This window comes from Mesorhizobium sp. C268A (genome assembly GCF_040324475.1).
Taxonomy (GTDB): Bacteria; Pseudomonadota; Alphaproteobacteria; order Rhizobiales; family Rhizobiaceae; genus Mesorhizobium.
The window spans coordinates 958,718-1,068,404 of sequence record NZ_JAMYVX010000003.1; the positions used below are offsets into that span (position 1 = coordinate 958,718).

Genomic DNA, 109,687 nt, shown 5'->3' on the forward strand with positions numbered 1-109,687 from the left:
GCGGAAGGCGAATTGCCGGCGGGCTTCGACAGCAACGCGGCGGCGACCTTCTATGCGACGGTCCAGCACGGCATGTCGATCCAGGCCCGCGACGGCGCCTCGTGCGAAGCGCTGATGGCCACAGTGGCCGGAGCGATGGCGGCGTGGCAGGGGCTGGTCGGAACAGCGTGACAAAGCGCGGAGCTTGTGCTGGAAATCCAGTCGGCGGCGAAATGCGCCGGGAGGGATCATCCGTGAAAAAAGGGTATCGCGAGTTGCTCGACGAGGCCAATGCCGAGATCGAGGTGGTCTCGCCCGAGGAAGCGGCCGGGCTGCTCGACGACGAGGACACCATCTTCGTCGACCTGCGCGATCCACGCGAGATCGAGCGGGACGGCCAGATCCCCGGCGCCAAACATGTCACTCGCGGCATGCTGGAATTCTGGATCGATCCCGAAAGCCCCTACCACAAGCCGTTCTTTGCCTCGGGCAAGAGCTTCGTCTTCTTTTGCGCCGGCGGCTGGCGCTCGGCGCTGGCCACCAAGACGGCGCAGGATATGGGGCTGTCGCCGGTCAAGCACATCCTTGGCGGCTATACCGCCTGGAAGTCGGCCGGATTGCCCGTCGAGCCGGGCGGCAAGAAGAACGGTTAGCTCACCGCTCCGGCGTTGTCGGAGTCGACAATACACCCATTGGAATCAATGCAGTATCGGCTCGCGCTCGTTTTTGACAAAGGTGACGGCGCGTTCGATGACACCTTTGTCAGCGAGAATGCGACGGTGGCCGAGCCCATCGGCCCAGTGCAGCCGCACATGGCTGCCGGCGCCGGCGTAGCGCCTGGCATGGTCGGCCGGAACTTCGCGATCGTCCGGCGCATGGATGACCAGCGTCGGCACCGGCGCTTCGGCCAATTGGCGGTCGCCGGTGAATTCGTGCAGCGGCCGGCCCGACAACCTTTTCACCTGATCGGCCATGGAAACCTGCGAACGCGGGCCGACGTTGAGCATGCGGCTGAAGTCGGCGAAGATCGCCGGCAGGGAACTTGGCGCGGCCACCAGCACCAGCCGCTCGGCCGCCACTGGGTGGATACCCCTGATCGAACCGGCAATGGCATTGGCGGCGACGGCGCCACCGAAGGAATGGCCGACGATCGCCTTGAACGGACCGAACCATTCGCTGGCGACCCTGACCGCCTCGACCGCATTGACCATGTTGAGATGCCGGCCCAGCGACTGGCCATGGCCCGGCAGGTCGAGCGAGGCGACCCGGTAGCCCACATCGCGAAAACCTTCGATCAGAGCGCGCATATATTCCGTGCGCGAACGCCAGCCATGGACGACCAGCACCGTGCCGGCGGACGCCCTGCCCGGCTCGGGCCGGAATTCGTGCACCATGACGCAGCCGGCCTTGGTCGTCAGCCGATGATGGCGCGCCTCGGCCATGAAGCCGGCGGCGCGGTCGACCGCACGCCGCTCGCCGTCACTGAGCGCCTTCACGCTCGGCGTGCGGCAGAACAGTTCGAAGGCGGCGCGCCCGCTCAGGCGGGGCGCCACATGCTCGGCGGCGCGGAACACGCCCCGGATGACCTTCAGTCCAAATGATGCCATAGTGGCGATCCATCCATTCCGTTCAAGCATGAACATAATAGTTCAAACATGAACATTAAACAAGAGCTGCCCTGGGACAACCCGCGCTTTCGCAACTGGGTCGCGGTGGCGCGCGCCTGCCATGTGCTGGAGCGTGCGCTGGCGGTAAAGCTGGCGCCGCTGGATCTCAAGCCGGCGCAGCTCGACGTGCTGATGAACCTCTATCGCCATCCCGGCATGTCGCAGCACGATCTCGCCCGCAAACTGCTGGTCGGCCGCTCCAACATCACCATGCTGTTGCCGCAGCTCGAGGCGCGCGGCCTGCTGCGCCGCGAAGGCGACGAGAAGGACAAGCGCGTCCTGCGGCTGACGCTTACCGGGGCCGGCACGGAGCTTTTGATGAAGGCGCTGAAGGTGCATATGGCGCTGATCGAAAAGGCGATGAGCCAGTCGACAGCGGAACAGTGCGACATGATCGGCGAACAGATGCGCAAGATCTATGACGTGCTGAAGGATACCTGAGCCGTTCGATCCACGCGCCTCCCACCTCACCACATCGTCTTCTTCGCCCGCTCCGGCCATTCCTTGTCGTAAGTACCGGCATCGATATTCTTGCGGCTGGTGACTTCCAGGATTGTTCCGGGTGTCGGCAGCGATTTCGGGTCGACGTGCTTTGCCGGGTTCCACAGCTCCGAGCGAACGATGGCGCGGGCGCACTGGAAATAGACCGAATCGACATCGACCAAGGTGACCGAGCGCGCCGGCTTGCCTTCGACGGCGAAGGAGGCGCAAAGCGCGGCGTCGGTGGTGATGCGGGCGCGGCCGTTGACGCGCAGCGTCGTGCCCGAACCCGGCACAAGAAACAGCAGCCCGACGCGAGGATCGCGGATGATGTTCTTAAGCGAATCGGCGCGGTTGTTGCCGCGCCTGTCCGGCATCATCAGCGTTTTCGGGTCATGCATGCGCACAAAGCCGGCGAGATCGCCGCGCGGCGAACAGTCCAGCCCTTCCGGCCCGCTCGTCGCCAGGGCGACAAAAGGCGAGGCTTCGATGAAGGCGGCATATTCGGGAATGACGTGGTCGAGTTCCTTGACCGTCGACGCTTCGCCGGGCAGGCCGTAGAGGGCTTCGAGCTGTTCGACCGTGGTGATGTCAGACATTTTCCCGTCTCCGAACCGTTGCCAGCGTTACCCCCAGTCAATGACGTTTTGCCGACAGTGCCGAACTAGCGGTCGCGGCTCAGTCCCTTCTCCTGGAGCTCGGCGAGATAGGCATTCCAGCGCGCGTCCTTTTCGTGGCCAAGCGTGTGCAGGTAATTCCAGGTGAAGATGCCGGTGTCGTGAAAATCGTCAAAGGTGATGCGCACGGCGTAGTTGCCGACCGGCTCGATCTTGAGGATGGCCACGTTGCGCTTGCCGGGAACCGTCACCCGCTGGTCCGGCGAATGGCCCTGCACCTCGGCCGAGGGTGAAGCGACGCGCAGCAGTTCGGCCGGCAATTCGAACGGCCGATGATCGGGAAAGGTGACGGACAGCAGTTTTCTGTCCTTCGAGACCCTGAGTTCCTTCGGCGCCGTCATTGTTCTGCATCCCGTCAATCCGCCCTTCCCTACGCTGCTTCGCGCGAGCGGAAAAGGCCATTTGGACCCGGCCGACACCGGATGTCGGCCAGGGAATGTCACCAAAGATCGAGAGCGGCTATCTTGAATGGCGGGTTGGATCGTATCACATAGCCGTATATAACGGCGCCACTCGCAGCCACGGGAATGCTTGAACGCATGGACATGATCGATCCCTTCGGTCGCACGATCAGCTACTTGCGCGTGTCGGTCACCGACCGCTGCGATTTCCGCTGCACCTATTGCATGGCCGAGGACATGGCGTTCCTGCCCAAGAAGGACCTGCTGTCGCTCGAGGAACTCGACCGGCTCTGCACCGTCTTCATCGAAAAGGGCGTGCGCAAACTGCGCCTCACCGGCGGCGAGCCGCTGGTGCGCAAGAACATCATGCATCTGGTGCGCCAGCTGTCGCGGCACCTGAAGAGCGGCGCGCTGGAAGAGTTGACGCTGACCACCAATGGCTCGCAGCTGTCGCGCTTTGCCGCCGAGCTTGCCGATTGCGGTGTCGAGCGCATCAATGTCTCGCTGGATACGCTCGATGCCGACAAGTTCCACGCCATCACCCGCTGGGGCCATCTCGGCAAGGTCATGCAAGGCATCGATGCCGCGCAGGCGGCGGGGCTGAAGGTGAAGCTCAACGCCGTTGCGCTGAAGGACTTCAACGACGTCGAGCTGCCGGAGATGATGCGCTGGGCGCATGGCCGCGGCATGGACTTGACCGTCATCGAAACCATGCCGATGGGCGAGATCGACGCCGACCGGACCGACCAGTATCTGCCGCTATCGCTGCTGCGCGCTTCGCTCGAGCGCCAGTTCACGCTGAGCGACATCCCCTACAAGACCGGCGGTCCGGCCCGCTACGTCCATGTCGCAGAGACCGGCGGCAGGCTGGGCTTCATCACGCCGATGACGCATAATTTCTGCGAAAGCTGCAACCGCGTGCGGCTGACGTGCACCGGCACGCTCTATATGTGCCTGGGTCAGGAGGATGCCGCCGACCTGCGCGCGCCGTTGCGTGCCTCAGAAGGCAACGAGCTGGTCGCTGCTGCCATCGACGAAGCGATCGGCCGCAAGCCGAAAGGCCATGATTTCATCATCGACCGCCGCACCAGCCGCCCGTCGGTGTCGAGACATATGAGCGTCACCGGCGGCTGATTTTCTCCGCGATTGGTGCAGAATGCTTCCGTTGGAAGCGAGGGGGATTTCCATGCAGCGTGTTTGCCAAACCGGGCTGTCAGCGCTGGTCGTGGCCCTATCATTGGCGACCACAGTGGCGCCCGCAAAGCCGTTCACCTACATCAATGCGCGCTATGGCACGGTGTGCACGTTCCTGAGCCAGATTTTCAGCAAGCCGATGCCTGAGTCCCTCAATGGCGACGGTCGAAAATGGCTTAGCCCCGATGGTGCGAGCTTGTCCTGTTACGGCGGATACAAGCTGACGGAAGATACGCCCGACAGTCTGGTTGAAAAGGAAAAAGCCGACCCTGACTCTGGGGAAAAGGTCACTTACAGCAAAACCGGTAAGAACTGGGCAGTGGTCTCAAGCACCAAAGGCGACAAGATCTTCTATACCCGAATCGTCTTCGAAAAAGAGGATGCAATCCATACAGTCTGGATCGAATATCCCGCCTCGCTCAAGGCCAAGTACGACCCACTGGTCGGCGCTATCGGCGACAGCCTGCATGGGGCTGAGCAACACTGGGAATAAATCGCTCTCGACGCTGCAAACCCGATTTACCGCCATCGCGTTCCGCCCTAAATTTCGGCCTATAGCGGCTCGTCGCTCGGTTTGGGGGAATACGACATGCGCACATTCTTACTTTCTCTTGCAATGCTTGGGTTTGCCGCCGCGCCGGCAGCAGCACAGTCCATCGGCGGCAGCTACACCGTCGCGGGCACCAATTTCGACGGCTCGAAATATGGCGGCGAAGCCACCATCACGCTGACCAGCGAGACCACCTGTACCATCCATTGGGAGACGGGCGGATCATCGTCGGACGGCATCTGCATGCGCAACGACGATGCCTTCTCCGCCGGCTATGTCATGGGCAAGGAAATCGGTCTCGTCGTCTATAAGGTAGAAGATGACGGCTCGCTGCACGGCCTGTGGACCATCGCCGGCAAGAACGGCAGCGGCACCGAGGTGCTGACCCCGAAATGAGCCTGCCGGTCATCCGGCCAGCCCTCTCAGGGAATTTCTATGGGCCACTGGTGAAAATCCGTGGCCTATTTCTTTGACGTTGCTGTCTTGCCGCCGGCTGCTACAGGCTTGAGCGGTTCACCGTTTCGCCGAAACGTCGAACCGCTTTATTCTTTGTTTTCACGCAATTCCGGACGGAAAACCGTTTCACACTTTTCCTGGAATTGCTCTTGCAAAACCGGTAACGCCCTTGCCTCTTTCCCCAAACATTCGCGGCGCGCTGTGCATGATGGTGGCCATGATCGGCTTCACCCTCAACGACGCCATCACCAAGTTCTCGTCGGAATCGATGAACATGGCGCAGGTCATGCTGGTGCGCGGCGCCTTTGCGTCGCTACTCGTCGGCCTGCTCGCCTGGCAGCAAGGTGCGCTCGCACGGCCGGGCTCGATGCTGCAGCCGCTGGTGGCGCTTCGCGTGGTCGCCGAGGCCGGCGCCACCGTCGCCTTCCTTGTCGCATTGGCGCATCTGCCGATCGCCAATGTCTCCGCGGTGCTGCAGGCGCTGCCGCTGGCGGTGACGATGGGGGCGGCACTCGTATTCAGCGAAGGTGTCGGCTGGCGGCGCTGGCTGGCGATCGCGGTCGGCTTTGGCGGCGTGCTGATCATCGTGCGGCCAGGCTTCGAAGGCTTCAGCGTCTATTCGCTGTACGCACTCGTCAGCGTCGCCTGTTGCGCAGTACGTGACCTCGCCACCAAGCGCATCCCGAGGGCTATCCCGACCTTGCTGGTGTCGACGGCAACGGCAATCGCCATGACCATCGTTGGCGCCGTGCTGCTGTCGCCGATGGGCGGCTGGACGCCAATGTCCGGCAAAGGCACGGCACTTTTGGCATTGGCGGCGGTGCTGGTGCTGATCGGCTACCAGTTCATCATCATGGCAATGCGGTCTGGCGACATCTCCTTCATTGCGCCATTCCGCTACACCGCCCTCTTTTGGTCGATGCTGCTTGGCCTCATCATCTTCGGCGATGTCCCCGACCTGCCGATGATCTTCGGCTCCGCCATCATCATCGGCTCCGGCCTCTACGCGCTCTATCGCGAGCGGGTCGCCGGCCGGCAAAAACCCGCAGCCGAAAGCGCTGGACCCGACATGGCGCCGGACGGCATATAGCTTGGCCATGAGCCAAGACATTGCAGGAATTATCCTGGCCGGAGGCCTGTCACGGCGCATGGGCGGCGGCGACAAGACTTTACTGGCGCTTGGCGGGCGTCCGCTTCTCGACCATGTCGTTGCCCGCCTGTCGCCGCAGGTCGGATCGCTGGCGCTCAGCGCCAATGGTGACCCGGCGCGCTTCGAGGCGGCCGGTCTTCCGGTTCTCGCCGATGCGGTGGAAGGCTATGCCGGACCGCTTGCCGGAATCCTCACCGGCCTCGAATGGGCGGCAGCGAACACCGCTTGCACGGCATTGGCGACGGCCCCCGGCGACACGCCGTTTCTGCCGGTGGATCTGGTGGCAAAGCTGGCCGCTGCCGCGACCAGTCGGCCGGGCTCGATGGCGGTTGCCAGTTCCGGCGGCAGGCGGCATCCGACCTTCGCGCTGTGGCCGCTCGGGCTGCGTGAGGCCTTGCGGCATTTCCTGATCGACGAGGACAACAGGCGCGTCTCCGCCTTCATCGAGCGGCACGACTGTGTCGAAGTGGAATTTCCGTTGCTGACCCACGGCAGTGACGAGATCGACCCGTTCTTCAACATCAACACACCGCACGACCTTGCGGTGGCCGAGCGTCTGTTGCAGAGCATCGGCCCATGAACATCTTCGGCATCACCGGCTGGAAGAATTCCGGCAAGACCACACTGACCGAGAAGCTGGTCACAGAGCTCGTCCGGCGCGGCTGGACAGTGTCGACGGTCAAACACGCCCATCATGAGTTCGACATCGACAAGCCTGGCGCCGACAGCTTTCGTCACCGCCAGGCGGGCGCCACCGAAGTCGCGGTGGTGTCGGGCAAACGCTGGGCGCTGATGCATGAACTGCGCGGTGAGGACGAGCCGACGCTGGAGACGGTCCTGTCGCGGTTGGCCCCGTGCGACATCGTGCTGGTCGAAGGCTACAAGCGCGAGGCGCACAAAAAGATCGAGACCCGGCGGCGGGAGGCCAAGGACCGCTCGCCGCTGTCGGCGAACGACGGACATATCGTGGCGATTGCCGCCGACTTCGCGGTTACCGGCGAAAGCCTGCCTGTGTTCGATCTCGACGACACGGGAGGGATAGCCGACTTCATCGAGCGCATGACCGGCCTCAAACCTTGAGGCCCCTGCCCTCGCCCGGGTCAGCCGCCCTCTTCAGCCGTTGCATTGTCTAAGCGCGTCGCGCCTGAACGGCCTCATGCGACGCGCTTCAGGTTGTTTTATTTATGCATGTCGTCGTCCCAAAACCGCTGCGCACTTTTGGGCGACATGCATTAACCCGGCGTCGGCATTGGCTGGACCCGCAAATCCCGCAAGCAACGGTTTTACAGTTGCTTTTCTCCCGAAAACAGTGGGAGTATCGCGCCAGCGGGCGGTCAAAAGCACCGCCCCACAGAGCCGTTCCGGAACGACGGCCGGGAGCCATAAAGAGAGGACTATCATGCGTATTGCACTGCGTATCGCGCTCGCCGCATCGGCTGCGCTGCTGACGCTCGGCGTCGCCCAGGCTCAGGAAACGACCCTGAGAATCGGCACCGAAGGCGCGTACCCCCCATTCAACAACCTGACCTCCGACGGCCAGCTCGTGGGCTTCGACATCGACATCGCCAAGGCGCTCTGCGACGAGATGAAGGTCAAGTGCACCTTCGTCGCCCAGGATTGGGACGGCATCATTCCGGCCCTGCAGGCCGGCAAGTTCGACGCCATCGTCGCCTCGATGTCGATCACGCCGGAGCGCGCCGAGAAGGTCGACTTCACCCACAAATACTACAACACGCCGTCGGCGATCGCGGTACCCAAGGATTCGACCCTCAAGGGCGTGACCAAGGAAGACCTGGCCGGCAAGACCATCGGCGTCGCAACCACCACGACGCATTTCAATTATGCCTCGAAAACCTATACGGACAGCACGGTCAAGGGCTATCCGAGCAGCCCCGAAGAGCAGGCCGATCTCGCCAATGGCCGTCTCGACGCGATCGAGGACGATATCGTCGTGTTGCAACAGTTCCTGGATTCGCCTGATGGCGCCTGCTGCAAGATTCTCGGCCAGCCTTCGCCGCAGCCGGTCGATATCTTTGGACCGGGCGCCGGCATCGCCGTGCGCAAGGGCGAGACGGATCTGGTCAACAAGTTGAACAGCGCCATCGACGCAATCCGCGCCAACGGAAAGTACAAGGAAATCAACGACAAGTACTTCAAGTTCGACGTCTTCGGCGCCGAGTCCTGATCGTCTGAAACAAGGCGGCAGGGGAAGTTTCCTGCTGCCGCCTTGGCCTGACAGAAGTGGAGACAAGACCCGTCAATGCCAAGCCAGAACATATGGATACTTCTCACTTGGGGACCCGATGGCTGGATTGACGATATTGCCTATGGCGCACTGGTCACCATTGCGCTCGCGCTGGCGACACTGCCGATCGGCCTGACGATCGGCTTTTTCGTCGCCTGGGCAAAACAATCCGAAGAGCCGTCGCTTCGCGTGGCTGCCAACATCTACACCACGGTGTTTCGCGGACTGCCGGAACTAGTGACGCTTTTCCTGTTCTTCTTCGGCATGCCGATCCTCTTGCAGTATGTCATCCGTCTGTTCAGGCCGGAAGCGACGGTCGATGTCGACAGCTTCCTCGCCGGCATGATCGTGCTGTCGCTGATCTTTTCGTCGTATTCCAGCGAAGTCTTCCTGTCGGCCTTTCGCGCCATTCCGAAGGGCCAGTATGAGGGCGGCTATGCGATCGGGCTGTCGAAATGGCAGACGATGCGCAAGGTGATCCTGCCGCAGCTGCTGCGCATCGCCTTCCCCGGCCTTGAGAATTGCTGGCTGAGCCTGCTCAAGGACACGGCCCTGGTGTCGGTCGTCAACCTGGCTGAAACCTTGCGCAACGCCGGCGTGGCGGCCCGTGTCACCAAACATTCCTTCCTGTTCTACAGCGTCGCGGCGATGGTGTTCCTTATCCTTGCCATCCTGTCGTCGATCGCCACCGGCTTCATCCTGCGTTCGCTCGGGAGGAGGGAGGCACGATGAGCGTCGTGACGCGCGCCGCCGTCGACATCGAGAAGCCACCACCACGGGCGCGAGGCTGGCCGCGGGCCCGTATCGTCGGCTACGCGCTGGTCGGCTTCTGGATCCTGTTCGGCATCGGCATCGCCGTCTATCTGGTTTACGCCTGGAATGGCGAATTCTTCGCCAGATACGCGCCTGCCTATCTGCAGGGCTTGGGAACCACGCTTGCGCTGGTGGCCATCTCGATGGTGCTCGGTGCGCTCTTTTCGCTGCCTGTCACCTATGCCCGCATGTCGAAGAACCGCTATTTGTCCGTCCTGGCCTATTGCTATGTCTATTTCTTCCGCGGCACGCCGCTGCTGGTCCAGGTCTATCTCGTCTATTACGGCCTGGGCTCATTCCGGGTGCAACTCGAATCCGTCGGACTGTGGTGGTTCTTCCGCGACGCCTTCAATTGCGGTGTGTTCGCCTTCGCGCTCAACACCGCCGCCTACCAGGCCGAAATCCTGCGCGGCGCCATAGAAAGTGTTCCGAGGGGCCAATGGGAGGGCGCTGCTTCGCTCGGCCTGCACAAATTGCAGACGCTGCGCAAGGTCATCCTGCCGCAGGCGTTTATCGTCGCGCTCCGGCCCTATGGCAACGAACTCGTCCTGATGATCAAGGCCTCCGCCATCGTTGCCATCATCACCGTCTATGATTTGATGGGCAACGCGAAGCTGGCCTACGCCAAGTCCTTCGACTTCCAGGCCTATGTTTGGGTCGCCATCGTCTATCTGGTGATGGTCGAGATCCTGCGCCACGGCGTCGAATGGATCGAGCGGCGGATCACCATTCATCTGATCCGCTGAGCGTTCGGCTGTACCAGTCGATCGGCTCATGCGCGTCTTGACGAATGGCGCGTAGAGCCTAGAGCTGTCCAAGACAATTCCGTTCCGTCTGAAGGGCAAACCCATGGCATCTGTGGCATTTCTCGGTCTTGGCGTGATGGGCTATCCCATGGCCGGGCACCTCAGGAACAAAGGCGGCCACGACGTCACCGTCTACAACCGCACCGCGGCGAAGGCGGAACAATGGGTGGCCCAGCATGGCGGCAAGCTTGCTTTGACGCCGGCGGACGCCGCAGAGGGCCAGGATTTCGTCTTCTCCTGCGTCGGCAATGACGACGATCTGCGCTCGGTGACGACCGGGGCCGATGGCGCCTTCGCCGCGATGAAAAAAGGCTCCGTCTTCATCGACAACACCACCGCTTCGGCCGAAGTCGCGCGCGAACTGGCCGACGCCGCTGAAAAGGCTGGCTTTTCCTTCCTCGACGCGCCGGTTTCCGGCGGCCAGGCGGGCGCCGAGAACGGCGTGCTGACGGTGATGGTCGGCGGCGAGCAGGCTGCCTTCGACAAAGCCAGGCCGGTCATCGACGCCTTTGCCCGCATGGTCGGGCTGATGGGTCCGTCGGGCGCCGGCCAGCTCACGAAGATGATCAATCAGATCACCATTGCCGGGCTGGTTCAGGGACTGGCCGAAGGCATCCATTTCGGCAAGAAGGCCGGGCTCGACATCGAGAAGGTCATCGAGGTGATTTCCAAGGGCGCTGCCGGGTCATGGCAGATGGAGAACCGACACAAGACGATGAATGCCGGTAAATATGATTTCGGCTTTGCCGTCGACTGGATGCGCAAGGATCTCGGCATCTGCCTCGATGAAGCCGACCGCAATGGCGCCAGACTGCCGGTGACCGCCCTTGTCGACCAGTTCTACAAGGATGTGCAGGCGATGGGCGGCAAGCGCTGGGACACCTCGTCCCTGCTGGCGCGCCTGGAAAAATAGGCGTTCGCAATGGCCGAGCTTTCGCCCCAATCGAGCGCCGATGAGATCGTCGCCCATTTGCGCTCGATCGGCTCGGAAGACAGTCGCCGCGGCATGCTGCGCTACGGCATCAAGATCGAACGCGCGCTCGGCATCTCGCATGGCATGCAGCGGCAGATCGCCAAAAAGATCAAGCGCAACCACGAGCGTGCTTTCGAGCTTTGGCAGACCGGCATCATGGAGGCGCAGTTCATCGCTTCCGTCACGGCCGACCCGAAGCGCTTCTCAGCCGCGGATGCACGACAATGGGCCGCGTCCTTCGATTCCTGGGACATCGTCGACGGCGTCTCCGATCTCTTCGTCGACACGGACGCCTGGAAGGAGCTGATTGAAGAGTTCGCGGCGGACGAGCGCGAGTTCGTTCGACGCACAGCCTTCGCCATGATGGCGTGGTCCGTCGTGCACCGGAAGCAGGAGCCGGTGGCGACTTTCCTCGGCTTCCTGCCGATCATCGAAGCGCGAGCCACCGACAGCCGCAATTTCGTGAAGAAGGCGGTAAACTGGGCGCTTCGTTCGATCGGCAAGCGATCGTTGGAGATGCACGGCGCTGCCCTTGCCGTGGCCGAACGACTGGCCCAGTCGGCCGACAAGACGGCGCGCTGGATTGGCAAGGACGCCGTACGGGAACTCACCAATGCCAAGATCATCGAGCGGATCGCCGCCAGAAAAGGCTGACCTGGCCAACGTCCGGTTCACCGAGGTGACGCGGCAGACGCGCGCCGATTTCGAAGGCCTCTTCGAAGCGCAATGCGGTCCGAAGTATTGCTGGTGCATGGCCTGGCGGCCCCTGCTCGGCCGCCGCGAGCATGTCCAGCACGCCGAGTTGAAACGGGCCATGATGGCGCTTGTTGAGGCCGGTACGCCGGTCGGAATCTTGGCCCAGATTGACGGCAAGACCGTCGGCTGGTGCTCGGTCGCGCCGCGCCAGACCTATCGGAAGCTGACGTCGCAACAGGACGATGACGAGACCGGCATCTGGTCGATCGTCTGCTTCTATGTGCCAAGGGCGCTGCGCGGCGGCGGGCTGGCGGCAGCGCTGCTTGACGCTGCCATAGATCACGCCTTTGCCAAGGGCGCCGGCGTGATCGAGGCCTACCCGGTCGACGAGGCATCGCCGAGCTACCGTTTCATGGGGTTTCGCGACATGTTCATCGCTCGCGGGTTCCATGAGGTCGGCATGGCCGGCTCTCGCAGACATGTGAATGCGGCTCGAGCGTTGACGCGATCGGCTGCGGCGTCTTTACTCCTGCACAAAGGAAGCGGCCGATGAGCAGTCCTCTCAAATCGACCTTGGCGCTTGCAGCCGCGTTGTTGGTGTTCACCGCTACCAACGCCTCAGGCCAAACCGCGCACATCTTCTGGAAAGATCTGCGCCCGGCGACGCAGGCGGTGGCCGAAGATGCCGGCCTGCCGATGATTGCGGCAAAACTGCCCGATCGTGGCGAGACATTGTCGCTCAACCTGCAGGACAAGACGGTACAATTAGCCGGCTATGCATTGCCGGTCGACCGCGATGGCGACCTCGTCTACCAGTTCCTGCTGGTGCCGTGGACAGGCGCTTGCAGCCACATGCCGACGCCGCCGCCCAACCAGATCGTGCTGGTGACGCCGGCCCGTCCCTACAAGATGTCGCAGGCCTATGAGTCGGTTGCCGTGACCGGCGCCTTGCGGCCCGGCTTGGAGAAGAGCCAGTTGTTCATTCTCGACGGCGTCAGCATCATCCAGTCCGGCTACACCGTACGCAAAGCCGATGTGGTGGCAGTCGACACGGTGCCGGACACGATCACGCTGCCGGTCAACTCGCCCTGGAGTTTCCTCAACAAAAAGAAAAACTAAGCGCCGCCGGCTTGTGCAGCGTCACCGCCCAGTCACGGACAACCGCGCTCAGGCCGCGTTGGCGCCGGATTCCTTGTCCAGCAGCATGTAGTCGAGCGGCATTTCGGTCGTGTACTTGATCTGCTCCATGGCGAAGGACGACGACACGTCGCGGATCTCGATCTTGGCGATCAGCCGCTTGTAGAAGGCGTCATATGCGGCGATATCGGGCACCACGACGCGCAGGAGATAGTCGACGTCGCCGCTCATGCGGTAGAATTCGACAACTTCGGGAAATTCCTGGATGACTTCCGAGAAACGCCGCAGCCATTCATGGCTGTGCGAATTGGTGCGGATCGACACGAAGACGGTGACGCGCACATTGACCTTTTCGTGGTCGAGGATGGCGACGCGCCGCTTGATGACTCCCTCTTCCTCCAGCTTCTGGATGCGGCGCCAGCACGGCGTCGTCGACAGGCCGACTTTCTTGGCGACATCGGCAACCGCGAGCGTCGCGTCCTCCTGCAGGAGGCGGAGAATTTTTCTGTCGAGGCGATCCATTGAGGTGCTCCTGGTGCAGGCCGCGTTCCCTCGGGCGCGACGCGCTTTGGGAATAGATTGGCTATATTCCCTCTTATTTCGACCTTTCACAAGAAAGAAATTCTGCCGGATGGCACAAAAGCGAGTGATATCTTGCTTAAAGTCTAATCTATGCGATAGCGGATTTCCGATCTCAGAAACGGCAGCAAATCCATTTCAAACCATGGATTCTGCTTCAGCCATCCTGAGTTGCGCCATGACGGGTGTGGCAGCGGCAGCACTTTCGGGCTGGCCAGCGCATCCCAGATGGTGCGCCAGTCCTTCACGGTTTCGGTCAGCGACGGCCGGCGCGTGGCGCCCATATGCCAGGATTGCGCGTAGGAGCCGATTGTCAAGACGAGGTCGATCTGCGGCATCAGCGCCATCAGCGGCGCGCGCCAGGCCAGCGCGCATTCTCGGCGCGGCGGCAGGTCGCCGCCCTTTGCGTCCTGGCCGGGGAAGCAGAACCCCATCGGCACGATGGCGAATTTTTCCGTGTCGTAGAATTCCTCGCTGGTTACGCCCAGCCAGCTTCGCAAGCGGTCGCCGGACGCGTCGGTGAACGGCATGCCCGACAAATGCACCTTTGTGCCTGGCGCCTGGCCGGCGAGCAGGATGCGGGCGCTGGATGATGGCAGCAGCACCGGGCGCGGCTCGTGCGGCAGTGGCCTGCTGACTGGAGTGTCGACGCAGATGCGGCAGGCGCGGACCTTTGCCGTCAGGCGTTCGAGTTCCGCCTCCATCAGGCGGAAGCGCTCGGGCGACTGGAGACGGCACTGTACCAGCGCAGCACGTTGGTGCACTCGTCCGGCACTTTGATGCGCGCCGGTTTCATGAAATCCATGGCGATCATGCCGGTGATATCGGCGATCGAATAGGCGTCACCGGCGGTGAATTCGCGGTTTGCCAGTTCGGGCTCGAGCAGGTTCAGGAATTCAACCGCTTTCGCCTTGTTGGCCTCGCCCCATTCGGGGATCTGCGGAATTTCCCATTCCTTCATCGCCGGATGGATGTGGCGAAAAGCCTGGGCGACGCAGCTGAGCAGATTGAACTCCATGCGCCTTTGCCACATCTCGACCTTGGCCTTGCCGAGCGCGCCTTGCCCGAACAGCGCCGGTTCGGGATGCAGTTCCTCGAAATAGCGGCAGATGGCGACGGATTCGGTGAGGATGGTGCCGTCGTCGAGCTCCAGCACCGGCAGCCGCTGCAGCGGGTTGCGCGACCTGACCGGCTCCTGTTTGTGCCCCATCGCACTCATATCGACCGGCACCAGCGGCACTGCGATGCCCTTTTCGGCGAGGAAAACCCGTACTCGCCGCGGGTTGGGGGCGCGGCCGCCGTCGAACAGTTTCATGCTTATCCTCCCGATCTGGTCCTTCAACTATGGTGCTCGTCACCAGAAGCTAAACATCTCTCGCAAGGCGTCACCGACCGAAGCCAGGGTGCCGTGCTTTCTTTCGAGCGGGCCGCCGTGGTGGCTTTCGCGCCAGTCTTGCGGCTCATCGAACGTGCCGGCCCAGATGCCAACCTTGCCGGCGCGGGCAATGGCCTGCTCGGTGTCGAAATCGCCATAGGCAATGGCCCAGCCGGCCTCAACCTGGGCCCGGTTGAGATCCTTGCCGCCGGTCTTGCAATCGCCGAGCAGGCGGCCGTAGCGGTCGCGCTGCCAGCCGCTGCAGGTCACCGGATTTCCTGATATCAGCCGCACCAGCGCCTGGCGCGCCAGCCTGCCGCAGGCGTAGTCTGCGCCATCCCTACGGCAGATCTGCTGGTATTCCGGAGCGTCGATGCCGCGCATGCGGATACGTTCGGTGCCAAGAGTGAGTGAATCGCCATCGTTGACGATCGCCACCCCTTCCGCCTTGCGCGTCTCGAAACGGTCGAGGCGTGCGGCGAGCAGGATCAGCAGGCCGAGCAGAATGACCGTCAGCGCGTAATCCAGCAGCTTGCGCCACAGGCTTCGCGGCGGCGGCGGATAGTATCGCCGGCGCGGCCTTGGCGACCACGAACGGCTCATATGGCAAACAGTCTCTTAATCATTCGAACGTAGCTTAACGAATTGAGATCGCTGCGCGCATAAATCGAAGTTTCCATGCCTCTGCTACGCTCGAACACAGCGGATAAATTCATTGTGGACCGCCGGAAACCGCACCGCAACAGCGATGTGGCGCGCGCGGTGCGCAAGACGCGCGACCGTCTTTCGCAGCAGGTTGGCAATCTCGACTTCGACCGTGAACTGCTGAAGCTGCATGCCGGGACCATGGTGCGCGGCGCAGCCGTCATCCCACTGCTGGTGTTGGCGGTCGCGGCGGCCGGGCTGCTGGCCGGTGTGGACAAACAGATCAGCGTCTGGGCGCTGTTCACCCTGATCTGCTATTCGATCGTCGCCTTCATGGCGCGCCGCGTCGAGCGCACCGAAGCCGCCGAGCTCAATCCTGTTCACACCCGCAGGGATTTCCTGATCGGACATTCGCTGTGCGGCCTCGGCTGGGCGTGGTTCGCATGGCTCGGCTGCGCCACCTGCCAGATCGACCAGTTCCAGGCCGCCAAGGCGGTGGTGCTGCTGCTGGCCATGGCGGCGACCGCTATCATGGCGTCGTCCTTGCGCGGCTCTCTGCTTGCCACCTTCGTCGTTCCGGTGGCGGTCTATGCCTATGCTGAAACGAAATTTTGGGTGCCGGTCGGGACGATCATGGTCGCCCTGCTGGTCGCGGCATTGCCGTTCTTTGCCTATATCGCGCGCCATCTCAACCGCTCGTCGCTGATACTTCTGTCCTTCCGCTCCGAAAAGGACGCGCTGCTCGCCGAGGTGGAGACAGCGAAATCAATGTCGGACGAAGCTCGTCGGCGGGCCGAAGACGCCAATCTGGCGAAGTCGCGCTTCCTTGCTTCTATGAGCCATGAGCTGAGGACACCCCTCAACGCCATTCTCGGGTTTTCCGAGGTGATGGCCAATGAGGTGCTCGGGCCGATGAGCAACCCCACCTATCGCGACTACGCCCGCGACGTGCACGATTCCGGCCAGCATCTGCTCGACCTGATCAATGAAATCCTTGATCTGTCGCGCATCGAGGCCGGCCGCTATCAGCTCAACGAAGAGCCGGTGATGCTGCTCAACATCGCCGAAGATTGCTGCCACATGATGGAATTGAAGGCGCGCAACAAGGACATCCGCATCGTCCAGGATTTCGAAAGTGCCCTGCCGCGGCTGTTCGCCGACGAGCGCGCGGTGCGGCAGATCACGCTCAACCTCCTGTCCAACGCCATCAAATTCACCGCCACCGGCGGCGAAATTCGCGTGCGCGTCGGCTGGACGGCGGGCGGCGGCCAGTACATTTCGGTCAAGGACAATGGGCCGGGCATACCGGAAGACGAAATCCCGATCGTGCTGTCCGCCTTCGGCCAGGGCTCGATCGCCATCAAGAGCGCCGAACAGGGCACCGGGCTCGGACTGCCGATTGTGCAGGGCCTGCTCGCCATGCATGGCGGCGAATTCGAACTTCAGTCGAAATTGCGCGAAGGCACCGAGGCAATCGCCATCTTCCCGCTCGCCCGAGTGATGGAGGAACTGCCGGCGCTGCCAACCAAGACCGTGGCGGCGGCCCGCCGACGTTGACAGCTTGTTCTAGGCTTTGACCGCCGCCGCCATGCCCGAACTGGTAAGCGCCGCCGCCTTGACCAGACCGGCGGCAAGGGCGGCCCCTACCCCTTCGCCGTGGCTGATGCCGAGATCGAACAGCGGCCTGAGGCCGAGCCGCTCGGCGGCAAGCCTTTGGCCGGGTTCGGGCGACTGGCTGGCCAGCAGGCAATGGTCGAGCGCACCCGGGTTGGCGGCATGCAGCACGGCAGCGGCAGCGGTCGCGGCGAAGCCGTCGAGCAGCACCGGGATTTTCTGCATCCGGGCGGCGAGGATGGCGCCGGCAATGGCCGCAAATTCGCGGCCACCGACCCGGCGCAGTGCTTCCAACGGGTCCTTCAGAGCCGCACCATGGAAGGCAACGGCTGCATCGACTACATCAGCCTTGCGCGCCTGCATGGCCGCGTCGGCACCGGAGCCGGGGCCGACCCAGTCGGCGCCGCTGCCACCGAACAGGGCGGCGCACAAAGCCGCCGCAACGGTGGAGTTGCCGACGCCGAGATCGCCGAGGCAAATCAGATCGGAGCCACCGGCAATGGCTTCCATGCCGAAGGCCATGGTGGCGGCGCAGCCGCGTTCGTCGAGGGCGGCGTCCTCGGTGATGTCGGCGGTCGCAATGTGCAGCGCCAGATCGAACACCTTGAGGCCAAGATTGTTGGCGACGCAAATCTGGTTGATTGCCGCACCGCCGGCGGCGCACAGCTCAACGGCGTTTGCGGTCTCAGCGACAGGGCGCGGCGAGATGCCGTGGCGGGTCACTCCATGGTTACCGGCGAAGATCGCCACCAGGGGCCGGTTCACCGCCGGCGGGGCGCGCCCGCTCCAGGCAGCAAGCCAGGCGGCGATGTCCTCGATGCGGCCAAGCGAGGCTTTCGGCTTGTCGGCCTTGGAAAACAGGGTGCGCACCCTGTTTTCCGCGACTGTATCGGCAGGCGGCAGGCTCGCCAGCAGATTGCGAAAGTCGTCGAAGGGCAGCGCGCTGGTCATGTCGGTCCTGATCATTCCCTGTGGTTGATCAGCGGCATAACCGCCTTGCCCGGCCGGCACAACTCCCCTCGACATTGGCGCGAAAGCGGTTGCCGGCGCCGCATTCCGAAGGGCTTGCATTGGCTTTGCCGTTGCACCATGTGGAGATGGAACGAGGGATTCCGGACGGAACCTTCAAGAGAAAGTCATGACGGCCATCGAATCCCCGTGCATCCTGGTCTGTTCGATCGACATGAAAACCGGCTTCTGCTTCGGCTGTGGCCGCACGCGCGATGAAATCGGCGCCTGGATGGGGATGACGCCGGAGGTACGCCGCAGCGTCATGGCCGAGTTGCCGGCCCGATTGGAAACGGTCGAGCGCCGGCCGCGCCGGGAAACACGCCGCAGCCGCATGGCGCGCGAGCGCGACGTCCTCTCTTGAAACGGCAGGTCCAATGAACCGACTGTTCTGGATCGTGATGGCGGCAATCGGCCTCGGGCTGGTGCTGCTGATGATCAACAACGACGCCGGCAGCACGTTCGGCATCGAGAATTACGATTTCAGCCGTCTGGTCTGGCTGGGGGCGATCGGCTTGCTGGTCAGCGCCGGCCTTGTCCGGTCCGGCAGGCCGCTCGGCGTCATGGCCCGCAATCTCGGCACGTGGGCCCTGATCGTGCTGGCGCTCGTCGCCGGCTACCAGTACCGCTACGAGTTGCAGGATTTCGCCAGCCGGGTGACGGCGGGCCTCGTTCCCGGCAGCCCGCTGGCGCTCGGCGTCGAGGACGGCCATGCCACCGTGACCCTGGACAAGGCCGACAGCGGCCATTTCGAGGCCCGCATCACGATCAACGGCGCGCCGATCCGCACCGTCGTCGATACCGGCGCGACCAGTACAGTGCTCACCGCCGAAGACGCGCAGGCCGCCGGCTTCAATCCGGCCGCGCTGAGCTTCACCGTCCCGGTCTCGACCGCCAATGGCATGGCGCGCGCCGCTTCGGTGCGCACCGACGAACTGGCGATCGGCGGCATCGTGCGCAAGAACATGCAGGTCATGGTCGCCGCGCCCGGCGCGCTCAGCCAGAGCCTGCTCGGCATGAATTTCATCGGTTCGCTGTCGGGTTTCGACGTGCGCGGCAACCGGATGATTCTGCGCGACTGAACTGCTTAAGCGGCCTTTTCAACACGGTCGAAATCGACGGCAGCGAACGCTGCCTTCAGCACATCCGGTCCGGCGCCGGGTTTCGTCGCGTCGGTGGACAGTATCTGCCGGAAGCGGCGCGCGCCCGGCAGGCCGTGGAACAGCCCGACCATGTGGCGGGTGACGTGGCCGAGCCGCCCGCCCTGCTCGATATGCCGCGCCGCATAGTCGGCCATCGTGTGGATCAGCGCGGCAAAATCGTAGGCGCCGGCCTTGCCGCCGTAGAATGCCGCGTCGACGCCGGCCAGGATGCCTGGCGTGTGGTAGGCGGCGCGGCCAAGCATGGCGCCATCGACATGATCGAGGTGGCGAGCCGCCTCTTCGAGCGATTGAACGCCGCCATTGATGCCGATGAATTTGTTCGATTTTCCCGCCTTGAGGCGATAGACCCTGTCATAGTCGAGCGGCGGGATGTCGCGATTTTCCTTCGGGCTCAGACCCTCCAGCCAGGCCTTGCGCGCATGCACCCACAGCGCGTCGGCGCCGGCCGCGAAAACGCCGTCGGCCAGCGCGTCGAGCGCGGGCTCCGGATCCTGCTCGTCGACGCCGATGCGGCATTTGACCGTCACCGGGATTTTCACCGCCGCCTTCATCGCCGCCACACAATCGGCGACGAGGTCAGGCACTTTCATCAGGCAGGCGCCGAACGTGCCGGACTGGACGCGGTCGGACGGACAGCCGACATTGAGATTGATCTCGTCGTAACCGAAGCCCTCGCCGATGCGCGCCGCCTCGGCCAGCTTTTGCGCATCGGAGCCGCCGAGCTGCAGTGCCACCGGATGTTCGGTCTCGTCAAAACCAAGCAGCCGCTCGCGCGCACCATGGATCACGGCGTCCGCCACCACCATTTCGGTGTAGAGCAGCGCACGCCGCGTCAGCTGGCGGTGGAAGAACCGGCAATGCCGGTCGGTCCAGTCCATCATCGGGGCCACGGCCACTCTACCATCTTGATTTTTCAGCATTTTTTCTTTAACATCAAATCGTTAGTACCTGCCGAGTGCACACGAATTTACGCCAGAATACGACCCTTTTCGCCACGTTTCGATCTCTCAGTGCACACGGAGCGCACACGAAAAAATGGCCACCTACACGAAGCTCTCATCCGGTTCCTGGCGCGTCCAAGTCCGTCGCAAAGGTCGCTACGTCAGCGAGACCTTCCTGCGCCGAGACGACGCCCGGCGTTGGGCCACCGAAACCGAGCGCCAGGTCGATCGAGGTGAGACGCCGACCAAGTCCCGCATAGCGCGCCTCAAAACCTTCGGCGAACTGATAGACCTTCATATCGATGACATGTGCGATGTAGGCAAGTCCCCTCGCCGCTCCAAGGCCGCGGCCCTCGATATGCTCCAACGGCATTTGGGGAAGTGCAACCTAGCAGCGCTCGATCGCGAACGGCTCATTCGTTTTGGTCGTGACCGCGCCGCCCAAGGTGCCGGACCGATGACCCTCGGTATCGACATCGGCTTTATAAAACTTGTCCTTACTCACGCCGCTGCGGTCCACGGCCTGCCCGTCAAGGTCGAACCGGTTGATTTCGCGCGTGTCGCTCTAACGAGGCTCGGTCTCGTTGGCAAAGGCCAACAGCGAGATAGACGACCGACACAGGAAGAACTCGACAGGCTCATCGCCCACTTCGATGCAAATCCTCGTCAAATAGCGCCGGTTGGCCAGATAATACGTTTCGCCGTCGCAACGGCGATGCGCCAGGAGGAAATCTGCAAGGCGCGGTGGTCCGACATGGACGCCCGCACGCGGATGCTTCTCATCCGTGACCGGAAAGACCCGCGAAACAAAAACGGGAACAATCAACGCATACCCTTGTTCGCGGCAACTGGGTACGACGCATGGGCCATTGTCGAGGACCGACTGGCCAAGCGAAGCAATGACGATGATCGAATTTTCCCATTCAATCATAGGTCAGTCGGCACCGCCTTCCGTCTAGGGTGCGCTGACCTGGACATCCACGATCTTCATTTTCACGACTTGCGGCACGAAGGAACGAGCCGCCTTTTTGAAGCTGGGTTCACAATCGAACAGGTAGCGCTGGTCACGGGGCACAAGGATTGGAAGATGTTGCGGCGCTATACGCACCTCAAGCCGGAAATGCTCCACACTATCCAAGCGGCGAAGGCTGCGTAGTTGACGCGATTGCCGGTATCAGTCCGCAATCTCGGGCGGCGTTGAACGCCTCCGATGGATGGCCGCGGCTACAATCGCGCAGCGACGAAGCAGAGCCTCGATCACTTCGGCCGGTAAAACGACCTACGGTTTTGTAAACCGAAGGTCGGCGGTTCGATTCCGTCAGGGGGTAACAGTATTGGCGGTTGCCGAGCTTGAACTCGCCCTTGAAGTCGGCGCACCACAGATCGTTGGGCACAACCGCCTGGGACAGTTGCGTGCCCACGGCCTTGTTCGCTCGGTTCCTCTTGCGGGCCTGGCTCACAAGGCCGTGGCGATCGAGCACGGCATGAACGGTGCTCCTGGCCGGGATGCGGACGTCGCCGGCCAGCCTGCGCACCAGCAGCTCGCGTATCTTCCTGGCACGCCAGTGCGGCTTCTCCCGCTTGCTCTCCACGATCAGCCGCTCGATCTGGTCGGGAAGCTGGTTGGCGTAGCGCACCGGCCGCCGCGAGCGGTCGGTGAGCGCATCCAGCCCGTCCTCTGAAGATCTTGTAGCCGGTCTTGCGCGAGATGCCGAACTCGCGGCACACATCGCTCATGCCCGCGCCGGCTGCCTCGACCGAGGAGACGTTGTAGCGGAGACCTAGGGGTTCCCTAATGCGGACTGCTGGCTGAACCAATTGAGTGCCATAACCGTCATGCGGCGGACCCTCCTCTGACACAAGCGGCCACTGCATTAGCCACATCACCGTCCCCAGCGGGCTTCGACACCCACGTTCCCTTTTGAAAGATCGGGTCGCAGTAGCGAGGATCGAACGCGCTTCCCGAATGGACAACAAACGGGATGTTTCGCTCGTGAAGGAGCCTAGCCACGGCCTCGCAGCTTCCATCATTCAGCTCGATATCAAGGACGGCTACATCGGGGGAGTTCGATTGCAGCCACCGAAGAGCCTCGGAGCAAAATGACAGGACTGCCAAGACATTGAAGCCGGCATCACACAATGACTGTTCAACGTCGAGCGCAATAAGCGCCTCGTCCTCCAAAACGACAACCGACACCAACGATTGGCTGTCCATCGTCATTCCCTCATGAGGGCGGAAGTTGAAGACCTTCCTACTCGCCAGCACCGCAACATCAGCCGGCGACGAATCGGAAATCGACTTCTACTTAGGTACGCTGTCAAGAGCTTTTTTGGCTGCAAGCCACCGATGAGTTTTTCGTACAATCCGGTAGGTTGCTGACGCCCAATGCGGCCTATCTGCCGTTGCGCTTCCCCTCGATCTCGTCGAGCAGGGATAGGTGTCTCCTAGGCAGCTCTGTCTCGACAGGTAGCTTCAGCAGGTCGCGAAGGTGGCGGTGGACAGTCTCTGACCTAATCCACTTGCGAATGAGGCGCGAAATAGCCTCTCGCCGTTCATTGTTTAGCTCTCTCACGGCCCATCTACCAATGTCGCAACCCGAACGTGCAGGCGTCCCAGTTGGTTCCCTTGCCCGAGGCGCTAAGGCTCTTTGTTATCGGAGGCGACGGCCCGGTGGCCAGACGATTTCGAAAGGACGTGCATGCCGCGCGCCTTAAGGACCATCTCGCGAAGTTCGTGGCGTGATTTTGCGAGTTGTGTCCGCGTTTCCTGGCATTGAGCGCGCAAAGCCTTCGATAGCACGAAGAGGTCCCTTTGGGCGTTCGCGAGGTCCGTAAGATGCCGCTCGCTTTGTTTCATGTATGACAATGCGCCGTAAGTTAGGATTAAGCAAATGGGCGGGAATATTTGGAGCAATTTCCGAGCGGGTGATCGGATAAGTGGCACGCGCGCCGACCCCCGTACCCCCTTGGAGCCTTCAAAGGAAGTTCTGACCGGCCCGATTGATCACTCAAACGCGCTGTGCATCTTCCAGCCTCGGGGGTGAACAATGCCGATCAAACACGGGAAGCGGGGCCGCAGGAAAAAGAGCGGCAACGTTACGCGCAACTACGGCGCAGATGGCGCGCTTAAGTCAATCACGTACAAATCAAAGGGCTCGAAATCGAGCACAAACACCTCCCTAGTTGATGGCGGGTTTAGAACCACGACTAGCCACGGATGGGCTATTACACGAAGGTCGGTGGTGTCACCAAAGATCGAAAAAAGAGCGACAGAACCGCTGGTTGCGTAGTGCCCTTCATCGCGATTGTCTGCGGCGCGCGGCATTCACTGGCGGTTTGGGCTGGCTGCGCTAGCGATTCGGAACAGCCCCGCCCTGCGCCGAACGTTCACAAACCTATACCTTTGTCAACATTGCTCCTCACATGTCCACTAATCGTCCACTAAGTGATGTGCACCAACACTCTTGGAGGAAAGTGAACAGTCATGATCGTCGGTTATGCCCGCGTTAGCTCCTCCGGCCACGACCTCGACACCCACTTGAGAAGCTGACGGCTGCCGGCGCTGAGGAGGTCTTCAGCGAGAAGCGGTCCGGCTTAGACGAAACGCGACCCGAGCTGGAGAACGCGCTTGAGTTTGCCCGTGAGGGTGACGTGGTCGTCGTGAACAAGGTGGATCGGCTGGCGAGATCGGCTGCGCACCTCCACCAGATCGTCAAGACGCTCGACAAGAAGGGTGTGGGTTTCAAGGTGCTGGACGATGCCTCGTTGGACACGACCGCGCGGACAGGCAAGCTGGTGCTGCGGACATCAAATCGGGTCGTTCGTCCCAGATTGCTTCGTGAATCGCGCACCGGCACGAGATAGATCGGCCTAGCTTTACTCTTAAGACCGCGTTCAGTGACGCACCGCCGCCTTCAAAACCTGAGTTCATTCCGGTCCGTGTTGTCCCAACGCAGGCCCCTTCCCCAAACGTAGGTTAGCGCCCTGCATTTGCAGGCCGACGAAGTCGGCCCCCATCGCTTGATAATGCCTACAGTCCGCTTGAACGATGAATCTCTCAGGCCGGTCAAGCGGCAGGCTCCCGGCGATTTTCTTCAAGTCGGCAAGGACAGACGCAATATGCGGCCAGGGAAGTCTGTTGGATCGTCGATGTCACGATCTGCGCCAGCGATGATTTCTAGCTTGGCGACAACGCCAAGAAGCGACCCCGCCGGTACGTGGGGATTTTGTCTTGAAGCTTCAAGGCAGCAGTCGTGGCCTCGACCTCCGCCTGGCAAGCGATAGCATAACCGACCTTCTTATGCATCGCGTCCGGGGCCTCTGCGTCGAGAACGCGCCTCTCCAGACGCTGTTGAAGTCGGCAAAGGACATGCGAGACATCCTGTGCTCGCAACCAGCCTTGGAGCAGCGCAAGAGCCGGGTCCGCATCGTCGAAATGTCCAGGCGCGATTGCGGTCTGCCGATCGTGGCCACTAGTCGTGACGAAAGGCAAAGTCGTGGTATTGTCGGAATCAGCCATGATCCGAGCTCCTCGACAGCTTTGGCGTGGCCAGGCCGGATTGGTGTTTGCATCACCCATCCGGCCGCCAAGTGAAACCGAGACTACACACAGTGCATTATCTAGGCAACCAAAATCACCATAAGATGGTGATTTCATGAATCCGGTGCAGTGCCGTATGGCTCGGGCTGCATTAGGGTGGGGCGTTTTAGACCTCTCAAAAGAAGCCAAAATATCCACCCAGACGATTGTTCGCTTCGAAAGAGGCGAGGCGTTGAAGCAATCGACTGTGGATCTGATAAGAAGCACGTTCGAAAGCGCCGGCATTGAGTTCATTCAAGAGAATGGCGGCGGCCCGGGCGTGCGTTTGTCCCGCAATCCCTGATGTTCTGTTCGCCATGCCACGGGATTTTCGATCCATCGATTTATTTCTGATTCCCTCCATCCCGCACCGTTTAAGCTGATCTTGATTTGGGCCGGGAACGTGCCTTCGCCGATTTTTCGGTACATCGTTGAACGGGACAGACCGGTCCGTGCAAGGACGGTTTTGAGGCGTATGATACGATTCGGTTCGGACATAACTGCCTGCACCTCGCTGGTTTACTGATCTCTGCTGAGACAGACAGGACGGACCGAACGCTGGACGCAATCAGTTTGTCGCTTCAACCGTCTGCGGCGTGAAAACGGCGGCAAATCGGAGGGGTGTCAGAGCCCAAGGCCCCGCCCCTTACCGATGCCATGGCTTAGCGCGAGTTCCGCGCCTAAGCGACGACCCGAATCCACATTGATGCCAAGCTCGCGTTTGCGGTTTGCCAGTAGGGATTCCAGCTGAGGATCGCGTTCAAGGCTCTTGGCCATATCGGACATAACCGAGCGTGTGGACTTGTAGCCGGACATGTCGCCTGTCTGATATTGCTCCTCTCCCATACGGTCGAGCTTCTGCCAACGTTCCACGAACCGGTCGGCGCGGCGACCGGGATCGATGTCTATCCGGGTGCGGATTTCCGTTTCAAGCTGGAGAGCAAGCACGATACTGCTGACGCGGCCCGCCCCCGCCTCGCGAACCAACTCGGGATTTTTCACATAAGCCGCTTCGGCATCGCGCCAGCCATGCGGTCGAACCTTCTCGAAAGCGTTACGGGCAGCCCTCAATTCGCGCATCTGGTCGGGACTGCCCTGCCCGTCCGCATCTCCGCTGCGCAGGATCGCGTCGATAGCCCGCGCGTGACGAACAAGCGCCTGGGTGCGGGCTCGGCGCATTTCTGCTTCTGGGTTCGCCGGCACCTGCGTGTCGCGCTGCGCTCGCTCAGCAGAAGCTTCTCTTCCAGGCGTGGCGCCGACATTCCCGATCTGCGCCCCGACATTTTCCCTTCCCGGCCCAAGGCCACGTTCCTGCACAGGCTCGCCGTCTCCGGGTGAGCGCAATGCGTCCAGCAACCCAACGATCCTGTCCCGCAGCTTATCCGGAACCATCCGGCGCACGATCTCGACCACGCGCTCGCGGAACGTGATGCCGCGCCGCTCGGCATAGGTCTGCGCCGGGTCGATCTGCTCGTAATCCGACGCCATATCCTTGGCGCGGTCGCGTGACAGCGTACGGTCCAGACGTTCGCGGGTCGCGAAGTCATCGGCCCCATAATGCAGCTCCATCCTGTCTCGATGCCGCGACAGTGCGACGTAGCTGCCATGCGCATCCATGCCCGGTGTTGCGAGCACATGCGTCCGGTCGACGGTCATGCCCTGCGCCTTATGAATGGTCGCAGCATAGCCGTGATCGATGTGCGCGTAGTCTTGCAGGTCGAACCGCACCGATCTCCCATCGTCGACGCGAACCGTCATGCTTTGTGTGCTGACTTCCTCCACAATGCCCAGCGTGCCGTTCTTGACGCCAAGCCCGCGCTCGTTGCGCAGGAACATGACCCGGTCGCCACTGGCGAAGGCCCTTGCACCTCGTTCGACGCTTATCGGAACATCATCTCTGAGATTCCCTGCTATGCGCATGCGCTCGCGTGCAGCGTTGTTGAGTGCACGTACCTCGTCGTTTGTGTGGGTGAGAATGATCCGGCTTGCCTCTGGATGCGCCTGCCTGTCGCGATCCCAGCGCTCGACGAGTTCAGATCGCGCTTCGTCGCGCGTTGCAGCCTCATGCACCATGCCTTGCGCGTCGTAGGCGCTGATCGCAGCATTGATCCTGCCGGTTGCCAGATTGCGCGTGGCATCGCGCTGCCAGTCCTGGCGCTGCCGGCGCACCTGGCCGATTTCGACGCCGCCGTGTCGCTCATGGATGGAGCGGAATGCGGCGCCGGCTTCGATTGCCTGCAACTGCTGCGGATCGCCGACCAGGACGACTTTTGCGCCAACGTTGGCCGCATGGGAAAGCACGCGCTCCAACTGGCGCGTGCCGACCATGCCGGCCTCATCGATCACAAGCACATCGCGGGTGGTGAGCAGATCGCGGCCCTGTCCCCAGCTATGCTCCATACTGGCGATTGTGCGCGACGGGATGCCTGATCCGCCTTCCAGATTCTCGGCGGCAATACCGGAGAGTGCCGCGCCTCGAACCTCGTAGCCCGCCGCCGCCCATGCCTGGCGCGCAACGCCCAGCATGGCGCTCTTGCCCGTTCCGGCAAAGCCGACAACGACACCAAGACCGCGACCATCGGTGATGTGCGCAAGCGCATCGCTTTGCTCGCCCGAAAGGACAAGCCCGCGTTGCGCGGCCCGCGCCAGTGCTGCCTCGCGATGTACGTCGCTCACCGCGTGGCGCTCGTCCAGATCGATACGATGCGCCGCGCGGTGAAGGCGCTGCTCGGTGTCGATCATCTGCCTTGTGGTGAAACGGTATTCGCCGCATCCGTCCTTACCGAGTTCAATCAGATCGGGTGCGTTGCTGATCGCACCCATCACCGCGTTGAACTGTTCCATCCCGTGGCTGTGGCGATGCGAGAACTTCGCAATGTCCTTTCGGGTGAAGGTCGATTGCTGATGGGTGATGGCATCGAGCGCCACGGATGGATCGGCAATGATGCGCGCGCCATTGTTGCGCGCGATCTCGCGATGCAGTTCGGCGCGATCTGCTTCACTGTAGCCAGCAGCAAGGCCACTGCCCTCGATGCGTTGCGCCGGTGCACCAATCTGGGTTTGCGGCTCCAGTGAAATGCCCTGAGCCTCCAGACTGCGATGATCGATGCGGGCGTCGATGTCGAGTTCGGCCATACGCTCATTGGCCAGCTCCGCCCATCGCTCGCGCCAGCGCCCGACCAGCTGGGTAGCATTCCAGTCTCGAACCTTTGACCCAAAACCGTTCTCGTCCGCGGACCGCATGGTGAGCATGACATGAGCGTGCGGCTTGGGGCTGCCATCCTCCGCCCTGTCCCAGTGCACGTTGAGATCGGCGACCATGCCTCGGCTGACACACTCGACTTGTACAAAGTCGCGCGCCAGTTCGATGCCTTGCCCTTGGCTGAGTTCACGCGGGAGCGCAAACTCGACCTCGCGGGCAAGCTGGGCATCCTTGCGCACCTCGAACGCCTCGACATCGTTCCACAGCCGTTCGCGGTCGCGCCAGGCCTCCGGCGCATCCTCCGGCAGCATCACCTCGGAATGGACGACGCCGCGCTTGGCCGAGAAGTCGTGGCTACGTTCGATGCGTTCGTCACGTAACCGCGAAGCCGAGCGGTAGGCGGCTGACGCGACAGCGCTTGAGCCTGCCTTGCGGCCAATGACCTTGACGTGAAGATGATAGATCGCCATCGCGACAGGATCATTTGCACGTCAAAGCGCACGTCGGCACGACGTATAAGCGCGCCCTCCCTCGAAAAAATCTCGGGATGGACCAGCCCGTCCCGGGCTGTCCTGGCAAGCCTGAAGTCTTCCGGCAGACGCTCAACTATCATCCAGAGATCGACAACCGATGGAGACAACCATGCGCAAACCAAGGGACTTCGACGCCGAACTGAAGGCGCTGGAAGAAAAAGCGCGAGAGCTCAAGACGCGAAAAGTCCAGCAGCTTGGTGAGCTGGTGCTCACTACCGGCGCCGATCAGCTCAGCACCGACCAACTCGCTGGGGCCCTGGTCGCGATCGCAGAAACGAAAGACACCGCAAAGCGTGAGGCATGGGCCAAGCGTGGGGCAACGTTTTTCGAGAGCCGGCCACGACGAGCTGCTCCGGCATCTCAGCGCAACCCTCGCAGCGCTCCAACGCAACCGGGCAGCACACAATCGACAGCAAGCGGCACGGGCTCGGCATGACATGAGCACGTGGCAGGTCGAACGCCGCAAGCGCACCCGGCATCTGATTGAACTCGGCGGTCTTGTCGTCAAGGCAGGCATCGTCGATCTGACCAATGACGATCGCGCTACCATCTACGGCGCGCTACTCTGGATAGCGGCAAAGCTGCAAAGCCATGAAGGTGAGCATGCGCGCGACCTGTGGACTGCGAAGGGAAAGCACGCATTCGATGCGGAGCGGCATGAAGATGTCGACCGACCTCTCGTTTAGTGGAACGATGCTTGGAACGAACGTCGGCGTCGCAACCAGCGCCTCCGCGATCTGGAGCATTGCGGTTGACTTTCCCGTACCGGGAGGGGCTGCGATCAGCAGCTCGCGCTCGATCGCCAGGCCGGCTGCCAAACTCTCGGGTGTTACCAGTCCGCCGCGATCATGGCCTTGGATCGCGAGGCTTACCGCGATCGGTTGCTTGGGGAAGTCTCCAATCTCTTGAACTTTGCCAAATCGGCCGCCGCTGCGGTCCAAACCTGAGTGTCGCCGCCTTCCGACGCCGGATTGGCAGCGGCCGCCAGCCGCCCAATCGAAAGCTCCACAAACGCCTGATCGTGCGCTCTCCGTTTCCAGTCCCTGAGAAGCTCTACAGTGTGATAAGCGGGATCAGAATCGATCAGCTTGCCGCAGTTCTAACAGAGCCAAATCCCATTTTCGGAACCTGCACGCTTCAGTGGTAAGGGTTGCCAAATAACGTTGCAGCCAACATGTGGTCCGACCGAATGAAGAAGTACGCTGCCTAGACACCTCGCAACTCATACCGGTAGTGTGCTGAGAGTTCTGCAAATTCGCTGAGAGGGGGCGGTCATGGCAGGCTGGTGATTGTTCACGTCACCTGATTCCCGCGAAGGAACGCCACCATGACCAAGACTGAAGTTAAGACCGCCAGCGCTGCCGTCAAAGACATTTTGCTTTCGAACCCGGATGGATTGCACGAAGTGCTCCGTGCGGTGATACAGGAGGTGCTTGAGGCCGAGATGGACGAGGCGCTGGGTGCCTCGAAGAGCGAGCGCACGCCCGAACGGCTTGGCTATCGCTCGGGCTATTACGGCCGTACCCTTGTGACGCGGGTCGGCAAGCTCGAGCTGCGGGTTCCGCAGGACCGGGCCGGGCGCTTCTCCACCGAGCTGTTCGAGCGCTACCAGCGTTCCGAGCGGGCCTTGGTGGCGACACTGGCGGAGATGTATGTGCAGGGCGTGTCGACCCGCAAGGTGAAGGCGATCACGGAAGAACTGTGCGGCCATGCCTTCTCGGCCTCGTCGATCTCGGCCATCAACAAGCGGCTGGACGAGAGCCTCGCTGCCTTTGCCAGGCGCCCCCTTCAAGAGCCGTTTCCTTACCTCATCCTCGATGCGCGCTACGAGAAGGTGCGTGAAGCCGGTGTTGTCATGAGCCAGGCGGTGCTGATCGCGGTCGGTATCGACTGGGACGGAAGGCGCCAGATCCTGGCCGTGGAGATGGCCAATCGCGAGAGCCGCTCGGCCTGGAGGGACTTCCTCGTCGGCCTCAAGGCGCGCGGCCTCAAGGGCGTCGAGTTGGTTGTGTCCGACGATCACGCCGGCCTGGTGGCAGCGATCGGCGAGGTGATCCCCGAAGCCGCCTGGCAACGCTGCTACGTGCACTTCCTCAGGAACGCGCTCGATCATCTGCCGAGGAAGCACGGCGACGACTGCCTGCAGGAATTGCGCTGGCTCTACGACCGGCGCGATCTCGCAGAGGCCAGGGCTGATCTTGCCGCATGGCTTGCCAAATGGTCGGCACGCTATCCGCGCCTGACAGGCTGGGCCGAGGATGCCATCGAACAAACCCTGACCTTCTTCAGGCTGCCGAGACAGCACCACAAGCATCTCAAATCCACCAACATGCTGGAGCGGCTCAACGAGGAAATCCGCCGGCGCACCTATGTCGTGCGCATCTTCCCCAACACCGAAAGCTGCCTGCGCCTGGTCAGGGCGTTGGCCGTCGAGACCAATGAAAACTGGATGGAGGCCAACCGATACATCAACATGGACGACCTGCGCGAGCACAAGAAGCTCGCTCTGCGCCAAGCCGCATGACCAGCATCATGGCCGCCCCATTTTGCAGAACTTGACGCACACAACCCTCTTACCCGTCGGATCGATCTTTCCGCTATCCGGATTTGAAAAGCTGCGACTGAAGAAGATGTTCACGGTCAGCTAAAAGCTGGCTCAGAACCTCGGGGGGTTGGATCAATTCGTGCTCTCAAACCAACCACTGACTTGACTACGTCCACCTACGCCCGCGCTTCTCGTAAGCCAATCGACCCGCTTCCATCGCATCCTCCAGCCCCGTGTCAAAGTCGTCGGAAAGGTCAAAGGTGATGGTCCTTGTATAGGTGCCGGGGATCGCCTTACCCTCATGGAAAATGGAGCGGAGAAAAGAAGATATCTCTGGGATTTTCTCCATCACCACCGCGACGCCTTTTGACAAATGTTTCGGAATCTCGAAACCCTTCGCAGGCGTTACAAAATGCATTGCCTCATCCCATTCGAGCAGCCGCGTAGCCCGAGCGGTGATCATTCGACAGACGTGTACAATTTCCTTTTGGGTCTCCTGGCACCCCCTAGCGCCCCACGCTTCCTTCAAGCGGTTGTTGATGAGGTCCCCCAACGATTCCGCTATCTTCGGCAGTTCGGGAATCTGGGCTCCCACCCACCTCAAGTAATGGTCCGGCTTCTGCTGCCCCACGGCTTTCGTGTAGGAGCCTGCGTGGAGGCCCTTCCACCGACGGAGAATCGGCGTGAACAGGTTGTCGAGCGCTTCAGCTGTGAGTTGATATTCCCAGCCCGGCGGTTTGTCCCTGATGATCTGCTGAGCAAATAGTGAAACGTCGGCGAAGTCATTCATTTGCCGCTCCTCCTCGCGCAGCCTAATCAGTTCCTTTGGTTTACCGCGTTCAGCCGTAATTTTAGCCTCGTGGGAGTTGCGCCAGTGGAAGAGCAAGTCTGGAGAGTAGTTGCGCTCCTCTTTGTCGATCACCGTGTGGCACATCACGCATAGCCAGATGCCGTTGCTCATGGTCGCCCTTGCGGCATCAGTCATTTCTTCACGGTACGAGCTTGCCCCCGTCTTGCGCCGTAGATGTGAGCACCCTCGCCAACAATAGTCGCTTTCATGTCCTCTGGATTCGGACCAATGGTCAGTGAATCACATTCAGGATTAGAGCATCGATACGCTGAGCGCTGGCCGAGCTTAAGCACAACCTTTGCCGAAAAATCGGGCGTCTGCAAACGGGGCTTCCGAAACTTGACCTTGGAAGACGTCACAAACCTAATCCTGACTCATGATTCCGAGCAGCGAAGAGTCTGCTGCCGATATCGAAAGAACAGCGAGACGCGCTGCCAAACTGAACCTTCCTATCACGACCAGCATTGGCGGTTCAGCAGCTTCAGGAAATTGTGGCCGCAGCATGAGTGACGCATTGGAGGCGCGAAGCGGCCAGCCGCCGCCCACTGCAATGCCGAATAGAACCATAAGTCCACTGCCATTATCCGCCATTGCCTGGACGGACTGGCGGCTGCATGCCACCTACGAACCGGCGCTCGCACGCTTCACGCATCTGGAGATCAGCGACGTGCGCGGGGGTGAAAGCTTCTTGCGTGTTCCGCTACGCCAAGGCGACATTGTTGTTGGCGATCGCGCCTACGCCCGCGCTCCATCCCTTGAAAAGGTGGTGTCGGCGGGTGCCGACTTCATCGTGCGCACGGGCTGGACCAGTGTTCGGCTGACCACACGACGGGCAACGGGCCGACTGGAACGCCATCTATGAGCCCATGCGGGCCTGGTGAGGTTTGCGAGATGAACGTGCTCGTGGAGCATTCGGGTCGCAAGGGACGAGGCAAGCCGCCCTTGCAGACAAGGCTCATCGTCAAGCGCAAGGATGAGAAGGCCACGCAAAAGGCCCAGAAGGCGGCAAGGCGGGCAATCAGCGCCGCTGCTCCAACAGGCTGCAGCCGATGACCCTCATTGCCGCGGGCTTCGTCGGCGGATTGGCTTTTGCGCCGTCTTGGTGGGTCGCAGACGTGACGAATGATTTCAGTGACGCGGGTGAGGATTTTTGTCGTCTTGGTGTAAAGTTGGCGCTTATGGGCTCTTCTCTCACCCCAGCAGGTGCACGCTATCTTTTGAGATGTGGAGGCGCTGAGCTTGCGCACCGCTAACAATCCACCCCAAAGACGGCTGCCCCGATAGCCAATCCTATTGTTCGCGCAGAGCCCGACCCATGGCAGCGTAGACCGGAGCGCTAAGATATTCCCATGCTGACCTCGCTCCAGTCTCGATCATCACTTGTGTGTTCATTCCGGCTTGCAATGCCACGGGCGTCGCCTTCAGGGACTGAGGTGTCAGAGCGATGCGAGCTGCATAAAATGCCTTGCCAGTGCGCGGATCGACCAGCCGGTCTGCTGAAAGGGTGCGGACATCACCGTTCATGGGCTGCTGATACCGCCTGCCCACCGCGCTGAGCCAGATGGTCGCGTGCAGCCCCACTTTCACCTGGTCGACGTCAAGCGGGTCCACGTTGGCAATCACGACGAAGTTGTCGTCGATGGGCACGATATCCATCAGAGGATCGCCTGCTGCTATTACCCCGCCAATGGTGTGAATCTTGAGCCCCACTATGGTGCCTCCGATGGGAGCGCGGATCTCGGTTCTTGTCATCACGTCATCGGCGGCGGCTATTCGTTGAGCGGATTCATATATCTTGGCACGCACCACCCCAAGCTCAGCGACAATGTCGGCCGCCGTGGATGCGTTAAGTTCAGCAACCTTGAACTTCGTCTCCTCCATTTTTTGCCTGGCAACGCCAATCGACGCGATATAGCCGCTCAGGTCGCCTCCCACATCCGCCTTTTCAGTCTCCAAATCTGTCAGGCGCGTCCTTACCACCAGCTTCTTTTGATAAAGGGCACGAACATCGCCCAGCTGCTCCTCGATCAACTCCAGTTTCCGTGTGGCCGCAGCCACCTGCCCTTCATAGCCCTCTATCTCCTTATGCAGGCTTCCGGTCGTTTGCTGCAGCAAGGAAAGTCTCTCACGAAGCAAGGTCTGACGTGTTCGAAAGATACTCTCCTGGCCGGAAACAGCCTCGGCCGCCATTTTACCGGGCTCCTTTAACTCTGGCGGAATCTCGATTGAGTCCTTGCCGTCTCTCTCGGCGATCAACCGTGCCTCGGTAGCTTTCGCCTCGTACCATTGCGCCTTGATCTCGTTCGCAGCGGCCGTAGAAGCAGTGCTCTGCAGCCGTACCAGGACCTGACTTGGCGATACGCGATCGCCCTCCTGAACCAATATCTCGGATACAATCCCACCTTCGAGATGTTGCACTGTCTTTACGTTTGAGGCTACCTCCACCAACCCATTGGCCACAATGGCGCCCTGGATTGGAGCCGCAACAAGCCACATGCCGGTCAGGGTCGAAAAAATTGCGATTATCGCGAAACCGAGAACAATGAAGTTGTTACCAAAGGGCGCAGGATCGTCTCCAGCTTGTTTGGCGTCAACGGCGAGCGGGACTGTCACTTGACGCTCCGCAACTCAGTTTTCTGAGGACGAACCGGGCGCTCCGTGGGATCGGAGAGCTCAGGCGTTCGGCCGCCCAGGATCAGCGTCCGGTCGATCAATCCGGCAAGACGGTTGGTTTGTCCCGACATTGTAATGATTACCGAGCATCCAGACTCCTTCATGACTTTCACCGCCGCTTCAAGCGCCCTTCTCGATGAGCTGTCAAAATTGGCGAAAGGCTCGTCCAGAACGATAAGTCTCGGTGCGCGAAACAGCGCCCTTGCAAGTGCAATTCGTTTCCGTTCGCTGCCGGACAGTCCGACCGTGTCGTCAAGCACGGTGTCATAGCCCTGGCCTAGGCGAATAATAACCTGGTGGATTCCCGCTATTTTTGCCGCAGAAACCACATCGTCTATAGAGCTTTGTTGAAACCGGGCAATATTCTGGGCGACGGTTCCCTCGAACAGTTCGACCTGCTGTGGCAAATAGCCAATAGCCTCGGCTCTAATATAATCCGGAAGCCGGGTGACGTTCATGTCTCCCAGGCGGACCTGTCCGGTCCGTGGCTTGAGCAAACCTATCAGGAGACGGGAAAGCGTTGTCTTGCCGGTAGCTGCGCGCCCGATGACCAATAGCAACTCGCCTGGCGCCAGCGACAGCGACAGTTTCCTGAATACGTCTTCTCGCGATCCCGCGTGCCTGAACGCCACTTCATCAAGAATTAATGTGCCGCGCGGAGTTCCAGGCAGCAACGACGGGCCTCCGTCCGACGGCTTGGCAAGGTCCGCCTTGATCTTTGCATATCCTTCCCGCGCTTCCCTGAAGCCTCTGAACTCTCCAACCGCCTTGCCCACCATCCTGTAGGCAAAATTGGCAATGAGTCGGGCTGCAAACAGGCCGCCGAGCGACGCTTGATCGTTCAGGAACAGCCATATGCCGGAGGCCAGCAGAATAATGTAAAGGCTCCGGTTCAGCACCCGGATCGCAGCATCGAGGCTCGATCCGCGGGCGTTGAGCCGGTCTCGTTGCAAGAAGCCGTCCACTCGGTTCCTGCCCCAGCGACCAGCGATCGCATCCGCCATTGCGAACGCGCTGACAACGTCTCTATGCCTATCCGCCGAGACCAACACCTCTTTTGCCTGCTTGACGGCATCACGTTCCGCCTGGCGGGGCTCTCGCGTGAAATTTTCTTTCAACAGGCCCAAGCCAATCAGCAAAAGTGTGGCTGCTATTGCGATCAGGAAGAGAACCGGATGGATGAAGTACACACACAACAGGAAAATCGGCGCCCAAACCACGTCCAACCAGGGAGATAGCCCGCGCTCAATAAAGCCCGCGACTTTCTCGATGCTGGCCAGCAGCGGCGGATTGGCGACACCTGACGTCAATCCGGCTTTCACGGACTGGCTGGTCAACTGGTGCTCGATCCATACGCTCCAACGCGAAAGCATGCGACGGCGAATGGTTTCCAGTGCGACGCCGGCTACCAGGGCGAGCAAGGCAGCCAGGGTCAGGATGACAAGGGTTTCAACGCTGCGGCTCGAGATGACCCGGTCGAATATCTGTATGAGATAGAGCGGGCCGGCAAAGCGCAAAACATTGATAAACACGCTGAATACCACCAGAGCCGCAAGGCCGGGTATCGACTTTCTCCACATTTCGCTGAGGGGGCCGCTATACCGACGCCTGCCTCGTGTGTTCATCGGGACACCGTCTTTCACGCGCGTCCAAGGGGAGCGTGCTGATCAGAATGCTCATTGAAGAGGCCAGAGAAATTCATGATCACCGCATCAATGTCATCATGAGCATCCAACGGCGGCGCCTCAAGTGCGTTTTGCAGAGGTCTGTCGTGATGATCGGCCGCCTCAAACATTGACCAGGTTTCATTCAGCAGGTAGGACATCCGGGCAGCCGGGAGCGGAGCGCAGCCGAGGGCCTGCAAGATGCCGCAGAGCGACGACTTGAGGGCACCGCGGCTTTTTGCCAGCACTGCTGCCTCTACTAGTTCCGTGGGCGCCTGCACCGACATGAATGTGGGGATAGAACCCTGGGAAGGCCGCTCAGGCAGAGTGACCAAGATGCTTCCGAATGGACTGGGCCACGTCGCCAGGCTGCCATTGGCATTTACTTCTCCAAGTTCGGCTACAATCAACTCGCGCGCGACCTTTGCCAAGAAATCAATCCGGAGTTGGTGAGAATGGGCTCGATCCACGCCGACCGGCATGGCTGCCTCCGACGATGCCGCAATGCGCCGCAGGTACGGGTTGTTGCTCTGCCCATTGGACAGTTTGTCCGCAGCGCGGGCCCTAAACACAGGACCGAGCGCGCCATCCTGGAGATCCCACGGGGAATAGCAATGCAGCCCGGTAGCTTCCTCAGCCTCTCTCACGCCAAGCGGGGATCGGCCAAGTCTGCCGCTGATGGCCAGCACCTTGTGGCCGGCAGCGCGCAACGTATCCACTCCATACTTTGCACCCATCGCGTCGTAGGACGCGAATATCGTGCCAAGAGCCATGCTGCGAAATGATTCCGCCAGAATTAACTCGGACGTTTCCTTCTGCTGCAGCCCGTCGGCAATCTCGATGACAGCAACGTCGCATCCATTTTCGGCAGCATGGTTCAGCAGGCGGAAAGCGCCCTTTTCGATCATTTCCACCGAGGCAAGATAGGTGGTTGCAAACCCGGCGTCGGTGAAATCAAGAACGATGTCAGCGCCCGCATCGCGCACAATCCAGGTGTCGCCACCGGACCCGGTTCCGGTAATCTTCAGCGCGGCAACCTTAAGCCCTGCTCTTTTGAAACCTCTTACCAACGACGTCGCCGTCAATGTCTTTCCCGCGTTCATGGATGTTCCCAGCGACAGGACAATCGGCAGAGAGGGGCGAAGGTCGTCGGAGCTGACCTTGTAATCCCAAACATTCAATCGGCGACCGAACTTGTCCCCGATCAGTCCGAGAGGGGTGATCTTTGTTGGCGCAATCATGCGATCATGTCTGGAAAGCTCACACGCTGCGATGCCCCCCCCCGCCACTAGGTCACATGGTCCGAGATCAGGGCCAATAACAGCTTCGAACTGGTCCGGTGCGTATCTGTTTCCATAACAAATGATTATCTCATCGCCGGGAAACATGATCGCCTTTCTCCCGTTGATCAGCTCCAATCTGCTGTGATTGCCGAGTTTGTCCACACGAGCCAGGACAAGATCGCCTGCGGTCGGCTGCAAGGAACCTGTGATCAACGTGCGCATGTGCGAGGCCGCGACCCGGCGAGTCGCGAACGAACGCTTGGCTTTCTTCATGCGCCCGCGCTGAATTCTACAAACAGACATGATACCCACCCCAACACTACTTCAATTACGCAGTTCGAGTCTTTTTATTTAAAACTTAATTTAAGATTTGTTTTCCTCTGGCTCCAACCTCCCTTTATTTTTTTGTTGCCTTAACCATTAGCTAACCATAATATAACTGAGGGTTGCGCGCAAGCGATGGAGGCAGGAACCTTTCGTAGAGCAGACGGAAGGTTAATTCGGGGGCAAAATGTATGGCTATAGTATGCCCAGTTGGGGAATTAGAGCCGTTTGAGATCACCGGGTTCAAGACGCTATCCGGCCTCAACGTGTATAACGCGAATACAGTCGTTAAATTGACGCTGAATTTAGGGCAACTGGCTACTGCCCGCGTCTCCGGTTTTACTCATGAGGTCCGATTGGTGCTTTCCGATCTCTTTCCGGAGTGCGAGCAGGATGCATCGGTAGCTTCGTATCTTGCTGATGCGATCCTGGCCGCGGACCTCGAGCTTCGCCGCGCGATGAATTTTTATTCGTTTCCAACTGTGGCCACGTTGGTGAGCGATCCGTCCGAGAGCAATTCAGTCATCGTCTGGGAGTCGGACGACCCGCAAATGTCGCGCGCGGCCGCGGCGGCTGTCGTTCATGCGGTCAGCGAGGCAACGCGAGATGGGGATGCCACATCGAAGTATTCCCTCGCACGGGAATTGAACCTGGAAAGAGCAAAGAAACGGCGACTTTCAAATTCGACCGCAGTGCTGGTTGCGGCCGCCAAGAGGAACCGCATCCCGTTCGAGTTTGTCGCGCGCAACCACCTTCGTCTCGGCCAAGGCAAAAACCAAAAGCAGCTCTTCTCGACGATATCCGGTTCGACATCGTTTGCGTCCGCGAAAGTGGCCCTCGACAAGAGGCTGGGCAACAGGCTTTTGGCGCAGGCCGGCTTGCCCGTACCGCGCCAGCTTACGGTTCGCAGCAAATCCGAGGCGGTCGCTGCCGCCAAGCAGCTGGGCAAATCTGTGGTGGTGAAACCCGCCCAAGGCAATCAGGGGCGCGGAGTTTCAGTCAAGCTGCGGGGACGCCGAGCTGTTGAAGCCGCGTTCGACATAGCGTGCCAGGTGGCTCAGTCTGACCGGTATGGCGTGCTGGTAGAAGAGTTCATCGCCGGCCCGGAGTATCGAGCGACGATTGTTGATTTTCGTGTCGTGGCGGCAGTCCTATGTTGCCCGCCGCAGGTTACTGGCGACGGCGAAAAAACGCTGCGCCACTTGATCGATGATTTGAATCGGGAACCTGACAGGGACGGCAGGCGTCTGTCGCGTCTGGAAATCGACGACGACCTGCTTAGACACCTGTCATTGCACCATCTTACGATGGAGACTATCCCGATTGCCGGGCAGCAGGTGGTTCTGCGACCAAACGGTCACCTCGCACGCGGAGGCGTACCGGTCGACGTTACAAACTCCGTCCATCCGGACAATCATAAGCTATGTGAACGTATCGCCAGGGTCATTGGGCTCAGTATTGCCGGGTTGGATCTGATCATGCCCGACATTGCGCAATCTCACAAAGATGTCGGGTGCACTGTCATCGAGGTGAACGCTAGACCAGGGATCGAGTTTCATCTTTGGCCGCGGGCCGGCACGGCAAGGGATGTGAGCGAGATAATCCTGGCCAATATGTATGACGATCCGGCTTCATCGGAAGTTGCCACGGTGCTCGTCCTTGGCGACCGGCATACCAGCATGGTGGCAAAAGCAATCGAGCACCGGTTCATGGCAGAGGGGCGGAGCATCGGCCTCTTGTCGAAGAAAGGCGCCTACATCAACACCGCACCACAAGGATTCAGCCAGCGGGCAACCCCGCAAATGCTGGCCAGGGATCCTTTGTTGGAAGCACTGGTTTATGCCGCTTCTCCAGCAAGAATCTCGGAGAACGGTCTCGGTCTGGGCGCTTGCCACGCCGTGTCGGTGACGGCGACGGACCTCGAGAATTGCGAGATTCTCAAAAACCTCGCCAAAGCAGTTCTGAACGCCGGTAACCATGGCTGTTTTATCGTCGACAATGAGGATTTCGTATCCCGCCAGGCGTTGTCGGCGCTGCCTGTTGAAAGATTGATTCTGACAAGTGCCGAGACTGAGCTTGGCCCTGATTTGCGGCGACATCTACAACGCGGTGGATTGGCTCTATCGATGCGGTGGAGCACCGATGGGTCCGGAGCCAAGATGACGCTTGCATCGGGATCTGGCGAGCTGGTTTCGGAACCTGCCACGTTTGCGTCGCGACCGCCGCAGCTCAAGGCTGCAATGCATGCAATGGCAATTTCGTATCTGGCAAAACGGGATGCATGGTTCGATGAGGTGGAGTCGCCACCTTCGAATCGACCTTACGCAATTGGAGTTCACCAGCAAGCAGGAGTTTCTCTGCTGAGGTAAAAAGGGAGTAGCGTTCATGGATACTGTTTTAGCAACTGCGACACCAAATGTTTCGCAAGGCGACGCGGCAGCACTCGTCGCCTTGGCCCTGCAACGCACCAAGAACAAGGCGGGGGAGCCTAGAACCCGTGCAAGGATGTCTTACAAGACATTCAGGCGCTTGACCGGGCGTCGTATAGGGGGGGCAAAATTTGTGCGGGAGTTCACTGCGGAGATGGTGAACCTGGGCTGGCTGATGGTCCGCATGCCGTCGGCGTATGGCTTCGTGCGCGCAGCGTCGCTAGACAAATGGCCGCTCACAAAATCGAATGTGGTCGCGAAGGAACTCAAGCTGATCGGTGAGGGATCGCTCTCGGAAGTGCTGGACAATGCACGGCGGGAGCTTGGCGAGGCTACTGACGCATCAGGTGCCCGCAATGGGTCGACCGGGAACAAGAAAAAAGACAGTAGTCCGATAGACACGCATTGACGGGAAAGCGAGGGTGAAGGCACCTCGGGGCAGCAGTTACTGCTTTGCGCACGGCATGACGGCGAAAGCAGTAAGCTCGACAAGGGAGTAAATATGGCGACTGGCTCTGTTTACGTCTGGGAGCCATGTGACTCGGACTTTACCGGCGGCCGCGTGTATCTGGCGGACGTCGAATTGCCCTATCTTTCCCAGCGCGCTGGAAGGCGGGGCCTGCGGGGGCGGTACGTGGACGTCATCAGCCATCCAGGCATGGAAGAGGATTGGCCGACTGGCCAGATGGGCGAGGTGTCGCCCGACGAGTATGGCAATTTTTCTTTCAAGCCGTCCGGCGATGGCGATTGCGGTGGATGGGAAAGCCGCGAGGCCGCCGCGGGCTTTGGCCAGGTCAACGTCTACTACCACGTCTCCTTGATGAGCCAGCGCATCAACGATGCACTTCGTTCATCTGGAATAGGCTCCCTGCCGAAAGTCAGGGCGATCGTCAATGCACGTCGGCCGAGCCCACGACCGGGCAGTCCTGAGGACACCAGCAGCTGGGTGCCGGTCAAAGGGGCCAGATATCGTTACCCAGCAAGAACGGAAAATCTCGACGACTTTTCAATGCCGCTTTGCGGAGAGTTACTTTTCGGTCCGGGGCACGGGGTCACCGCGGAAGGGTGGCTGCCACGAATTTCAGGCGGCACCTATCGCTGCGACCCATCCCACGACGCCGGCAAAATATACAAGGCGTTCGGGCTTCACGTCGTGCGTCATACCGCTGATGTGCAGGCCGACAGGTTGCGTGCACCGCGTGCCGCGTTCAGCAGACCGGGTGCCCTTGAATATGCCGTGAGCACTTATCTGGCCGCCTCCATGCTATCGAGCCCCCACGTCGGGTGCTGGCACGCTCGTCACGATGCTGAGTTTGTGCCTGCGGGCAGCCTTGCCAATGAGACCCGCATTGACGATGACGAAATGCAGCCGCAGGAGGCGCTGGTCGCACAAGCCCTCGCGGGGGCGATGTGGGATCTGCACAAAGTATTTCTCGGGCACGAATTTGCCTGCATGGAGTTGGTTGTTGGTGCCCTTTTGGAGCTTGGGCGACTATCTGACAGCCCCTTCGCTCCCTCCCGGGTCAAAACCAGGTCTATCAGATCATCACCACGCAGCTTTGTCTCGTGCCTTCTTCATACGGACAGCGTGGCGTCCGGCGGGCTTTACAAAACGCCGATCCGGGAGATCTTCGAGAAGCGCGGGATCGGTTTTAGTTCGCTTGTGACCGACATGCTGCTCGCGCCGTCAGTTCCGCCTCTCCCTCACCGCCTCAGCGGCTCTCTAGACGTGCAGCGCCATGTTGCCAAAATTCGCGAAAAGTTTCCGGAAGTCATAATTCCGGACGATGGCGATCTCCTCGACCCGGACCAACTTGAACTGTTCCTTTCATCGTCCACGACCGCACCATACCATCTCGCCGCGGTCGGAGACGTCATGACGGGCATGCGGATGCGCCATCGTATCCGCAGGTTCGGCCCGGACTATCCCCTCGCGTGGGTCAAGCCGATCTTTAGGCGCAGCGCTTTGATAACTGGAAACCTTGAAGGGCCGTTCGCCTCCACATCCGAGGAAGCAGATCCCAGTAAGAAATACTCATACAAGGTTGATCCCAAGTCAGCCGCTGTCTTACGCCGCGCCGGCTTTGCTGCCATGACCATTGCGAACAACCACATTCAGGACTGCGGTCCGGGTGGCGTAGTTGAGACGCTCGACACGCTGGAGCGACATTCTATCAAACCGTACGGTGGCGGTAGGAACCAGAACTCGGCCCACGATCCGGCGATTTTTGACGGCGTGGATATCCGAATCGGACTTCTCGGATATTACTGGAACGACCGAACGGCGGCTCGTGGCGAACTTCCAGGCTCCGCTCAAGATCTGCCCGAATTGGTCGAGCGTGACCTCGCACGACTGCGGCCGCTGGTCGATCGGATCGCGGTGATGGTGCATTGGTTTACTGCTACATACCGGCGCCAACCTACAGAGCAAAACCGCGTGAAAGCACGGCAGTTTATCGACTTCGGCGCCGACGCCGTCATCGGCCATCATCCACATATCCTCCAGCCGATCGAGATCTATAAAGATCGGCCGATACTATACAGTGTCGGCAATTTCGCCTTTGGGTCGGGAAGCAGCCGGGGTGAGTCTATCTTGCCGTGCTTCCACTTTGGTGCGCGGCAGATAGGTCTGGATATATACCCCGTTTACGCTCAAAACAGAGATCCGCGCCTCGACTACCAACCAAAAATAATGGGAGGGGCGGCCGGCCGGGCGACGATCGATCGGCTGCTCGATTTGTCGCCTGGACTGGGCAGTGCAGTAGCCGATGTCCAGGACAGATGCCTCAAATTGTCTATCCCCTCGTGCTGACGGCCAGCCTTCGGCAAGCGCCAAGTCCCCATGACTGAAACGAAGTCTTTACCGCCCAGGCGGTTTTGATTTGTTTAGAAATCTCTAATGGAATATGGCATCATGTGGATTGTCCATAGGAGCGACAGGTGCGATTTCTGATCCGTCTGTTGGCTGCGGCGGTGATGGCCTGCAGCCTGATTTACTCAGGCCCGGTGCTTGCCTGGAAGGTGGGCAAGGGTACGACCACAGCAACCATCAACGGGACGAAGCTGACGGTCTATACCTACCACCCCAAGAGCTGCAGCAATCCCGCGATTCTGTTCGTCTTCCATGGGTTGAGCCGAACGGCGTCTTCCTACAGGGACTATGCGCAGTCTCTCGCTGATCGAAACTGCCTGATCGTCATGGCGCCACTCTTTGACTTGGAAAGGTTCCCAAGCTGGAGCTATCAACGTGGGGGGATCGTCAACAGCGGCGCTATTCAGCCGCGAGAACGATGGACCGTCTGGTATGTGAAGGGCCTGGTGAACTGGGCGAGGTCGCGAGAAGGACTGCCGAACGCGCAGTATTACCTTTTCGGGCACTCCGCCGGCGGCCAGTTCACGTCTCGTGTTGCCGCATTCGCCCTAGCCGATGCGAAAAGATTGGTGGTTGCCAATCCGTCCTCATATGTTTTGCCCTCGCTGGCGGAATCCGTGGCCTACGGCCTCGGCTGCGTCTCCTCGGGATGCGTCTATACGCCGGATCAAGCCACCGAGGAGATGAAAGCGTATCTGGCCTTGCCGCTGACGATCTATCTTGGAGAGGACGATACAGGCGATGCCGAGCTGAACGAAGGTGCGGCCGCCATGCGCCAAGGGGCGACGCGGTTGGAACGGGGGCAGTACACATACGAGTTGGCGCAAGCTGTCGCTACCGCCAACGGGTGGCCCTTTAACTGGCGTCTTGTGATCTTGCCGGGCGTCGGGCATTCGGCAAGTGATATGTTGGGTTCGGATCAGGCAGCGAGCGCATTCGGACTCAAATAGCGGGATCTGCGGTCCTGTAGCTCGGCAAGATGTAGATACCTCGATGAGCGAGATAGCCTAGCGCGAGTCGCTTGGCCAAAGTTTGCGCAGCCTGCAGCGGAATGCAATTTAGTTAGGACATTCTAATTTAGTAAAGTTTAAACGCGATTCGATCTAGGCTGCTTCTCTGCGAGGGCATCTCAATGCGAAAGCTGAAGGACCTGCTGCTCGATAGGAGCGGAAACTTTGCCGTGGCAGCGGCGTTGGTGGCGCTACCGCTATGCTTGGTCTTGGGCGTGGCCATTGACCTTACCAGTGCCGTCACCTGGAAGTCCAGACTGCAAGAGTTGGCCGATTCAGCGGCTCTGGCAGCTATAGAGAGCGACGGTGGAGACGAGGAAGCCGTCGCGGCCGCCAAGAACATTGCGCTTGGCAACGGCTCTTTTGCGGTCGGCGGGGTGGTTGAAGTCGACATCACAACGCCCACTCCCGTGTCCCGGGAGGCAGCAGTTGAAATCACCGCCTCAATGCCGACGGACTTTATGAACCTTGCCGGCATTCGGGCGATCAGCCTTCACGTCACGGCAAAGGCACGAAAGGCGCCCCCGGAATACTGCATCTATGCTCTCGATCCAGAGTCAACCGGAGCGCTGAGTGTGACCGGGTTGGGAAAGGTGTCGGTGCCAAATTGTGGCATTCAGGTAAATTCTTCCAGCCCCGAAGCACTGAGACACGTTGGGGCCGGCAAAATCGCCGCGACAAAAATCTCGGTAGTCGGCAATTACCAAGGCGGCGGATACAGTGTTTCCCCGAAGACGAACCAGCCCTTCCTCGCCGACCCACTTGTCACCACACCAGAACCGGTTCCCCCGACCGGTTGCGATTACAGCAACCAGGCGCTCTCGGATGTCACCATTCCGGCCGGGCGGGTGTTCTGCGGAAGCATCGACTTCGGTGGAAAAATTGTGCTTTCCCCAGGCGTTCACTACTTTCACAATGCGATAGTCGGCATCAGCAACAATGCGAAAATAACAGGCAAGGAAGTCACCATATTCGTCGATTCCAAGTCCAGCATCATACAGGCAGTTGGTAACGGCGCCATGGAACTTTCCGCTCCTACAAGCGGCGTTTATACCGGCATTGCCATCTTCGGATCGCGTACCGCCTTGCCATTGTTGCCGACTATATCGCTCGCAATAAATAAGAATTACTGGGTAAATGGTACAATATACTCGCCAATGCACCACCTTAAAATGAAAGGGACCAATGACAAGAAGTTGGCTACCGGCCTGGGATGGATTGTTGCTTGGCAATTCTCTTACAATGGAGATTCGAGCGTCAACCTGGATGGCTACAGCGGCACCCCACCAAAGGGTCTCGGAGACGCAGCAATCGCGTTGCTGCAATAGATGGAGACGGTACCCGCTTCGTGGCTTCGAAGGTGCCCTTCCCCTGAGTTAGCGAACTCTCAAACGCAGTCCTTAACGGGATGCGACCACGCTTCTAAAGTCACCGTCGCGGGGTGACCGTCGTTTTCACCGATCTACGCGCCTTTACAGCATTCGCCGAGACTGCGAACCCGAGCGAGGTGCAGCAGGCTGGCGATGGTATTTGCAAAGACCTCTAGCCTCGCTGCTCTAGACGGCCATCGGTCTCTCCTTTCTGGCCATCGTAGTAGTTGCTTCTTAACCAAGTCGAGCGCATCCTCTCTCCCAGCTTGAGGAGCGATTTCCGCGTGAGCTTTTTGAGAATGCTTCTGATTTGCGCGATTGCGAGCGCCGGTGCCGGCGGGTTCGTCACCGTCGTCCAATACTTGATGTTTACCCCACCGGCTCCGGTCGCGGCCGACGCTCCGGTCCTTCTGAAGAAAAACCCGCCAAAGAAGCGAATATGGCGGCGAGCGCTGACCTAACTTCCGCACCGAGGATAGGGCTATCGGCAAAACTGGCGATCTTCGGCCTTTGCTACGCCGGCGTCGCGGCTGGCCTTTTCCCTGAAACCTACCTCGCGGCACTGGGAACGCAGCGGCTGCTGATCCTCTATTTCCTGCTGCCCTTCATCATCCTGCTCGGGATCGGCATCGCGGCACCATTCAGCGACCGACGAGCCCCGGCAACTTGGTTCCTCGCGAAAATCAGCTCCCGCTGGCGCAGCGCGACCCCCACCCTTGGTATCTTCATTCTCTGCCTGGCCGCCTTCACCACCTACAAGTATGAGCTTGCGCAGATGGTGCCGTTCTTCGCCGATCGGCAGCTTGCCGAAATCGATGCGGCCTTGCATTTCGGGCATGTCTGGAGTTGGGCGCGCTCGGTTCCCTTGCCAGGTGTTGTCGATCAAATCCTCTATGTCCTCTACGCCCAATTATGGTTCGTGGCCGTCGCCTTCGTGGTCGTCTCAGCCGCATGGATGGACGACGCCGCCAAGCGCCAGCGATACTTCTTGTCGCTCTCTGCGACTGCGGTCATCCTCGGCATCTTTGTGCGGATAATAGGATCATCCGCAGGGCCAATTTTCTACGACCGGCTGTTTGACCCGGACCTGTTTGACGATCTCACCGCCTCGCTTCGAAGCAGCAATGCAGGCCCGGCCATCCTGCGCATAAGCGACTATCTCTATTCGTCCTACACCAGCCGCCAGGCCTCGATCGGGACCGGCATATCCGCCATGCCAAGCTTCCATGTCGCCGTGGTTACGCTTAACGCGCTGCTGCTTAGCAGCATCAACCGGACGGCCGGCATCTTCGCCTGGCTTTACGTCGCAGCGATCATGTTCGGCTCGGTCTATTTCGGTTGGCACTATGCCATTGACGGCTATGTCTCGATCATCCTGGTGTGTCTGATCTGGCGTGCCACAGGAAAGCTTACAGGCGCAAAGCAATAACAGATTACATTTCGACGGAGCCACCGTTCGAGCGGCAGGCGCTGTTTCACGCAATACCAAGTCTCAATGTAGCCATGGCGCCCCTCAACACGCTATTGTTGGCGATTTGTAGGTGAGAAGGTGATCTCATTGGAATAGGAGCTAGCCGTGTACAATCGCGGTACAAGCAAGCTCAGTTTATTTCGACCCGACGATCTTTCATACCGATTTGAAGACAAGGCTGGGCGTTCGACAGTCGTCTTGAAATTGCCCAGATGATTGGCGTCATCAGCATGGAAGCGTATCCATCGACCGCATAGTGCCAGGCCAAGTGCACCGAGCCCAGCTGGATTGCGGCCAGAAACGCAATGCTGGCCCAGCGGAGCAAACGCCCGAAACGCCAGAGATAAATCGCGTTCAGGGTCGCGACAGCCACGTGCAACGACGGAAAGGCTGAAATGCCGCTGCCCACGCGTGGACCATCAAACCCGGCATCGACCAGCAGATAATTTTGCGTAACCAGCGCCGAGACGGTATAGGTCAAATTGGTCGACTGAAGGTAGTCCATCAGGGGAGAAAAGGTACCATCGCCGTAAAAGGGCATAAAGAATGCCGGCCCAACTGAAGCGAAGGCTGCCGCCAAAACGTTACCTATCAACACCCAGGTAAGGACAAACGCGACCAGAAACTGGGAACGCAGCCGTCCATTCCTCGCTGAAAAAGCGACGCAAAACAAAACGATGAAAACCTCGGCAAACCAGAGATTGTAAAGAACGTTCAGCGAAAAGGTGACAGGGCCAAAGCCAAGCATAGGATGAAAAACCTCCATGCATCGACCCCGCCATGAATTGCCCTGTCGATCGCCACCAGGGACGTGTCGGCGTAGAATGGTTGGATCCTGCTGAGTCCCCCCTTGATGCTGGTGAACATCGAGAAAAAGAGCGGGATGACGAGCGCAACGGGCAGTCCGAATGCAATTCGATCCGGCAGGTTGTTGGCCAGCATGAGATCCTTCATGGCACGTAACGGTTGCTCCGGCCGTTGAATAGTCAACCGAACCAGGACTACAGCGAGAAGGATCAGGGTTACGGCTGCCCCAAAAAATAAGAAATTCTTATTATATATTTTCAAGTTTATGACGATGTTCCAATGCGCCGCAGCAATAAGCGCCAGTAGAATATAGGCGAATACCGTCACGAAAAATGGCTGATTAGCGCGCCACGCCTCCGAAGTGGTACGGATCGCCAGCCGCGCTATCGACATGGAAGAAAATCTCCGGAACCAAGCGCTAGTTAAGCTGCCGCAGTATCCCAGAACTGCCCACCAGCGCCAGAGTGGCATAGATTTGGAACGCTATCGTGCAGATCGCAGCAGCTGAAATCGGCACGCCAAAAGGCACGACGCCCTTGCGGTCCAAGTGCTGTATATAGACCCGAAACGCGCCTGCCGGCAGCATGAAAGGGTTTTTCATGATGGCCACGGTGGCGACGGCGAAAACCAATAGAAGCACCGAGAACAGGGCGAGACCGTTTCCACCGGTCAGAAACGGAACGACCGCCATCAGCTTGACGTCGCCGGCTCCGACCTTGCGCAAAATCCAGAACGGAAAGAGCGCGACGAACAGCACAAATCCGGCGATTGCGCTCAATCCCATATCCCACCACGATCCGCTTGCTATGGAAACAAGCTGAAGCGATCCCAGCCCGAGACACAAGAGCAGCAGCACATCACGGTTGGATATCTTCTGGGCCGAGAAGTCTATCCAGGCGACCCATGCCAGCAGAGGGATCACAAGCGCCTTTATGGACAGCGACGCGGCAAACAACATCCTACCGCTCGATGTTCTGCACGCTGGACGATAGCAGCTTCAGATTGTTGACCACGGTCGGATCATTGGGCGCCAGTTCATAGGCCTTGAGGAAATTGCTGCGCGCGTCCTGCAGCTTGCCGCGCAACAGATAGGAATAGCCGACATTATTGTAATATTCGGGCGTCGCACCCAACAGCTTGAAGGCCCGGCCATAGGCCCGATCGGCAAGGTCGAAGCGATGGATCCGGTCGCAGGAGGCGGCCAGTCCCATCCAGGCGCCGCCATCATTGGGGGCAAGCTGCGTCGCCTTGAAGAACAGTGCGCCGGCATTGCCGTAATTTTCTGCACGAAACTGGTTCTTGGCCTCCGCGACCGCTTGGTCCGAGGCGTAGTATTCAACATCGCCGACCGTCTTCAACCCGTCGAACGCATCGCCAAAGGACGTTACGTCGCCTTTCGACGGCTCGTTGGTTCGAACGACGCCGTCCGCTCCGTTCGTCTGGCAGCCGGCGAGTGCCGCCATGAACAGGCAGGCCACGATTGCAATTGGCCTATTCATACAATCTCCCCGAGTCCCCCGACCGATATTAAGAACAGAGCATATACGCACCTAGAAGAAAATGCCCTTCATGCGAATGATCACCGGCAGCATGATTACCATCATCACCACCGGAAAGATGCACAGGCCGAGTGGGATCATCATTTTGACAGGCAAGGCGTTGGCGCGCTCTTCAGCCTGCAGAATCCTCTGGCTGCGCATCTCCGCGCTGTAGACACGCAGGGCGTCAGTCAGGCTGGTGCCCAGTTCTTCGGACTGCCGGAACAGCACGGCCAGCGCCCGCGCCTCGTCAAGGCCAATGCGGTCAGCCAGTTCGCGAAGCCCTTCCCGAAGTGGCTTGCCGGCGCGCAGTTGCAGATTCATGATCGTCAGCTGAATCCCCAGCCATTTGTGCGTGGCCGCAAGTTCCTGGCTTACCCGTTCGACCGCGGCCTCGAGGCTCATACCGGCGTCGGCGCAAGTGATCATCATATCCATGAAATCGGGGAAGGCGCGACGATAGATCTGTTTCTGTGAATTCTCGAACCGGTCCAGCATGATGCTGGGAATGACGATGCAGCCTAACCCAAACAAGGCCGAGCCCCCGAAAGTTAGGAATCCGGGCAGTCGTGGCGGCAGCACCCACGACAGCAGGGCATACATGGCCAGAAACCCTATACAAACCGCGCCGAGGCGACAAATCGTGTAGACGACAGGTGCACCCGCTCGATAAAATCCAGCGCGGAAGAGTTTCGCCTCCAGAGCATTGGGCTCGCTGCGTTCTTTTTCGATCGACTTGAAGTAAGCGTCGACCGGCTTCTGCGCCGCGATCTTGGCCAGGCGGTCCCGTCCCAGGATCGATCGCGGATCGACCGAGCCTTCGCCCAAAAGGCTGTCCGCGACCAGCTTTCGCGTTTGCAGTGCCGGCAGGAAGACCAGCGCCGCAAACAGGAACAGCGCCACCGCGGACGCGAAGACTGCGATGGATACAAAAAAGGTCAGGTCGTCGGTGTTCGAAAACAGATTTATGACTCGCTCCTGTCAGAAATCGAAATTGACCATTCGGTACATGATAAAGTCTCCCAACAGGGCCCAGCTTCCACAGATGACGAATGCAGGCGTAATGAGAGGACTGCTCCAGACTTTGCCGTAGTAGCCGGGCGCGATCAGCCAGAGCGCCCCAAACATGACGAGCGGAAACAAGGAAATGATCCAGGCCGAGGCCCGGCCTTCGGCTGACAAGGCCCTGATCTTCAACCGCAGTTTCTGGCGTTCCCGCAGCACGGTCGAGAGATTTGCCAGGATTTCGGTAAGATTCCCGCCGGTCCTCGCCTGAATAGAAAGCGACACCGATAGCAGATTGAGTCCCTCGAAGCCGACCCGTTGCGTTAACTTTCGCACGGCCTGCTCCATGCTGAGTCCGAAAGTAATCTCGTCGGCGACGATGCCGAATTCCGTGCCAAGCGGATCAGGTATCTCGCGGGCGACGAGGCCTATCGCAACTGAGGCAGGATGCCCTGCGCGCAATGAACGAACGATCATGTCCAGTGCATCGGGCAATTGCTTGGCGAACTTCTTGATCCGTCTGTTACGTGCCCGGCGCAAAACAAGAACAGGCAAGGCAAAGCCCACCACGAGAAAGATGATGAAGGCCGCCGACGCCGATACGTGAAGGAAAAGCCAGAGGAGCAAAGCCAGCGCCAGGCCGGCCAGAAAAAACGAGGCTGCAAAGGTCATCGGGTTTCCGGTAATGCCGGACTGGGTATAAAGCCTGTTCAGCGAGACAAAGCCGAAGATGAAATCTCCTGAATCAGTCAGGCCGCGTTCTCGCAGCAACCCTTGCAAGGTTTTTTCCGCGGGCGCTTCATCAGCGAGACGACGGAGCCGGTGGTTCACCGCCACGAGTCGGGAGCGGCGACCGGCCAGAGAAAGGTAAAGGGCTTCGCCGGCAAGGATCACCGAGGCTGCCGCAAGCATGTAGATAAAATAAAGCAGCGCCTGTCCACTAAGCATCAGAGGGCGACCTGCGGGTTGAAGGCATCCTTGCCGAAATGGAGCCCCAGCGTTGCGGCCTCTGGCGCGAAGCGCGGGCGGACACCGGTGGCGCGAAAATCCCCTATGATCATTCCATCCGCAGCTACATCGCGCCTCACGAAGTGATAGATTTCCTGCAGTTGGACGACATTGCCTTCCATCCCGGTAATCTCGGAAATCGACGTTACGCGCCTGCCGCCATCGGCGAGCCGCTGCGTCTGCACGATGATGTCGATGGCCGAAGCGATTTGTGCCCGGATGGATTCGTGCGTCATCGGCATGCCGGCCATGCCGACCATCTGCTCCAGACGAGAAATAGCGTCGCGAGGCGTGTTGGCATGGATAGTGGTCATCGACCCCTCATGGCCGGTGTTCATGGCCTGCAGCATGTCAAAGGCCTCCTCGCCGCGAACCTCGCCGACGATGATGCGGTCCGGCCGCATGCGAAGCGCGTTCTTCAGCAGTTCGCGTTGACGAACCTCGCCTCTGCCCTCGACATTCGGTGGCCGCGTCTCCAGACGGCCGACATGCGGCTGCTGCAGTTGCAGTTCCGCCGCGTCCTCGATGGTGATCAGGCGCTCTCTGGCCGGGATGTAGCTTGAGAGCGCGTTGAGCAAGGTCGTCTTGCCGCTGCCGGTGCCGCCCGAGACCAGGATTGACTTGCGGGCCTGGACGGCGATCCGCAGCAGCTCGATCATTGGCGGGCGTATCGAATTGAACGCCATCAGGCGCTCAAGCGAATAGGGATTCTTGGAGAATTTGCGGATCGACACCAGCGGACCATCTACAGAAATCGGCCGCACCGCGATGTTGACGCGCGAGCCGTCTGCCAGGCGAGCGTCGACCATCGGCGCCGATTCGTCGACGCGCCGGCCTATAGCCGAGACGATCTTGTTGATCACACGCAACAGATGCGCCTCGTCGCGGAAACGGATTGCCGTCTCTTCGATCACGCCGCGCCGCTCGATGAACACACGGTCGTGCGTGTTGATAAGGATATCGCTGACGGAATCGTCCTTGAGCAGTGGTTCGATCGGCCCGAGGCCTAGCATCTCATCAGCGGTGTCGCTGGTTAGCTGGTCGAGCTCGCGGGCGTTTAGCGGCACGGCACGAGTGCGAACGAACTCGCGAACGATCGGGCGAATCTCGTTGAGGATCTGGTCCTTGGAGGCTGTTTCAAGAGCGGAAAGATTGAACCTGTCAATCAGATGTCGATGCAGCTCGACCTTGAGCGTCAGAAAATCGTCGCCATGCGGTTCGACTTCAGCCGACGGGGCTGGTGCCGACACGCTTGCTGGCACCGGCGCTAGCTGCTGCAGCGCCTTCGGCTCACTCGGTCCCTTGATAAACCGCCCCAGCATAATGCCTTATACCCCTAGAGCCCATATGAGCCGAAACTAAACGTTAACCAAGCGGCGCACAAGCGTCAGGGCACCTCACGTGAGGCCAATACTTTCAACATAGTTAAGGAGTCCGGCAGAAAAATATCGATTTATTTCCGGCACTCGCGCTGCCAAACACGAGTGACGCACTAAGCTTTCACGTTACCGGCGCCCCTTGGGTGACCTGACACGGGGCATCCTCTTCACAAATGCTACAACGCCTTAGATATAAAGGAATATGCCATCTGGCTAAAGTACGTATGCCTTGATTAGCTCAGAGGGGCAATTGTGAACGAATGGTTAAGAACGCTTGAAAAATTAGACGAATCAAGCTCTTGCTAGAAATTGAGGTCACGCCGAATTTGCAAATTGATGTATTAGAAGGTTAAAGGACCGTTAATCCCGTTTGACTCTCCAATTTCTCGGGACCTAGGATTGAGGTGACGGGGGATGCTTGGGTATGGAGTTCATCCTTGGCTCTGTCTCGTCGGGTTGAAACCTCCAGAGGGAGAAATTGACATGAAAAAGCTCATGACAATGACCCGGCAGTTCCGCGACGACGAAAACGGCGCTGCTATGGTCGAATATTCTATTCTGATTGGCATTATCGCAGTGGCCTCTATCGGCTTCATCATCGGCATCGGCGGGTGGGTTACGGGCCGCTTCACCGGCCTTTGCAGCGCCATGGACGCCTCCGGTACCGGATCTTGCGCCAGCGGTGCCGGTTCTTGATCGATTGATCGGCATCAGGCCCGGGTTGTCCAGACCCGGGCCTGAATTCAGTCGTGGCGGGCGAATTCCCGCTCTATTGGCTGGGGGCTTGGGTTATGCGCGCCAACACACTTATCATGATAGTTCTCGCCGGCGTCTTCGGGGTGCTGGCGGTCGTGCTGATCAACATCTGGCTCGCTGGCCAGCGTAGTGCTTTGGCTCAATCAAACGGCAAAGGCAATACGATCGTTGTCGCGGCACTGCCGCTGAAGTTCGGCGACACATTGAGCGCCGACAAGTTGCATGAGATCGCTTGGCCCGCGGGCGCAGTCCCGGCTGGAGCGTTCAAGACCACCAAGGAAGCCTTGGCCGGCAGTGGCGCAAGGCAGGCGCTGCAAGCGATCAGCACCAATGAGCCGATCCTCGGCAGCAAGATCACCGGTCCAGGCCAGCGCGCCACACTTTCGGCGGTGCTGGGTGAAGGCATGAAGGCCGTATCCATCCGCGTCAACGACGTGCTTGGCGTTGCCGGCTTCGTCTTCCCGGGCGACCGGGTTGATGTGCTGCTGACGCGCTCGGTGCGCGGCGATGACGGTGCGGACAAGAGTTTTGTCGACGTTCTGCTGCAGAGCATGAAAGTGCTCGCCGTCGACCAGGTCGCTGACGTGAGCAAGGACAACCCGACGGTTGTGAAGTCGGTGACGCTTGAAGCCACCACAAAGGACGCGCAGAAACTGACGCTGGCCGCCGGTGCGGGGCAGTTGTCTCTTGCACTGCGCCAGGCTGCCGCCAATAAGGGCGAGACAACCGAACGAGTCACGCTTTCCGACCTGAATGGCGAGACGCCGGACGATGTCGCAAAGAGGCAGGCCGAACTGGACAAGCAGGCCGCAGCCGACGCAGCCGCAGCCGAACGCCAGCGCGCAGCTGACAAGATCGCCGGATTGGAAAAGGCCGTGGACAGGGTGGGAAGCCAGCTCGACGAGTTGAGCAAGGTCAAGCCGGTGCCGGCCGTGGTGACGGCACCCGCATCAAAAGAAGTCGTCAAGGAAGTTATCAAGTATTTGGAGCCGGAACCGCCGAAGAATGTTACAGTGGGCGTCTTTCGCGGCGTGAAGCTTGAATCCTATGACGTGCCGCGACAACCATAAGGGATGCGGCGAAGCGGGGCAGCCGGCGGCAGCAGTTTGGGAGATGGGGATGCAGGGGTTTTGGATGAGGGTAGCGGCGGCCGCACTGTCCTGTTTGGCTGCGCTGCTGACGTCTAGCCTCGGGACTGAGGCAGCCGACCGTTTCATCGACGTATCGAACCCGAGCGTCCATCGCATCTTCCTGCCGACGTCACAGTCTGTGACGCTACAGGTGAGCGCCAATCTCGGCGATATCGTTGTCGGCGACGAGAAGATCGCCGATGCCCAGCCCATGACCGACCGAACGCTTTATGTCATCGGCAAGAGCGCCGGCACCACCACAGTCAATCTCTTCTCTCCGGAAAAGCGCTCGCTCGGCGTCATCCAGATCGAAGTCGGCGTCGACGTCAGCGACATGGCGCAGGCGATCCGCCAGGTGGCGCCCAGGGCGCGCATCGAAATCGGTTCGATCAACGGCAAGGTGAGGCTTGGCGGTCACGTCAAGGACGGCGCCACGCTGGCGTCGATCCTGGAAGTGGTACAGCAGTATGGCCCCGACGCCATCATAAATTCCGTCATCGTCGACGACAGCCAGCAGGTCAATCTCGAGGTGCGCGTGCTTGAGGCCAAGCGCAACGCCGGCCGCGATCTCGGCGTTTCAATCAGGAGCACGAATGGCAGTGGCACAACCCGTACAGGGACAGGCATTGCCGCCGCCGACAAAGATAACGTAGTGCTTGGCCCGGGCGATCTGCTCAGTGGCCTACTGTCGACCAGCAATCCCTTCGCGGCACTGATTACCCGTGTCATTGACAGCAACATCAAGGTCGACCTGATCATTGAAGCGCTTGAGGCCAAGGGCGTCGTGCGCACGCTGGCAGAACCAAATCTCACCACTCTGTCGGGTGAGCCAGCCAGCTTCAACGCCGGCGGCGAAGTGCCTATCCGTGTCGTGGGCAATGATGGCCAGATAACCATCACGTATAAGCAATTTGGCGTCAATCTGCTGTTCACGCCGGTCGTACTCGACGACGGCAAGATCCATATGAAGCTGGCGCCGGAAGTGAGTGACCTCACCGGTTTCACCACCGCCGGCGACCCGATCTTCACCAACCGCAAGCTAGAAACCGTCGTCGAACTCCGCGACGGCCAGAGCTTCGCGGTCGGCGGGCTCCTGTCCAGCAAGACCACCAAGTTGCAGAACCAGGTGCCGTGGCTGGGCCAGGTGCCGGTCATCGGTGCGCTGTTCCGCAATTCGAGCAACCAGAAGGAAGAGACCGAACTGGTGGTTATCGTCACGCCGCACATCGTCCGGCCGGTGAAGCCTGGCGAGCAGCTGGCGACCCCGTTCGACAAGACACGGCCGGCCAATGACCCGGAGTTCTTCATCCTTGGTCAGCTCGAGGTGAACAAGGACATGATCCGAAAATATGAAACGGGCGACGGCGTCACCGGCCCCTATGGCCACATGCTGGACTTCAAATCGAAGGACAAGATGCTCTATGTCAAGAAATAGCGCCTTGATCCTCTTTCTGTGCGCCGGCGCCCTATCGGGCTGCGCCGCGGACTATCTGAACCACTACGACACGGTGACGCTCGCCGCCGGCGACACGCAAAAATTCAATTCGCTGGCGCAGACGGTGGATCCGTTCAATCCGAACGCGAAGAACACACATATCGAAGGCGACGGCGCCCGGGCAGCCGCTGTTGCACAGGGCTACAAATTTCCACCGCCACCACCGCCACCGCCTGCGATAACGGTCAATGTCGGCGGGTCGGGTGTGACCAACGGAGCGAATTGAACAGAAGGATGCGGTTGCATTGCGCCGGGCGAGCGAGGGGCCCGGTGCAAAGGAAGCAGAGAGTAAGGTCATGTTGGGGACCATTAGGGCGTTCTGGAATGATCAACGCGGCATAGCGATGATCCTTGTCGCAATCATGCTGCCTGTGCTGGTTGGGCTCGCATTGCTGGCTATCGACATGAGCCGCGCCACTGGGCTGCACAATGATCTTCAAAAAGGTGTGGACGCGCTTGCGCTTGCAGCAGCGGCGGAACTCGACGGCAATTCGGATGCGATCACCCGGGCCAACCGGGCGGTAGCCAATCTTCTCGCCAACACAACGAAGTTTTCGACCGCAGGCGACCACACGCTTGCTCTGTCTGACGTCACGGTAAAGTATTTGACCGGGATTCCCGCCAGTGACAGCACAACGCTAACCGCCGACGGCGTCGACTCCAACGGGGTGACCTGGGCCAGCACGGACCCCAAGGCTGTGAGATTTGCCGAGGTGACGATCAACGCCTCCGGTCTGGCGGACGGCGCGGGCGCTTTCGAAACCATCTTCCCAGCCAGCGTCGTCGGCAGCAACAACAGGATGGACTTACAACCGCAGGCGGTTGCCGGGTTCACCAACGCATTGTGTCAGTTCACGCCGATGTTCATCTGCAATCCTTATGCGTCGCTTGGCGCCCTGCAGACGGCGCTGTCTGGAACAAAGAAGCCGATGATATGGCTCAAGGAGCAGACCGGCGGCAATAACGCTCAATATGGGCCTGGCAATTACGGGTTTCTGTCTTCGCCTGAGGGGGACAAGTCGGCGCAAGCACTGACGGAAATGTTCGCGGTGACCAGCCCGCCCGCCTGCTACGATCAGAACGGGGTCAAGACCCGCCCAGGCAACGTTACTCCGGTAAACGACGGAATCAACACGCGTTTCGACATTTATCCCAATGGCAACAGTGGCAAGCTGGTCCCCTCAAGCGCGCCGCCCTCACCGAATGTTCGCAAGGGTATGGTAACGAAGAAAACTGGCAACAATTGCACCTATGAGGCCCCCAACAGCGGACAGGAAAGCAATTATAAAAAGCTCCCCAAGGACAATTGCTTCACCTCTGGGAGCTGTACACAAGCGGGCGTGCTCGGTGACGGTTCCTGGGATTTCAACACTTCCGCAAACAGCTACTGGCCGGTCAACCACGGCAATGCCAGCACATCCAGCGTGTTGGCTGCATGCGGCGCCAGCCCCAGCCGGTACTGCGTATATAAGTATGAGATCGACAATCCAACTTTGAAGAGCGGCCAGGAGAAGACACCGCCGCAGTGCAACACAACCACGCAAACCGCCGACCGTCGGCTAATCTATGTTGCAATCATCGACTGCGTGGCCAACCAGGTCAAGGGCGGCAATCAAACGCTGCCAGTGCAGGCCTTCTCCAGCGTGTTCATCACCGAACCGGCCGGTGGTCCGCCTAACGCCGACATCTACGGCGAGATCCAGGATATCAGCACTACCGTCGGCCAAGGCACGCTGAAGAAACTTCAGCGCAACGAAGCGCAGCTTTACCGGTAGAACCATGCTGGTCGCGCTCAGGAAAATCATTCGACATTTCAAGGGCGACGAGGATGGCGTCGCCCTGGTGGAGGTGGCGATGGTCACACCATTTGTGTTGCTGTTGGCCGCTGGCGTGTTCGAATTCTCCAACATGCTGAACACACGCATGCTCCTTGACGCCGGCGTAAAGGATGCGGCCCGCTATATGGCGCGCTGCAGCAGCGACTGGGATACTTGTTCGGGGTATGCAAAAAACCTTGCAGTGAATGGAGCCATATCTGGCGGCAGCGCAAGGGTGACGGGATGGACCACAGGCGAAGTCACCATAAGCAAGTCATTATCTACTCCAGCGATTGATTCCGGCACCGGCACTGAGCTCTACCTCAGCAGCACCGCCAACGTCGATGTGGTGCAGGTCAGCACATCATATCCGTATGCGGGTGTAGGGTTCTGGTCTTATCTCGGTTTCGGCCAGATCAGCCTATCGGTATTCCATCAGGAGCGTGTTCTAGGATGGTGATGCTGCGGCGCAAATTCTGGGCAAGCGAGTCCGGCGCGACGATGGTCGAGATGGCCATCGCCATGCCGCTGCTGCTGACGCTGCTGCTCGGCTTCGTCGACTTCGGCTATGCCTTCTACCAATGGAACGCCGCGAACAAGGCAGTGCAGGCCGGAGCACGGCTGGCGCAAATTTCCGGTCCGGTCGCCAGCGGGCTTTCACTCGAGGCAAAAACGCCAAGCGACTCGCTGGACGTCGGCAAAGCGGTCCCCGCCAACACGTATAATTACATCTGCACGGCTAGTGCCGCGGGAGTTGCCTCCTGCACCTGCGGAACGGGCGCTACATGCCAGGACCTCACGGCAAGTCAGGCTGCCTTTGACTTCATTTACACTGGCAGCGGCAGCCGGTCTGGAATGCACACGTTCTTGCCGATGCTTCCAAAATCCGAGGTGAGGATACAATACCAGGCCTCAGGCCTCGGATATTGGACGCGTCCGAACGGACCGGTGCCGACCATTACGGTCAGCATTGTAAATCATCAATTCCAGTTCTTCTTCCTGGGCGGACTACTCGGATTCGGAAACCTCACCATGCCCTCCATGCTGAGCACGGTCACGGGCGAAGACATGAAGAGCAGCTATCCATGAATGCCATCAACACCAAGGTCACACCGACCAAGCGAAAGCAGGTGGCGCTGTTCTCGTCGGATCCGAATTTCAAGCGCGATGTGGCGACGCGGCTCGACGCGCTGGCGATCTACGACGTCAGGGTTTCCGAGACGAGCGATTTCCTCAGGGGTCCTCCCGCGGATACGCGCCCAGGCATCGTCATTCTCGACCTCGGCAATGGCGAAATGCTCGGCAGGCCGGGCATCGTCGAAGCACGCGCCCTTTGGGCGACCGTGCCGCTGATCGCGGTCTCCGACGAGCTGTCGTCGGAGCAGACGCGCGTGCTGGTGCGCATGAACGCTTCGGACTGGCTGCACAAGCCGCTCGACGGCAAGGAACTGCTCAACGCAGTGACTTTCCACGACACCGGCAACCAAGGGACGAAAAGCCGTATCGTCACCTTCATCAGCGCCAGCGGCGGCGCCGGCGCGACCACGCTTGCATTGTCGGCGGCCGAATTCCTGGCGTCGAAATCGAAGGAACGCGGGGCTTCCACCTGCCTGGTCGACCTCGATTTCCAGAGCGCCAATTGCGGCGCCTATCTGAACCAGTTCAACCAGTTCGATCTTGGCGGGATCATCGGCCAGCCGGAGAGGCTCGACGTCGAGCTGATGGATGTCATCAAGCTCTCGCGCCCGTCTGGGCTGACGCTCTATTCCTTCGAGAGGCCGCAATTGCCTTTCGAACCGCAGGGCAGTGATTTTGTCTTCCGGCTGCTGGACCTCGTCGCCTACCGGTTCGACGACATCGTCATCGACCTGCCGAACATCGAGACGCCTTGGCACAATTCCGTGCTGTCGACGAGCGATGAGATATTCATCGTCTTCGAACTCAACGTCGCCTCGCTGCGGCAAGGCAAACGGCTCTACAAGAAGATCCGTGAGTTGCGTGGCAATGCTGTCAGCATCACGCTGGTCGCCAACAAGCACAAGCGCAAATGGTTCGGCAACCACTTTTCGCGCAGCGAACTCGAAAAGATCTTCAAGGCGCCCCACATCAAGTCGGTCACGCTGGACAATGCGCTTCTGTCCGATGCCTTGAACCGTGCTATCCTGCCTGCCGAGGTGGATGGGCGTGCGCGCTTCAACAAGGACCTCAAGCGGATGTTCAAAGAGCGGCTCGATGACGCTGCCAAATAGGGGGCGGCCAAGTAGGTATCGGATTGGCCCGGAATTGGCGTGCGTCATGAGCATTGCGCTGATGATGCTGGTCCAGGATTTCGCCAGCGCACGATCGGCACTTTCGGATCGGCCGCCGCTGCCGGCAATGGGACCCAGCCTGCGCAAGACTGTTGCCTTCGAGACGACAGAACAGCCCGGAACAATCGTTATCCGCAAGGGCGAGAAAGCGCTTTATCTGGTGATCCGACAAGGCCAGGCGCTTCGCTATCAGATCAGCGTCGGACGGGACGGCTTTGGCTGGACCGGGGTCGTCAAGGTGGGGGCGAAGACCGAATGGCCGGAATGGCGGCCACCCCGCGAAATGCGCGCCCGCCAGCCGAACCTGCCGCAAATGGTGCCTGCAGGTCCCTACAACCCACTCGGCGCCAGGGCGCTCTATCTCTCTCGGGACGGGCGTGACACGCTCTATCGGATACACGGAACCAACGATCCCAAGGGTGTTGGCTTCGATGGAACATCGGGGTGTTTTCGCCTTACCAACACCGATGTGATCGATCTCTTCAGGCGCGTCGCGATCGGCGCAAAGGTGGTGGTTCAATGACGATGATCAGCGAACCGGATATGCCGGCAATCGAGATTGGGACAGCAGCCCGCATTGGAGAGCAGGCTGTCGTTGGGAAACCGCGCGACAAAAGCATTATCGGCGCGGTCATCATCGGCACGTCCCTGCTCACTTTGGTGAATATGATAGCCGCGGTTTATCTCTACCGCGGCATCAGCGATATGCGCTTTCTGGAAGGGCGCCTGGAACAACTCGGGACGTTCGAACAACGAATCGGCAGCCAGTTGGATACGGTCAACAACGGTTTTCAGAGCCGATTTGAAAAACTGGACAGTCAGCTGCAGAGCAGCTTTGGTGAAATCAACCGGAGCATAGCCCGGCTGGAACAAAACCAGCCTATTGTCCACGACGAAATCACGTCGAGCGCAGCGGAACCTTCCGTCGACACGACCAGCAGCATGGCGGAGGCGCCTGCTGTTCTCGATGGTGAAGACGCGACCGAGCCCAGCGTCGTCGATACACCGCGTCCGCCCAAAAGGCGGATTGCAGCTGCAGCGCCTGCCCCAAGCTCCAACTACCAGCGAATTGAGCAGGCCGACGGCAAGGTTTACTACCGGAAGATCAACTAACGCCGGAAAAATGGGGCTGCCTTAGAGATCTCGCTGCAGAGCAACAAGCCTCGCGGCCAGCGCTCCGGATCGCTCTCGAGCTTCCCTGAGAAAGACAACATGACAGTAGGCGCATGCTGTCAGACCCAGGACCAGCACAAGGCTGTTCTTCAAGGTGAAATCGACCATTAGCGAGAAGGGAAGCCCCCCGGGTACCGTGAATGAGGCGATCGTGCTCGCTGTTTCGGAATGGCTGGTGACAGCGATCATCAACCCGGCGAAAAGCAGGGCGACGTGATTGGCAAGAAAGAAGAAGGCAGCTGACTTTCTTGTGCGGCACGCCGTCCAGCAAACGATCGACGCGGCAGCCAGGATGGAGGCATCAACGACCATCGACCCTCCCAGACAGACATCGACCTGTTGCCAAAACATCGTCGACAGCGGCCTTAGTTCAAGCCAAACCCGCCACATTGTGGGGCTGGCCGGATATGCTCCCAGCAAGAATGTCGCCATGCGCTCCCCTGCAAGGATCAGCAGGATCAGCGATGGGAAGGCAAAGAGCATTATCGACTTGCGCTTCATGTCACCCTCAACAATCTTGCCTTCAAGATAGATTGCAGAGATTACGCGAGGCTTAACGGAGCGGTGGTGATTCTGTGGTGGCGCGGCCAGTCGGGCATGGCAGCCTGCAAGAGCCATTCGCGTATGGCGCAGCCATTAGAGCGGTTCACGACTTGATGGAATCGAAGGGGATCCCCGCTTTGTCGATTTTGTGATTCAAGATGCTGGCTGGAGTGGAGGCCAGCATCTGATGACTCGACCCCTTTCCAATGATCTTCGCGAGCGGGTTGTGGCGGCGGTTTTGAGTGGTGAAAGCCGCCGGTCTGCCGCCAAACGGTTCGGTATTTCGGTTTCGGCCGCGGTGAAGCTGTTGCAGCGCCATGGGACTACCGGCCCGGTGGCACCGGGCAAGATGGGTGGGCATCGCAAGAGGGTGCTGGAGCCGCACCGTGCCTTCATCGAGGCGCGTATACGTGGGACGCCACATCTGACGCTGCACGGTCTGAAGGATGAGTTGGCCGGTCGCGGGGTCAAGGTCTCGCACAGGGCAGTGTGGCTGTTCCTGCGCCGCGAGGGGCTGAGCTTCAAAAAAAACGCTGTTCGCCCTTGAGCAGGCGCGCACTGATATTGCCCGCAGGCGCCAGCGATGGCGATCTTGGCAGACCGGCCTTGATCCGCAGTGCCTGGTCTTCATCGATGAGACGTGGATCAAGACCAACATGGCTCCGCTGCGAGGCTGGGGGCCGAAGGGCAAGCGGCTGCGCGGCTTGGCCCCGCACGGCCACTGGCGCACACTGACCTTCCTTGGCGCGCTGCGCTGCGATCGGCTCGCGCCTTGCGTCTTCGATGGGCCAATCAACGGCCAATGCTTCCGGGCCTATGTCGAGCAGCAGCTCATCACCGTGCTGAAGCCCGGCGACATCGTCCTCATGGACAACCTGGGAAGCCATAAGTCGGCCGCCATCAGGCAGATGATCAAGGCTGCCGGCGCAAGGCTCTGGTACCTGCCACCTTACTCTCCCGATCTCAATCCAATTGAGCAGGCCTTTGCCAAGATCAAACATTGGATGCGCCAGGCTCAAAAGCGCACCGTCGAGGACACATGGCGTCACATCGGCCACCTCGTCGAAACCATCGAGGCAGCCGAATGCAGGAACTACTTCGAAAACGCCGGATATGCTTCCGTCAAAACGTGAAGGGCTCTAGTTGTTTTGGCTGAGGACGAGCGTAACCACCTTAGGCTCGGCTCGCTGCAGACATCGTTCCGGAATATTGGGCCACATCGCCTTGGCGCATCGCTGATCTTCGCCTCGGGCCGTCGCAAGCGTGAGTTCTGCGTTACCGGCTTCGTCTGCGGTCGACAGGAATACCTGCGTGGCGAGCGCAGTCGCCATAGATACTTGGACGAGGATAAGGGCGTAGGCAAATCGTCTGATCATCTGCTCGCAACGTTCAATCCGCGAAGTGGTTCCAACGTCGCGACCCGCCGATGTAAACCCGATCACGATTCTCGAGCCTGCGCCCTGCCCGTCCTCAGCTTTCCTAAGGACAACCCTTCGTCATCTCCTAGCTCCACCTCCTGAGGCAAGATCTCACCCATAGATCCTATCCAAAACCGTTCACTTCCAGACCAAGGCAAGGTTTGCCTCAACGGCCGATATGAAGCGGTGGGTTCAACCGGTCATCGCAACACGTTCCGTAGGCTATCGGCCGGCGTTTCGAAGTCCAGGGTTTTTCGGGGGCGCTGATTGAGACGCAGAGCGATGGCGTCGAGCTGGTCCTGCGAGGCTTGGGAAAGTTGGTTGCCCTGGGGAAATACTGCCTGAGCAGGCCGTTGGTGTTTTCGTTGCTGCCGCGTTGCCAGGGATTGCGCGGATCGCAGCAGTAGAGTTCGGCCTGGAGGATGATACCACCCCCGAACAGGCGTCATCGATCATACAGAAAGATGACGCACGACAGTCGCCAGTGATCGGGACCGACGAGACCGCGAAACAGATAGTCGCTCTGCTTCAGCGCGTCTCTCGCTGATTTCGTCAAGTTGCTCGCTTCGGGGGAGCTTCCAATCCTAGACTAGAAGACTGATCGCCAGCGAAAGCGACGGCATCTGCTTCATATTCGAATGCTCGGGAATACGTTTCACCGTTCCTCCCTATGATGCGAACGACCCACTCGCCCAACGAATGGCGGATCTCTAGGAAGAGGGAAGACGAAGACGGCGGTCGGTACGTGACGCTGTCCAATGCCCTCGGGAGGCCTGTCCCGCCAAAATCGGCTCCATCATCGGAGGAATGAACTTCACGCATGCACTGACTCCCGAGACCGCGAGTCAATTAGCGCGTGCTTAATTAGTTCCGGAGCGTTTTAACGAATCGTTGACCGCGCTGTCCCATTATAGGACGGCGCGGTCAAATCCCAACCTTGGCTGCGCAGGCGGCTTCGGCATTGAGTTCCACCCCGAACTGTCGGAGCCGCCACCCACATTCCACAATTTACCAGCAATGGTTGAATCAACCGTTACTGCACGTGCTTTCAATGGCGCTTCCCTGATCGTTAGACTTTGACGGAACAAACAGGGGATTCACAGGTTCGGCGTTCCGGACTCGACCGATGGAAGCGATCTTCGATGACATCGCCAACGCCCTCAGAGCGCCCCGCCAGGACGTGTGGCGCCCTGTCCGCGCCTTCGCCATCGATATGGCAGGCAAGCTGTTCATGGGCCTCGCTATCGGCCTAGGTGTTGGCTTTGGAATGGGTGCTGGCTGGTTAGCGTAGATCTGCCCCGGCGATGCGCTGCGTGAATGCCCGCTCGACTCCAACAACAGCCTCATCGTTCGTTTCGACTGTTCCGCACGCGCCGCCGTCATCGCAGGTCCAGAACCAAGTGCCTGCGGCTGGGCCGTGCATCATCTTCAGGATGCGGCCGACCTTTTCCTGCTGGAAAGCTGCGGCGAAATCGAAGGGCGCCGTCTGCCCTCCTATCACGGTCCGCGACCAGGCCAGCCACACGCGAGCACCCCGGCCGAGCACGAAATTGAACGCCTCATCCTGCTTCTCGAACGTCTGAAGAATTGCACTGCCGTCGACGACCTGAAAGCCTCGTTGATAGGCGAAGCGGACGGTAAGGCGATCAGCTGCTGGCATGGCTCCGAATATCCTTCAATCTTCCTCGCGGAAATCCTGCAGCGATGCATGACGCAGGTCATCCTCGCCGCGCAGGTGCTTCACGCGTCCAATGAGGCCCGGCTTGACCCATTGCGTCGCCGGCCGCTTCATAATGCCCTTGTGCGCCGTGGCCGTCACCCGGATTCGGGATCGAGGAAACCTTTTCCAAGCTTCGCTGTCAGGGTTCCATGGCCCGCTTCTTCTTCGATCTAACCGACAACGGAACCCCTTACCCGGACACCGAAGGCACCGAGCTTGCAAGTCTGGACGCGGCTGAAGATTAGGCGGCAAGGGCGCTGTTTGAAATCGCAAAAGAACAAATGGGCGGCACATTCCGCCAAGTCGCCTTCCGAGTTCATGACGGCACCAGCATTTCGCTGTTTGAGGTGAAAGTCACGTGCGAGGTGACGCGGGCTGGAGATTCCGATGCCAGACTGTTGGAAGCCTGACGACTCATACCTCGAAAGCGCTCGCCGGAACCAACGCCGGACGGTCGGCGAACTCAACTCCCTACTTACGACCATAGACGAGACACGCCGCGTCCTGGCTGCGTCACGGAAGCTCTTGGAACAGATGGCCGAACGCGAAGACCCCCCGCTGCCAGGTTGAGGCGGCTTCTATGGGAATCCGCTCATCTTGACGCCAGAGCAGCGCTGGCAGGTTCATCAACCGGCTACCCTCAGAAGCAGTGCGACACCGACCCCATAAGGGATGAACACAGCCGCCAATGCGACCCAGATGCCCGGATCGGCGAGACGTGCATTTCCTTGCGAAGTTGTTCCACACGACCCAACGGCAAAAGGCCGGCTGTGTTCCCAAAACTGAAAAGGCCGGCGCACACAAGCGGTCGACGGGCATTCGGTTCCATTGCTAGATCACCAGCAAGCGCGCTTACCTGCAGCGGAACCTGACGGCCACTACGACCGTTATTTGAAAGGACAACGAAAGGAGATCGCCATCATGGACTGGAACCGCGTCGAAGGAAATTGGAAGCAATTCAAAGGTAAGGTCAAGGAGCAGTGGGGCAAGCTCACTGATGATGATCTTGACCGCATAGCCGGCAACCGCGATCAGCTCGAAGGTACGATCCAGGAACGCTACGGCATTGAGAAGGATCGCGTGCGGCGAGACGTTGACGACTGGTATGGTCGACAAGACTCGTAGGATAGGACAGTTGAACCTAGCTAAAATAAAGGCGCAGTCCACAAACCGCGCCCTTTTAGTGTTCCCGTGCGACGTTCGGCTCGACCTTGAACAATCGATTTTTGGGAACGTGTCGGCTTCCAGTTGCGTTGATCTTCGCAATGGAGGTCGTAGCAATGTCCATCCACAAAGAAGACTATCGAACGAACAAGGCTGACTACCTGATAGCGAAAAGGCCAGATCTGGTTCAGCGGACGAAGCCGAAAAAGAAGATATTGCGGAGTGACGATCAACGTTCCGCAGAGGTATTAGACGACCCCTCTGCGTTATCCGAGAGGCCAACCTCAGGCCGTTGGAAATCGTAGAAAGTCAAGAGGAACATTTTAGCGATATTGAATGTTCGACTGTCTATGAGCAGCCGTACCGTGCTCAGCAGACCAACCCAGAGCAGCACGAGCCCTACTGAACTGGTCGCGTGTGCGACTTGCCGCAAAGGCAGATCTTAGCGAAATGGCCATCAGCGATCTTGAGAACGGATTCAGGAAATCGCGTCCCCACAACATCGCGGCGATCCGCAAGGCGTTTGAAGACGCCGGAATCGTCTTCACCGTCGAAGGCACTCCATCGCTAGCCCGCTCAGAAGGTGATAGCGGCCTCGCCACCGACAATAGACAGTGGCGCCGGCGGCAGAGAAAATAATAAGGCGAAAAGCCTACTCAGGAGCGTCTTAGGCTCGGAACTCATACCGGAAGGCTCGCAATGCGGAGCCTGATTTACGGCTTTGAAGATTGCCGATCTCGTCGACCAAGGTCAGGCCGCAATCTGCGATCGAACTCTATGGGATGGAAGCACCGACCGCCGTGGCGCACTGCGCTTTGGAGGCACATTTCGACGGCCGACCAAATGACTTCCGCTTTTGGTGCGATGTCTTTCACCAACTGAGAAGACCAAACTGACGGAACTTTTGCCGCGGAATCGTGTTCGTTCGAGCATGACCAGAATAGCAGACCTTGGCCCACGCATCCCCGGCAAACCACATTCGCCGGCAGACGGACAAGACCCGTTTCGACCTATGGCCCGATATGCGACCAGCAGGTTGACCGCCGCGACTTCCGTCAAGTGATGTGGCACGAGCAACCAGATCACGAGCCGCTTGAATTGGACGCTTGGGAGCGCGCGAAATGCCGAAATACCATGTCGAGGAAATCGCCGGCGAGACCGTGACGGCCACCCACATCGTCAACGCGACAACGCCGATCAGGGCGGCTCGGGAAGCGACCGAGCGCGACGTCACGCTGCGCACCAGCGAGCCCATCTGGATCAGGGTTGCCGACGAAAAGCGCGGCCACATATTCGAGTACAGCTTCAGCCTGTAGTTGGCGATCCAACTCGGCTCGGCCAGCTGAGTTTTGGATGGCATACCATGCCCTCAACCTCGATACGCAAGTTCGACTATGACTCGAACACCAGGGTTCTCTCGGTTTGGTTTGTAGCGAGCGGGAAGCATTACGAGTTCTTGGACGTACCTGCTGAGGCCGTTGCTGCGTTCAAAGCTGCCTTTGCCAAGGGCGTCTATTTTAACAGCCACATCCGCAATCGTCATGCATTCCGGCTCGCGCCAGGGAGGGCAGCAGGCTCGTCGGGCGGTTGACACAATTTTCTAATCCAAAGCGGCCCGCGCCACCTAAAAAGGAAAGCGCGGACCCGATCAGATGCAGCCGCCGGGCGGACCCGGCGACGTCGACTGGATTGCTGCCGCCGCATGAGACCCCTCAAGGCGTGGCCGGCGCCAGCTTGGCGGCTACTTGGTCGATCTTGTCGGCAAGCACGCCATTGGCCCAATCTGTCACCTCAGGGTCAACCGGCTTGTTGGCCATTTGGGCAAGGGCTGCATCGATCGATGGGACATTGGCGGCGGCGTCAGCGGCGGCGGCCTGAGCATCGGCCGCGGCCTGAGTGGCGTCATCGAATGCTGTCTGTGCTGCATCGAGGTCGGCCTGCGTAGGGACATCTTCGGGCGGGGTATTCGGGTCAGCCGCTTTCGCATTCAGCGCGTCGAGCGCCGCTTTGGCGTCGGTAACCGCCTGATTAGCGGCATCGAGCGCCGATTGAGCGTTCTTGGCTATTGCCGACTGTGTCACGAAAGCCTGCACGCCAGGTAATCGGGCGGAAACACTTACCCAACCGTAGGGTGGGGCCGCTATCTAAAAGCCCGCCAACCTTTCGGTGGGCGGGCCTCCACTGTCGGAACTGGAGAGTGTCATGTCGACAGCTCCGGCACTTGCGAACGGTTTGGTTAGTGGCGCCAGATCAGCAGGCAGAGCTGGCGCAGGTCACGATCATAAACGCCCCGGCTCTCGATCACGTCGATGCAGCGCTTCTTGAACCGAGTGATTTCGGCGCTCGACATAGCGTCGACAATGCGAGTCAGATCCGTATTGGTCGGATTGTCGGGGGACTCGGTTCCGACAGTGGCACCGCTCGTGCCAATGGGTGCAGTGGTTCCGTCGTCGCCAACTGCGGCGTTCGCCGGCATGGAAAGATTTGCGAGAACGGCTCCAATGGCCATGCTTCCCACCAGGATCTCAAAAATCTTTGTCATAATGCGCCTCCAAGGATGTCAGCCCCTTTTCCAAACCAAGGCCGGCGGTGTTTTAGCTCGCAACCAGCGCGACGGTGTGGTCGTTGAGTGCTTGATTGGGTATTGATCGAAAAACGGGAACGCGATCAGATAGGCGTATCGGCGGTAAGATGTGCCATGCGGAAACCTCCGCTGTCGGCATTAATTATGATCGTGACCACGACATCCTCCAAACCAGATCCGGGTGAAGGTGCTCAAAGACATAGCTCACTAGAAAGCACGAGTAGATGAATAAATGTCTAAAAACTCCATACCTATTCTTGGCAATGACAGTGACGAAGTGAATTGTGTTAGGCGTTCTTAGCCGTGTTAACCGTTGACAAGCGTGAGGCGAGTTCCTGCGGTATCGCGTTCAGCTCCGCCTTTGCGGCGTTAGGATGCGCGCCTCTCGCAAAAGCGATGACCAGTTGTGGAGCTGCTATTTGTTCTCCTCGCGGAAGTCCTGCAGCGATGCATGCCGCAGGTCATCCTCGCCGCGCAGGTGCTTCACACGGCCGATCAGCCCTGGCTTGACCCATTGCGTCGCTGGCCGCTTCATGATGCCCTTGGGCGCCGTCCCTGAGTGCTCCTGGACGCGTTTCCATAGCCTCTCGCGCATTTCCCGGTTCAAGGTGACGAACGCGCTGCCGACATAGCGCCCTGTGCCGCGCTCAGCCATCAGAGCGAAAGCCGGCTTGCCCGCTTCACGCTCGACGCCGAGCAGATCGAACTCGTCAATCGCATAGCACTTGGCCTTCAGCCAGTTGGTCGACGGACCGCTTCGGTATTTGCTGTCCTTCCGCTTCGACACCATGCCTTCAAGTCCGGCCTTGTCGAGCAAGTGAAAGATGGCCTTCGCTTCGCCCGGCAGCGGCTCACTGAATTGAATGCGCCCGCCGGGCTCGATCGTGCTGGCCAGGATCTCGCGCCGCTCCTCTAGCGCCTTATCGCGCAGATCGTGGCCGTTAAGATGAAGCAGATCAAAGGCAACAAAATACAAGTCGTGTTGCCGGCGGGTGATGGCTTTGCGCAGCGCTGCGAAGTCCGAAACGCCCTTGTCATTCAGAACGACGATCTCGCCGTCGACGATGGCGCTTTCGGCACCAAGGAGCTTGGCCTCTCTCACCATGTCGCGATATTTCGCCGTCCAGTCGTGGCCATTGCGCGTATAAATGCGCATGCCGACTTCATCGATGATCATCTGCGATCGGTAGCCGTCGAACTTGACTTCGTGGGTCCAGCCTTCACCCTCGGGAGGCTTCTCCACAAGGGTCGGCATCAACGGCTCGATGAACTTCAAACGCATGTACTGACCACCCTCCGGCGATTCAATAAGATGAAGCTAAAATAGTTCCGAAACCGGAAATCAGCCTCTTGGGTGCAACAAACAAGTCAACTCGGCGTTGCGGGATGAGCGAAGGAGGAATCGATATGGCCGACGACAAGAGCAAGCGGGATTTTCGTGATCGGGACCGTGTCTCGGCCGATGAGGATTATGAAGTTGAATATTTCGCAACAAAGACCGGCATCACAACCCAGCAGGTCAAAGAGCTGATCGCGAAGCACGGCAACCAACGCGAGACTTTAGAGCGGGTAGCCAAGGCGCTGCGGAAACAATGACCAGGCTATCTGATCTCGGCAGACCACTAATCGGGCACCGACATGAAGGCCCGCCCGCGAGCGAACTCGCGCATTTCCTCCCCTGCCCGGTTTGCGGGCAACAGATTGATATGCGCGATTTTCGCCAGGTCATTTATCATGCCGATCCGGAGCACGAGCCGCTCGAACTGGACGCTTAGGACCAAAAGTGCCGAAATTCCACGTTGAGGAAATGGACGGCGATACCGTGACGGCTACCCACATCGTCCATGCGACAACGCCGATCAGGGCGGCGCGGGAAGCGACAGAGCGCGAAGTCACTCTGCGCACCAGCGAGCCCATCTGGATCAGGGTTGCCGACGAAAAGCGCGGCCACATATTCGAATACAGTTTCAGCCTGTAGCTGGCGATCCAACTCGGCTAGCTGAGTTTTTGAATGGCATACCATGCCGTCGACCTCGATACGCAAGTTCGAATATGACCCCAACACTAGGGTTCTGTCGGTTTGGTTTGTAGCGAGCGGGAAGCATTACGAGTTCTTGGACGTACCTGCTGAGGCCGTTGCTGCGTTCAAAGCTGCCTTTGCCAAGGGAGTCTATTTTAACAGCCACATCCGCAATCGTTATGCATTCCGGCTTGCGCCATGGAGGGCATCAGGCCCGACGGGCGATTGACAGAGTCTCAGATCGAGTGGCCCGCGCCATCCCAGGGGAGCAACTGTGCGAACTGGCCCAGGGTCCGAGGGCAAATGAAAACGCCCGCCGGCCGGGGCCAGCGGGCGCGTATTATATTAAGCTAGGTGCTGGGCCTATTTGCCCATCATCATCGCAGCTTTGCAGAAGTTCTCATGGGCCTTCGCAATATCTGCGTCAGCGCAGTCCTTCATCACAGCGTCCTTATCCTCCTGAGACATAGCCGACCAAGCGGTTTTCGCTTCGGCCTCAGACTTCATGGTCTTCATGCTGCTGTCCGTGAAGAAAGGAGACATTCTTGCAGGATCGTCGAGCGCAGACGTGCCAGTGGAACTGCCGGCAAAGGCCGATCCGGTCATCAGGGCAAATGTCGCGCCGAGAATGAGCATTTTCGAATTCATCAAAATTCCTCCGAATGCAACTGCTTTAATGCAGCCGTGCTAATTCAACGCTTGCGGGTAGAAAGGGTTTCCAGCCAAATTGAAAATTGTAGAAATTGCTACCGATATTTCGTCGTCAACCTAGGAGGAATTGGCCCGCAAGTTCGGTCAAGGCGGCCGGCCACCATCGATGCTGCAATTGCCTGGCCGGTTGCCCCGGACTTGTTCAGGGATGGCCCGCGCTTGCTTCCGAGCGCGGGCCGACCATGATGAGTGAGGGCCATCTTGGTCACCGGCAGGACCGCTTAAGAACGAGCCGGGTGTGACTGAACAGCCTCAGGGCGAGGATGTTCCCGACTGACCCAAAAAAGCCCCCCAGCAGTTGGGCGTGCTTGTGGGGCTTAACCGCACCGATATTGGATAAGTCACGGCTGATGGGCAAACCCACGGCCAGTACTTTCCGTGCAGGTGGACAGCTCGCCGGGCGAAGACCCCAACCACCTCGATCCCGGCGAGCCTAGACCTGATCAGAGTACGCGATCAGGACCGGGGATCAGCCGGCGATAGTGGCATGTCTTGCAGGTCAAGCATTGTGAAGCACAGCTTCCTGATCGGACCTGCTGCCGTGTCGAATGGAGTAGGCGCGAGTGATTTCCGCACCAAAAAGAAAAATCTCCGCCGAGTAGTAAGCCCACAACAGGATGACGAGCAGCCCACCGGCGGCCCCATATGAGGCCGCGACCGCGCTGGAGCCTATATACCAACCGATAAGCAATTTCCCGAGCGTGAACAGGGCAGCGGTCACAACAGCGCCAATCCAGACATCCCGCCATTCCAGGGTTCGATCAGGCAAGATCTTGAAGATGGCAGCGAAAATAGCTGCGAGGAGGACAAAAGAAACGACCGCGTTGATAACGCCCAGGACAAGTGTCCCGAACGGCAACTGTGCCTTGATGAGGTTGCCTAGGGCCGAAATCGCCGCGCTCGCGACTAGAGAGACGAGCAACATGAAGCCAAGTGCGGTGACCAGTCCCAGACTTACCGCACGTGCGCGCACCAGGCGCGACAACGAACTGCCCTGCGCTTCGACCTTCCATATCATGTTCAAGGACTGCTGTATTTCGCCGAAGACCCCGGAAGCGCTCACAAGCAAGGTGATGATGCCGATCACCGCCGCCCAGGTGCCGCCGGATGGCTTTTCGGATGCGCTCTTCAGTGCGGTTTGAAGGATGTTTGCGCTTTCTGTACCCATCATCCCTGTGATTTGGGCGGACAATGCCGCTTGCGCTGCCTCGTGACCGAATGCGAGACCCGCAATTGCAACCACGATGAGCAGAATTGGCGCCAACGATGTTGTGGCATAAAAAGCGATTGCTGCGCCATGGCTGAGAGCGTTGTCGTTGACGAACCCAACGACGGCTTCTCGCACCATTGCCCATGCATTTGTGATCGCGCGATGCATTTTGCGCCCCAGTCGAATTGGCGTTCACTAGCAATGCACCAGCACATCTGATGTTCCGGTTGCGGGCTGTGGCAGGAGTTTTCGCACCGACTTCCGCGGAGGGTCGCCGGCATAGAACTTCCGCTCCGATGCGCTGGCATCGCCTTCGCCCCCTTTCGGGACGCGCATTTGATAATGGTTTTCTCAAGATCATTTTAATTCGTTCGGAAACCATAGAAGCGGAGGCTGGCTCGTTTGCACCGACAAGGACAACAGCACGGAGGAGGTGTTGGAGCGTCGTAGACGTTCGCCCTGTTGAGCAGCAGCCAGCCATAAGCGATCTAATAGGTGCGGCGCCGCCGACGCGATATCGTGGGCCGGTGCGGTCCGAGCCCCCCGACCACAGGCTTAACGAGTCCATAAGCAAGCGCAATTCGGGCTGACCCGCGACGCAGAAAGTTCGAAAAACTTCCAGGAACCCCAGCCAAACAATTGATCAGGCAAATCATGAAGTTAGCGAACAAGGCCGCGACCGAACCGTGTTGCATCGGTTTTCCCGCTCTGTAACGCGCAAACCCTTGCATTCCGGGCTTGTCCCGTCCTGTACCTTGTTGTCATTGCAACATGACTGCAACACGGAAAGGCGGATTGTTCCCGTCATGTTCGCCAATGAAGGCGCGCGCCACCCATAGCCGATTGCGGCGCCAATTCTTTCCTGCAACTATCGGCAGGTCCGTGGACTTGGACGCGACATGGAGAGAGCTATGGCTGACAACAAATCAAATCGGGGAAAGCAAGATCGGGCCAGGGTGTCCACCAGCGAGCCTTACGAGGTGAACTACTTCGCCCGGAAGCACGCAATCACAAAGGATATGGCCTTGAAAATAATCAAGGAAACCAAGGGCAACAGGGACAAGGCAAACGCCGCCGCTGAAAAGCTCAGGTAAAGAAACGCGACATGACAACAAAAAAACCCGCCGGAATAGAGAAACCCGCCGCTGAGAGGGGGCCCAGGGCGGCGGGTTTCTTCACCTTGAATAGAGCGGCCACTTTCCGGAGAAGACCGCGCACGACATAAACCCGCAGAGGCGGCTCCTTGTTCCACACAATTTTAAGAACCAGCCTGTCGAGGACTACATGGTGCTAGTAATTTCATCTTAGGGCCGCTCTCCACCAGCACTTCCTGAGATTTCAGATCCTCGCCCCAAATCACGGTTTCACCGTGGGTGTCCGGGCATGGCTCTGCGTCCGCGCCTTCCTCGTCGTCGACGTTGTCCAGCTCTAGATCATCAAGGCAGCCAAGCGACGGCTCATCGTCTGCCGTTTCCTCCAGATCGCAATCAGCCTGCATGAGATCCAGTGCCGTTATCAGGCTCATGGCACGGTCTAGGAGGTCGTTCAGGCGCTTTTCTACGGACTGGCGCCATATGCGCGCGTCGGTTCCCTGCGGGCATCCCATGGGCTTTAGAACGCGAAGGGCGGTCATGACACGCGCTCCAGATCAAGTAAGGTCAGCGCCGTCATCATTCATCACGGTGTCTGGCGCTACCGGCAGCGGGACATAGTGGGTGTGGCCGCGTGCCTCGTGATGGCCGGCATGAGCGCCTATATGCCGTTACGCTAGCGCCTTTTGGTGAGGAGACATTGGGCAAGCATTTCCGCGACGAAGAGATCGAGGAATTCCTAAAAGCCTACGTCGCGAGGTTCCCGGACGCCGTAGAGCGAATGGAACATGTCATGTTGAATCCATTCGACGATAATGACGAACTGATGTCCCAGAACTTCCGCGAGATCTATCACGTCGCACAGTCGATGCAATTCTTCACGGCATACGCGGCGCATGAGCCGAGTGCGATCCATCATTTGGTCAGGGACGTTGCGAGACGTGTGTCGGATGGGCTTGGCCCTATGGGATCGAGAAAAATCAAATATTGACGCGCCGCCTGGCTGAGGCCTGGATAAGCAAGATGCCCCACCGGAATCAGCCGGTGGAGCTCTTAGATCAGCCCACTCAGGGACTAGCTGAAGGGGCTGTTCGGCGGTGTGACCCGGGGAGGATCACATTTGCAAATTGGCGCCTTCCTTTGCCCGGCACATCGGCCGAACAGATGAGGGCTATTCGCCTGCTCGGATTGCAAGGCTGCCGGCCGCGACCGCCGGCTTCGCGTTGATGCCGTCAGTTTGGTCGACTTGCAGCACATGGGATGCCCGGCCAGGTTGTCGGCGAGAGTCTTTTGGGCATGGCGATCTCCGTTGAAGGGGTCGCCGCAAAGGATTCTATTCCTAACTGGACCTGGATGGCAAGGGTTATTCGGCCAAGCTGCCTTCCCGGTGGTGCATCGCCTCCAAGATCACCTCATAGACGCTGCCGACCTCCTCCTTGATCTCGTCGGCACCGATTCCCTCACGCTCCGCAAATTTCATCATTTCGTCAGCGAGGTCGCTAACCGCCACTGGATCATCAGTCATTGCGTTGGGCAGGTGCTCTGCCATCCACCGATCGAGAAAGTTGATGCCGCGTGTGCTCATCAGCCGATAAGTTCAAAGCGCATATTAGGTTCCGCTACTTGACCCCTGAGACGGCCGCACCAGACTCCAGTGCATGGCTAGTGGTCTCAAGATCGGCGATGAGGTGGCGATCGACGCCACCATTATTCGACGCGTCACTGACGACAGGATCAGCGTGTCGATACCGACCTACGGATTTCCGCATTCCGTTCGGGATAGCACCACGAAGGTGGTCAAAGGTCTGACCATCGAACTGATCGGCAGCGTCACACGGGTCGAGAAGGACGCCGTAACGGTCAGCCTGGGTGGCCCGGTGGTGACGGTCGCGCTTGATGTTGTGCGGCTGGTAAAGCTCTAGCTTTCCCGACCTTACCGCCCTAACGGCTGCTTCGAAAGCGAGAGAAGTTCGGCCTCATCTTTTATCCCGGCCATGTAGTTGGCAATGATCCGAGAGGCCAACCGGCCCTGCGCATCGGGTGATTGGTCGTCGACGAGTTTAAGCTGCTCGAAAACGCGCCCTAGCAAGGCCAATTCGGCAGGCTTAAGGATCCCGGCATCCACGGCTTTTCGTCTGATGGGCATGACTAGTGTTCTTCCCTCACCGACTCAAGCCGCGAGCCCGAAATCGGTTCCGGAACATTTTAGCTCAAACGCATGTTTCAATGGTTATGAAGATCGAAGCCGACGAATGCCGGGCAGCGTTGACGCTCATCCGGCGCACAATCGAGGACCACTGCCCGCCCGGCGTGCTGCCTAGCGAGGACCGCGCTGTCCCATTATAGGACGGCGCGGTCAAACCCCAACCTTGGCTGCGCAGGCGGCTTCGGCATTGAGTTCTACCCCGAACTCCGGCCGGCGCTGATCAGGCAATCTCCCACTGCGGCCCCGGCCATTTTCGTTGCACCCCGCGCGGGAGCCGCCTTGGCTGACGTCCACTAGCTCCCGCTCATCTTGACCCCGGGCGCAATGTATTGTCCGTATATGAACTCGACGAGTGAGGGCACTGCATCGCCATGTAGGCGGTCGGCCCCCGCGGCTGTCGAGCGATGTTTGAGGGAGCAGCGCATTGTTCGTCGATTACTACGAACTCTTGGAGATCAGCCCAAACGCCAACTCGGAGACACTTGAGCGAATATTCCGCTACTTTGCGATGCGCTATCATCCCGACAATCAGCAAACTGGAAACGAAGCCCGCTTCAGCGAAATAGTAGAAGCACACAACGTCTTGAGGGATCCCGTTAAGCGCGCCCAGTACGATATCTCCTATCGAGAGCATGCCGGTGAGCGGCTTAAATTGGTCGAGGAGGCAAGCGACCCCAAAGGGGTCGAGAAAGATGCTTTGGTCCAGGCCAAACTGCTTTCGCTGCTCTATGTGAAGCGCCGCCAGGATGTCGGCAATCCGGGCATTGGCGACGTCGAAATCGAACGGTTGTTAGGCTGTCCACCAGAGCATCTGGAGTTTCATCTCTGGTACATGAAGGCAAAGGGATGGATTGCAAGAATTGAGAACGGGACAATCGCGATCACGGTTGAAGGCGTCGATCGCGCCGATTCCGAACTGCGTCGCGATACCAGCATTCGGCTCCTGAGTAGAGACTAGATGTTTAGTCCCGAGGTTTGATGGGTTGGATCGAGCCTGAATCGTTCGGGCTCTTTTGTCCAGATTTTGCAGATGTATTCAAAGGGCGTGAGGCCCTTGAGGGTCTTCAGTCGACGGCCGAAATTATAGGCTAAGAGGAAATCGGCGAGATGCTGGCGCAGTTGGTCATGGCTCTCGTAGTAGAAGCGTTTGACGGTCGCATCCTTGATCGTGCGGTTCATGCGTTCGACCTGGCCGTTGGTCCATGGGTGCCTTGGCTTTGTCGTTCGGTGGTCGATATCGGCCTTGGCGCAAGTATGTTCGAAGGCGTGCGCCCATATGATTTCTCCCGCCGCCATGGCTTCCTTGATCAGCGGAACGGCCGAGCCGCCGGCACCTGGGGTCGTGAACTGAATGCCGTTGTCGGTAAGCACTGTGTGGATCTTGTAAGGGACAGCATCAAGAAGATGGCGCAGGAAATCGGCGGAGACCGCTGTCGTTGCCTTCTCGTGCAGCTCGACGAAAGCGAACTTCGAGGTCCGATCTATGGCCACGAACATATGCAGCTTGCCCTGCTCGGTTCGGACCTCGGCGACGTCGATATGGAAGTAGCCGATTGGATAGGCCTTGAACTTCTTCCTTGCCGGCTTGTCGCCCTCGACATCCGGCAACCTGCCTATCCCGTGACGCTGCAGGCAGCGATGCAAGGATGACCGCGACAGATGCGGGATCGTCGGTTGGAGAGCATAGAGGCAATCGTCCAGTGGCAGCAGCGTATAACGCCGAAAGGCGACGATGACCGCCTCTTCCTCAGTCGATAGCACTGTCGACTTCGGATCTCTGGGGCCAGTCGGAAGATCGGCGGCCGACGTCCGGTTCCTCCACTTCCTAACCGTCTTCTGATTGATGCCGTAGCGCTTCGCCAGCGCCCTCAGGCTCTCTTGACTATGCTGTATCGCTCGACGGATCGCCTCTGTCGTCGTGGCGCTCCCATGAAGAACCTGGCCCATAGCGCATCCTTTGATTCGGACGAAAAGTATGCGCCATCAAAGCCTGGGATCAAACAACTAGAGAGGGTATCTGCCCAAGTTCCGCAAGGCTCCAGGGGAGCTTCGCGCGTCATTTTGCCGAGACCAGATGGGCTGAGGAATAGGGTCTTCGGTGGCCGCTTGCGGACGGGGGCAATGAGGATCATGCTGACGCTGGTCCTATCGCTTCCCTCGAGTAGGCCAGCGAGCCCTATTGTGAGGCAGTCCGGCATGTAGGATTGTAGTCCTCGTTGCGGCGACCCCCTCAAGCGGAGATCGCCAATGGCCAGAACCAAACCTTCCGAACAGCTTTCCCGGGCTGAAATCGAGCGCTTCATCGCGGCAGCCGAAGCGCTGCACAAGAGCATCGTCGGGCCGCTCCTGGCGTATCACAGCGAGCACTACCAAGCTCTACGTGAGGTCCATCGACCGCTGTTGAAGTCGATTGAGACCATTACCGGCAAGAGGGCGCCATTCATCCAGCCGAACATGACAGGACCGGCACAGCCGCGGGAGAAGCCTCCGGGCTAGTTCTCCTCGCGGAAGTCCTGCAGTGAGGCGTGGCGGAGGTCCTCCTAGCCGCGCAGGTGCTTCACAGCTCAAGCTCATACGGGCACTCGGGAAGGGACCGAGTTTAAATCGGGTTATGGTTGCAGCGCGGATTAGACCATCAGGCTTAATTGCTGCGCTGTCATTCTGCGGGTAGGATCGGGGTGTGGTTAATGCCACTCTCCAGTGTGGTCGGCACCGTCACGTCACCCAACTGTAACGTTGCCCCCGACAGCGCCGACCACGCTCAATGTCGGCCGATTAGGCCGGGGCCTCCCCGTGTACGAAACCGTACCTTTGAACCTCCTTTGCTAAAAAGAGAGTAAACAAATCCCTTCGCCGGAAGGGAGGCCGCGATGGATACAAAGAATTTAGAAATCGCACGTGCGGTGATGGAAACCAGCTTTCAGTTGCAGAGCCGGTCGATGACCGGAACAGCTGCGTTCCGCAGCCAAATGGACCACACCCGGCAAGCCATCCAAGAGTCGCGCGAACTGCTCAAGCGCCTTCGCCAACGCTACCGCGAAGATATGGCCCAGGTGCTCGAAGACGAGGACGATCTCGCGCCGATGCGCATATCGGGGTTCGATGCCGACGTTCTCCGCTCCGCATTTCAAAACCTAGTCAGGGATGCAGACGTGCCCGAGTGTCAGTGGCGCGTTGTTGCTGAATGCTTGGTACGCGAATTTGTCGGGTGTGAGCAGATCGAAGCCGGCTTGCTGGATTGGATCACGAAGAAGTAGCGCCCGTTTTTGTTGCGAGAAACCCGCCGCACATATTCGCGATTTGGATCTAGAATCTGGTCATGGAAGCGATCTTCGATCTATCGCCAGCGCCCTCAGAGAGCCTAGCCAGGACGTGTGGCGCCCTGCTCGCGCCTTCGCCATCGATGCGGCAGGTAAGCTGTTCCTCGGCCTCGGTATCGGCCTAGGCGTGGCAATTTGCAAATCCGGCTCCCCTGTCTTGGCAAACGCGACGTGAGCCGCCTGCAAGGCAAGGCAGCACTCGTCACGGTCGCGCTTGATCAATTCCGGCAGGATAACGGTCCTTCCGGCCAGCCGCCCAGCAGCAACCAGCCGTTTTACTCAGCGCTAGCACCCTTTGGCTCCGGCGTGATCTCCTCGACCTGCACGTTTTCGCCGATCTCTCTCGCCCAGGCCAAGGCTTTAGCCTTGTCGTTGGTCGTAAGCACCGTGCGCCAGTTCGGCGCTTCAAACACGCTCACAACGTAGGTTGTCACCGACTCGTTGACCATGCTCCACCTTTGCCTACTTCATAAGGTGTGGTGCCCTCATATTAGCATGAGCGTATATAACTTGGTAGTCAGCCTACGCAGGCCTGGCCGGCTGGGAAATAGGCAGATTCGGCCGTGGCGCCCGTCAGTCCGCCAAGGGCTGCGCCGTATATTAGCTACATCTCGACTAAAAAGCTGTCCGCTCCAGAATCCTGTCATGGCTCGGGGAATAGGCATCGGCGACGAGGTGGCGATAACGGCCACAGTGCGCAGGCGGGTCGACGAGGACCACGTCAGCGTCAGCATACCCAGCTACAACTTCCCCCATTCGATCCTCGATCGCACGACGAAGGTGAAGCGAGGGCAGCAGATCGAACTCGTCGGCAACGTCACCTATGTCGACGAGGAAGGCGGCAAGGTGACAATTATACTGGACCGCCGGTCACGGTCGACATCGACAAGGTCAGGCTGGTGCAGGCCTATGTGCCGCCGAAGCGCAAGAAGCCTCTGCGCGATATGGCCCACTAGGTGCCCTTAGCTTGGCCTTGGAATGGCGAATCGCCGGCTGATCCTTACTGGAACGAGATGCCCACGGCCTTGATGATAGAGCCGGACAGGGTGACTGTGAAATCTCTGGTCGCATCGTTCTCTGTTGTGGGTATCGACCATGCGTCGGTCGCAACAGGCCGATCGTTGGTCAAAGCAATCTCGTCATGAATTGGGCTGTCGCCCCCGCTCCATGAGCCGACTGCGCCACTGCCGGTGATCGACCCCGACAAGAAGAAGGCCGCCCCGGAAGTTTTGACTTCAACGTCGGCCAGGGTTTGTGGTCTGCCTCCACTGATGCTTATTCGCATTGGAGCGGATAGTATCGTCGGCAAAAGAGGGTCCGAAAAGGCCTTTCGGCAGCTCCCTCGTAGGAACGAAAAAAGATGAGAAGCGGAACTTGCGTGTGCAGTATTTGCACACGAACCCTCATAAACATCTGATTTTGTTAATCTATCTTCCCCATCCATCATCGGTGCAATGGCCAGTCTATGCTCTTGATTTTTCAGCTTCTGTTTAACATCAGAACCTTAGAACCTACCGCACACGCTGCGTCAGCGAGACCTTCCTGCAACGCGACGATGCGCGGCGCTGGGGCACCGACACCAAGTCGATCGCAGTGAGACTGTATAGCCTGCCTGAAGCCTTCGGCGAACTCATCGACCTCCATATCGACGACCTGTGCGATGTAGGCAAGTCCCCTCGCCGCTCCAAGGCCGCAGCCCTCGCTATGCTCCGAACATCTGGGGAAGTGCAGCATCGCCACCCTCGATCGCGAACGGCTCGTTCGCTTCGGTCGTGATCGAGCCGCCCAGGGTGCCGGACGATGAGTCTCGGTATCGACATCACCTAGGGAAAGTCGTTGAGCGTCGTTCCTGGATGATCTGCCTGGTCGTGATCGCGACAGCCGCTGGCGAGAGCCGCCAAACTCGCATGAGATTGTCTGAAGCGGAGGACCATCCATGGAAGGACCCATTTCGACCTATTTTGCATCGATTGAACCCGTGGCCCCCGACGTTTTCTGGACCGCTTGCTGCATCCGGCGCGGCATTTCAAACATCCCCACGACGTTTTGACCGACGTTGCCCTGGCTGTTCAGGAGTAGCGCGCCATTCTTTCGTCATGGGCGTCGGATGCCTGCGCCGTAGAATCCGTGCCAGCGCTTCGCATGCTGCCGGGAGCGGGTGAACCGGTCAGCTTCGACACGATCATGGATGCGTTGCAACAGTTGGATCAATCGGATGAGCGCGCCGGTCCTGACTGCAGCGACAGCGCGGCAGTGGCCGCGTTCGTACCATTCGTCGATCGGATTTAAGGGCGACGTAGTTGTTCTTGCACCATGGACCCGTCGGCGAGTGACCCCGCCGGCGGGAGGGGTGTGGCATCGGTGCGTTCGCCCAGATTGCCGATGAAAATTTTCCTATTCTTCCTCTTGAAGGTGCACGTCGCGATTCTAAATGATGGTCGCCGGCCGCCCAATGGGGCCGGCAACACCAGGAGGCGGCAAGGCTCTTGGCGCCTTCTGTTGTCCATGTTGCTCAAGGAGGATGTGGCTATGAAGACAAACCTCGATTTTACCCCTCTATACCGGTCCAGCATCGGCTTCGACCGCATGGTCGACATGCTTGAAAGTGCGAGCCGTGTGGCCTCGTTCGACAACTGGCCGCCCTGCGATATCGCCAAGGTTGATGATGATCAGTATCGCATCACGATGGCGGTCGCCGGTTTCTCGCAGGACCAGCTGACCGTCACCCACCAGCCCAACATGCTGGTTGTGAGCGGGTCGCAATCCGGCGATGAGAACGGCCGGTATCTGTACCGCGGCATCAACGGGCGCGCTTTCGAGCGTCGGTTCGAACTGGCCGATCATGTCAAAGTCGAGGGCGCCAGCCTTGAGAACGGGCTGCTGAGCATCGATCTCAAGCGCGAGGTTCCCCAGGAGATGAAACCGCGCAAGATCGAAATCTCCAGCGGGGCTCCCATGCCGAAGATCGAGGCGCCCAAGGTCGAGACCGACAAGCTGGCCGCCTGAGCAATCCACCATGAAGGCTTTCGCTTGAGCCGGGCGTCCCGCCCGACTCAGAGACCTACAAAAGGAGAAAGACAATGAGCGTACGTGACTTGATCCCATGGGGCCGGGGCAACGGAAACTCGGCGCCCAGTCTCTTCCCCGACGGAGATCGAGACCCCTTCGTCTCCCTCCACCGGGAGGTAAACCGGCTGTTCGATGACGCCTTCCGCAGCTTTGGCGCCAGACTGCCGGCCTTCGGTCCCTCTTTCGCCGCCAGTTGGCCGAGTGTCGAAATCTCCGACACGGACAAGGAAGTCCGCGTCACGGCGGAAATACCTGGCCTGGACGAGAGCGACATAGAAGTCCTGCTGGAAAATGGGGCGCTCAAGTTTAAAGGCGAGAAGCGTTCCGAGACCGAGGACAAGGACCGGCAGTTCTCCGAGCGCTTCTACGGTCGCTTCGAGCGCCTCATTCCGCTCGGCTACGAGGTTGAAGAAGACAAGGTCAACGCCGCCTTCAAGAACGGGGTGCTGACCGTGACGTTGCCCAAGACCGAGCGGGCGCAGGCGAAGGCCAAGCGGATCGCAATCAACGGGAAGAACTGACGGATGCAGTATGGGTGGCGGCCCTTACGGCCGCTGCCCGTGCGACCCTTCATAACGGGAGGGACAGGCAATGGAGACAGTTCAAAGCAGCGACAACATCAGGAACCCAACCAAGACGTCCGTCCGGCCGGACAATGACAATCGGCCTCGTCTAGACGGGCCGGCTTTGTCATGGGGACGGTCAGTGTTTCCGGACGGCGCAACGGCGCGGATCTACCAGCCCTGCCGCTCGGCCATGACCTCGGCAAAGCCCCGCAAGGACTGGCGATTGGTCTTCGAACGCCGCACAGCCCCGTTCATCGAGCCGCTGATGGGCTATACCGGTGGCCGGGACACCTTGACCCAGGTTGAACTTAACTTTCCGACGCTGGAAGCGGCCATCCGTTATGCCGAGCGTCAAGGCCTCAATTACGTGGTGCAGGCGGCACCTCCTGCTTCCCAGGCCAAGGTCACGCGCCAGCATGCATCGGAGGAGAAACAGGCCTTTTCCGACCTGGTTTGGCAGCGGCTGCAGTTGGCTTGGCTCCAGGCAAGCCACGGCTATGGCGCCGGCGCACAGGCAGCGCACATACAGACGGCGCTTTCCGAGCCGGAGACATTCTACGCCTCTCCGATGGAGGTTGTGGATGACCCGGTGCTCGCACCCGACGAGAAACGCGCTGTGCTCAAGAACTGGGCCTGGAACGAGTACCTGATCGACCTGGCCACCGCCGAAGGCATGCCGGAAAATGCACGCCCGTCGCGATTGGACGAGGTCGAACTCGCCTTGCTGGCCTTGGAAGTCCGAAACCGGGGCTTCCAGACCAGGACCAGCCCGGTGCACTCCCGGATAGCCGCATGATAAGGCAAGAAGGAACCCACTGATCGTCTTCGACGCCCAACGGACCATCCCGAAACCCTTCCCGCTTGCGGTCGCGGCAGCGGGCGGGCGCGCGCCGACAACTTTCCCAATGCGTGGGCGCCCGATTGCGCCTCGGCAGAACTCGGCCCAGTTGTTAGGATCGCGCTGATATGGACTCCAATGAATTGGCGACAGAGGTTCCTATGTATCAATCCTTCAACGGCTCCGCCCATCCCCTGGCACCGAAAGAGATCGCGATCGCTGCCGTCCCCGAAGACGAGCGTGTCTGGGTCCCACAGGCTAAGGGCGTGTGGTTCCGACCACTTATGCTCAACACAATGCAAGGCCAGTGGTGCAATCTGCTCCGCGTACGCCGGGCCGGGATATTAAGCCGTCATCTGCATCCGGCCCCCGTGCATGGCTATGTGATCAAGGGGCGTTGGCACTACCTTGAACACGACTGGGTGGCAGAGACCGGATCTTACGTTTTCGAGCCGCCCGGTGAAATCCACACGCTCACGGTCCCAAGCGACGTGCCCGAGATGATCACCTTCTTCAACATCTCCGGCTGCATGGTTTACCTGGACAAGGATAACAAGCAGATTGGTTTCGAGGACGTTTTCACCAAGATCGACATGTGCAGAAGCCACTATGCGAGCGTGGGTCTCGGGGACGATTTCGTCGATCAATTCGTGCGGTAGACATCCGCCCGTTTGTCTTCCGCTGCGGTAAGTTCGCGCTCCGCCACAGAGGCGAAACGAGGAGATCTTGGTGACCGATTCCATATGGGCGATGCCCTTCTTCGCGGGCAAGACCGTCGTCATTACCGGAGGCACGACAGGCATCGGAAACGGCATGGCCATGGCGTTCGCCGGGGCCGGGGCAATCGTCCACGCGACGGGGGCCACGGCCGCCGAGGTGGCGGCCGCTCGTGCATACGGCACCGCCGTCTCGTATTCAGTACTCGACGTCCGGGACATGACTGCGGTCGAAGGATATTCAAGTCAGTTCACATCCGTTGCAGCGCTCGTAAATTGCGCAGGGGTAAACCTGCGCGCCGCCGAATTCACTGTCCAGGGTTTCGAAACGGTGGTCGATATCAATCTCACCGGCTCCATGCGGAGTGCGAGCGCGTTCCGAGGGGCACTCTCGAACGGGGGCGCCATCGTCAACATCGCATCGATGTTCGCGTTTTTCGGCGCGGCTCATTCGCCGGCTTACGCCGCATCCAAGGGCGCGGTCGTGCAACTTACCAAGTCACTTGCGATCGCCTATGCCGGGGATGGCATTCGCGTAAACGCATTGGCGCCTGGCTGGATCGAGACCGCCATGACCGCCGCGCCACGGGCCGATCCAGCTCGCAACGCGGAATTGATGAAACGCACTCCGATGGGTCGCTGGGGTACGCCGGGCGACCTGACCGGCCCCGCCATGTTCTTGTGTTCGCCGCTCGCGGGATTCATCACTGGGGCAATTTTGCCGGTTGACGGTGGCTATCTCATTGCGTGAGGCGTTGGCTATGCTGCGCGACCGATCTCCAAGCCTGTGTCGTCGAGATCAAGATCGAACGCGACCAATCGACCATGCCTGACCGCAATTGCCGCCACCAACTCCGCAAGCTCGCCATCCGTATGCTCGCAAAAAGCTGCCTGTTTCCTGACAATCGTGACCGCATCCCGGGTCGATACGACAGAGAACGGCCTCCGGGATCTCACGAATGATTCCGCAACCTCCGCGACGGATGAAGCTCGGTCAAAATTATCTTGCATACTTGCACCTCTGTACGACGCTAGCCCAAGCTCGGCCCGCGCAAATTGTTCCCATTGGCCTAATGCAGCCTGGTTGGCATCCGGCTTGGGCTCCTTGTGTGCGAAGGCCGGGAGCAACGCGACATGGCCGTCGCCGTGCCTTGGACAGTGGGCTGGACGCATTCGTCTCCACTCAACGAAAGGTCACGCCATCGGCCAGTCTCACTACATGCTTCAAATGCGAACACGAGCCCGACGCTAGAGACGAGGAGGATCAGATGTGTCCAAGCCGCTCGCCAAAGTTTCCGATCCTCGGATCACCGCAGTTCCCGCGCAACAAGTCGCCGGGAGACCTGTTTGCTCGCGTTAATTGCGGTCGACCGACTCCTGGCTCATTCGCCGCCTCGCCAGTTGGCTCCGGTCAGCCGGCCTCGTCCGTCTCCGTCATCGCTGGCCGGCGGACGATCCAATCCACCAAACCGGCTTCGGTCTGCTCGCAGGCCACGAATTCGCGCACCAGACTTCGCGCCAGCTCGCGCCATTGACACTCGGGCACGTTCATCTCCGCGATCAGATCTCGGCATGCAGCGCGTATGATGTCGGCATCGAAGGCTGACACGGCGACAGGACCACGGTCTGTATTCTTTCCTCGAGGAGTGTCGTCGCCCTGACGTTCGCGAAAGCGCCTCAGCACCTCGCGAGATGCGGCGATCGCTTGTCGGGTTTGACTCATAGCCTCGTAAATCCAACTTCGCGGACCGGTGAGCGGTGCCGCCATAGAATGAAGTCCTCCATAACCGCATGCGCAGTGTCCGTACGCGTTGCAACCATCGCCGCCTCCCTGCAGGCGCACCCAATGCTTGCAACTTCTGCCGGTGTTCGGGCGGCCGCCTGCATTTGTCGTGTCGCTGCTATGATCGCGTGAGTTAAAGCCGGTGAAGCGTCGCTGCAATTACAAATGTAAGTGTGGCATCCGATAAGTGGTATGCCCGCTGGCTGCGGCGGCGGCGAGTTCGTTCTTCAGACGGTCGAAGTCTTCCTCGGCGAAGCGCTCTCCGCGTTGCCGGAACGAGGAAGCAGGATCTGGACAAAATGCATGCGGCCGTGCCGCCGTTCAGGGGGCGCTATTGGCGAAAATCCGCCAATTTCCGCCAGTCGAAGACAACGCCCACTCCAGGCTCGTCGGGTGCTATCGCCAAACCATCCTGAAGCCTCAGCGGCTCAGTGGTATAATGGTCAATATCAAAACTATGCGCCTCCACCCAGCCGGCATTTGTCTGACCTGCAACGAGGCTGACATGAAGTTCCTGCATCCCGTGACTGCAGACCGGAATGCCAGCCTTGCGTGAGAGCGCTGCCACGCGCAGCCAGCCGGTGACCCCGCCGCAGTTGGAGGCGTCGGGTTGGATGTAGGCGAGATTCGACCAAGCGAAGGCATGCTCGAACTCCTCGATGACATGCAGGTTTTCTCCCATTGCCAGGGGCATTCCGGTCGCCTTGGCAATGCTGGCGTAACCCTCATAATGGTCGGGTATGATGGGCTCCTCGAACCACAGCAGATCGTAGGCGGCGAATGCTCTCGCTGCCTCGATCGCTCGCGGGACGTCGAGCGCGTAGTTGGCGTCAACCATAAAGGTGATGTGATGTCCTATGCGCTCGCGAACTGCTTTCACCCGGGCCACATCCTCGGCCAGGTCGTCCTTGCCGACCTTGATCTTCACCCCGGTGAAGCCGGCATTGAGATAGGAATCGATGCTGGCCAAAAGCTGATCGAGGGTAAAGTTTAGGTCGATGCCGCCGCGATAGGCCTTGGCACTCTTCCCGGCCCCGCCCGCCATCTGCCAAAGCGGCAGGCCGCTACGCCGGCCCTTGAGGTCCCATAATGCGATGTCGATCGCCGAGATCGCGAAAGAAGCGATGCCGCCGCGCCCGACATAGTGGATGTGCCAGAGCATGCCGTCGTAGATCGTGTCGATTTGCGTCGTGTCGCGTGCCTTGAGGAACGGCGCGAGGTCGTGATCGATCATTGCCTTGATCGCATAGCCGCCCCTGCCGCCGGTGTAGGTGTAGCCTGTGCCCTCAGTGCCGTCGGCAAGCCTCAACGTGACGGTCACCAGCTCGAAATGCGTGTGCGCGCCGTGCTTGGCATCGGTCATCACCTCACGCAGTGGGACCCGGAACAGCCGGGTCTCGACTTCCTTGATTTCGGTGCGGCTCATGCTGCGCTCCATTCAGGTTTTTTCATCGGACCATAATTGCACCGGCAGCGCTGACTGGCAACAATGTGGCTGATCTTTCAGCGCTTCTGAAGTCAATCAGTCATTTTTGGTCCTACAAAAGCATCAATCCGCTTGTGCTTTGGTCCGATTTACCTTCTAATAACAGGACCATCTGGGAGGAAAAAGGCTTGCTGGATACGGAAGAGCGTCCTGAGATGCCCGCGGCTATTCTCGCCGCTCGCGCGGCCGACGCGATGGTGGCCGGCATAGAGGCCGACATCACGTCCGGAAGGCTTGGCGACGGCAGCTACCTGCCGGCCGAGCGCGAACTGATGATCGAGTATGGTGTAGGCCGGGGCGTTGTGCGTGAGGCGATTGCGCGCCTGGCCAGCCGCGGCCTGGTGGAAGCGCGTCCGCGGTTCCGGCCCGTGGCGCGCCGGCCTGGCCTGGATGCCGCGCTCGGCGCCCTCGACGGCATCGTAGGACATCTGCTGAGCGACCAGGCGGGCGTGAAGAACCTCTACGACATGCGCGTCTTCCTCGAGGCGTCGCTGGCGCGCAACGCCGCCATCCATGCCCGCAAGGATGACGTCACAGCCCTGAGGGCGGCGCTGGCGATGAACGAGGCAGCCATCCCGGATTCTGAGAAATTCTATGCGACGGACGTGGCGTTCCACGCAGCGCTCTATGACATCGCGCGCAACCCGGTGCTGCCTGTCGTGCACAAGGCATTTACCGCCTGGCTGTCGCCGCATTGGATGCGCATGCCACGGTCGCCCGAGCGCAACCGCGTGAATTTCCTCAGCCATCGTGAAATCTGCACGGCCATCATTGAGCGAGATCCTGACGGCGCCGAGCGGGCGCTGCTCAACCACCTCTCGGCGGCCTGGGAGTATGTCCGCGGTACATTCGAAAGCCGTGAGGCGCCGGAAGCATGACGCAGTCCTACGACCATATCGTGGTGGGCGGCGGAGCAGCCGGCTGCGTCGCGGCGGCAAGGCTTGTCAAAGCGGGACGGCGAACCCTGCTGCTGGAGGCCGGCCATTCCCATCATCACCCCTTGCTCGACATGCCGCCCGGCATCTTCAAGATGATCAACGGCTCGAAATTCATGCGCTATCACCGCACCGAGCCGCAGGCCCATCTCGACGGCCGCGTCCATGAAATCTCGCAAGGCAACGTGCTGGGCGGCGGCACCTCGGTCAACGCCCAGGTCTACATGCGAGGCCGCTCGGCCGACTATGAGGAGTGGGACGAACTGCTGCGCGGCAACAATGCCGGCGTGCGCTGGAACTGGCAGGCGGTGCTGCCGCATTTCACCGGCATGGAGGGAAACAACCGCCTCGGCGGCGAACTGCATGGCAGCGAAGGTCCGCTGCTGGTCTCGGATCCAGGCCACATCGATGATGTTTCCCGTTGGTTCGTCCAGGCCGTCCAAGGCCTTGGATTGCCGTACAACCATGACTTCAACGGACCGTCGCAGCGCGGGGTCGGCTTCTACCAGTTCATGAACCGGCGGGGAAAGCGCAGCAGCGCCGCCTATGCCTTCATCGAGCCGCTGACGAATGATCCCAAGCTGACGCTGAAACTCAATTGCACAGTCAGCCGGCTGCTGATCGAAAACGGTCGGGTCACCGGCGTCGTCTATTCGGATGCGTCGGGCGCCGAGCATACCGTCCATGCAGATGCCGACGTGATCGTCTCGTCCGGTGCCCTCGTCTCGCCGAAACTGCTCATGCTGTCCGGCATCGGCCCCGCCGAGGCGCTTGCCGGGCACGGCATTTCCTGCGTCGCCGACCTGCCCGGGGTCGGCGAAAACCTGATCGACCATCCGGAGGTGCCGATCATCGCCACCGCAAACGGCCCATACGGCTATTTCAGGCAGGGCCAAGGCTGGAGGATGATCAGGAACGGCCTGCATTTCAAGCTCTTCGGCACCGGCACGATCCTGTCAGCGGGGGTGGAGGCCGGAGCCTTCGTCAATCCGGCCGATCCCGAGGGCGAACCGACGATCCAGGCCTTCTGCGTGCCGCACGTCTATCTGGACCGCGATATCCTGACCTTGGTCGAGAACACCTATGGGCTTACCGTGACGACAGTGGTGGTGAAGCCAAAGTCGCGCGGTTTCGTAAGGCTGCGTTCGGCGGATCCGAAGGACATGCCGATCGTTTCGCCGAACCTCCTTAAACATCCCGACGACATGCGGGAAATGATCTCCGGCCAGCGTTATTTCCTGCAGGCTTTTCTGACCAAGCCGCTCGCCGATCGGGTCAAGACCATTGCCGTGCCAAGCCAGGATGATCTCAGCGACGAAGCCATGACAAAGCATTGCAAGCGCTTTGTGAAGACCAACTACCACCCGGCCGGGACATGCCGAATGGGCTCGGACAGCGACCGGATGGCGGTGCTGGACGCGGCGCTGCGCGTGCGCGGAATAGACAATCTGCGGGTTGCCGACATGTCGGCCTGCCCCAACATCAATGCCGGCAATACGGCGGCGCCCGCCATGATGCTGGGCGACCGCTGCGCCGACTTCATTTTGGAGGCGGCATAGAGCCTGATCCAGCTTGCCGACGGCGTCATCGCCAAAGCCGTCAAGGCCGATATCGTGAGGAAATTACACAGTCGCTGAAAGCGACAATAAAGGAGGAAAGAGCATGATCATTACCCGTCGAAAACTATTGGTTGGCTCCGCCGCCGGCGCGGTCGCGCTGACACTCGGCTCACGCGCCTTCGCGGCGCTCCCGCCGCTCGCCAAGAAGGACAAGTACAAGGTCGGTTTCGCGCAGACGGAAAGCAACAATCCGTGGCGTCTTGCCGAGACCAAGAGCATGCAGGACGAAGCCGCCAAGCTCGGCCATCAGCTGGTCTACACGGATGCCGCCGGCTCGTCGGCCAAGCAGGCCTCCGACGTGAACTCGATGATCGCGCAGGGCGTCGACGCAATCTTCCTGCCGCCCCGCGAAGACAAGCCCCTGGTGCCGGTCATTCTTGCCGCGCGCGATGCCGGCATACCGGTGTTTCTGGTCGACCGCGACGTTGATCACACCATGGCCAAGCCGGGCGAGGATTATGTCTGCTTCATCGGTTCGGATTTCATCGAGGAGGCGACCCGCGTCGGGGAATGGCTGATCAAGAACGCCAATGGCAAGTCGAAGATCATCGAGCTGGAAGGCACGACCGGAGCCTCGGCCGCTACCGACCGCAAGAAAGGCTTCGACGATTTCATCGCCAAGCACTCGCAGTTCACCATCCTGGCGTCGCAGTCCGGCGACTTCGCCCGTGACAAGGGCCGGCAGGTCGCCGAGACGCTGCTTCAGGCGCACCCTGATGCGGATATCATCTACGCGCACAATGATGAGATGGCGCTGGGCGCCATCGCCGCTCTGGAAGCCGCCGGCAAGACCCCGGGCAAGGATGTGCTGATCTTGTCGATCGACGGCGAGAAGGAAGGCGTTCAGGCGATCATCGACGGCAAGATCGGCGCTATCTGCGCTTGTAGTCCGCTGTTCGGGCCGAAGGCCTTCGCTACGATGGCCGACTATGCGGCCGGCAAGAAGATCCCGCCGTTCATCAAGAACGAGGATGCCTTCTTCGACGCCACGAACGCGAAGAAAGACTTCGATATTGCGTTCTGATATCCACTTTCTTTCCAGTTGCCCTACCCGCTTCGGCGGGTAGGGTTTGGGAGTTTGACGATGACCGCTCAGCCGGACCAAGCCGCGCTGCTCCTGGACATGCGTGACATCCAGAAGCGTTTTGCCGGCATCCCTGCCCTGGCCGATGCCTCGCTCCAGGTTCTTCCGGGCGAGATCCACGCACTCATCGGCCAGAACGGTGCGGGCAAATCGACACTTATCAAGGTGCTCACCGGCTATTACCGCCGGGATGCGGGGCAGGTGCTGTTCGAACGGAAGCCGTTCGAAGTTGGGTCTCCGCATCAGGCGCAGGTCAGCGGCATCAGCACCATCTACCAGGAGATCAATCTCGTACCGCTGCGCTCGGTGACCGAGAACATCTGCCTTGGACGCGAGAAGCGCCGCCGCGGCCTGCTCGACTGGAGCGCGATGCATGCGGAAGCCGAGCGCCTGCTCAGCCGCTTCTCGATCGGCATCGACGTGCGCCGCCCGCTCAGCGATTTCAACACCGCCACGCAGCAGATGGTGGCGATCGCCCGCGCCATCGGCTTTTCCGCCCGCCTGGTCATCATGGATGAGCCGACCTCCTCGCTGGACGAGCGTGAAGTCTCGGTCTTGTTCAGCGTTATCCGTCAGCTCAAGGCCGACGGCGTCTCCGTTCTGTTCGTCAGCCACAAGCTCGACGAGTTGTACGAGGTCTGCGACCGGGTCACGATCATGCGTGACGGCCGCACGGTGCGAAGCGCGGCGATGAGCGACATCGGCAAGCTGGAGCTGGTCGCGGCCATGCTCGGCCGCGACGTCGCAGCCGTCGAAGGCCACGCGACCGCGTTCGGCGAACGCGATCGGTCGAGGATCGGTGATGTGCTGTTTACCGCGCAAAGGCTGGCAGCCGGCCAGTTGGTCCGTGACGTGAGCTTCGACCTGCGCCGCGGCGAGATCGCCGGCTTTGCCGGCTTGCTCGGCGCCGGCCGCACCGAAACAGCCCGCCTCGTATTCGGCGCCGACCGCCGGAGCGCAGGCGAGATGACGATGGAAGGCGCGTCCTACCATCCCGCACGTGCCGCTGATGCCATCGCCGCAGGGATGGGCTTCTGCACCGAGGACCGCAAGGCCGAGGGCATCGTGCCGGAAATGACCGTCGCGGAGAACATAACACTGGCACTGCTGCCGAAAATCAGCCGCAATGGCATCCTGAACGAGGCCCGGCAGAAGGAGATCGTCGAGCGCTTCATTCGTGAACTCGACATCAAATGCTCGGGGCCTAACCAGAAGGTCCGCGAGCTGTCGGGCGGAAACCAGCAAAAGGTACTGCTTGCCCGCTGGCTGGCGATGAACCCGAAGCTGCTCATCCTCGATGAGCCGACACGCGGCATCGATGTCGGGGCCAAGGCCGAGATCCAGCGCCTCATCCGCAAGCTTGCCGATGACGGGCTCGGCGTGCTGATGATCTCCTCGGAACTCGAGGAAGTGATGGAAGGAGCCGACCGCATATTCGTGCTGCGCGAAGGAGTGAGGGTGGCCGAACTGGAAGGCCAGGCAGCCGACGAGGAGGACGTGCTCGCGGCGATGGCGCATGGCGGCGCGGCGAAGGAGGCAGCGTGAGCGATCTGGCCACACCATCCGCAGCCAACGACGCTGGAAACCGCCGCTTTGATGTGTTCGGTTTCCTGGCGCGCTACGGCACGGTGATCGCGCTTGTGCTGCTGGTGGTCTTCAACCTTGCCTATACGCGCAATTTCGCGACGCTGCAGACACTCAACGTCAACCTAACCCAGGTCTGCACGATTGTGATCGTCGCGGTGGGGATGACCCTGGTGATCGCCACCGGCGGCATCGACCTGTCGGTTGGTTCGCTGATGGCGATCTCCGGCGCATTGGCGCCGATGATCTTCATGGGCACGATCTTCCCGGTCGGAAACATCTATCTGGCGGTAGCCGTCGCGATGATTGCCTCGATCCTCGTCGCCGGCCTGTTCGGGCTGTTCAATGGCTGGTTGGTCTCGCGTTTCCGCATCCAACCTATTGTTGCAACGCTCGTGCTGTTCATCGCCGGGCGCGGGATCGCGCAGGTCATGACCAACGGCAATCTGCAGACCTTCCGCGTGCCGCAATTCCAGTGGATCGGACTTGCCCGCCCGCTCGGCATTCCCGCGCAGGTCATCATCATGGCCGTGCTGGTTGCGGTGGCCGCTTGGGCCCTTCACCGCACGGTGTTCGGGCGAAGCATCCTGGCGGTCGGCGGCAATGAAAAGGCCTCTGAACTCGCCGGCATCGCCGTATCGAGGATCAAGCTCGCTGTCTATGCGATCAGCGGCCTGTGCGCGGGGCTAGCCGGTCTCGTCGTCATTGCGATCAACTCCTCCAGCGACGCCAATCTCGTGGGGCTGGGCATGGAACTCGACGCCATCGCGGCGGTCGCGGTGGGCGGCACGCTGTTGAGTGGCGGAAAGGCCACAATCATCGGCACCCTGCTGGGCGCACTGACCATCCAGTTGGTGCGCTACACGCTGCTCGCCAATGGCGTACCCGACGCCGCTGCGCTCGTCGTCAAGGCCGGCATCATCGCATTCGCCGTCTGGCTGCAGCAGCAACACCGGGTGTAATCCATGAACAGCGCCAGACTGGTTCGCATCATCGGCACTTACGGTGTCGTCATCGCGCTTGCAGCCCTCGTCCTGTTCGGATTCCTGCGCTACGACCGCTTCCTCGGCCTCTTCAACGTGATGAGCGTTCTGCGCTACAACTCGATGTTCGCGCTCGTCGCGCTCGGCATGTGCTTCGTGATCATGACCGGCGGCATAGACCTGTCCGTCGGCTCCGTCGCAGCCTTGGGCAGCGTCGCGTCAGCCCTGGCGAGCCCGCACGGCATCGTGGCAGGCCTTGCAGCGGGCGTTGGCGCCGGCCTGGCAGCCGGGCTGATCAACGCGCTCCTGGTTACACGCGGCAACCTGATGCCATTCATCGCCACGCTTGCCACCATGCTGGCCGCAAGCGGCTCGGCGCTGCTTCTGGCCGGCAACCAGACGGTTTCGGTGTCTTACGATTCGGGTTTCACCGCCATCGGCCAAGGGAATTTCTGGATTTTCCCGATTCCGGCAGTCATCGCCCTGGTTGCCTATGCCGTCGGCTCAGTGGTCCTGAACTACACCAGCACGGGACGGACGGTGCTGGCCATCGGCGGTGGCGAGGATGCCTCGCGGCTGATGGGGCTGCGCACTGACCGCGTCAAATTTCTCGTCTATGTCGCAAGCGGGTGCCTGGCCGGGCTCGCCGGCGTCGTCCTCGCTTCTCAGTTCGGCGCAGGCCAGCCGATCGAGGGCGTCGGCTGGGAGCTGTTTGCCATCGCAGCCGTGGTCGTGGGCGGGACGCTGCTGACCGGCGGCTCGGGCTCGGTGTTGACCACGCTGGCCGGCGTGCTGTTGCTCGGGATCCTTTTCAACGTCCTGAACTTCGAAAACGGCATGGGTTGGATTTCGCTGTCAGCCTACTGGCAGTCGGTGATCCGCGGGCTGTTTTTGCTCGTCGTCGTCCTTCTCCAGGCACGGCTTACGGCAAGGCGCGAAACTGCCTGAGGATGGCGAGCGCCTTCGAGCACGATGAGCTCAAAAGAGCTCTGGCGCTGCAGAATCAGTGCGCGTTGCGCACCCGGCCCAATGAGCGCATCCCGCAGACTTTCTGCGGCGATGCTTCCCCGGTGCACCTGGGGTCCGACACCCTTGGAGCGGGATCCGCAAGCGGATCGTGGTGCAGTCACATGGTCGTCCTGGAGACGGTCATTTCCCGGCGACCGCCACGAACACGGACTGCCCCTGCCTTTCCAGCCGAAACAGGATGGGCTTGCTCTGCCGGCGAGAGTTCGCCCACTCCTCGACGATGTCCGAAGGCTCCGTCACGCGGCGATTGTTGGCCGATATGATGACATCGCCCGGCTGCAATCCGCTCCGGGCGGCAAGGCCATCGGGAACCACTTCCACGACGAAGACGCCGGTCGTTCCTGATTTGATGCCGAGCTGCTGACGCGCCTGATCCGGAATCTGGCTGAGCGATAGGCCGAGGCCTTCGGCCGCCGACCTCTTGTCGGGAACAGCGCCGGTCTTCACCTCCGCATCCTTGCGCTCACCGATGACAAGCGCGATCTCCTGGTCCTTGCCGCCGTTACTCCGTGTCAGAGTGGCCTTGCTGCCAGGCTTCTGGCTAGCCGTCGCAAGCGTGAGGTCATGGACACCCTCAATGCCCTTGCCGTTGAACCGGGTGATCACGTCACCCGGCTTCAAGCCGGCTTTCTCCGCCGGGCTGCCGGGCTCGACCGAAGCAACCAGCGCGCCCTTGTCATCCTTCATCCCGAGGGCCTCAGCCAGCGACGGCGTGATGTCCTGCAGGCGGACCCCGATGAAGCCACGCTCGATCCGGCCGGTTCTAATCAACTGGTCGGCGATGCTCTGGGCGGTGCGCGATGGCACCGCAAATCCGATCCCGATGCTGCCGCCCGACGGCGAGACAATGGCGGTGTTGACGCCGATCACCTCGCCACGTGCGTTGAACAGCGGACCGCCCGAGTTGCCTCGATTGATCGACGCGTCCGTCTGGAGAAAATCGTCGTACGGCCCGGCTTGAATGTCTCGCGAGCGGGCCGACAGAACGCCGACAGTGACTGTCCCTCCGAGTCCGAAGGGACTGCCGATCGCGATTGTCCATGCGCCCGGCTGCATTGCATCCGAGTCACCCCATTTGGTCGTGGTCATGTTGGGCCGCGGGTCGACCTTCAGCACCGCTATATCGGTGGCGGGGTCACGGCCGACCAATTGCGCCGGCGCCGTTTCCTTGTCGGAAAATACGACATGGATCTCTGTCGCATCGGCAACGACATGGTTGTTGGTGACGATGTAGCCGTCGGGACTGATCACAAATCCGGAGCCAAGCGCCTCCCTCACCTGTGGCTGAACGGGTCCGAGGCCCTGGCCGTCGAACGGACTTGTAAAGTCGCCCGCCGTCGTCTGTTCCTGGACAACCTCCCGGGTCGTGATCGCGACCACGGCCGGCAATTTCTGCTGAATGATCGCCGTGAAGTCGGTCGGGGTATCCTGGGCCAGGACAGGCGCCACGCCACTGGCCGAGAGCATCAGCGCAACCGCGATCAAGCGCGTTGCAAATCGTCTTTGCATATCGTGAGACATTGCTGGACCTCCTGCCGGACAGCCCCGGCCGCTCGGCCGCGCCGCGCGGAGCCGGTGCTCCGGACGCTAGAACTGCCAACAAAGCTGTTTGTTTCAGCCCCCCGGAAAAATGGCACGGCCAGGAAAAACAGCCCGACCGCGGGGGTCCGGAAGGCAGCAGCCGGGAACCATTGAGGCCGTCGAGTTCAACCGTCCACAGGACTGGTCCCGGACGTGGCAGAAGTCAGCAAAGCGACTGCGTCAGCTCCGGCAAATGCCCGATATGCCCATGGAGCCAACCCAGCGGCTGAGGTGCCTCTACCGGGCCTGGTGCGAAAACGATCTGCAATGCAAGAGGGAGCTCAACAGCCGCAGAGAGACGCGGTCGTGATCACCGCCGCTCGAACTCCCTCAAGGGAACAAAAGGGTACCAACTAAGTTCGGCCCCCATAGTGAGGATGTCTATATGGATCTGTTGCCCCAGTCAGCCGAACACACCGTCTCCCCGCCGCCCGCTCCAGACCTTCACCGGCTTTTGTTCGATCCAAACTTGCGTATACACGGCTTGATTGATGACACTGTCGTCACCAAAGCCTTGGACGATTTGAAAGCCGTGCGTTCCGGGGAAGACGATCTCTACGTTGAAATCGACACGCCCGGAGGCGACGCCGACGGCGCGCGACGTCTAGCTCTAGAGTTCAAGCTTTTTCTGAAACACTCGGGCCGCAACGGCTACATCATTGGCAAGAATACGGTTTACTCTGCCGGGGTAACGGTCCTTGCCGCTTTCCCGAAAGCCTGCAGGTTCCTTTGCCCGCAAGCAGTCCTGCTGATTCATGAAAGAAGGCTTGAGAAAGACTTGGTTCTGAATGGACCAATTCGAAGCTGTCTTCAGATCGTTCGCGAACAACTTGCGCTGTTGGAAACGGCAGAGCGACTCGAGAATGAAGGGTTCGCCGATCTCGTCCAAGGTTCTCGAACATCGCTGGAAGAGCTGCGCGACCATGCCTTGACCAACTGCTACCTGATGGCAGCCAGAGCTTTGGAGTTGGGCCTTGTTGAAGACATTGCCGATTAACTTGACGCCTCGGATGCAAACGGCAGAGCCGAGTCCAACACGCTTCCCTCACTCATGGCTCCGGCGACCATGAACGGCAAGGTTGAAAAGATAGAGCGGACCGGCGGCTGTCTTTGCGGGTCTGTGAGGTATGTTGTCACCGGCGCGCCGTTGCGCGTTGGCTTGTGTCATTGCCAGGATTGCAAGAGAACCAGCGGCAGCACCTACAGTGCCTTTGCCGTGTGGCCGCGGTCGGCTTACCAGTGCAAGGGCGAGCTTGTTGCATTCAACGGCAGAGGTTTTTGTCCGGCATGCGGGTCGCGCGTGGTGAACCTCCGCGACGACGAAGCCGAGATCATGATCGGCACTCTCGATGATGCGCCAAACGACCTTCTCCCGGCATACGAGCTTTGGACCCCCCGGCGCGAAGCCTGGCTCCACAACCTGCCTTGGGCTGACCAATTCGCGGGCGATCGCACCGAAGAAGGCCAAAATTGGCGCGAAGCCCGACGAGTATGACCATGCTCGAATGGCCCTCCACCCATGAACTGTGAAAGTCAGCTTCATGCGCGATGAATCACTCAAGTTCTTGAAGAAAATTGTGGCGACCCCGTCGCCGAGCGGCTTTGAGCAACCTGTAGCGGAGCTTTTCCGCGAGTATGTTCGTCCGTATGCCCACAGGTTGACGACGGACGTCATGGGCAATGTCACAGCGATCATCAATCCTGAGGCGTCTATGCGCTTCATGTATGCCGGGCACATGGATGAGGTCGGCTTCATCGTCCACTACATCGACGATGACGGTTTTCTGTTCTTCAGCACCATAGGTGGAACGGACGTTGCCACTGAAATCGGCCAGCGTGTCTGGGTGCACGGCAAAGAGCCGATCCTGGGGGTCGTGGGTCGCAAAGCAATCCAGACCTTCAAAGCCTCTGACACGTCTCAAACACCCTCGCTGATGGAACTGTGGATCGATATCGGCGCGAGTTCGCGAGAGGAAGCGTTGAAGGTCGTAGAGGTCGGCAGCGCGGTGACTATCCATGGCGAGTTTGCAGCGCTCCAGGGCAACCTTGCTGTCGGACGAGCGTTCGACAACAAGGTCGGCCTCCTCATCGGCGCCGAGGTGCTGCGCTGCCTCTCTGAGGAGGGAGGCGTTCACCCCGGCGTGGGGCTCTATATCCTGGGTACGGTTCAAGAGGAAATCGGTTCCCGAGGCGCGATGACCTCGGCGTTCAATATCGCGCCTCGAACCGGCCTCGCAATCGATATGGGCGTGGCGATGGACTATCCGCGCGCTCGCGCCGAGGATCAGGGCAAACTGGACCTTGGGAAAGGGCCGGCAATCACTCAAGGCGCGAACACCAACCCGGTGGTGTTCAATCTGCTGAAGTCGGTGGCCGAGAAAGAGGGCCTGCCTTATCAGTTTCAGGCGGTGGGCAGCTCAAGCCCTACCGACGCGCGTGTCATGCAGCAGAACCGCGGCGGCGTCGCAAGTGGGGTGCTCTCCGTGCCTTTGCGTTACATGCATACCCCGTCCGAAGTTGTTTGCCTGGATGATGTGCAAACGACGATTGACCTGGTTTGTGCATATTGCCGGCAATTGACGCCGGAGATCGACTTCACGCCAAGATGATCGCTGCGGGATTGATTGTGGAAGTCGTGGCTCCAACAGTCGCCGATCTGGCGCCTGTCGGCCACCGCCCGGTTCGTCGGTCACCGCGCACCTGCGAAAACCCAACCACGGTCCACTGGGGAGCGCGCCTCAGGTCACCGCGACCGCTTCCACCAAACGCCTGAGGAAATCCGTCAGACCGGCTTCAGGATCATCACCTGCGCCAACGAGCACCGAAATACCCCAGCGCCCAAGCACGGCCTCCTCCACAGGGTTGCGGCTGGGCATGAAGATGAACGAAGGGGGACGATCTTTCTCATATCCAGACCGGTGCCAGGTCTGCCAAAGCCGGTGCAACAGCAGCCGGATGTTTGGATCGGAGAGGCTATAGCCAATGAACAGGATCGTGCTGCCGAGAGCGTCGGAGCGAAAGCGGACATCAAGGGGAGAATTGAAGGACAGGCGGTCAAGATAGTCGGTTTCGGTGAGGACAAGGGAAGAGTCCTCGTCAAAGTCGCCGTGAAATTTCACGATGTGCGTTATGCCTCGACGGGCCTGCGCAACGTGCCGTGCGTTGGCCACTTTCACGTACTCTCGACCGTGGATTTCAAAAGCGAGTTCCAGGTTCCGGTCATAGTTCGTCGTATAGATGACGGGAAAATCGAGCGTCACGATGAGACGGTGCAATTCCGATTTCTCGATCCGTTCCTTGGCGACAGACCAGTTTCTGTCCATCCAACTGCGAAGTGGTCCGATGCTGCCATGCTTGATCCGATAGTATTCGGCCAAGGTCTGAAAACGATCGCGTCGCGTGGAAAATTCATCGTCGACGCCGAGCTCCTTTGCCATTCGCTCGATGAGCTTCTCCCAAGACGGAAGTCCGACGCTGATCGATACCCCCGCCCCCACAAACAAAATTGCGCTGCGATGACGAATTGCATTGGCGAGCGAATTTATAGGATCATCATCGTTCATGGATAGGTCCTCCGAAGCCACTCGCGTGGGCCGGACCTAAAGGTGCGTGCCCCGTGAGCGGATCGTGGACGCGGCCCCGCAATTCGAGCCAGCACGGCGCACTGCGGGAGCATCGTGCTCCGCCCTCATCGACGAAATCGGATCGACCACGCACCAGCCAGCCCAGAGGGGGCGGCCCTTGCAGTCCTGCCGAGCCGCTTGCCACCCGAACCGAGGTAGCGGCCGCGAGGACACTGGCTGTGAACTGGAACCGGCGGTGTTGCGGTTTACTGGCCACGTTGATTCAGTTCTGCGCCAGCCATATTGCGCAAAACTCTATCGAGTTTCGCATTCACCAAGAGGTTGCGCCGCTTCGCGCCGATAAAGATGGCGAGAGAGTAAATCATTGTAAGAACAGAGATCATCGTCATTCCGGCCTAAACATCAGCGGCCGGAGATGTTCCATGCGCCCGGAAATATTCCAGTGCAGGTGTTTTTAAATCGCCGAAGCTACGCGCTCAATGCGCGGTTGGTTTCGTGTCCAGGGCGGACGAATTAGCGCAAGGCGGTATTCATCCTCCCACATCGGCGGCGGACTGAAGCGAAATGCTGGTTGTGTCCCCCAGAATTGCAATGAAACGCCGATGCTTTGCATGCGGCCCGGAACAAATGCTCGCTTGCACAGTTCGAGCCATGCAGCGGTCGACCCCCGCGCTGCAAGATCGGTAGCCCGATCGCCCGCGCCGGCCCCTCCCACGGCGCGGGCTTTCGTTTGAATTCACGCTGTCGGGGTTGGAGTCGCTCCGCCGTTGTCGCGAGCCGGCTGATATACGCGCTGTCCGGGGCTCGCGGGATGCCGGCGACATCGGCATTCGCGCAGTCCGGCAGGTCAGCCGATGCACGGGAACAACGCGGCACTGTGATGGTTTGGTGGCCTCGGAAGGTGGCAGAGAACGATGGGCAAAAAGCCCAAACAGCACGCAAAATCCACGGCGGATCGCGAAAAGGCGATCGAGGCGCTCTACTTCGCGCGCAAGTGCGGCCTTACGAAGGAAGAGGCACTCAAGATGCTCAGGGAAGCCCCGATCGGGATCGATGATGAAGCCGAAGAGCGCTCCGGCAGTTAGACGCGATCGCCGGTCGCGCGTCGCAGCCGGCCGCGGCGCATGATCTTCTTCACTTCCGATACGCATTTCAACGATCCGCGCATTCTGCGCCTCGACCGGCGTCCCTTCGCCTCGTTGGTCGATCATGACCAGGCGCTGGTTGCGTTTTGGAACGAAACGGTTGGCCCGAACGACGAGGTCTGGCACCTCGGCGATTTCGCCAAGGGTCCAGCCGAGACCGTGTCTTCACTGCTGTCGTCTCTTAACGGGTCCAAGCACCTGATAATTGGCAACAATGATGGCGCCGCCACCATTGGCGACCCGGCCTGGGCGAGCGTGCACCACTACATGGAGCTTCTTGTCGAGGGCAGCTTGCTGGTTCTGTGCCACTATCCTTTTCGCACCTGGAACCAGATCGGCAAGAGGTCGGTAAACCTGCACGGTCATTCGCACGGTCGTCTGAAGCCGATGACGCGCCAGCATGATGTCGGCGTCGACGCATGGGGGTTTCGTCCGGTAACCTTTGCTGCCATTCAGGCCAGTCGCCGGCGGGGTTAGCCCGACAGAACGCCGGGCGAGCGAAGGTCTTCAGCTTAGCGGGATTGGAGCCGACGAGAGGCCGTCTGTAATCCTGCCGGACCCGCAACAATGCGACAATTCTGGTTGGGCGACTTCAAATAGGAGAACTGCTTCATATATGCGGTTTTCGCGGTACGCGGACCGCGCCGCACCATCAGCTTGAGTGTGGCGAAGTCTTACGGAAGCCCTACCGGCCGTCGCAGCGCGAGATCGAACCCGTCGCCTGAGCTCAGCACGTGAACCCTAAGATCATGGATGGAAAGGGCGGCATCAGGCTCACCTTCCGCGATGTTGGAATGCGTCACGCCGGCTGCATCGACCAGATAGACAGCGCCGCTGCCAATGACCTTGAACATCTCGCCCTTCACCACGATCGCGGTGTCTTCATCGATGCCGATGCCGAGGACGCGCGGGTTCTGCGACACCGCCCCGATGAGCCGCCCAATGCGGCCCCGTTCCGCAAAGTGCTGGTCGATGATGACATTCGGCAGCAGGCCCAGTCCCGGCGCCATCCGAATGTGGCCGATCCGAAAGGACGCTGCGTTCGGCCCCTTCACCATCATTGTGTCGCTCATGACCGACGCGCCCGCGGAGGTGCCGGCAATGACGCCTCCGGCTTCATAGATTTCGTGCACCCGCTCGTCGATGGGCGTGTCGCCTATCTGGCTGGTGATGCGGAGCTGGTCGCCGCCGGAGAAGAACACCGCGCTCACGTCTGCAAGCGCACTTATTTTCTTTTCATGAGCTGCCTCGAGGCGGTCGTTGACGTAGAGCTCGATGACATCCTTGATGCCCAGCTCACCGAAGGACCTCTGATACTTCTCGAGATAGCCATCCGGCTCATGAGACGCGATGGTGGCAAGCACCAGGCGGCCGTTCGGAACCAGGCTCGCCACCTCCTTCAAGATGACACGATCGCCATCATGGTCCTCGTGGCCGCCGATGATGACGAGCGTTCCGGCTTTACCGTTCGAGGATCGTTTTTTCTTCTTGTCGGTCATTTGCCCACGTCTTTCTTGCGCAGGAAAACGTGCGGGTGGTTGTCCTCGCTGGTCATGAAAGCGACTGCGAACTCCCTGCTGTTATGCGCCCATCCAGACACGCCGGTCGCGGTAAGCACTATGGCTCCGGCTTCGCCGCCGATCGCCTCGACTTCCTTGAGCGCGGGATTCAGCACCTGCTCCAGGCCGCCTTCAGCCTGCCCCGAGGACAATGCCTGCCGCGCCGAGAGTGCCTGCATGACACGGGCCGCGAGAGCCTTTCGCGCAATATGCTCACCATCTCCCGAGAAGGCGACGGCTCCCAACCGGTTGTCGGCATAGTAGCCGCAACCGGGTTGCGGAGAATCCCCCACACGACCCGGAGCACTGCCGTCCAGTCCGCCGGTCGAAGTGCCGACGGCGATGTCCCCGTACTGATCCAGGGCAACCACACCGATCGTATCCTTCGCCTCCGACTTGCTGGAGGCGTCGCGCTGCTGCGGCGTGATCAAATCCGCCGGATCGCAAAGCTCCAGCTGCTTCTCGGCGGCGAAACGCCGGGCCCCCTCCGACGCCAGCAGGATCGGCTCCTCATGCAGCATGGCCTTCGCGACACTGATTGGATGGCGCACGCCCTTGATCACTGCGACGGCACCCACATTGAAGTCCCTGCCCTCCATCAGGCCAGCGCACATCTCGACCTCGCCGTCCGAATTGAGGGCACTTCCATATCCCGCATTGAACGTCGGGTCCGCCTCGAGGATGCGACCGGCCGCTTCCACCGCATCGACCGCCGTTCCGCCGCCGGCCAGGACGGCCCGACCTGCCTCGAGCGCCTCGATGCATCCGTTGCGATGCGCCTCCTCCTCTTGCGGATCGATCTCCTTGGCGCCGCCGTGCAGGATCAGCGACCACATCAGCCAGCCCTCAGATGGCGAATATGGGTCTGATCGGGCCCTCCCCTCGAAGGCGTCGCGCCTCCGAAGCCGGTTACCTGCCGCCACACGGCTTCAACGTCGTCGACGGTCAGCACGACAAGGTCGTTTTCCCGTGCAAGCCTGAGACACACGTCGACGGCCTCCTTCTCGGGACAGACGGCGTGAATGCGGCCTGGGGCGCAGCCGGCGTTCAAGGCACCTTCCCGCAGCAAGCCGGCGATCGCTCCGGGGGCTCGGCCGCGCAGCTCCTGCTCATCCTCCTTGAAGACGATGACGTCGAATATCCGCGAAGCGATCGCGCCCATCTCGCGTATATCACAATCGCGGCGGTCACCGGGTATGGCGACCAAGCCGATCGTGCGCTGATAGCCGCGCCTCATGTGGGAAACGAGCTTTCCGAGCGCCTTCAGCCCTTCCGGATTGTGCGCATAGTCGACGATCGTGCGGAAACCATGCCCGTCGAAGACGTTGAGGCGACCGGGAGATTGCTCGAACGAGGTGCCAAACTCGGCCAGCGCCGCCCGGATCGTTGCCGCCGGAACGTCGTGGCAATGCGCCATGGCGACGGCTGCCAGGCTGTTGGCAACGTTGAATTCGGCAGAACCCTCGAAGGTCGCGGGAATTTCGTCGACGCTCATCAGGAACATCGATTCCCCATCCTCGTGGATGAAAATGTCCCAGCCGTCGCTGCTGGGCTCCCGCGTCACGGCGCGGCCGCCTTCCGCCAGGTGGCTGCGCAAGAAATCGGGCCACTCGCTCCTGCTCGCCAGCGAGAAGTAGCAGATCCTGCCGCCGGCATCTCGCGACATTGCGGACGTATGGACGTCGTCGGCATTGAGAATGCTCCATCCCCGCGGCGGACGGACTCGACCACGACCGATTTCACCTCCGCCAGGTCCTCGATCGTGTCGATGCCCCTCAGCCCGAGATGATCGCCGTGGACGTTCAGAACGGCGCCAACATCGCATGCATCGAAGGCAAGCCCTTCGCGCAGGATGCCGCCGCGCGCACATTCCAGCACCGCGACATCGACACCCGGCTCGCGCAGCACGATCCTGGCGCTCTGCGGACCGGAGCAGTCCCCTGTCATGATCCGCTCGCCGTTCAAGTAGACGCCGGTGGTGGAGGTGAGCCCGACGGTTGCCCCATTCGCCTGCAGGATGTGCGCCAGCATCCGGGCAGTGGTCGACTTGCCGTTGGTTCCCGTGATCGCGAAGGTCGGAATCCGGCCGTCCTTGCCGCCTTTGAAGAGAAGATCGAGCACGGGCCGTGCGACGTTGCGGGCGCGCCCCGACGAGGGTTCGAGATGCATGCGAAAGCCAGGACCGGCATTCACCTCTATGATGCCGCCGCCGGTTTCGCTCACCGGCCGTGAGATGTCGGGACAGACGAAGTCGATCCCGGCAATGTCGAGACCGACGATCTGTGCCGCCCGCCTGGCGATCAGCGCGTTTTCGGGATGGATTTCTTCCGTCCGGTCGATCGCGGTCCCACCGGTGGAGAGATTGGCGGTGGGCCGCAAGAGCACCATTTGGCCCGGCGCTGGAACGCTCGCCAGGGCGAGCTGCGATTTTGACAGGAAATGCTCGACGCATTCGTCGATTTCGATGCGGGTCAATACCGAGGAATGGCCCTCTCCCCTCCGCGGGTCGCGGTTCGTCTCCTCGACGAGCTCGGCGACAGAACTCCGGCCATCGCCGACCACATGGGCCGGAACCCTCTCGGCAAGCGCCACCACCTTTCCGCCGATTACCAGGATCCTGTGATCCGAGCCGACGAAATGCTGCTCGACGATAACGCTGCGGCTGTGTTCTCGCGCCTGTTCGAAACCCCAGCGGACGTCGTCTTCTGTTGCCAGACCGATGTTGACGCCGCTTCCATGATTGCCATCGAGTGGTTTGGTGACCACGGGGTAGCCCAGCCGTGCTGCCGCCGCGACTGCGTCCTGCGCCGATCGCACCAGCTCCCCGCGTGGCACCGGCAGGCCGGCCTGTTGCAGCAGGAATTTGGTCAGGTCCTTATCCGAGGCGATCTCGGTCGCAATCTCGGAAGTGAGGTCGCTGCAACTGGCGCGGATGCGCTTCTGATGCTTTCCGTGACCAAACAGCACGAGGCTGCTGTCGTCGATCCGCGCCGCCGGAATGCCTCGCCTCTCGGCCTCGCGCACCAAGGAAGCAGTCGTAGGCCCCAAGGCACGCTCGGCGGCCAGAAGCTTGAGCTGCTGCAGCCTGGCTGCGAACTCGAATGGCCCCTGCGTTTCCGCAATGTCGCCGAGCCCCTCGACACCATGCAGATTGGCCGGCAGCAGGCTGTCCACCAGTTCGAGCGCGACGCGTCCGGCGAGCAGCCCGACAAGCTCATCCTTGTAGGCGAACATGACGTTGTAAGTGCCCTGACTGCCTTTGACCGACCGTGTCTTTCCTCGTGTCACCCGGTGACCGAGCATGCTCTGCAGTTCCAGGGCGACATGCTCGACGACGTGGCCGAGCCAGGTTCCTTCCTGCATGCGGCGAACGAAGCCGCCGGGGGCGCCATAGCTGCAGCCATGGCCCGCAAGGCCGGGCAACAATCGGACGATCTGTTCGGAAAACCAGGGCAGTTTGTCTGTCGGGAACGCCTCAAGGGCTCCGAGGTCGATCCGAATCTGGACCATTGGCGTCATGCTATAGAGGTGCGGCCCGCGAAACACGCGGGCGTCCACGACGCGGATACGGCGAAAACGCGAGGCGCCCCGATGAATTTCTTTGTCCGACATAGTCCGTTTCTCCTGACTAATTCCGCAACATCCGGAGGATCGGTTAGTTCCCGGCTTTTAAGCCCAAATATTTTTGCAGGAGAGAGCAACAAAAGTGGTCGTTAACATATGTTGGCCCAAGAACACCCTCTGGTTATCTCGGCCACGTGCGGTCACTGTTCTGAGGGCTACTTATCTCTCGTGACGAGGCGGGCCAGGCATTTCCCTTCGCTTCCCAACCATTCGCCGGGCACGCCGCGGCCCTCGAGCGAATGCCCGGCTTTGGCTCATGGCGCTCCATTGTGCGGGTCCAGCACTGAGGCATTAATCTTCAGCACGCCTTCGGTACCCGGGAACATTTCCAGACGCGTCAGGTTTGGAACCATCCTTGCACCGGAACTACAGCCATGCAGAGTCGAAAATCGGTGAAGGCCGCGCTTGTCAAGGAGATCGACGCGGTCCGCCTTCGTATCTCGCTGCTTGAAAACGAGCTATGCAGAGATGGCAGACCCAGGCAAATTGGATGGCGTTCAGGATACGAACTGAACGCCCACAAAGCCCGCCTTGCTCGACTGGAGACCGTGCTTGCCCACTATCCGTCGGCACCGACGGCCCGGGCATCGAAACAGCAACAGCTTGAGTTGCGCGCAAGGCAACCAAGTAGTTTTGGTGAAACGCCATGGCTGACAGACCCTCAATCAGAACTCCGCTAGCTCGAGTGCGGGGCCTTGGATCGGCGAAACACGGAACCGAAACGTTCATGCTGGAGCGGCTGACATCTGCTGCCCTGTTGATCCTTGTCATTTACATCGTCGCGGTCGTTATAATGCTGGTCGGTGAGCCTCGAGACGCCGTCCTCAGCGTCGTAGGATCGATCTATGTCGCGCCAGCCCTTATTGGCTTCATTCTCGTAAGCTGCGTTCACATGCGGCTTGGAATGCAATCGATCATCGAAGATTACTGCCATGCCACCGTGCTCAAATCGCTTCTTCTGATCGCCAATTGGTTATTCTGCTGGGCAGTCGCGCTCGCAAGCTTGTTCGCTGTGCTGTTAATCAGCTTCAGATAGCGATCCGGTTCTCAGCTGCAGCCAACGTCTGCCACCGGCAGGCTGAAGTTCGCCTCAGCGGCGAACCGGGCTGGCTTGCGCACAGGAGTTCGACAACCCGGCCTCATCTGATTTGCGGCAGCCTGTCCCATTGATGGAAAGGGGGTGGAGAGGTCAGCTCCCACTCCAATGTGGTAGCTCCTGGCCCCCATGGGTTCATGCCGGCGGCTCTTTGCCGGTAGAAAGCTTCCAAGATGCCGAAGAGGAAAATCACGACACTCGCGGCCGACAGGTACGATCCATACGAGGACACCATGTTCCAGCCGGCGAATGCGTCGGGATAGTCGACATAGCGACGCGGCATGCCCGCCAATCCAAGGAAGTGATGGGGGAAGAAGACGAGGTTCACGCCGACGAAGGTCGTCCAGAAATGGACCCCAGCCAGAAGCGGATTGTAGAGATATCCCGTCATTTTCGGAAACCAGTAATACCAGCCCGCGAAGATGCCGAAGATCGCTCCCAGTGAAAGTATGTAGTGGAAATGCGCGACGACGAAGTATGTGTCGTGCAGTTCACGGTCGAGGCCGGCATTTGCGAGTTGAACGCCCGTCACCCCGCCTACGGTGAACAGGAATATGAAGCCGAGCGCCCAGAGCATCGGCGTCCGCAGGCTGACCGAACCGCCCCACATGGTTGCAATCCAGGAGAACACTTTTATCCCGGTCGGCACTGCGATCACCATCGTGGCGAAGGTGAAGTAGCGCTGCGTGTCGAGGCCTATCCCGCTGGTGTACATATGGTGGGCCCAGACGACGAAGCCGATCACCCCGATCGCCACGATTGCGTAGACCATCCCGAGATACCCGAAGATCGGCTTTCGCGAGAAGGTCGAGATCACCTGGCTGACGATGCCGAACGCCGGCAGGATCATGATGTAGACTTCCGGGTGGCCGAAGAACCAGAAGAGATGCTGGTACAGCAGCGGGTCGCCTCCGCCGTCCGGCGCGAAGAACGTGGTTCCGAAATTGCGATCGGTCAGGAGCATGGTGATGGCGCCGGCCAGCACCGGCAGAGCCAGCAGCAGCAGGAAGGCGGTGATGAGGATCGACCACACAAACAGGGGCATCTTGTGCAGGGTCATCCCCGGCGCGCGCATGTTGAAGATGGTGGTGATGAAGTTGATGGCTCCCAGGATCGAGGAGGCGCCCGCAATGTGCAGAGACAGGATGACCAGATCCACGGCGGGACCGGGATGGCCGGAGGTCGACAGCGGCGGGTACAGGAACCAGCCGGTCCCAGGGCCATAGCCGCCGGGGACGCTGGGCATGAAGATCGACAATAAAAGCAACATCAATGCCGGCGGCAGCAGCCAGAACGAGATGTTGTTCATGCGCGGGAAGGCCATGTCGGGGGCGCCGATCATGATCGGAACCATCCAGTTGGCGAAGCCGCCGATCAGGGCGGGCATCACAGTGTAGAAGATCATGATCAGCGCGTGGGCCGTGGTGAAGACGTTGTAAAGCTGCTTGCCGGCGTCGATCGCCGCGTCGCCCTGGTAACCGTAGATCATCGACGCCAGTCCGGGGAAAAACTGGATCCCGGGTTGCTGCAGCTCGATTCGCATGCTCACCGACAAGAGCATGCCGATCACCCCCGCGATGAAAGCGAAGACCAGATAGAGTGTGCCGATGTCCTTGTGGTTGGTCGAAAACAGCCATCGGGTGATGCC

General features: G+C 60.0%; 122 protein-coding genes and 2 pseudogenes (2 of these 124 cut by a window edge). 76 read left to right on the forward strand and 48 right to left on the reverse strand.

Features of this window, described 5'->3' with window-relative positions; genetic code table 11:
• Positions 1–171 carry the 3' portion of a TetR/AcrR family transcriptional regulator gene (locus NKL06_RS31445; RefSeq protein WP_023690748.1) on the forward strand. It extends 438 nt beyond the left edge of the window, so 171 of the gene's 609 nt are visible here — the last part of the coding sequence; its start codon lies beyond the left edge, outside the window; its stop codon occupies positions 169–171.
• 62 nt (positions 172–233) lie between these two features.
• Entirely contained in the window at positions 234–632 is a 399-nt protein-coding gene (locus NKL06_RS31450) for a rhodanese-like domain-containing protein (protein ID WP_023690747.1), read from the forward strand.
• Between the two features lie 45 nt (positions 633–677).
• On the opposite strand, the gene NKL06_RS31455 is transcribed toward NKL06_RS31450, so the two are convergent.
• Positions 678–1,586 carry an alpha/beta hydrolase gene (locus tag NKL06_RS31455; protein WP_023690746.1) on the reverse strand — a complete coding sequence of 303 codons (909 nt, stop codon included), beginning with the start codon at positions 1,584–1,586 and terminating at the stop codon, positions 678–680.
• 48 nt (positions 1,587–1,634) lie between these two features.
• Between NKL06_RS31455 and NKL06_RS31460 the strand changes: the two genes are divergently transcribed.
• Positions 1,635–2,087, forward strand: coding sequence for a MarR family winged helix-turn-helix transcriptional regulator (locus NKL06_RS31460; protein WP_023690745.1), 453 nt, complete (start codon positions 1,635–1,637; stop codon positions 2,085–2,087).
• A 26-nt stretch (positions 2,088–2,113) separates the two neighbouring features.
• Here NKL06_RS31460 and NKL06_RS31465 read toward each other — a convergent pair whose 3' ends face one another.
• On the reverse strand, positions 2,114–2,725 hold the full coding sequence (locus tag NKL06_RS31465; RefSeq protein ID WP_023668998.1) for a pyridoxamine 5'-phosphate oxidase family protein: 612 nt from the start codon (positions 2,723–2,725) through the stop codon (positions 2,114–2,116).
• Between the two features lie 65 nt (positions 2,726–2,790).
• A complete protein-coding gene (locus NKL06_RS31470; protein ID WP_023668999.1) occupies positions 2,791–3,144 on the reverse strand; it encodes a gamma-butyrobetaine hydroxylase family protein in 354 nt (117 codons plus the stop codon).
• Between the two features lie 198 nt (positions 3,145–3,342).
• Here NKL06_RS31470 and moaA point away from each other — a divergent pair, with 198 nt between their 5' ends.
• The 13 genes from moaA (at position 3,343) to NKL06_RS31535 (ending at position 13,206) form a co-directional block, all read left to right on the forward strand.
• A complete protein-coding gene (gene moaA, locus NKL06_RS31475; protein ID WP_031193366.1) occupies positions 3,343–4,338 on the forward strand; it encodes a GTP 3',8-cyclase MoaA in 996 nt (331 codons plus the stop codon).
• A 52-nt stretch (positions 4,339–4,390) separates the two neighbouring features.
• Positions 4,391–4,891: a hypothetical protein gene (locus tag NKL06_RS31480; protein ID WP_023690743.1), complete on the forward strand. Its 501-nt coding sequence runs from the start codon at positions 4,391–4,393 to the stop codon at positions 4,889–4,891.
• A gap of 96 nt (positions 4,892–4,987) precedes the next feature.
• Positions 4,988–5,344, forward strand: coding sequence for a hypothetical protein (locus NKL06_RS31485; RefSeq protein WP_023669002.1), 357 nt, complete (start codon positions 4,988–4,990; stop codon positions 5,342–5,344).
• Positions 5,345–5,573: 229 nt separating this feature from the next.
• Positions 5,574–6,494 carry a DMT family transporter gene (locus NKL06_RS31490; protein WP_023690742.1) on the forward strand — a complete coding sequence of 307 codons (921 nt, stop codon included), beginning with the start codon at positions 5,574–5,576 and terminating at the stop codon, positions 6,492–6,494.
• Positions 6,495–6,501: 7 nt separating this feature from the next.
• Positions 6,502–7,134 (forward strand): molybdenum cofactor guanylyltransferase MobA, encoded by a 633-nt coding sequence (gene mobA, locus NKL06_RS31495; RefSeq protein WP_023690741.1) that lies wholly within the window; start codon positions 6,502–6,504, stop codon positions 7,132–7,134.
• Complete coding sequence (mobB, locus tag NKL06_RS31500) at positions 7,131–7,634, forward strand: molybdopterin-guanine dinucleotide biosynthesis protein B (RefSeq protein ID WP_023690740.1); 504 nt, start codon at positions 7,131–7,133, stop codon at positions 7,632–7,634. Before mobA ends, mobB begins: the two co-directional genes overlap by 4 nt.
• A gap of 319 nt (positions 7,635–7,953) precedes the next feature.
• Positions 7,954–8,739 (forward strand): ABC transporter substrate-binding protein, encoded by a 786-nt coding sequence (locus tag NKL06_RS31505; RefSeq protein WP_023688509.1) that lies wholly within the window; start codon positions 7,954–7,956, stop codon positions 8,737–8,739.
• Between the two features lie 75 nt (positions 8,740–8,814).
• Positions 8,815–9,531 carry an ABC transporter permease gene (locus tag NKL06_RS31510; RefSeq protein ID WP_023669007.1) on the forward strand — a complete coding sequence of 239 codons (717 nt, stop codon included), beginning with the start codon at positions 8,815–8,817 and terminating at the stop codon, positions 9,529–9,531.
• The gene (locus NKL06_RS31515; protein ID WP_023688511.1) at positions 9,528–10,358 is read left to right on the forward strand and encodes an ABC transporter permease; all 831 of its coding nucleotides are present in this window, start codon (positions 9,528–9,530) and stop codon (positions 10,356–10,358) included. The genes NKL06_RS31510 and NKL06_RS31515 overlap by 4 nt, the downstream gene beginning before the upstream one ends.
• 103 nt (positions 10,359–10,461) lie before the next feature.
• The gene (locus NKL06_RS31520) at positions 10,462–11,331 is read left to right on the forward strand and encodes an NAD(P)-dependent oxidoreductase (protein ID WP_023690739.1); all 870 of its coding nucleotides are present in this window, start codon (positions 10,462–10,464) and stop codon (positions 11,329–11,331) included.
• Between the two features lie 9 nt (positions 11,332–11,340).
• Entirely contained in the window at positions 11,341–12,045 is a 705-nt protein-coding gene (locus NKL06_RS31525; RefSeq protein ID WP_023690738.1) for a DNA alkylation repair protein, read from the forward strand.
• On the forward strand, positions 12,005–12,640 hold the full coding sequence (locus NKL06_RS31530) for a GNAT family N-acetyltransferase (protein ID WP_023690737.1): 636 nt from the start codon (positions 12,005–12,007) through the stop codon (positions 12,638–12,640). Before NKL06_RS31525 ends, NKL06_RS31530 begins: the two co-directional genes overlap by 41 nt.
• On the forward strand, positions 12,637–13,206 hold the full coding sequence (locus NKL06_RS31535) for a DUF3299 domain-containing protein (protein WP_023690736.1): 570 nt from the start codon (positions 12,637–12,639) through the stop codon (positions 13,204–13,206). The genes NKL06_RS31530 and NKL06_RS31535 overlap by 4 nt, the downstream gene beginning before the upstream one ends.
• Positions 13,207–13,254: 48 nt before the next feature.
• Here the strand turns inward: NKL06_RS31535 and NKL06_RS31540 are convergent, their stop codons facing one another.
• From NKL06_RS31540 to NKL06_RS31555, 4 genes are all read right to left on the reverse strand, one after another.
• The gene (locus NKL06_RS31540) at positions 13,255–13,746 is read right to left on the reverse strand and encodes an Lrp/AsnC family transcriptional regulator (protein ID WP_023669013.1); all 492 of its coding nucleotides are present in this window, start codon (positions 13,744–13,746) and stop codon (positions 13,255–13,257) included.
• A gap of 143 nt (positions 13,747–13,889) precedes the next feature.
• Positions 13,890–14,507 (reverse strand): uracil-DNA glycosylase family protein, encoded by a 618-nt coding sequence (locus tag NKL06_RS31545; protein WP_023690735.1) that lies wholly within the window; start codon positions 14,505–14,507, stop codon positions 13,890–13,892.
• A complete protein-coding gene (locus NKL06_RS31550) occupies positions 14,507–15,118 on the reverse strand; it encodes a glutathione S-transferase (RefSeq protein WP_023690734.1) in 612 nt (203 codons plus the stop codon). Before NKL06_RS31550 ends, NKL06_RS31545 begins: the two co-directional genes overlap by 1 nt.
• Before the next feature lie 39 nt (positions 15,119–15,157).
• Positions 15,158–15,781, reverse strand: a complete 624-nt coding sequence (locus NKL06_RS31555; RefSeq protein ID WP_023690733.1) for a thermonuclease family protein — start codon at positions 15,779–15,781, stop codon at positions 15,158–15,160.
• 75 nt (positions 15,782–15,856) lie between these two features.
• Here NKL06_RS31555 and NKL06_RS31560 point away from each other — a divergent pair, with 75 nt between their 5' ends.
• Positions 15,857–17,380, forward strand: coding sequence for a sensor histidine kinase (locus tag NKL06_RS31560; protein WP_023690732.1), 1,524 nt, complete (start codon positions 15,857–15,859; stop codon positions 17,378–17,380).
• A 9-nt stretch (positions 17,381–17,389) separates the two neighbouring features.
• Here the strand turns inward: NKL06_RS31560 and NKL06_RS31565 are convergent, their stop codons facing one another.
• On the reverse strand, positions 17,390–18,388 hold the full coding sequence (locus NKL06_RS31565) for a nicotinate-nucleotide--dimethylbenzimidazole phosphoribosyltransferase (protein WP_023690731.1): 999 nt from the start codon (positions 18,386–18,388) through the stop codon (positions 17,390–17,392).
• 187 nt (positions 18,389–18,575) lie between these two features.
• On the opposite strand from NKL06_RS31565, the gene NKL06_RS31570 reads away from it, so the two are divergent.
• Together NKL06_RS31570 and NKL06_RS31575 are read left to right on the forward strand one after the other, a co-directional pair.
• Complete coding sequence (locus NKL06_RS31570; RefSeq protein WP_023824914.1) at positions 18,576–18,809, forward strand: DUF1289 domain-containing protein; 234 nt, start codon at positions 18,576–18,578, stop codon at positions 18,807–18,809.
• 13 nt (positions 18,810–18,822) lie between these two features.
• Positions 18,823–19,527: a TIGR02281 family clan AA aspartic protease gene (locus NKL06_RS31575; RefSeq protein WP_023690730.1), complete on the forward strand. Its 705-nt coding sequence runs from the start codon at positions 18,823–18,825 to the stop codon at positions 19,525–19,527.
• 5 nt (positions 19,528–19,532) lie between these two features.
• On the opposite strand, the gene dusA is transcribed toward NKL06_RS31575, so the two are convergent.
• Positions 19,533–20,528, reverse strand: coding sequence for a tRNA dihydrouridine(20/20a) synthase DusA (gene dusA / locus NKL06_RS31580; RefSeq protein ID WP_023690729.1), 996 nt, complete (start codon positions 20,526–20,528; stop codon positions 19,533–19,535).
• 115 nt (positions 20,529–20,643) lie between these two features.
• Between dusA and NKL06_RS31585 the strand changes: the two genes are divergently transcribed.
• Positions 20,644–21,705, forward strand: a complete 1,062-nt coding sequence (locus NKL06_RS31585) for a tyrosine-type recombinase/integrase (RefSeq protein ID WP_023690728.1) — start codon at positions 20,644–20,646, stop codon at positions 21,703–21,705.
• A gap of 151 nt (positions 21,706–21,856) precedes the next feature.
• Here NKL06_RS31585 and NKL06_RS31590 read toward each other — a convergent pair.
• Both NKL06_RS31590 and NKL06_RS31595 read right to left on the reverse strand, forming a co-directional pair.
• Positions 21,857–22,295 (reverse strand): annotated as a pseudogene (locus NKL06_RS31590) (helix-turn-helix domain-containing protein); the annotation flags it as partial.
• Positions 22,296–22,383: 88 nt separating this feature from the next.
• Entirely contained in the window at positions 22,384–22,764 is a 381-nt protein-coding gene (locus tag NKL06_RS31595) for a response regulator (protein WP_031209668.1), read from the reverse strand.
• A gap of 1,331 nt (positions 22,765–24,095) precedes the next feature.
• On the opposite strand from NKL06_RS31595, the gene NKL06_RS31600 reads away from it, so the two are divergent.
• Positions 24,096–24,413, forward strand: a complete 318-nt coding sequence (locus NKL06_RS31600) for a recombinase family protein (RefSeq protein ID WP_245267091.1) — start codon at positions 24,096–24,098, stop codon at positions 24,411–24,413.
• A 313-nt stretch (positions 24,414–24,726) separates the two neighbouring features.
• On the opposite strand, the gene NKL06_RS31605 is transcribed toward NKL06_RS31600, so the two are convergent.
• Entirely contained in the window at positions 24,727–25,068 is a 342-nt protein-coding gene (locus NKL06_RS31605) for a hypothetical protein (protein ID WP_023690722.1), read from the reverse strand.
• A 136-nt stretch (positions 25,069–25,204) separates the two neighbouring features.
• On the opposite strand from NKL06_RS31605, the gene NKL06_RS31610 reads away from it, so the two are divergent.
• Positions 25,205–25,432 (forward strand): helix-turn-helix domain-containing protein, encoded by a 228-nt coding sequence (locus NKL06_RS31610; protein ID WP_032997420.1) that lies wholly within the window; start codon positions 25,205–25,207, stop codon positions 25,430–25,432.
• Here NKL06_RS31610 and NKL06_RS31615 read toward each other — a convergent pair.
• Both NKL06_RS31615 and traA read right to left on the reverse strand, forming a co-directional pair.
• On the reverse strand, positions 25,384–25,626 hold the full coding sequence (locus tag NKL06_RS31615) for a helix-turn-helix transcriptional regulator (RefSeq protein WP_084567681.1): 243 nt from the start codon (positions 25,624–25,626) through the stop codon (positions 25,384–25,386). The two genes, NKL06_RS31610 and NKL06_RS31615, sit on opposite strands and share 49 nt — an antisense overlap.
• 126 nt (positions 25,627–25,752) lie before the next feature.
• The gene (gene traA, locus NKL06_RS31620; protein WP_023690720.1) at positions 25,753–28,800 is read right to left on the reverse strand and encodes a Ti-type conjugative transfer relaxase TraA; all 3,048 of its coding nucleotides are present in this window, start codon (positions 28,798–28,800) and stop codon (positions 25,753–25,755) included.
• A gap of 172 nt (positions 28,801–28,972) precedes the next feature.
• On the opposite strand from traA, the gene NKL06_RS31625 reads away from it, so the two are divergent.
• From NKL06_RS31625 to NKL06_RS31635, 3 genes are all read left to right on the forward strand, one after another.
• On the forward strand, positions 28,973–29,299 hold the full coding sequence (locus NKL06_RS31625; RefSeq protein ID WP_023690719.1) for a conjugal transfer protein TraD: 327 nt from the start codon (positions 28,973–28,975) through the stop codon (positions 29,297–29,299).
• Position 29,300: 1 nt separating this feature from the next.
• Positions 29,301–29,549, forward strand: coding sequence for a conjugal transfer protein TraD (locus NKL06_RS31630; protein WP_023690718.1), 249 nt, complete (start codon positions 29,301–29,303; stop codon positions 29,547–29,549).
• Between the two features lie 641 nt (positions 29,550–30,190).
• Positions 30,191–31,387, forward strand: a complete 1,197-nt coding sequence (locus NKL06_RS31635; protein WP_352581544.1) for an IS256 family transposase — start codon at positions 30,191–30,193, stop codon at positions 31,385–31,387.
• 187 nt (positions 31,388–31,574) lie between these two features.
• Here the strand turns inward: NKL06_RS31635 and NKL06_RS31640 are convergent, their stop codons facing one another.
• The gene (locus NKL06_RS31640; RefSeq protein WP_023701627.1) at positions 31,575–32,369 is read right to left on the reverse strand and encodes a hypothetical protein; all 795 of its coding nucleotides are present in this window, start codon (positions 32,367–32,369) and stop codon (positions 31,575–31,577) included.
• A 391-nt stretch (positions 32,370–32,760) separates the two neighbouring features.
• On the opposite strand from NKL06_RS31640, the gene NKL06_RS31645 reads away from it, so the two are divergent.
• Complete coding sequence (locus tag NKL06_RS31645; protein WP_156939188.1) at positions 32,761–33,120, forward strand: hypothetical protein; 360 nt, start codon at positions 32,761–32,763, stop codon at positions 33,118–33,120.
• 428 nt (positions 33,121–33,548) lie between these two features.
• Here NKL06_RS31645 and NKL06_RS31650 read toward each other — a convergent pair whose 3' ends face one another.
• The 3 genes from NKL06_RS31650 to NKL06_RS31660 all read right to left on the reverse strand — a co-directional run bounded on the left by NKL06_RS31650 (position 33,549) and on the right by NKL06_RS31660 (position 38,151).
• On the reverse strand, positions 33,549–34,871 hold the full coding sequence (locus tag NKL06_RS31650) for an HlyD family type I secretion periplasmic adaptor subunit (RefSeq protein ID WP_023694806.1): 1,323 nt from the start codon (positions 34,869–34,871) through the stop codon (positions 33,549–33,551).
• A complete protein-coding gene (locus NKL06_RS31655) occupies positions 34,868–36,475 on the reverse strand; it encodes an ATP-binding cassette domain-containing protein (protein WP_198021028.1) in 1,608 nt (535 codons plus the stop codon). The genes NKL06_RS31650 and NKL06_RS31655 overlap by 4 nt, the downstream gene beginning before the upstream one ends.
• Before the next feature lie 95 nt (positions 36,476–36,570).
• Complete coding sequence (locus NKL06_RS31660; protein ID WP_023694804.1) at positions 36,571–38,151, reverse strand: hypothetical protein; 1,581 nt, start codon at positions 38,149–38,151, stop codon at positions 36,571–36,573.
• Between the two features lie 410 nt (positions 38,152–38,561).
• On the opposite strand from NKL06_RS31660, the gene NKL06_RS31665 reads away from it, so the two are divergent.
• The 6 genes from NKL06_RS31665 (at position 38,562) to NKL06_RS31690 (ending at position 47,312) form a co-directional block, all read left to right on the forward strand.
• Positions 38,562–40,571, forward strand: a complete 2,010-nt coding sequence (locus NKL06_RS31665) for an ATP-grasp domain-containing protein (protein WP_245271439.1) — start codon at positions 38,562–38,564, stop codon at positions 40,569–40,571.
• A 16-nt stretch (positions 40,572–40,587) separates the two neighbouring features.
• Complete coding sequence (locus NKL06_RS31670) at positions 40,588–41,040, forward strand: hypothetical protein (RefSeq protein ID WP_023701630.1); 453 nt, start codon at positions 40,588–40,590, stop codon at positions 41,038–41,040.
• Positions 41,041–41,265: 225 nt separating this feature from the next.
• A complete protein-coding gene (locus tag NKL06_RS31675) occupies positions 41,266–43,443 on the forward strand; it encodes a CapA family protein (protein WP_198027102.1) in 2,178 nt (725 codons plus the stop codon).
• Between the two features lie 128 nt (positions 43,444–43,571).
• Positions 43,572–44,453, forward strand: a complete 882-nt coding sequence (locus NKL06_RS31680; RefSeq protein WP_156939186.1) for an alpha/beta hydrolase — start codon at positions 43,572–43,574, stop codon at positions 44,451–44,453.
• A gap of 182 nt (positions 44,454–44,635) precedes the next feature.
• A complete protein-coding gene (locus tag NKL06_RS31685; RefSeq protein WP_023694800.1) occupies positions 44,636–45,841 on the forward strand; it encodes a TadE/TadG family type IV pilus assembly protein in 1,206 nt (401 codons plus the stop codon).
• Between the two features lie 352 nt (positions 45,842–46,193).
• Positions 46,194–47,312 carry a phosphatase PAP2 family protein gene (locus tag NKL06_RS31690; RefSeq protein ID WP_156939185.1) on the forward strand — a complete coding sequence of 373 codons (1,119 nt, stop codon included), beginning with the start codon at positions 46,194–46,196 and terminating at the stop codon, positions 47,310–47,312.
• A 172-nt stretch (positions 47,313–47,484) separates the two neighbouring features.
• Here NKL06_RS31690 and NKL06_RS31695 read toward each other — a convergent pair whose 3' ends face one another.
• From NKL06_RS31695 to NKL06_RS31725, 7 genes are read right to left on the reverse strand one after another with little or no spacing between them, the layout of a single operon-like run.
• A complete protein-coding gene (locus tag NKL06_RS31695; RefSeq protein WP_352581549.1) occupies positions 47,485–48,120 on the reverse strand; it encodes a phosphatase PAP2 family protein in 636 nt (211 codons plus the stop codon).
• The gene (locus NKL06_RS31700) at positions 48,069–48,554 is read right to left on the reverse strand and encodes a hypothetical protein (protein ID WP_352581551.1); all 486 of its coding nucleotides are present in this window, start codon (positions 48,552–48,554) and stop codon (positions 48,069–48,071) included. The genes NKL06_RS31695 and NKL06_RS31700 overlap by 52 nt, the downstream gene beginning before the upstream one ends.
• Positions 48,555–48,579: 25 nt before the next feature.
• Positions 48,580–49,119, reverse strand: coding sequence for a prepilin peptidase (locus tag NKL06_RS31705; protein ID WP_023673358.1), 540 nt, complete (start codon positions 49,117–49,119; stop codon positions 48,580–48,582).
• A 1-nt stretch (position 49,120) separates the two neighbouring features.
• Positions 49,121–49,660 (reverse strand): tetratricopeptide repeat protein, encoded by a 540-nt coding sequence (locus NKL06_RS31710; protein WP_031210771.1) that lies wholly within the window; start codon positions 49,658–49,660, stop codon positions 49,121–49,123.
• 51 nt (positions 49,661–49,711) lie between these two features.
• Positions 49,712–50,662, reverse strand: coding sequence for a type II secretion system F family protein (locus NKL06_RS31715; protein WP_023701634.1), 951 nt, complete (start codon positions 50,660–50,662; stop codon positions 49,712–49,714).
• Positions 50,663–50,680: 18 nt separating this feature from the next.
• Positions 50,681–51,652 (reverse strand): type II secretion system F family protein, encoded by a 972-nt coding sequence (locus NKL06_RS31720; protein WP_023694794.1) that lies wholly within the window; start codon positions 51,650–51,652, stop codon positions 50,681–50,683.
• Entirely contained in the window at positions 51,652–53,034 is a 1,383-nt protein-coding gene (locus NKL06_RS31725) for a TadA family conjugal transfer-associated ATPase (RefSeq protein WP_023694793.1), read from the reverse strand. The genes NKL06_RS31720 and NKL06_RS31725 overlap by 1 nt, the downstream gene beginning before the upstream one ends.
• 540 nt (positions 53,035–53,574) lie before the next feature.
• Here NKL06_RS31725 and NKL06_RS31730 point away from each other — a divergent pair.
• The 10 genes from NKL06_RS31730 (at position 53,575) to NKL06_RS31775 (ending at position 61,711) form a co-directional block, all read left to right on the forward strand.
• Positions 53,575–53,787, forward strand: a complete 213-nt coding sequence (locus NKL06_RS31730) for a Flp family type IVb pilin (protein ID WP_023694792.1) — start codon at positions 53,575–53,577, stop codon at positions 53,785–53,787.
• Positions 53,788–53,882: 95 nt separating this feature from the next.
• Positions 53,883–54,917: a Flp pilus assembly protein CpaB gene (gene cpaB / locus NKL06_RS31735; RefSeq protein WP_023694791.1), complete on the forward strand. Its 1,035-nt coding sequence runs from the start codon at positions 53,883–53,885 to the stop codon at positions 54,915–54,917.
• A gap of 49 nt (positions 54,918–54,966) precedes the next feature.
• Positions 54,967–56,412, forward strand: coding sequence for a type II and III secretion system protein family protein (locus tag NKL06_RS31740; RefSeq protein ID WP_023701635.1), 1,446 nt, complete (start codon positions 54,967–54,969; stop codon positions 56,410–56,412).
• Between the two features lie 4 nt (positions 56,413–56,416).
• Positions 56,417–56,698 (forward strand): hypothetical protein, encoded by a 282-nt coding sequence (locus NKL06_RS31745; protein ID WP_023694789.1) that lies wholly within the window; start codon positions 56,417–56,419, stop codon positions 56,696–56,698.
• Between the two features lie 70 nt (positions 56,699–56,768).
• Positions 56,769–58,247, forward strand: coding sequence for a TadE/TadG family type IV pilus assembly protein (locus tag NKL06_RS31750; protein WP_023701637.1), 1,479 nt, complete (start codon positions 56,769–56,771; stop codon positions 58,245–58,247).
• Between the two features lie 4 nt (positions 58,248–58,251).
• Entirely contained in the window at positions 58,252–58,749 is a 498-nt protein-coding gene (locus NKL06_RS31755; RefSeq protein WP_023694787.1) for a TadE/TadG family type IV pilus assembly protein, read from the forward strand.
• Positions 58,743–59,378 carry a TadE/TadG family type IV pilus assembly protein gene (locus NKL06_RS31760; RefSeq protein ID WP_023694786.1) on the forward strand — a complete coding sequence of 212 codons (636 nt, stop codon included), beginning with the start codon at positions 58,743–58,745 and terminating at the stop codon, positions 59,376–59,378. Before NKL06_RS31755 ends, NKL06_RS31760 begins: the two co-directional genes overlap by 7 nt.
• A complete protein-coding gene (locus NKL06_RS31765; RefSeq protein ID WP_023694785.1) occupies positions 59,375–60,538 on the forward strand; it encodes a CpaE/TadZ family protein in 1,164 nt (387 codons plus the stop codon). The genes NKL06_RS31760 and NKL06_RS31765 overlap by 4 nt, the downstream gene beginning before the upstream one ends.
• Complete coding sequence (locus NKL06_RS31770) at positions 60,522–61,121, forward strand: L,D-transpeptidase (protein WP_031210770.1); 600 nt, start codon at positions 60,522–60,524, stop codon at positions 61,119–61,121. Before NKL06_RS31765 ends, NKL06_RS31770 begins: the two co-directional genes overlap by 17 nt.
• Positions 61,118–61,711, forward strand: a complete 594-nt coding sequence (locus tag NKL06_RS31775; protein ID WP_023694783.1) for a hypothetical protein — start codon at positions 61,118–61,120, stop codon at positions 61,709–61,711. Before NKL06_RS31770 ends, NKL06_RS31775 begins: the two co-directional genes overlap by 4 nt.
• A gap of 21 nt (positions 61,712–61,732) precedes the next feature.
• Here the strand turns inward: NKL06_RS31775 and NKL06_RS31780 are convergent, their stop codons facing one another.
• A complete protein-coding gene (locus NKL06_RS31780; protein ID WP_023694782.1) occupies positions 61,733–62,272 on the reverse strand; it encodes a hypothetical protein in 540 nt (179 codons plus the stop codon).
• Between the two features lie 229 nt (positions 62,273–62,501).
• On the opposite strand from NKL06_RS31780, the gene NKL06_RS31785 reads away from it, so the two are divergent.
• Positions 62,502–63,447, forward strand: a protein-coding gene (locus NKL06_RS31785; protein WP_156939184.1) for an IS630 family transposase whose coding sequence is annotated in 2 segments (ribosomal slippage) — positions 62,502–62,837 and positions 62,839–63,447 — 945 coding nt in all. Because the reading frame shifts where the segments join, the coding sequence is not laid out codon by codon here.
• A 485-nt stretch (positions 63,448–63,932) separates the two neighbouring features.
• Here NKL06_RS31785 and NKL06_RS31790 read toward each other — a convergent pair.
• A pseudogene (locus tag NKL06_RS31790) lies at positions 63,933–64,144 on the reverse strand (transposase); the annotation flags it as partial.
• Between the two features lie 714 nt (positions 64,145–64,858).
• On the opposite strand from NKL06_RS31790, the gene NKL06_RS31795 reads away from it, so the two are divergent.
• Positions 64,859–65,023 carry a hypothetical protein gene (locus tag NKL06_RS31795; protein ID WP_023694778.1) on the forward strand — a complete coding sequence of 55 codons (165 nt, stop codon included), beginning with the start codon at positions 64,859–64,861 and terminating at the stop codon, positions 65,021–65,023.
• On the opposite strand, the gene NKL06_RS31800 is transcribed toward NKL06_RS31795, so the two are convergent.
• Positions 65,015–65,392 carry a hypothetical protein gene (locus NKL06_RS31800; protein WP_023694777.1) on the reverse strand — a complete coding sequence of 126 codons (378 nt, stop codon included), beginning with the start codon at positions 65,390–65,392 and terminating at the stop codon, positions 65,015–65,017. The genes NKL06_RS31795 and NKL06_RS31800 overlap by 9 nt on opposite strands.
• A 15-nt stretch (positions 65,393–65,407) precedes the next feature.
• Positions 65,408–65,551 carry a hypothetical protein gene (locus tag NKL06_RS31805; RefSeq protein ID WP_023694776.1) on the reverse strand — a complete coding sequence of 48 codons (144 nt, stop codon included), beginning with the start codon at positions 65,549–65,551 and terminating at the stop codon, positions 65,408–65,410.
• 50 nt (positions 65,552–65,601) lie between these two features.
• Here NKL06_RS31805 and NKL06_RS32790 point away from each other — a divergent pair, with 50 nt between their 5' ends.
• The 6 genes from NKL06_RS32790 (at position 65,602) to NKL06_RS31825 (ending at position 68,207) form a co-directional block, all read left to right on the forward strand.
• Entirely contained in the window at positions 65,602–65,697 is a 96-nt protein-coding gene (locus NKL06_RS32790; protein WP_023673382.1) for a DUF6894 family protein, read from the forward strand.
• 676 nt (positions 65,698–66,373) lie between these two features.
• A complete protein-coding gene (locus NKL06_RS31810; RefSeq protein ID WP_023673385.1) occupies positions 66,374–66,577 on the forward strand; it encodes a CsbD family protein in 204 nt (67 codons plus the stop codon).
• Positions 66,578–67,033: 456 nt separating this feature from the next.
• Positions 67,034–67,255: an XRE family transcriptional regulator gene (locus NKL06_RS31815; protein ID WP_245271435.1), complete on the forward strand. Its 222-nt coding sequence runs from the start codon at positions 67,034–67,036 to the stop codon at positions 67,253–67,255.
• 89 nt (positions 67,256–67,344) lie between these two features.
• On the forward strand, positions 67,345–67,512 hold the full coding sequence (locus NKL06_RS32795) for a Y4oE-related protein (RefSeq protein ID WP_502898777.1): 168 nt from the start codon (positions 67,345–67,347) through the stop codon (positions 67,510–67,512).
• 225 nt (positions 67,513–67,737) lie between these two features.
• Positions 67,738–67,932, forward strand: a complete 195-nt coding sequence (locus NKL06_RS31820; RefSeq protein WP_023691307.1) for a hypothetical protein — start codon at positions 67,738–67,740, stop codon at positions 67,930–67,932.
• Positions 67,933–67,979: 47 nt separating this feature from the next.
• Entirely contained in the window at positions 67,980–68,207 is a 228-nt protein-coding gene (locus NKL06_RS31825; RefSeq protein ID WP_352581558.1) for a KTSC domain-containing protein, read from the forward strand.
• A 121-nt stretch (positions 68,208–68,328) separates the two neighbouring features.
• Here NKL06_RS31825 and NKL06_RS31830 read toward each other — a convergent pair whose 3' ends face one another.
• The 3 genes from NKL06_RS31830 to NKL06_RS31840 form a co-directional block, all read right to left on the reverse strand.
• Positions 68,329–68,697, reverse strand: coding sequence for a hypothetical protein (locus NKL06_RS31830; protein WP_156951542.1), 369 nt, complete (start codon positions 68,695–68,697; stop codon positions 68,329–68,331).
• A gap of 155 nt (positions 68,698–68,852) precedes the next feature.
• Entirely contained in the window at positions 68,853–69,158 is a 306-nt protein-coding gene (locus NKL06_RS31835; RefSeq protein WP_023691303.1) for a hypothetical protein, read from the reverse strand.
• 457 nt (positions 69,159–69,615) lie between these two features.
• Entirely contained in the window at positions 69,616–70,482 is an 867-nt protein-coding gene (locus NKL06_RS31840) for an ATP-dependent DNA ligase (RefSeq protein WP_023816917.1), read from the reverse strand.
• A 125-nt stretch (positions 70,483–70,607) separates the two neighbouring features.
• Here NKL06_RS31840 and NKL06_RS31845 point away from each other — a divergent pair, with 125 nt between their 5' ends.
• The 3 genes from NKL06_RS31845 (at position 70,608) to NKL06_RS31855 (ending at position 71,449) form a co-directional block, all read left to right on the forward strand.
• Complete coding sequence (locus NKL06_RS31845) at positions 70,608–70,796, forward strand: DUF3606 domain-containing protein (RefSeq protein WP_023691304.1); 189 nt, start codon at positions 70,608–70,610, stop codon at positions 70,794–70,796.
• Between the two features lie 187 nt (positions 70,797–70,983).
• On the forward strand, positions 70,984–71,178 hold the full coding sequence (locus tag NKL06_RS31850) for a hypothetical protein (RefSeq protein WP_155921714.1): 195 nt from the start codon (positions 70,984–70,986) through the stop codon (positions 71,176–71,178).
• Between the two features lie 43 nt (positions 71,179–71,221).
• Entirely contained in the window at positions 71,222–71,449 is a 228-nt protein-coding gene (locus NKL06_RS31855; protein ID WP_081731378.1) for a KTSC domain-containing protein, read from the forward strand.
• Positions 71,450–71,583: 134 nt separating this feature from the next.
• Here the strand turns inward: NKL06_RS31855 and NKL06_RS31860 are convergent, their stop codons facing one another.
• Positions 71,584–71,868, reverse strand: a complete 285-nt coding sequence (locus NKL06_RS31860; protein WP_023702887.1) for a hypothetical protein — start codon at positions 71,866–71,868, stop codon at positions 71,584–71,586.
• Positions 71,869–72,430: 562 nt separating this feature from the next.
• Positions 72,431–73,309, reverse strand: coding sequence for a YihY/virulence factor BrkB family protein (locus NKL06_RS31865; RefSeq protein ID WP_352581561.1), 879 nt, complete (start codon positions 73,307–73,309; stop codon positions 72,431–72,433).
• Positions 73,310–74,052: 743 nt separating this feature from the next.
• On the opposite strand from NKL06_RS31865, the gene NKL06_RS31870 reads away from it, so the two are divergent.
• A complete protein-coding gene (locus tag NKL06_RS31870) occupies positions 74,053–74,235 on the forward strand; it encodes a DUF3606 domain-containing protein (RefSeq protein WP_023734668.1) in 183 nt (60 codons plus the stop codon).
• Positions 74,236–74,399: 164 nt separating this feature from the next.
• On the opposite strand, the gene NKL06_RS31875 is transcribed toward NKL06_RS31870, so the two are convergent.
• Positions 74,400–74,774 (reverse strand): hypothetical protein, encoded by a 375-nt coding sequence (locus NKL06_RS31875; RefSeq protein WP_023695062.1) that lies wholly within the window; start codon positions 74,772–74,774, stop codon positions 74,400–74,402.
• A gap of 158 nt (positions 74,775–74,932) precedes the next feature.
• On the opposite strand from NKL06_RS31875, the gene NKL06_RS31880 reads away from it, so the two are divergent.
• Positions 74,933–75,223 (forward strand): hypothetical protein, encoded by a 291-nt coding sequence (locus NKL06_RS31880; RefSeq protein WP_023695061.1) that lies wholly within the window; start codon positions 74,933–74,935, stop codon positions 75,221–75,223.
• 372 nt (positions 75,224–75,595) lie between these two features.
• Here NKL06_RS31880 and NKL06_RS31885 read toward each other — a convergent pair whose 3' ends face one another.
• Positions 75,596–75,817, reverse strand: a complete 222-nt coding sequence (locus tag NKL06_RS31885; RefSeq protein WP_023695060.1) for a DUF768 domain-containing protein — start codon at positions 75,815–75,817, stop codon at positions 75,596–75,598.
• Positions 75,818–75,890: 73 nt separating this feature from the next.
• On the opposite strand from NKL06_RS31885, the gene NKL06_RS31890 reads away from it, so the two are divergent.
• Positions 75,891–76,154, forward strand: coding sequence for a hypothetical protein (locus tag NKL06_RS31890; protein ID WP_023695059.1), 264 nt, complete (start codon positions 75,891–75,893; stop codon positions 76,152–76,154).
• A gap of 11 nt (positions 76,155–76,165) precedes the next feature.
• Here NKL06_RS31890 and NKL06_RS31895 read toward each other — a convergent pair whose 3' ends face one another.
• Positions 76,166–76,378 carry a hypothetical protein gene (locus NKL06_RS31895; protein WP_023672644.1) on the reverse strand — a complete coding sequence of 71 codons (213 nt, stop codon included), beginning with the start codon at positions 76,376–76,378 and terminating at the stop codon, positions 76,166–76,168.
• A 484-nt stretch (positions 76,379–76,862) separates the two neighbouring features.
• On the opposite strand from NKL06_RS31895, the gene NKL06_RS31900 reads away from it, so the two are divergent.
• Complete coding sequence (locus tag NKL06_RS31900) at positions 76,863–77,396, forward strand: J domain-containing protein (protein WP_023672646.1); 534 nt, start codon at positions 76,863–76,865, stop codon at positions 77,394–77,396.
• Here the strand turns inward: NKL06_RS31900 and NKL06_RS31905 are convergent.
• The gene (locus NKL06_RS31905; protein WP_352581565.1) at positions 77,393–78,385 is read right to left on the reverse strand and encodes an IS481 family transposase; all 993 of its coding nucleotides are present in this window, start codon (positions 78,383–78,385) and stop codon (positions 77,393–77,395) included. The two genes, NKL06_RS31900 and NKL06_RS31905, sit on opposite strands and share 4 nt — an antisense overlap.
• A gap of 300 nt (positions 78,386–78,685) precedes the next feature.
• Here NKL06_RS31905 and NKL06_RS31910 point away from each other — a divergent pair, with 300 nt between their 5' ends.
• Positions 78,686–78,934, forward strand: coding sequence for a hypothetical protein (locus NKL06_RS31910; RefSeq protein ID WP_023672647.1), 249 nt, complete (start codon positions 78,686–78,688; stop codon positions 78,932–78,934).
• Positions 78,935–79,308: 374 nt separating this feature from the next.
• A complete protein-coding gene (locus NKL06_RS31915) occupies positions 79,309–79,695 on the forward strand; it encodes a hypothetical protein (RefSeq protein ID WP_023693485.1) in 387 nt (128 codons plus the stop codon).
• A gap of 338 nt (positions 79,696–80,033) precedes the next feature.
• Here the strand turns inward: NKL06_RS31915 and NKL06_RS31920 are convergent, their stop codons facing one another.
• The gene (locus NKL06_RS31920) at positions 80,034–80,207 is read right to left on the reverse strand and encodes a hypothetical protein (protein ID WP_023672650.1); all 174 of its coding nucleotides are present in this window, start codon (positions 80,205–80,207) and stop codon (positions 80,034–80,036) included.
• 2,080 nt (positions 80,208–82,287) lie between these two features.
• Between NKL06_RS31920 and NKL06_RS31925 the strand changes: the two genes are divergently transcribed.
• The 5 genes from NKL06_RS31925 to NKL06_RS31945 all read left to right on the forward strand — a co-directional run bounded on the left by NKL06_RS31925 (position 82,288) and on the right by NKL06_RS31945 (position 85,698).
• Entirely contained in the window at positions 82,288–82,764 is a 477-nt protein-coding gene (locus NKL06_RS31925; RefSeq protein ID WP_023693482.1) for an Hsp20 family protein, read from the forward strand.
• Positions 82,765–82,838: 74 nt separating this feature from the next.
• Positions 82,839–83,348, forward strand: a complete 510-nt coding sequence (locus NKL06_RS31930) for an Hsp20/alpha crystallin family protein (protein ID WP_023693481.1) — start codon at positions 82,839–82,841, stop codon at positions 83,346–83,348.
• Between the two features lie 70 nt (positions 83,349–83,418).
• Entirely contained in the window at positions 83,419–84,189 is a 771-nt protein-coding gene (locus NKL06_RS31935) for an NADH dehydrogenase ubiquinone Fe-S protein 4 (protein WP_023693480.1), read from the forward strand.
• A gap of 203 nt (positions 84,190–84,392) precedes the next feature.
• A complete protein-coding gene (locus NKL06_RS31940) occupies positions 84,393–84,890 on the forward strand; it encodes a 2,4'-dihydroxyacetophenone dioxygenase family protein (RefSeq protein ID WP_023752250.1) in 498 nt (165 codons plus the stop codon).
• A gap of 70 nt (positions 84,891–84,960) precedes the next feature.
• Entirely contained in the window at positions 84,961–85,698 is a 738-nt protein-coding gene (locus tag NKL06_RS31945) for an SDR family NAD(P)-dependent oxidoreductase (RefSeq protein WP_245260672.1), read from the forward strand.
• Between the two features lie 660 nt (positions 85,699–86,358).
• Here NKL06_RS31945 and NKL06_RS31950 read toward each other — a convergent pair.
• Positions 86,359–86,715, reverse strand: a complete 357-nt coding sequence (locus NKL06_RS31950) for a hypothetical protein (protein WP_352581569.1) — start codon at positions 86,713–86,715, stop codon at positions 86,359–86,361.
• Between the two features lie 346 nt (positions 86,716–87,061).
• A complete protein-coding gene (locus NKL06_RS31955) occupies positions 87,062–88,156 on the reverse strand; it encodes a mandelate racemase/muconate lactonizing enzyme family protein (protein WP_023693475.1) in 1,095 nt (364 codons plus the stop codon).
• Positions 88,157–88,344: 188 nt separating this feature from the next.
• Between NKL06_RS31955 and NKL06_RS31960 the strand changes: the two genes are divergently transcribed.
• From NKL06_RS31960 to NKL06_RS31985, 6 genes are all read left to right on the forward strand, one after another.
• The gene (locus NKL06_RS31960) at positions 88,345–89,094 is read left to right on the forward strand and encodes an FCD domain-containing protein (protein WP_023682469.1); all 750 of its coding nucleotides are present in this window, start codon (positions 88,345–88,347) and stop codon (positions 89,092–89,094) included.
• Positions 89,091–90,710 (forward strand): GMC family oxidoreductase, encoded by a 1,620-nt coding sequence (locus NKL06_RS31965; protein WP_023693474.1) that lies wholly within the window; start codon positions 89,091–89,093, stop codon positions 90,708–90,710. The genes NKL06_RS31960 and NKL06_RS31965 overlap by 4 nt, the downstream gene beginning before the upstream one ends.
• Positions 90,711–90,813: 103 nt before the next feature.
• A complete protein-coding gene (locus NKL06_RS31970; protein ID WP_023682467.1) occupies positions 90,814–91,794 on the forward strand; it encodes an ABC transporter substrate-binding protein in 981 nt (326 codons plus the stop codon).
• Between the two features lie 60 nt (positions 91,795–91,854).
• Complete coding sequence (locus NKL06_RS31975) at positions 91,855–93,399, forward strand: sugar ABC transporter ATP-binding protein (RefSeq protein WP_023693473.1); 1,545 nt, start codon at positions 91,855–91,857, stop codon at positions 93,397–93,399.
• Entirely contained in the window at positions 93,396–94,400 is a 1,005-nt protein-coding gene (locus NKL06_RS31980; protein WP_023693472.1) for an ABC transporter permease, read from the forward strand. Before NKL06_RS31975 ends, NKL06_RS31980 begins: the two co-directional genes overlap by 4 nt.
• Before the next feature lie 3 nt (positions 94,401–94,403).
• Positions 94,404–95,369: an ABC transporter permease gene (locus NKL06_RS31985; RefSeq protein WP_023672667.1), complete on the forward strand. Its 966-nt coding sequence runs from the start codon at positions 94,404–94,406 to the stop codon at positions 95,367–95,369.
• A 201-nt stretch (positions 95,370–95,570) separates the two neighbouring features.
• Here NKL06_RS31985 and NKL06_RS31990 read toward each other — a convergent pair whose 3' ends face one another.
• Complete coding sequence (locus tag NKL06_RS31990; protein WP_023693471.1) at positions 95,571–96,971, reverse strand: Do family serine endopeptidase; 1,401 nt, start codon at positions 96,969–96,971, stop codon at positions 95,571–95,573.
• A gap of 445 nt (positions 96,972–97,416) precedes the next feature.
• On the opposite strand from NKL06_RS31990, the gene NKL06_RS31995 reads away from it, so the two are divergent.
• The 3 genes from NKL06_RS31995 to NKL06_RS32005 all read left to right on the forward strand — a co-directional run bounded on the left by NKL06_RS31995 (position 97,417) and on the right by NKL06_RS32005 (position 99,640).
• On the forward strand, positions 97,417–98,028 hold the full coding sequence (locus tag NKL06_RS31995; RefSeq protein ID WP_023682462.1) for an ATP-dependent Clp protease proteolytic subunit: 612 nt from the start codon (positions 97,417–97,419) through the stop codon (positions 98,026–98,028).
• 69 nt (positions 98,029–98,097) lie between these two features.
• Positions 98,098–98,526, forward strand: coding sequence for a GFA family protein (locus tag NKL06_RS32000; RefSeq protein WP_050485925.1), 429 nt, complete (start codon positions 98,098–98,100; stop codon positions 98,524–98,526).
• A gap of 46 nt (positions 98,527–98,572) precedes the next feature.
• A complete protein-coding gene (locus NKL06_RS32005) occupies positions 98,573–99,640 on the forward strand; it encodes a M42 family metallopeptidase (RefSeq protein ID WP_023682460.1) in 1,068 nt (355 codons plus the stop codon).
• 129 nt (positions 99,641–99,769) lie between these two features.
• On the opposite strand, the gene NKL06_RS32010 is transcribed toward NKL06_RS32005, so the two are convergent.
• Positions 99,770–100,594, reverse strand: a complete 825-nt coding sequence (locus tag NKL06_RS32010; protein ID WP_023682459.1) for an SIR2 family NAD-dependent protein deacylase — start codon at positions 100,592–100,594, stop codon at positions 99,770–99,772.
• A gap of 935 nt (positions 100,595–101,529) precedes the next feature.
• Here NKL06_RS32010 and NKL06_RS32015 point away from each other — a divergent pair.
• Entirely contained in the window at positions 101,530–101,700 is a 171-nt protein-coding gene (locus NKL06_RS32015; protein ID WP_023672674.1) for a hypothetical protein, read from the forward strand.
• A gap of 39 nt (positions 101,701–101,739) precedes the next feature.
• A complete protein-coding gene (locus NKL06_RS32020) occupies positions 101,740–102,237 on the forward strand; it encodes a hydrolase (protein WP_023682458.1) in 498 nt (165 codons plus the stop codon).
• 197 nt (positions 102,238–102,434) lie between these two features.
• On the opposite strand, the gene NKL06_RS32025 is transcribed toward NKL06_RS32020, so the two are convergent.
• The 4 genes from NKL06_RS32025 to cphA are packed head-to-tail and all read right to left on the reverse strand — an operon-like array spanning position 102,435 to position 106,931.
• On the reverse strand, positions 102,435–103,259 hold the full coding sequence (locus NKL06_RS32025) for a cyanophycinase (protein ID WP_023693470.1): 825 nt from the start codon (positions 103,257–103,259) through the stop codon (positions 102,435–102,437).
• The gene (locus NKL06_RS32030) at positions 103,256–104,155 is read right to left on the reverse strand and encodes an isoaspartyl peptidase/L-asparaginase family protein (RefSeq protein WP_023693469.1); all 900 of its coding nucleotides are present in this window, start codon (positions 104,153–104,155) and stop codon (positions 103,256–103,258) included. The genes NKL06_RS32025 and NKL06_RS32030 overlap by 4 nt, the downstream gene beginning before the upstream one ends.
• Entirely contained in the window at positions 104,155–104,883 is a 729-nt protein-coding gene (locus NKL06_RS32035) for a glutamate ligase domain-containing protein (RefSeq protein ID WP_352581577.1), read from the reverse strand. The genes NKL06_RS32030 and NKL06_RS32035 overlap by 1 nt, the downstream gene beginning before the upstream one ends.
• Positions 104,880–106,931, reverse strand: a complete 2,052-nt coding sequence (cphA, locus tag NKL06_RS32040; RefSeq protein WP_352581579.1) for a cyanophycin synthetase — start codon at positions 106,929–106,931, stop codon at positions 104,880–104,882. The genes NKL06_RS32035 and cphA overlap by 4 nt, the downstream gene beginning before the upstream one ends.
• Before the next feature lie 658 nt (positions 106,932–107,589).
• Here cphA and sdhD point away from each other — a divergent pair.
• Positions 107,590–107,979 (forward strand): succinate dehydrogenase, hydrophobic membrane anchor protein, encoded by a 390-nt coding sequence (gene sdhD, locus NKL06_RS32045; protein WP_027050929.1) that lies wholly within the window; start codon positions 107,590–107,592, stop codon positions 107,977–107,979.
• Positions 107,980–108,082: 103 nt separating this feature from the next.
• Here the strand turns inward: sdhD and ctaD are convergent, their stop codons facing one another.
• Positions 108,083–109,687 carry the 3' portion of a cytochrome c oxidase subunit I gene (ctaD, locus tag NKL06_RS32050; protein ID WP_023693467.1) on the reverse strand. It continues 54 nt past the right edge of the window, so only the last 1,605 of its 1,659 coding nucleotides appear in the window; its start codon lies beyond the right edge, outside the window; the stop codon is at positions 108,083–108,085.

Bases quoted from the DNA above. Each gene is read 5' to 3' on its own strand.
- NKL06_RS31455 (WP_023690746.1), bottom strand. From the start codon at position 1,586: ATGGCATCATTTGGACTGAAGGTCATCCGGGGCGTGTTCCGCGCCGCC.
- NKL06_RS31460 (WP_023690745.1), top strand. From the start codon at position 1,635: ATGAACATTAAACAAGAGCTGCCCTGGGACAACCCGCGCTTTCGCAAC.
- NKL06_RS31465 (WP_023668998.1), bottom strand. From the start codon at position 2,725: ATGTCTGACATCACCACGGTCGAACAGCTCGAAGCCCTCTACGGCCTG.
- NKL06_RS31470 (WP_023668999.1), bottom strand. From the start codon at position 3,144: ATGACGGCGCCGAAGGAACTCAGGGTCTCGAAGGACAGAAAACTGCTG.
- moaA (WP_031193366.1), top strand. From the start codon at position 3,343: ATGGACATGATCGATCCCTTCGGTCGCACGATCAGCTACTTGCGCGTG.
- NKL06_RS31480 (WP_023690743.1), top strand. From the start codon at position 4,391: ATGCAGCGTGTTTGCCAAACCGGGCTGTCAGCGCTGGTCGTGGCCCTA.
- NKL06_RS31485 (WP_023669002.1), top strand. From the start codon at position 4,988: ATGCGCACATTCTTACTTTCTCTTGCAATGCTTGGGTTTGCCGCCGCG.
- mobA (WP_023690741.1), top strand. From the start codon at position 6,502: ATGAGCCAAGACATTGCAGGAATTATCCTGGCCGGAGGCCTGTCACGG.
- mobB (WP_023690740.1), top strand. From the start codon at position 7,131: ATGAACATCTTCGGCATCACCGGCTGGAAGAATTCCGGCAAGACCACA.
- NKL06_RS31505 (WP_023688509.1), top strand. From the start codon at position 7,954: ATGCGTATTGCACTGCGTATCGCGCTCGCCGCATCGGCTGCGCTGCTG.
- NKL06_RS31510 (WP_023669007.1), top strand. From the start codon at position 8,815: ATGCCAAGCCAGAACATATGGATACTTCTCACTTGGGGACCCGATGGC.
- NKL06_RS31515 (WP_023688511.1), top strand. From the start codon at position 9,528: ATGAGCGTCGTGACGCGCGCCGCCGTCGACATCGAGAAGCCACCACCA.
- NKL06_RS31520 (WP_023690739.1), top strand. From the start codon at position 10,462: ATGGCATCTGTGGCATTTCTCGGTCTTGGCGTGATGGGCTATCCCATG.
- NKL06_RS31525 (WP_023690738.1), top strand. From the start codon at position 11,341: ATGGCCGAGCTTTCGCCCCAATCGAGCGCCGATGAGATCGTCGCCCAT.
- NKL06_RS31530 (WP_023690737.1), top strand. From the start codon at position 12,005: ATGCCAAGATCATCGAGCGGATCGCCGCCAGAAAAGGCTGACCTGGCC.
- NKL06_RS31535 (WP_023690736.1), top strand. From the start codon at position 12,637: ATGAGCAGTCCTCTCAAATCGACCTTGGCGCTTGCAGCCGCGTTGTTG.
- NKL06_RS31540 (WP_023669013.1), bottom strand. From the start codon at position 13,746: ATGGATCGCCTCGACAGAAAAATTCTCCGCCTCCTGCAGGAGGACGCG.
- NKL06_RS31545 (WP_023690735.1), bottom strand. From the start codon at position 14,507: ATGGAGGCGGAACTCGAACGCCTGACGGCAAAGGTCCGCGCCTGCCGC.
- NKL06_RS31550 (WP_023690734.1), bottom strand. From the start codon at position 15,118: ATGAAACTGTTCGACGGCGGCCGCGCCCCCAACCCGCGGCGAGTACGG.
- NKL06_RS31555 (WP_023690733.1), bottom strand. From the start codon at position 15,781: ATGAGCCGTTCGTGGTCGCCAAGGCCGCGCCGGCGATACTATCCGCCG.
- NKL06_RS31560 (WP_023690732.1), top strand. From the start codon at position 15,857: ATGCCTCTGCTACGCTCGAACACAGCGGATAAATTCATTGTGGACCGC.
- NKL06_RS31565 (WP_023690731.1), bottom strand. From the start codon at position 18,388: ATGACCAGCGCGCTGCCCTTCGACGACTTTCGCAATCTGCTGGCGAGC.
- NKL06_RS31570 (WP_023824914.1), top strand. From the start codon at position 18,576: ATGACGGCCATCGAATCCCCGTGCATCCTGGTCTGTTCGATCGACATG.
- NKL06_RS31575 (WP_023690730.1), top strand. From the start codon at position 18,823: ATGAACCGACTGTTCTGGATCGTGATGGCGGCAATCGGCCTCGGGCTG.
- dusA (WP_023690729.1), bottom strand. From the start codon at position 20,528: ATGCTGAAAAATCAAGATGGTAGAGTGGCCGTGGCCCCGATGATGGAC.
- NKL06_RS31585 (WP_023690728.1), top strand. From the start codon at position 20,644: ATGGCCACCTACACGAAGCTCTCATCCGGTTCCTGGCGCGTCCAAGTC.
- NKL06_RS31595 (WP_031209668.1), bottom strand. From the start codon at position 22,764: ATGGACAGCCAATCGTTGGTGTCGGTTGTCGTTTTGGAGGACGAGGCG.
- NKL06_RS31605 (WP_023690722.1), bottom strand. From the start codon at position 25,068: ATGGCTGATTCCGACAATACCACGACTTTGCCTTTCGTCACGACTAGT.
- NKL06_RS31610 (WP_032997420.1), top strand. From the start codon at position 25,205: ATGAATCCGGTGCAGTGCCGTATGGCTCGGGCTGCATTAGGGTGGGGC.
- NKL06_RS31615 (WP_084567681.1), bottom strand. From the start codon at position 25,626: ATGTCCGAACCGAATCGTATCATACGCCTCAAAACCGTCCTTGCACGG.
- traA (WP_023690720.1), bottom strand. From the start codon at position 28,800: ATGGCGATCTATCATCTTCACGTCAAGGTCATTGGCCGCAAGGCAGGC.
- NKL06_RS31625 (WP_023690719.1), top strand. From the start codon at position 28,973: ATGCGCAAACCAAGGGACTTCGACGCCGAACTGAAGGCGCTGGAAGAA.
- NKL06_RS31630 (WP_023690718.1), top strand. From the start codon at position 29,301: ATGAGCACGTGGCAGGTCGAACGCCGCAAGCGCACCCGGCATCTGATT.
- NKL06_RS31635 (WP_352581544.1), top strand. From the start codon at position 30,191: ATGACCAAGACTGAAGTTAAGACCGCCAGCGCTGCCGTCAAAGACATT.
- NKL06_RS31640 (WP_023701627.1), bottom strand. From the start codon at position 32,369: ATGAGCAACGGCATCTGGCTATGCGTGATGTGCCACACGGTGATCGAC.
- NKL06_RS31645 (WP_156939188.1), top strand. From the start codon at position 32,761: ATGAGTGACGCATTGGAGGCGCGAAGCGGCCAGCCGCCGCCCACTGCA.
- NKL06_RS31660 (WP_023694804.1), bottom strand. From the start codon at position 38,151: ATGAAGAAAGCCAAGCGTTCGTTCGCGACTCGCCGGGTCGCGGCCTCG.
- NKL06_RS31670 (WP_023701630.1), top strand. From the start codon at position 40,588: ATGGATACTGTTTTAGCAACTGCGACACCAAATGTTTCGCAAGGCGAC.
- NKL06_RS31685 (WP_023694800.1), top strand. From the start codon at position 44,636: ATGCGAAAGCTGAAGGACCTGCTGCTCGATAGGAGCGGAAACTTTGCC.
- NKL06_RS31695 (WP_352581549.1), bottom strand. From the start codon at position 48,120: ATGGAGGTTTTTCATCCTATGCTTGGCTTTGGCCCTGTCACCTTTTCG.
- NKL06_RS31700 (WP_352581551.1), bottom strand. From the start codon at position 48,554: ATGTCGATAGCGCGGCTGGCGATCCGTACCACTTCGGAGGCGTGGCGC.
- NKL06_RS31705 (WP_023673358.1), bottom strand. From the start codon at position 49,119: ATGTTGTTTGCCGCGTCGCTGTCCATAAAGGCGCTTGTGATCCCTCTG.
- NKL06_RS31710 (WP_031210771.1), bottom strand. From the start codon at position 49,660: ATGAATAGGCCAATTGCAATCGTGGCCTGCCTGTTCATGGCGGCACTC.
- NKL06_RS31720 (WP_023694794.1), bottom strand. From the start codon at position 51,652: ATGCTTAGTGGACAGGCGCTGCTTTATTTTATCTACATGCTTGCGGCA.
- NKL06_RS31725 (WP_023694793.1), bottom strand. From the start codon at position 53,034: ATGCTGGGGCGGTTTATCAAGGGACCGAGTGAGCCGAAGGCGCTGCAG.
- NKL06_RS31730 (WP_023694792.1), top strand. From the start codon at position 53,575: ATGAAAAAGCTCATGACAATGACCCGGCAGTTCCGCGACGACGAAAAC.
- cpaB (WP_023694791.1), top strand. From the start codon at position 53,883: ATGCGCGCCAACACACTTATCATGATAGTTCTCGCCGGCGTCTTCGGG.
- NKL06_RS31740 (WP_023701635.1), top strand. From the start codon at position 54,967: ATGCAGGGGTTTTGGATGAGGGTAGCGGCGGCCGCACTGTCCTGTTTG.
- NKL06_RS31750 (WP_023701637.1), top strand. From the start codon at position 56,769: ATGTTGGGGACCATTAGGGCGTTCTGGAATGATCAACGCGGCATAGCG.
- NKL06_RS31755 (WP_023694787.1), top strand. From the start codon at position 58,252: ATGCTGGTCGCGCTCAGGAAAATCATTCGACATTTCAAGGGCGACGAG.
- NKL06_RS31760 (WP_023694786.1), top strand. From the start codon at position 58,743: ATGGTGATGCTGCGGCGCAAATTCTGGGCAAGCGAGTCCGGCGCGACG.
- NKL06_RS31765 (WP_023694785.1), top strand. From the start codon at position 59,375: ATGAATGCCATCAACACCAAGGTCACACCGACCAAGCGAAAGCAGGTG.
- NKL06_RS31770 (WP_031210770.1), top strand. From the start codon at position 60,522: ATGACGCTGCCAAATAGGGGGCGGCCAAGTAGGTATCGGATTGGCCCG.
- NKL06_RS31775 (WP_023694783.1), top strand. From the start codon at position 61,118: ATGACGATGATCAGCGAACCGGATATGCCGGCAATCGAGATTGGGACA.
- NKL06_RS31780 (WP_023694782.1), bottom strand. From the start codon at position 62,272: ATGAAGCGCAAGTCGATAATGCTCTTTGCCTTCCCATCGCTGATCCTG.
- NKL06_RS31795 (WP_023694778.1), top strand. From the start codon at position 64,859: ATGGAAGCGATCTTCGATGACATCGCCAACGCCCTCAGAGCGCCCCGC.
- NKL06_RS31800 (WP_023694777.1), bottom strand. From the start codon at position 65,392: ATGCCAGCAGCTGATCGCCTTACCGTCCGCTTCGCCTATCAACGAGGC.
- NKL06_RS32790 (WP_023673382.1), top strand. From the start codon at position 65,602: ATGGCCCGCTTCTTCTTCGATCTAACCGACAACGGAACCCCTTACCCG.
- NKL06_RS31810 (WP_023673385.1), top strand. From the start codon at position 66,374: ATGGACTGGAACCGCGTCGAAGGAAATTGGAAGCAATTCAAAGGTAAG.
- NKL06_RS31820 (WP_023691307.1), top strand. From the start codon at position 67,738: ATGCCGAAATACCATGTCGAGGAAATCGCCGGCGAGACCGTGACGGCC.
- NKL06_RS31825 (WP_352581558.1), top strand. From the start codon at position 67,980: ATGCCCTCAACCTCGATACGCAAGTTCGACTATGACTCGAACACCAGG.
- NKL06_RS31835 (WP_023691303.1), bottom strand. From the start codon at position 69,158: ATGACAAAGATTTTTGAGATCCTGGTGGGAAGCATGGCCATTGGAGCC.
- NKL06_RS31840 (WP_023816917.1), bottom strand. From the start codon at position 70,482: ATGCGTTTGAAGTTCATCGAGCCGTTGATGCCGACCCTTGTGGAGAAG.
- NKL06_RS31845 (WP_023691304.1), top strand. From the start codon at position 70,608: ATGGCCGACGACAAGAGCAAGCGGGATTTTCGTGATCGGGACCGTGTC.
- NKL06_RS31855 (WP_081731378.1), top strand. From the start codon at position 71,222: ATGCCGTCGACCTCGATACGCAAGTTCGAATATGACCCCAACACTAGG.
- NKL06_RS31860 (WP_023702887.1), bottom strand. From the start codon at position 71,868: ATGAATTCGAAAATGCTCATTCTCGGCGCGACATTTGCCCTGATGACC.
- NKL06_RS31865 (WP_352581561.1), bottom strand. From the start codon at position 73,309: ATGCATCGCGCGATCACAAATGCATGGGCAATGGTGCGAGAAGCCGTC.
- NKL06_RS31870 (WP_023734668.1), top strand. From the start codon at position 74,053: ATGGCTGACAACAAATCAAATCGGGGAAAGCAAGATCGGGCCAGGGTG.
- NKL06_RS31875 (WP_023695062.1), bottom strand. From the start codon at position 74,774: ATGACCGCCCTTCGCGTTCTAAAGCCCATGGGATGCCCGCAGGGAACC.
- NKL06_RS31885 (WP_023695060.1), bottom strand. From the start codon at position 75,817: ATGAGCACACGCGGCATCAACTTTCTCGATCGGTGGATGGCAGAGCAC.
- NKL06_RS31890 (WP_023695059.1), top strand. From the start codon at position 75,891: ATGGCTAGTGGTCTCAAGATCGGCGATGAGGTGGCGATCGACGCCACC.
- NKL06_RS31895 (WP_023672644.1), bottom strand. From the start codon at position 76,378: ATGCCCATCAGACGAAAAGCCGTGGATGCCGGGATCCTTAAGCCTGCC.
- NKL06_RS31905 (WP_352581565.1), bottom strand. From the start codon at position 78,385: ATGGGCCAGGTTCTTCATGGGAGCGCCACGACGACAGAGGCGATCCGT.
- NKL06_RS31910 (WP_023672647.1), top strand. From the start codon at position 78,686: ATGGCCAGAACCAAACCTTCCGAACAGCTTTCCCGGGCTGAAATCGAG.
- NKL06_RS31915 (WP_023693485.1), top strand. From the start codon at position 79,309: ATGGATACAAAGAATTTAGAAATCGCACGTGCGGTGATGGAAACCAGC.
- NKL06_RS31920 (WP_023672650.1), bottom strand. From the start codon at position 80,207: ATGGTCAACGAGTCGGTGACAACCTACGTTGTGAGCGTGTTTGAAGCG.
- NKL06_RS31925 (WP_023693482.1), top strand. From the start codon at position 82,288: ATGAAGACAAACCTCGATTTTACCCCTCTATACCGGTCCAGCATCGGC.
- NKL06_RS31930 (WP_023693481.1), top strand. From the start codon at position 82,839: ATGAGCGTACGTGACTTGATCCCATGGGGCCGGGGCAACGGAAACTCG.
- NKL06_RS31935 (WP_023693480.1), top strand. From the start codon at position 83,419: ATGGAGACAGTTCAAAGCAGCGACAACATCAGGAACCCAACCAAGACG.
- NKL06_RS31940 (WP_023752250.1), top strand. From the start codon at position 84,393: ATGTATCAATCCTTCAACGGCTCCGCCCATCCCCTGGCACCGAAAGAG.
- NKL06_RS31950 (WP_352581569.1), bottom strand. From the start codon at position 86,715: ATGGCGGCACCGCTCACCGGTCCGCGAAGTTGGATTTACGAGGCTATG.
- NKL06_RS31955 (WP_023693475.1), bottom strand. From the start codon at position 88,156: ATGAGCCGCACCGAAATCAAGGAAGTCGAGACCCGGCTGTTCCGGGTC.
- NKL06_RS31965 (WP_023693474.1), top strand. From the start codon at position 89,091: ATGACGCAGTCCTACGACCATATCGTGGTGGGCGGCGGAGCAGCCGGC.
- NKL06_RS31970 (WP_023682467.1), top strand. From the start codon at position 90,814: ATGATCATTACCCGTCGAAAACTATTGGTTGGCTCCGCCGCCGGCGCG.
- NKL06_RS31975 (WP_023693473.1), top strand. From the start codon at position 91,855: ATGACCGCTCAGCCGGACCAAGCCGCGCTGCTCCTGGACATGCGTGAC.
- NKL06_RS31985 (WP_023672667.1), top strand. From the start codon at position 94,404: ATGAACAGCGCCAGACTGGTTCGCATCATCGGCACTTACGGTGTCGTC.
- NKL06_RS31990 (WP_023693471.1), bottom strand. From the start codon at position 96,971: ATGTCTCACGATATGCAAAGACGATTTGCAACGCGCTTGATCGCGGTT.
- NKL06_RS31995 (WP_023682462.1), top strand. From the start codon at position 97,417: ATGGATCTGTTGCCCCAGTCAGCCGAACACACCGTCTCCCCGCCGCCC.
- NKL06_RS32000 (WP_050485925.1), top strand. From the start codon at position 98,098: ATGAACGGCAAGGTTGAAAAGATAGAGCGGACCGGCGGCTGTCTTTGC.
- NKL06_RS32005 (WP_023682460.1), top strand. From the start codon at position 98,573: ATGCGCGATGAATCACTCAAGTTCTTGAAGAAAATTGTGGCGACCCCG.
- NKL06_RS32010 (WP_023682459.1), bottom strand. From the start codon at position 100,594: ATGAACGATGATGATCCTATAAATTCGCTCGCCAATGCAATTCGTCAT.
- NKL06_RS32015 (WP_023672674.1), top strand. From the start codon at position 101,530: ATGGGCAAAAAGCCCAAACAGCACGCAAAATCCACGGCGGATCGCGAA.
- NKL06_RS32020 (WP_023682458.1), top strand. From the start codon at position 101,740: ATGATCTTCTTCACTTCCGATACGCATTTCAACGATCCGCGCATTCTG.
- NKL06_RS32025 (WP_023693470.1), bottom strand. From the start codon at position 103,259: ATGACCGACAAGAAGAAAAAACGATCCTCGAACGGTAAAGCCGGAACG.
- NKL06_RS32030 (WP_023693469.1), bottom strand. From the start codon at position 104,155: ATGTGGTCGCTGATCCTGCACGGCGGCGCCAAGGAGATCGATCCGCAA.
- cphA (WP_352581579.1), bottom strand. From the start codon at position 106,931: ATGTCGGACAAAGAAATTCATCGGGGCGCCTCGCGTTTTCGCCGTATC.
- sdhD (WP_027050929.1), top strand. From the start codon at position 107,590: ATGGCTGACAGACCCTCAATCAGAACTCCGCTAGCTCGAGTGCGGGGC.